Origin of the sequence: Acinetobacter sp. XH1741, assembly GCF_041021895.1 — a bacterium.
Lineage (GTDB): Bacteria > Pseudomonadota > Gammaproteobacteria > Pseudomonadales > Moraxellaceae > Acinetobacter.
The window spans coordinates 1,036,326-1,151,668 of record NZ_CP157428.1; the positions used below are offsets into that span (position 1 = coordinate 1,036,326).

At 39.9% G+C, this 115,343-nt stretch carries 105 protein-coding genes and 1 pseudogene (1 of these 106 only partly in view); 69 read left to right on the forward strand and 37 right to left on the reverse strand.

Going from position 1 to position 115,343, the window contains the following annotated elements:
• Positions 1–24 precede the first annotated feature (24 nt).
• Complete coding sequence (gene lgt, locus ABLB96_RS05030) at positions 25–843, reverse strand: prolipoprotein diacylglyceryl transferase (RefSeq protein WP_348895637.1); 819 nt, start codon at positions 841–843, stop codon at positions 25–27.
• Positions 844–936: 93 nt separating this feature from the next.
• On the opposite strand from lgt, the gene ABLB96_RS05035 reads away from it, so the two are divergent.
• Positions 937–1,725: an NRDE family protein gene (locus tag ABLB96_RS05035; RefSeq protein WP_348895687.1), complete on the forward strand. Its 789-nt coding sequence runs from the start codon at positions 937–939 to the stop codon at positions 1,723–1,725.
• Positions 1,726–1,785: 60 nt separating this feature from the next.
• On the opposite strand, the gene ABLB96_RS05040 is transcribed toward ABLB96_RS05035, so the two are convergent.
• The 4 genes from ABLB96_RS05040 to ABLB96_RS05055 form a co-directional block, all read right to left on the reverse strand.
• Positions 1,786–3,765: an alkaline phosphatase PhoX gene (locus tag ABLB96_RS05040; protein WP_348895636.1), complete on the reverse strand. Its 1,980-nt coding sequence runs from the start codon at positions 3,763–3,765 to the stop codon at positions 1,786–1,788.
• Between the two features lie 177 nt (positions 3,766–3,942).
• Entirely contained in the window at positions 3,943–4,713 is a 771-nt protein-coding gene (gene tatC / locus ABLB96_RS05045; RefSeq protein ID WP_348895635.1) for a twin-arginine translocase subunit TatC, read from the reverse strand.
• Positions 4,710–5,144 (reverse strand): Sec-independent protein translocase protein TatB, encoded by a 435-nt coding sequence (tatB, locus tag ABLB96_RS05050; RefSeq protein WP_348895634.1) that lies wholly within the window; start codon positions 5,142–5,144, stop codon positions 4,710–4,712. Before tatB ends, tatC begins: the two co-directional genes overlap by 4 nt.
• An 11-nt stretch (positions 5,145–5,155) precedes the next feature.
• Positions 5,156–5,374 (reverse strand): Sec-independent protein translocase subunit TatA, encoded by a 219-nt coding sequence (locus ABLB96_RS05055; protein WP_348895633.1) that lies wholly within the window; start codon positions 5,372–5,374, stop codon positions 5,156–5,158.
• A 254-nt stretch (positions 5,375–5,628) separates the two neighbouring features.
• On the opposite strand from ABLB96_RS05055, the gene ABLB96_RS05060 reads away from it, so the two are divergent.
• On the forward strand, positions 5,629–6,504 hold the full coding sequence (locus ABLB96_RS05060; protein ID WP_348895632.1) for a permease: 876 nt from the start codon (positions 5,629–5,631) through the stop codon (positions 6,502–6,504).
• A 108-nt stretch (positions 6,505–6,612) separates the two neighbouring features.
• Here the strand turns inward: ABLB96_RS05060 and rdgB are convergent, their stop codons facing one another.
• From rdgB to ABLB96_RS05095, 7 genes are all read right to left on the reverse strand, one after another.
• Positions 6,613–7,239: an RdgB/HAM1 family non-canonical purine NTP pyrophosphatase gene (gene rdgB, locus ABLB96_RS05065; protein ID WP_348895631.1), complete on the reverse strand. Its 627-nt coding sequence runs from the start codon at positions 7,237–7,239 to the stop codon at positions 6,613–6,615.
• Positions 7,240–7,412: 173 nt separating this feature from the next.
• The gene (locus ABLB96_RS05070) at positions 7,413–8,000 is read right to left on the reverse strand and encodes a tetratricopeptide repeat protein (RefSeq protein WP_348895630.1); all 588 of its coding nucleotides are present in this window, start codon (positions 7,998–8,000) and stop codon (positions 7,413–7,415) included.
• Positions 7,997–8,590, reverse strand: a complete 594-nt coding sequence (gene metW / locus ABLB96_RS05075) for a methionine biosynthesis protein MetW (protein ID WP_001217230.1) — start codon at positions 8,588–8,590, stop codon at positions 7,997–7,999. The genes ABLB96_RS05070 and metW overlap by 4 nt, the downstream gene beginning before the upstream one ends.
• Positions 8,590–9,750: a homoserine O-acetyltransferase gene (locus ABLB96_RS05080; protein ID WP_348895629.1), complete on the reverse strand. Its 1,161-nt coding sequence runs from the start codon at positions 9,748–9,750 to the stop codon at positions 8,590–8,592. Before ABLB96_RS05080 ends, metW begins: the two co-directional genes overlap by 1 nt.
• Positions 9,751–9,833: 83 nt before the next feature.
• On the reverse strand, positions 9,834–11,531 hold the full coding sequence (leuA, locus tag ABLB96_RS05085) for a 2-isopropylmalate synthase (protein WP_348895628.1): 1,698 nt from the start codon (positions 11,529–11,531) through the stop codon (positions 9,834–9,836).
• A 461-nt stretch (positions 11,532–11,992) separates the two neighbouring features.
• Positions 11,993–12,676, reverse strand: coding sequence for a Fe2+-dependent dioxygenase (locus ABLB96_RS05090; RefSeq protein ID WP_348895627.1), 684 nt, complete (start codon positions 12,674–12,676; stop codon positions 11,993–11,995).
• Positions 12,677–12,782: 106 nt separating this feature from the next.
• A complete protein-coding gene (locus ABLB96_RS05095; RefSeq protein ID WP_348895625.1) occupies positions 12,783–15,014 on the reverse strand; it encodes a TonB-dependent siderophore receptor in 2,232 nt (743 codons plus the stop codon).
• Positions 15,015–15,429: 415 nt separating this feature from the next.
• Between ABLB96_RS05095 and tig the strand changes: the two genes are divergently transcribed.
• The 4 genes from tig (at position 15,430) to ABLB96_RS05115 (ending at position 19,841) form a co-directional block, all read left to right on the forward strand.
• Positions 15,430–16,764, forward strand: a complete 1,335-nt coding sequence (tig, locus tag ABLB96_RS05100; protein ID WP_348895624.1) for a trigger factor — start codon at positions 15,430–15,432, stop codon at positions 16,762–16,764.
• Positions 16,765–16,956: 192 nt separating this feature from the next.
• A complete protein-coding gene (clpP, locus tag ABLB96_RS05105) occupies positions 16,957–17,562 on the forward strand; it encodes an ATP-dependent Clp endopeptidase proteolytic subunit ClpP (RefSeq protein ID WP_309454741.1) in 606 nt (201 codons plus the stop codon).
• 101 nt (positions 17,563–17,663) lie between these two features.
• On the forward strand, positions 17,664–18,977 hold the full coding sequence (gene clpX / locus ABLB96_RS05110) for an ATP-dependent Clp protease ATP-binding subunit ClpX (protein WP_348895623.1): 1,314 nt from the start codon (positions 17,664–17,666) through the stop codon (positions 18,975–18,977).
• A 147-nt stretch (positions 18,978–19,124) separates the two neighbouring features.
• The gene (locus ABLB96_RS05115; protein WP_348895622.1) at positions 19,125–19,841 is read left to right on the forward strand and encodes a DUF2846 domain-containing protein; all 717 of its coding nucleotides are present in this window, start codon (positions 19,125–19,127) and stop codon (positions 19,839–19,841) included.
• A gap of 24 nt (positions 19,842–19,865) precedes the next feature.
• Here the strand turns inward: ABLB96_RS05115 and ABLB96_RS05120 are convergent, their stop codons facing one another.
• From ABLB96_RS05120 to ABLB96_RS05135, 4 genes are all read right to left on the reverse strand, one after another.
• Positions 19,866–20,420: a DUF2059 domain-containing protein gene (locus tag ABLB96_RS05120; protein WP_348895621.1), complete on the reverse strand. Its 555-nt coding sequence runs from the start codon at positions 20,418–20,420 to the stop codon at positions 19,866–19,868.
• 141 nt (positions 20,421–20,561) lie between these two features.
• The gene (locus tag ABLB96_RS05125; protein ID WP_004883333.1) at positions 20,562–22,088 is read right to left on the reverse strand and encodes a fumarate hydratase; all 1,527 of its coding nucleotides are present in this window, start codon (positions 22,086–22,088) and stop codon (positions 20,562–20,564) included.
• Positions 22,089–22,311: 223 nt separating this feature from the next.
• Complete coding sequence (gene pta / locus ABLB96_RS05130; RefSeq protein ID WP_348895620.1) at positions 22,312–24,459, reverse strand: phosphate acetyltransferase; 2,148 nt, start codon at positions 24,457–24,459, stop codon at positions 22,312–22,314.
• Between the two features lie 43 nt (positions 24,460–24,502).
• Complete coding sequence (locus ABLB96_RS05135) at positions 24,503–25,705, reverse strand: acetate kinase (RefSeq protein WP_348895619.1); 1,203 nt, start codon at positions 25,703–25,705, stop codon at positions 24,503–24,505.
• 761 nt (positions 25,706–26,466) lie between these two features.
• Here ABLB96_RS05135 and edd point away from each other — a divergent pair.
• The 5 genes from edd (at position 26,467) to ABLB96_RS05160 (ending at position 32,833) form a co-directional block, all read left to right on the forward strand.
• A complete protein-coding gene (gene edd, locus ABLB96_RS05140) occupies positions 26,467–28,320 on the forward strand; it encodes a phosphogluconate dehydratase (RefSeq protein WP_348895618.1) in 1,854 nt (617 codons plus the stop codon).
• A 20-nt stretch (positions 28,321–28,340) separates the two neighbouring features.
• Positions 28,341–28,970 (forward strand): bifunctional 4-hydroxy-2-oxoglutarate aldolase/2-dehydro-3-deoxy-phosphogluconate aldolase, encoded by a 630-nt coding sequence (gene eda / locus ABLB96_RS05145; protein ID WP_348895617.1) that lies wholly within the window; start codon positions 28,341–28,343, stop codon positions 28,968–28,970.
• Positions 28,971–29,158: 188 nt separating this feature from the next.
• On the forward strand, positions 29,159–30,517 hold the full coding sequence (locus ABLB96_RS05150; RefSeq protein WP_348895616.1) for a gluconate:H+ symporter: 1,359 nt from the start codon (positions 29,159–29,161) through the stop codon (positions 30,515–30,517).
• 17 nt (positions 30,518–30,534) lie between these two features.
• The gene (locus tag ABLB96_RS05155) at positions 30,535–31,047 is read left to right on the forward strand and encodes a gluconokinase (RefSeq protein WP_348895615.1); all 513 of its coding nucleotides are present in this window, start codon (positions 30,535–30,537) and stop codon (positions 31,045–31,047) included.
• 157 nt (positions 31,048–31,204) lie between these two features.
• Positions 31,205–32,833 carry an NADP-dependent glyceraldehyde-3-phosphate dehydrogenase gene (locus tag ABLB96_RS05160; RefSeq protein ID WP_348895614.1) on the forward strand — a complete coding sequence of 543 codons (1,629 nt, stop codon included), beginning with the start codon at positions 31,205–31,207 and terminating at the stop codon, positions 32,831–32,833.
• Positions 32,834–32,947: 114 nt separating this feature from the next.
• On the opposite strand, the gene ABLB96_RS05165 is transcribed toward ABLB96_RS05160, so the two are convergent.
• A complete protein-coding gene (locus tag ABLB96_RS05165) occupies positions 32,948–34,213 on the reverse strand; it encodes a glutamate-5-semialdehyde dehydrogenase (RefSeq protein ID WP_348895613.1) in 1,266 nt (421 codons plus the stop codon).
• Positions 34,214–34,512: 299 nt separating this feature from the next.
• Between ABLB96_RS05165 and ABLB96_RS05170 the strand changes: the two genes are divergently transcribed.
• On the forward strand, positions 34,513–35,826 hold the full coding sequence (locus ABLB96_RS05170) for an alpha/beta hydrolase (protein WP_348895611.1): 1,314 nt from the start codon (positions 34,513–34,515) through the stop codon (positions 35,824–35,826).
• Positions 35,827–35,881: 55 nt separating this feature from the next.
• On the opposite strand, the gene ABLB96_RS05175 is transcribed toward ABLB96_RS05170, so the two are convergent.
• Together ABLB96_RS05175 and nagZ are read right to left on the reverse strand one after the other, a co-directional pair.
• The gene (locus tag ABLB96_RS05175) at positions 35,882–36,724 is read right to left on the reverse strand and encodes a class I SAM-dependent methyltransferase (protein ID WP_348895610.1); all 843 of its coding nucleotides are present in this window, start codon (positions 36,722–36,724) and stop codon (positions 35,882–35,884) included.
• Positions 36,725–36,804: 80 nt separating this feature from the next.
• Complete coding sequence (gene nagZ / locus ABLB96_RS05180; RefSeq protein WP_348895609.1) at positions 36,805–37,824, reverse strand: beta-N-acetylhexosaminidase; 1,020 nt, start codon at positions 37,822–37,824, stop codon at positions 36,805–36,807.
• A gap of 192 nt (positions 37,825–38,016) precedes the next feature.
• On the opposite strand from nagZ, the gene ABLB96_RS05185 reads away from it, so the two are divergent.
• The 33 genes from ABLB96_RS05185 to ABLB96_RS05345 all read left to right on the forward strand — a co-directional run bounded on the left by ABLB96_RS05185 (position 38,017) and on the right by ABLB96_RS05345 (position 69,422).
• Entirely contained in the window at positions 38,017–40,200 is a 2,184-nt protein-coding gene (locus ABLB96_RS05185) for a carboxy terminal-processing peptidase (protein ID WP_348895608.1), read from the forward strand.
• Between the two features lie 138 nt (positions 40,201–40,338).
• Entirely contained in the window at positions 40,339–41,637 is a 1,299-nt protein-coding gene (locus tag ABLB96_RS05190) for a glycosyltransferase family 1 protein (protein WP_348895686.1), read from the forward strand.
• A 24-nt stretch (positions 41,638–41,661) separates the two neighbouring features.
• Positions 41,662–42,213, forward strand: a complete 552-nt coding sequence (locus tag ABLB96_RS05195) for a phosphatase PAP2 family protein (protein WP_348895607.1) — start codon at positions 41,662–41,664, stop codon at positions 42,211–42,213.
• A gap of 99 nt (positions 42,214–42,312) precedes the next feature.
• Positions 42,313–42,513, forward strand: coding sequence for a Fe-S cluster assembly protein IscX (gene iscX / locus ABLB96_RS05200; protein WP_004698764.1), 201 nt, complete (start codon positions 42,313–42,315; stop codon positions 42,511–42,513).
• 113 nt (positions 42,514–42,626) lie between these two features.
• Positions 42,627–43,058, forward strand: a complete 432-nt coding sequence (ndk, locus tag ABLB96_RS05205) for a nucleoside-diphosphate kinase (RefSeq protein ID WP_000963851.1) — start codon at positions 42,627–42,629, stop codon at positions 43,056–43,058.
• A gap of 123 nt (positions 43,059–43,181) precedes the next feature.
• On the forward strand, positions 43,182–44,417 hold the full coding sequence (rlmN, locus tag ABLB96_RS05210) for a 23S rRNA (adenine(2503)-C(2))-methyltransferase RlmN (RefSeq protein ID WP_348895606.1): 1,236 nt from the start codon (positions 43,182–43,184) through the stop codon (positions 44,415–44,417).
• A 15-nt stretch (positions 44,418–44,432) separates the two neighbouring features.
• Positions 44,433–45,233 carry a type IV pilus biogenesis/stability protein PilW gene (gene pilW / locus ABLB96_RS05215; RefSeq protein WP_348895605.1) on the forward strand — a complete coding sequence of 267 codons (801 nt, stop codon included), beginning with the start codon at positions 44,433–44,435 and terminating at the stop codon, positions 45,231–45,233.
• A complete protein-coding gene (locus ABLB96_RS05220; RefSeq protein WP_348895604.1) occupies positions 45,224–46,015 on the forward strand; it encodes a RodZ domain-containing protein in 792 nt (263 codons plus the stop codon). Before pilW ends, ABLB96_RS05220 begins: the two co-directional genes overlap by 10 nt.
• A gap of 21 nt (positions 46,016–46,036) precedes the next feature.
• Positions 46,037–47,152 (forward strand): flavodoxin-dependent (E)-4-hydroxy-3-methylbut-2-enyl-diphosphate synthase, encoded by a 1,116-nt coding sequence (gene ispG / locus ABLB96_RS05225; RefSeq protein WP_000572095.1) that lies wholly within the window; start codon positions 46,037–46,039, stop codon positions 47,150–47,152.
• Positions 47,149–48,441: a histidine--tRNA ligase gene (gene hisS / locus ABLB96_RS05230; protein ID WP_348895602.1), complete on the forward strand. Its 1,293-nt coding sequence runs from the start codon at positions 47,149–47,151 to the stop codon at positions 48,439–48,441. The genes ispG and hisS overlap by 4 nt, the downstream gene beginning before the upstream one ends.
• A gap of 28 nt (positions 48,442–48,469) precedes the next feature.
• The gene (locus ABLB96_RS05235; protein WP_348895601.1) at positions 48,470–49,168 is read left to right on the forward strand and encodes a tetratricopeptide repeat protein; all 699 of its coding nucleotides are present in this window, start codon (positions 48,470–48,472) and stop codon (positions 49,166–49,168) included.
• Entirely contained in the window at positions 49,168–50,313 is a 1,146-nt protein-coding gene (bamB, locus tag ABLB96_RS05240; RefSeq protein ID WP_348895600.1) for an outer membrane protein assembly factor BamB, read from the forward strand. Before ABLB96_RS05235 ends, bamB begins: the two co-directional genes overlap by 1 nt.
• Positions 50,314–50,501: 188 nt before the next feature.
• Entirely contained in the window at positions 50,502–51,911 is a 1,410-nt protein-coding gene (der, locus tag ABLB96_RS05245) for a ribosome biogenesis GTPase Der (protein ID WP_348895599.1), read from the forward strand.
• Between the two features lie 196 nt (positions 51,912–52,107).
• Positions 52,108–52,722, forward strand: coding sequence for a beta-ketoacyl synthase chain length factor (locus ABLB96_RS05250; protein ID WP_348895598.1), 615 nt, complete (start codon positions 52,108–52,110; stop codon positions 52,720–52,722).
• Positions 52,707–53,510: a lysophospholipid acyltransferase family protein gene (locus ABLB96_RS05255; RefSeq protein WP_348895596.1), complete on the forward strand. Its 804-nt coding sequence runs from the start codon at positions 52,707–52,709 to the stop codon at positions 53,508–53,510. Before ABLB96_RS05250 ends, ABLB96_RS05255 begins: the two co-directional genes overlap by 16 nt.
• Position 53,511: 1 nt before the next feature.
• Complete coding sequence (locus tag ABLB96_RS05260) at positions 53,512–53,772, forward strand: phosphopantetheine-binding protein (RefSeq protein ID WP_039250423.1); 261 nt, start codon at positions 53,512–53,514, stop codon at positions 53,770–53,772.
• Between the two features lie 5 nt (positions 53,773–53,777).
• Positions 53,778–54,032, forward strand: a complete 255-nt coding sequence (locus ABLB96_RS05265; RefSeq protein WP_170318151.1) for an acyl carrier protein — start codon at positions 53,778–53,780, stop codon at positions 54,030–54,032.
• The gene (locus ABLB96_RS05270) at positions 54,029–54,583 is read left to right on the forward strand and encodes a septation protein IspZ (RefSeq protein WP_348895595.1); all 555 of its coding nucleotides are present in this window, start codon (positions 54,029–54,031) and stop codon (positions 54,581–54,583) included. Before ABLB96_RS05265 ends, ABLB96_RS05270 begins: the two co-directional genes overlap by 4 nt.
• 9 nt (positions 54,584–54,592) lie before the next feature.
• Positions 54,593–56,251 (forward strand): AMP-binding protein, encoded by a 1,659-nt coding sequence (locus ABLB96_RS05275; protein ID WP_348895594.1) that lies wholly within the window; start codon positions 54,593–54,595, stop codon positions 56,249–56,251.
• Positions 56,252–56,253: 2 nt separating this feature from the next.
• Positions 56,254–56,994: a glycosyltransferase family 2 protein gene (locus tag ABLB96_RS05280; RefSeq protein WP_348895593.1), complete on the forward strand. Its 741-nt coding sequence runs from the start codon at positions 56,254–56,256 to the stop codon at positions 56,992–56,994.
• A 2-nt stretch (positions 56,995–56,996) separates the two neighbouring features.
• Positions 56,997–57,923 carry an acyltransferase gene (locus ABLB96_RS05285; protein WP_348895592.1) on the forward strand — a complete coding sequence of 309 codons (927 nt, stop codon included), beginning with the start codon at positions 56,997–56,999 and terminating at the stop codon, positions 57,921–57,923.
• 1 nt (position 57,924) lies between these two features.
• Positions 57,925–59,460, forward strand: a complete 1,536-nt coding sequence (locus ABLB96_RS05290; protein WP_348895591.1) for an aromatic amino acid ammonia-lyase — start codon at positions 57,925–57,927, stop codon at positions 59,458–59,460.
• A gap of 9 nt (positions 59,461–59,469) precedes the next feature.
• Positions 59,470–59,898: an acyl-CoA thioesterase gene (locus tag ABLB96_RS05295; RefSeq protein ID WP_348895590.1), complete on the forward strand. Its 429-nt coding sequence runs from the start codon at positions 59,470–59,472 to the stop codon at positions 59,896–59,898.
• Positions 59,898–60,527: an outer membrane lipoprotein carrier protein LolA gene (locus ABLB96_RS05300; RefSeq protein ID WP_348895589.1), complete on the forward strand. Its 630-nt coding sequence runs from the start codon at positions 59,898–59,900 to the stop codon at positions 60,525–60,527. Before ABLB96_RS05295 ends, ABLB96_RS05300 begins: the two co-directional genes overlap by 1 nt.
• The gene (locus ABLB96_RS05305; protein ID WP_348895588.1) at positions 60,502–62,817 is read left to right on the forward strand and encodes a hypothetical protein; all 2,316 of its coding nucleotides are present in this window, start codon (positions 60,502–60,504) and stop codon (positions 62,815–62,817) included. Before ABLB96_RS05300 ends, ABLB96_RS05305 begins: the two co-directional genes overlap by 26 nt.
• 30 nt (positions 62,818–62,847) lie before the next feature.
• Positions 62,848–64,143: an NAD(P)/FAD-dependent oxidoreductase gene (locus ABLB96_RS05310; protein WP_348895587.1), complete on the forward strand. Its 1,296-nt coding sequence runs from the start codon at positions 62,848–62,850 to the stop codon at positions 64,141–64,143.
• Positions 64,144–64,145: 2 nt separating this feature from the next.
• Positions 64,146–64,691 carry a DUF3261 domain-containing protein gene (locus ABLB96_RS05315; RefSeq protein WP_348895586.1) on the forward strand — a complete coding sequence of 182 codons (546 nt, stop codon included), beginning with the start codon at positions 64,146–64,148 and terminating at the stop codon, positions 64,689–64,691.
• Positions 64,688–65,890: a beta-ketoacyl-[acyl-carrier-protein] synthase family protein gene (locus tag ABLB96_RS05320; protein ID WP_348895585.1), complete on the forward strand. Its 1,203-nt coding sequence runs from the start codon at positions 64,688–64,690 to the stop codon at positions 65,888–65,890. Before ABLB96_RS05315 ends, ABLB96_RS05320 begins: the two co-directional genes overlap by 4 nt.
• Positions 65,890–66,315, forward strand: coding sequence for a 3-hydroxylacyl-ACP dehydratase (locus ABLB96_RS05325; RefSeq protein ID WP_348895584.1), 426 nt, complete (start codon positions 65,890–65,892; stop codon positions 66,313–66,315). The genes ABLB96_RS05320 and ABLB96_RS05325 overlap by 1 nt, the downstream gene beginning before the upstream one ends.
• A 23-nt stretch (positions 66,316–66,338) precedes the next feature.
• The gene (locus ABLB96_RS05330) at positions 66,339–67,064 is read left to right on the forward strand and encodes a 3-ketoacyl-ACP reductase FabG2 (protein ID WP_151793694.1); all 726 of its coding nucleotides are present in this window, start codon (positions 66,339–66,341) and stop codon (positions 67,062–67,064) included.
• Positions 67,064–68,290 carry a beta-ketoacyl-ACP synthase gene (locus tag ABLB96_RS05335; RefSeq protein ID WP_348895583.1) on the forward strand — a complete coding sequence of 409 codons (1,227 nt, stop codon included), beginning with the start codon at positions 67,064–67,066 and terminating at the stop codon, positions 68,288–68,290. The genes ABLB96_RS05330 and ABLB96_RS05335 overlap by 1 nt, the downstream gene beginning before the upstream one ends.
• Before the next feature lie 11 nt (positions 68,291–68,301).
• On the forward strand, positions 68,302–68,736 hold the full coding sequence (locus ABLB96_RS05340) for an excinuclease (protein ID WP_348895582.1): 435 nt from the start codon (positions 68,302–68,304) through the stop codon (positions 68,734–68,736).
• Positions 68,737–68,762: 26 nt separating this feature from the next.
• A complete protein-coding gene (locus tag ABLB96_RS05345) occupies positions 68,763–69,422 on the forward strand; it encodes a 4'-phosphopantetheinyl transferase superfamily protein (RefSeq protein ID WP_348895581.1) in 660 nt (219 codons plus the stop codon).
• Positions 69,423–69,487: 65 nt separating this feature from the next.
• On the opposite strand, the gene secB is transcribed toward ABLB96_RS05345, so the two are convergent.
• From secB to rsgA, 4 genes are all read right to left on the reverse strand, one after another.
• A complete protein-coding gene (secB, locus tag ABLB96_RS05350; RefSeq protein ID WP_348895580.1) occupies positions 69,488–69,940 on the reverse strand; it encodes a protein-export chaperone SecB in 453 nt (150 codons plus the stop codon).
• A gap of 27 nt (positions 69,941–69,967) precedes the next feature.
• Complete coding sequence (gene grxC, locus ABLB96_RS05355; protein ID WP_000729828.1) at positions 69,968–70,225, reverse strand: glutaredoxin 3; 258 nt, start codon at positions 70,223–70,225, stop codon at positions 69,968–69,970.
• 11 nt (positions 70,226–70,236) lie between these two features.
• The gene (locus ABLB96_RS05360; RefSeq protein ID WP_004698745.1) at positions 70,237–70,653 is read right to left on the reverse strand and encodes a rhodanese-like domain-containing protein; all 417 of its coding nucleotides are present in this window, start codon (positions 70,651–70,653) and stop codon (positions 70,237–70,239) included.
• A 97-nt stretch (positions 70,654–70,750) separates the two neighbouring features.
• Positions 70,751–71,809, reverse strand: coding sequence for a small ribosomal subunit biogenesis GTPase RsgA (rsgA, locus tag ABLB96_RS05365; RefSeq protein WP_348895578.1), 1,059 nt, complete (start codon positions 71,807–71,809; stop codon positions 70,751–70,753).
• A gap of 125 nt (positions 71,810–71,934) precedes the next feature.
• Here rsgA and orn point away from each other — a divergent pair, with 125 nt between their 5' ends.
• The 3 genes from orn to ABLB96_RS05380 all read left to right on the forward strand — a co-directional run bounded on the left by orn (position 71,935) and on the right by ABLB96_RS05380 (position 74,327).
• A complete protein-coding gene (orn, locus tag ABLB96_RS05370; protein ID WP_000099436.1) occupies positions 71,935–72,501 on the forward strand; it encodes an oligoribonuclease in 567 nt (188 codons plus the stop codon).
• Between the two features lie 155 nt (positions 72,502–72,656).
• Positions 72,657–73,388: a Bax inhibitor-1/YccA family protein gene (locus ABLB96_RS05375; protein ID WP_216135214.1), complete on the forward strand. Its 732-nt coding sequence runs from the start codon at positions 72,657–72,659 to the stop codon at positions 73,386–73,388.
• Between the two features lie 135 nt (positions 73,389–73,523).
• Positions 73,524–74,327: an enoyl-ACP reductase gene (locus ABLB96_RS05380; protein WP_191013221.1), complete on the forward strand. Its 804-nt coding sequence runs from the start codon at positions 73,524–73,526 to the stop codon at positions 74,325–74,327.
• A gap of 68 nt (positions 74,328–74,395) precedes the next feature.
• On the opposite strand, the gene ABLB96_RS05385 is transcribed toward ABLB96_RS05380, so the two are convergent.
• From ABLB96_RS05385 to ABLB96_RS05415, 7 genes are all read right to left on the reverse strand, one after another.
• Positions 74,396–75,790: an efflux transporter outer membrane subunit gene (locus ABLB96_RS05385; RefSeq protein WP_348895685.1), complete on the reverse strand. Its 1,395-nt coding sequence runs from the start codon at positions 75,788–75,790 to the stop codon at positions 74,396–74,398.
• Positions 75,791–75,812: 22 nt separating this feature from the next.
• On the reverse strand, positions 75,813–77,807 hold the full coding sequence (locus tag ABLB96_RS05390) for a MacB family efflux pump subunit (RefSeq protein WP_348895577.1): 1,995 nt from the start codon (positions 77,805–77,807) through the stop codon (positions 75,813–75,815).
• 2 nt (positions 77,808–77,809) lie between these two features.
• Positions 77,810–79,147 carry a MacA family efflux pump subunit gene (locus ABLB96_RS05395; protein WP_348895576.1) on the reverse strand — a complete coding sequence of 446 codons (1,338 nt, stop codon included), beginning with the start codon at positions 79,145–79,147 and terminating at the stop codon, positions 77,810–77,812.
• A gap of 107 nt (positions 79,148–79,254) precedes the next feature.
• The gene (holA, locus tag ABLB96_RS05400) at positions 79,255–80,244 is read right to left on the reverse strand and encodes a DNA polymerase III subunit delta (protein ID WP_348895574.1); all 990 of its coding nucleotides are present in this window, start codon (positions 80,242–80,244) and stop codon (positions 79,255–79,257) included.
• A gap of 20 nt (positions 80,245–80,264) precedes the next feature.
• Complete coding sequence (lptE, locus tag ABLB96_RS05405) at positions 80,265–80,774, reverse strand: LPS assembly lipoprotein LptE (protein ID WP_348895573.1); 510 nt, start codon at positions 80,772–80,774, stop codon at positions 80,265–80,267.
• A gap of 27 nt (positions 80,775–80,801) precedes the next feature.
• Complete coding sequence (leuS, locus tag ABLB96_RS05410; protein WP_348895572.1) at positions 80,802–83,426, reverse strand: leucine--tRNA ligase; 2,625 nt, start codon at positions 83,424–83,426, stop codon at positions 80,802–80,804.
• A gap of 316 nt (positions 83,427–83,742) precedes the next feature.
• Positions 83,743–84,081: a DUF4124 domain-containing protein gene (locus tag ABLB96_RS05415; protein ID WP_348895571.1), complete on the reverse strand. Its 339-nt coding sequence runs from the start codon at positions 84,079–84,081 to the stop codon at positions 83,743–83,745.
• Positions 84,082–84,584: 503 nt separating this feature from the next.
• Here ABLB96_RS05415 and ABLB96_RS05420 point away from each other — a divergent pair.
• The 5 genes and pseudogenes from ABLB96_RS05420 (at position 84,585) to ABLB96_RS05440 (ending at position 91,535) form a co-directional block, all read left to right on the forward strand.
• A complete protein-coding gene (locus ABLB96_RS05420) occupies positions 84,585–86,309 on the forward strand; it encodes an acetolactate synthase 3 large subunit (RefSeq protein WP_348895570.1) in 1,725 nt (574 codons plus the stop codon).
• A complete protein-coding gene (gene ilvN, locus ABLB96_RS05425; protein WP_309456214.1) occupies positions 86,309–86,800 on the forward strand; it encodes an acetolactate synthase small subunit in 492 nt (163 codons plus the stop codon). Before ABLB96_RS05420 ends, ilvN begins: the two co-directional genes overlap by 1 nt.
• 32 nt (positions 86,801–86,832) lie before the next feature.
• On the forward strand, positions 86,833–87,849 hold the full coding sequence (ilvC, locus tag ABLB96_RS05430; RefSeq protein ID WP_057075715.1) for a ketol-acid reductoisomerase: 1,017 nt from the start codon (positions 86,833–86,835) through the stop codon (positions 87,847–87,849).
• Between the two features lie 462 nt (positions 87,850–88,311).
• The gene (locus tag ABLB96_RS05435) at positions 88,312–90,366 is read left to right on the forward strand and encodes an EAL domain-containing protein (protein WP_348895569.1); all 2,055 of its coding nucleotides are present in this window, start codon (positions 88,312–88,314) and stop codon (positions 90,364–90,366) included.
• Between the two features lie 607 nt (positions 90,367–90,973).
• Positions 90,974–91,535 (forward strand): annotated as a pseudogene (locus tag ABLB96_RS05440) (TetR/AcrR family transcriptional regulator).
• 200 nt (positions 91,536–91,735) lie between these two features.
• Here the strand turns inward: ABLB96_RS05440 and ABLB96_RS05445 are convergent.
• On the reverse strand, positions 91,736–92,308 hold the full coding sequence (locus tag ABLB96_RS05445; protein ID WP_348895568.1) for a TetR/AcrR family transcriptional regulator: 573 nt from the start codon (positions 92,306–92,308) through the stop codon (positions 91,736–91,738).
• 330 nt (positions 92,309–92,638) lie between these two features.
• Between ABLB96_RS05445 and ABLB96_RS05450 the strand changes: the two genes are divergently transcribed.
• The 7 genes from ABLB96_RS05450 (at position 92,639) to ABLB96_RS05480 (ending at position 102,084) form a co-directional block, all read left to right on the forward strand.
• A complete protein-coding gene (locus ABLB96_RS05450; RefSeq protein WP_348895567.1) occupies positions 92,639–93,502 on the forward strand; it encodes a hypothetical protein in 864 nt (287 codons plus the stop codon).
• Positions 93,503–93,729: 227 nt separating this feature from the next.
• Positions 93,730–95,322 (forward strand): peptide chain release factor 3, encoded by a 1,593-nt coding sequence (locus ABLB96_RS05455; protein ID WP_348895566.1) that lies wholly within the window; start codon positions 93,730–93,732, stop codon positions 95,320–95,322.
• A gap of 69 nt (positions 95,323–95,391) precedes the next feature.
• On the forward strand, positions 95,392–96,234 hold the full coding sequence (locus tag ABLB96_RS05460; RefSeq protein WP_348895565.1) for a hypothetical protein: 843 nt from the start codon (positions 95,392–95,394) through the stop codon (positions 96,232–96,234).
• Positions 96,235–96,321: 87 nt separating this feature from the next.
• Positions 96,322–97,263 carry an RsiV family protein gene (locus tag ABLB96_RS05465; RefSeq protein ID WP_348895684.1) on the forward strand — a complete coding sequence of 314 codons (942 nt, stop codon included), beginning with the start codon at positions 96,322–96,324 and terminating at the stop codon, positions 97,261–97,263.
• Positions 97,263–98,075: a TatD family hydrolase gene (locus ABLB96_RS05470; protein ID WP_348895564.1), complete on the forward strand. Its 813-nt coding sequence runs from the start codon at positions 97,263–97,265 to the stop codon at positions 98,073–98,075. The genes ABLB96_RS05465 and ABLB96_RS05470 overlap by 1 nt, the downstream gene beginning before the upstream one ends.
• Positions 98,076–98,199: 124 nt before the next feature.
• A complete protein-coding gene (acnA, locus tag ABLB96_RS05475) occupies positions 98,200–100,956 on the forward strand; it encodes an aconitate hydratase AcnA (RefSeq protein ID WP_348895563.1) in 2,757 nt (918 codons plus the stop codon).
• Between the two features lie 366 nt (positions 100,957–101,322).
• On the forward strand, positions 101,323–102,084 hold the full coding sequence (locus ABLB96_RS05480; protein WP_348895562.1) for a tRNA threonylcarbamoyladenosine dehydratase: 762 nt from the start codon (positions 101,323–101,325) through the stop codon (positions 102,082–102,084).
• A gap of 64 nt (positions 102,085–102,148) precedes the next feature.
• On the opposite strand, the gene ABLB96_RS05485 is transcribed toward ABLB96_RS05480, so the two are convergent.
• A complete protein-coding gene (locus ABLB96_RS05485; RefSeq protein ID WP_348895561.1) occupies positions 102,149–102,271 on the reverse strand; it encodes a hypothetical protein in 123 nt (40 codons plus the stop codon).
• Positions 102,272–102,373: 102 nt separating this feature from the next.
• Between ABLB96_RS05485 and ABLB96_RS05490 the strand changes: the two genes are divergently transcribed.
• On the forward strand, positions 102,374–103,267 hold the full coding sequence (locus tag ABLB96_RS05490; RefSeq protein ID WP_348895560.1) for a LysR family transcriptional regulator: 894 nt from the start codon (positions 102,374–102,376) through the stop codon (positions 103,265–103,267).
• A 7-nt stretch (positions 103,268–103,274) separates the two neighbouring features.
• Here the strand turns inward: ABLB96_RS05490 and ABLB96_RS05495 are convergent, their stop codons facing one another.
• Together ABLB96_RS05495 and dusA are read right to left on the reverse strand one after the other, a co-directional pair.
• Positions 103,275–103,784 carry a hypothetical protein gene (locus tag ABLB96_RS05495; RefSeq protein ID WP_348895559.1) on the reverse strand — a complete coding sequence of 170 codons (510 nt, stop codon included), beginning with the start codon at positions 103,782–103,784 and terminating at the stop codon, positions 103,275–103,277.
• 336 nt (positions 103,785–104,120) lie between these two features.
• Positions 104,121–105,125, reverse strand: a complete 1,005-nt coding sequence (gene dusA, locus ABLB96_RS05500) for a tRNA dihydrouridine(20/20a) synthase DusA (protein WP_348895558.1) — start codon at positions 105,123–105,125, stop codon at positions 104,121–104,123.
• Positions 105,126–105,908: 783 nt separating this feature from the next.
• Here dusA and ABLB96_RS05505 point away from each other — a divergent pair.
• The 7 genes from ABLB96_RS05505 to ABLB96_RS05535 all read left to right on the forward strand — a co-directional run bounded on the left by ABLB96_RS05505 (position 105,909) and on the right by ABLB96_RS05535 (position 112,296).
• On the forward strand, positions 105,909–107,108 hold the full coding sequence (locus ABLB96_RS05505; protein WP_348895557.1) for a TerD family protein: 1,200 nt from the start codon (positions 105,909–105,911) through the stop codon (positions 107,106–107,108).
• A gap of 99 nt (positions 107,109–107,207) precedes the next feature.
• A complete protein-coding gene (locus tag ABLB96_RS05510) occupies positions 107,208–107,786 on the forward strand; it encodes a TerD family protein (protein WP_348895556.1) in 579 nt (192 codons plus the stop codon).
• A gap of 59 nt (positions 107,787–107,845) precedes the next feature.
• Positions 107,846–108,913, forward strand: coding sequence for a DUF475 domain-containing protein (locus ABLB96_RS05515; RefSeq protein ID WP_348895555.1), 1,068 nt, complete (start codon positions 107,846–107,848; stop codon positions 108,911–108,913).
• 82 nt (positions 108,914–108,995) lie between these two features.
• Positions 108,996–109,571, forward strand: a complete 576-nt coding sequence (locus ABLB96_RS05520) for a TerD family protein (RefSeq protein WP_348895554.1) — start codon at positions 108,996–108,998, stop codon at positions 109,569–109,571.
• Positions 109,572–109,647: 76 nt separating this feature from the next.
• On the forward strand, positions 109,648–110,943 hold the full coding sequence (locus ABLB96_RS05525; RefSeq protein WP_348895553.1) for a VWA domain-containing protein: 1,296 nt from the start codon (positions 109,648–109,650) through the stop codon (positions 110,941–110,943).
• 13 nt (positions 110,944–110,956) lie between these two features.
• The gene (locus tag ABLB96_RS05530; protein WP_348895552.1) at positions 110,957–111,670 is read left to right on the forward strand and encodes a TIGR00266 family protein; all 714 of its coding nucleotides are present in this window, start codon (positions 110,957–110,959) and stop codon (positions 111,668–111,670) included.
• A gap of 47 nt (positions 111,671–111,717) precedes the next feature.
• Positions 111,718–112,296 carry a TerD family protein gene (locus ABLB96_RS05535; protein ID WP_348895551.1) on the forward strand — a complete coding sequence of 193 codons (579 nt, stop codon included), beginning with the start codon at positions 111,718–111,720 and terminating at the stop codon, positions 112,294–112,296.
• 80 nt (positions 112,297–112,376) lie between these two features.
• On the opposite strand, the gene ABLB96_RS05540 is transcribed toward ABLB96_RS05535, so the two are convergent.
• The 3 genes from ABLB96_RS05540 to ABLB96_RS05550 form a co-directional block, all read right to left on the reverse strand.
• Positions 112,377–113,567 (reverse strand): MFS transporter, encoded by a 1,191-nt coding sequence (locus tag ABLB96_RS05540; protein WP_348895550.1) that lies wholly within the window; start codon positions 113,565–113,567, stop codon positions 112,377–112,379.
• Between the two features lie 18 nt (positions 113,568–113,585).
• Positions 113,586–113,993: a RidA family protein gene (locus ABLB96_RS05545; protein ID WP_348895549.1), complete on the reverse strand. Its 408-nt coding sequence runs from the start codon at positions 113,991–113,993 to the stop codon at positions 113,586–113,588.
• Between the two features lie 67 nt (positions 113,994–114,060).
• Positions 114,061–114,987, reverse strand: a complete 927-nt coding sequence (locus ABLB96_RS05550; RefSeq protein WP_348895548.1) for a DMT family transporter — start codon at positions 114,985–114,987, stop codon at positions 114,061–114,063.
• 238 nt (positions 114,988–115,225) lie between these two features.
• On the opposite strand from ABLB96_RS05550, the gene ABLB96_RS05555 reads away from it, so the two are divergent.
• Positions 115,226–115,343 carry the 5' portion of a Re/Si-specific NAD(P)(+) transhydrogenase subunit alpha gene (locus tag ABLB96_RS05555; RefSeq protein ID WP_348895547.1) on the forward strand. Its footprint extends 1,010 nt past the window's final position, so only the first 118 of its 1,128 coding nucleotides appear in the window; the start codon lies at positions 115,226–115,228; its stop codon lies beyond the right edge, outside the window.

Consider the following 115,343-nt stretch of genomic DNA (forward strand, 5'->3'; position numbering starts at 1 on the left):
GCCGAAACTCCTCTGATGTACATGTTAACTGTTCTTTTGTGGGCCCCAGTCGTAAATTTTCTTCTGGTAGGCATACCACATCATCCAAAGGCCAATCAGCAGCATCGGAACTGTAAGAATTTGTCCTTTAGTCATCCAGCCAAACAGAATATAACCTTGGTCTGCATCTGGTTCACGGAAAAATTCCATAACAAAGCGGGCAACACCATATCCCATTAAAAATAGGGAAGAAACGGCCATACGTGGGCGTGGTTTTGAACTAAACCACCACAAAATAATGAATAGAATTAAACCTTCGCAAAGTGCTTGATAAATTTGAGAAGGATGGCGAACCAAGTGTAATGGATCGGTTGGGAAAATCATTCCAAATGGATAATTCGGATCGGTAACCGCACGACCATATAACTCTCCACCAATAAAGTTACCGAAGCGTCCGAACATTAAGCCTGTCGGTACACAAGGGGCAACAAAGTCGAGTGTCTGGAACCATGTTTTTTGATATTTTTTACACCAGAATAGCATTGCAATCATGACGCCTAAGAAGCCGCCGTGGAAGCTCATACCACCAGTCCAGACTTGGAATAACCAGATTGGGTTTTCAAGGAATTTATCAAATTCATAGAAAAGCACATAGCCGATACGTCCGCCTAGTACAACACCTAAGGCGCCGTAAAACACCAGATCGGAAACCATGTCCGATGTCCAGCCATCACGCTGTTTGGCACGGTAGGAAGCGAGTCCCCAAGCACATAAAAATGCCAATAAATACATGAGTCCATACCAATGGACTTGCAGAGGTCCTAGATGTATTGCGACCGGATCGATATTAGGATAGGTCAGCATTGCTGCTCCTTGATCTTACGTTTTGACAGATTGTAGCGGAATGATGTGAAAAATGTTGTACATTCAATGTGTAAACATAGGGAACAAGAATCAATGTGTATTGTGGCTTTAGCATGGCATGTTCTGGATGATATGCCCTTGTGTCTTATTTCAAACCGTGATGAGTTTTATCATCGGCCAACTGCGTTGCTACATCAATGGGAGCATACGCCAATTGTTGCAGGGCAAGACTTACAGTCAGGTGGTACTTGGATGGGCGTCACGCCTCAAGGCCGATGGGCTGTGTTAACCAACTTCCGTGATGGACGTGATAAACAACAATACGAGACATCCCGTGGTCATTTGGTTCAGGCTTTTTTAGAGTCTGATTTATTACCGATTCGCTTTGCCCAACAATTAGAACAACAGCAACAGAACTTTGCGGGTTTTAACTTGTTTATAGGAAATACGGATCAAGCGGTTTATATGAGTAACCGTGGTGAAGCTCCTCAAGTATTAGCCAATGGCGTGTATGTGGTTTCCAATGGTTTGATGTCTGATCACTGGGAAAAAACGAGGCACTTAAGAACACGTTTTACGCAAGAGTTTTTGCCTATGCATCAACAGAAAACAGAGGAGTTGAGCTTGCAATATGCAGCGTGGGATATTTTAGAAGATGAGCGTAAAGTTACCACCGCATTGTTGCCAAACACCGGCATTCAACCAGAAATGGAAGAGTTACTATCGTCGACTTTTATTCAAAGCCCCGTATATGGAACACGATGTTCAAATTTTTTAAGAATGACTCATCATGAATGGATCTGGTTGGAAAAGACACAGCAAGGTGAACATAGCGGTCAAATTGTAGAGCAGCAGGTGCCTTTAATAGATAGGAATAAATGAACCTGAAATACAATAAAAGAAACCTGCATAAAGCAGGTTTCTTTTATATTGACTGAAGAATTATTTCTTCACAACAGATGGTGCTACAGGATCTGCCGTAATATAACCAACCGCTGCTGCAAAGCGATCCTTGAAGTTTGTGCGAACAAGAGGGTCAAGAGTCGGTTTTACTTTATCGTGTAATGGAGATTCCCAGTCACCAGGGTGCTGGAAGTTACTCATAATGTAAGTCCAATCATTCACTGCATCTACAGCATGTAAGCCTGTAGATTCCGCACCGGCAGGTGTTGATAAGATACGACTTAATTGTTTGGTATCTACGTTGTATGCCCATAAGAAGTTATTTACGTGCATACCACTGTCTTCACCAATAAACAGCGTACGTAAGTTTTCAGAGAACTTAAGGTTATCTGGGTTGGCAACTTTATCTGCATTTGCAGTATTACCCAAAGCATCGGCAGTTGCTAGGTCTTCACCTACTAAAGCTGCTGGTGGTTCCATATGAGTTGATACCCATTCACTGTTAATGAGCTGGCCGTTGTTATCAACTTGGCTGCCTTTTAACGTATGTGCATAAACTGCACCAGCTTTTGGACCTTGTACTTGAATATCAGTTGTTTTATCAACCATCGAAGACTGGATGTAAGACATCGCAGAGTAAGCGATTTTGTCTTTGATATTTACAGTTGTGCCTTCCATCTTGGTAAAGCCCATACTTGCACCAACCAAGGCTGCATAACGATGCGTTTCTAAGAAAGCTGCTTCACGTTCTTTACCAGGTACAAGTTTTACCCAGTTATCTTTACCGCTATAACGGATTTTGGTATAGCTTGCATCTTTAGGATCAGAAGTTTTTACATCCATCAGGTCTGAAATCTTATATTGGTCAGCCCAACTTTTCACTTCAGCACTTGTTGCATGTCCAAGGTTAATCCAAGAAATATCACCCGCACCAGCACCTACGCCTGAGGTTTGTTTCCATTTAGCGACATATAATGTACCTGCAGATAAATCTTTTTCTTTATCTGCAACAAACATGAATAAACCACCATTGGTTGCATCATCACCCATTAAAGCAGTGCGGTTATCTGGCATCACTTGAATAAGTTCGTGAGAGATACGACCTAAACAGTAATGTTTTTTGATTGAACCCGTACCATCTGTATTTACAGTCACTTCTGGTAAATGACCGTAGTGGTAAGGATTACCTTTGGTACTGTCGCCGAATAAGTTTTTGCTAAATACTGGTAAGTAGCTTCCAGCAACATTGTTTGCGTCTGGTTCATATTCTTCACTCGACAGGTGAGTTCCCCATGGAGATAAACTTGCACCACAAGTGATCCATAGGCCGTTTACTTTAGAAGTATCGACATTATGGTATTTAATTAGCGTTAAATGACCAGTTTTAGGATCTTGGTCTAAAGTTAAAATTGCAATTGGTGATGGTAGTAAGCCATACATAGAAGCCAAGCTTTGGTCACGAGTCGTATATTCAAACTGAACTACGTGAAATACAGGGTTACCCGTAACACCTAAAGCTTGTTTGTCTGCATCGGTAAAGTCACGGCCTGTTGCTTGTTTAAAGCTAATTAAAGAGCTTCCATCTGGACAGTCAGAGAAGAATTGACGTTCTTGACCAGGTTTTGATTTATCAATAATTGGCTGATTATTAATATCAACATAACCACCCGCTAAAATTTTCCCACCTTTACCGTCTGCAACAAGGTCACCTGTTGTAAAGAATGGCTTATACGCTAATGTATAGTCAGTTTTTGAACCATCTTCCCAGTTAATTGAAAGAGTTGATCCAACCGTTGTGGTTGCCATTGCTGCTGGATTAGCTAAAGATGGTGCAGCCATTGAGGTAAAAGTCGCATTTTTAAAGTTTACTGTTGGAGTAACAACGTTTGAATCATTATTGCTGTCATTACAGCCTGCTAACGTTGCTGCCGTAGCCATCGCACCTAAAGGAAGAAAAGGAATCCCCGTAAACCATTTTAAAATATCGCGACGTGTTGGGTGGTTAGAAGCAGTTGTCATAATAAATCCGTAACTTTTGTGTGTATATTTGTTGACTCGATTCTATGGATTAGAAATGACACTTTTCTTACATTTTGAAGTCACTTTAAAGACAGTTTATGGGGTGTTTAATTAAAAGGATGCTGAAAATAAAAAGCCCAAATTTAAATATTTGGACTTTTTAGAGAAAGATTTAAATTATTCAGTAGAGTGGCTTTTTCTTTTTTCAAGAATTCTGCCGAAGAGTAGTCCTAATTCAAAAAGTAACCACATAGGAATAGCTAACATCACCATTGAAATTGCGTCAGGTGGGGTAATAAACATGGCTACAAAAAAACATCCCACAACAATAAAACGTCTTTTTTCAGCAAGGCTTTGGGTATTTACTACACCAATTAAAATGAGTAACAAGGTCGCGATAGGAATTTCAAAAGTCACGCCAAAAACTAAAAATAGCTTTAAACAGAAACTTAAGTAGCTATTAATATCAGTCATTGGTGCGACGGTTTCAGGTGAAACGCTAATAAAGAAATGCAGTATCGCAGGCAGAGTAATATAATATGCAAACGCTACACCTGCATAAAATAGAACGATACTACCAATCAACAATGGAAGCGCTAAATGGCGTTCTTTTTGATAAAGTGCTGGGCGAACAAAAGACCATATTTCATAAAGAATAAATGGCATTGCAAGCACAAGTGCAACAAATAAATTGAGTTTAAATGGCGCCATGAAGGTTGCTGTAACATCCGTTGCAATCATTGATGATGAAGCAGGAAGTTGTAACCTTAAAGGCTCAGATAATAATTGGTAAGTATTATTTCGAAAGGGTAGTAAACAAAAAAATAAGAATAATGTTACCCCTACAATCCTGAATAAATGGCGTCTTAAAACCACCAAATGATTCATGATTGGCATCTGGTCTAAGTTTTCTTGACTATTTACAGTGGTTGAAGGCAGTTGGTTCATACGGCAATCTTCAATTCAACCGGAGATGTTTCTGAGATATCAGCTGTAACCAAAGGCGTAAGCTTTTTAAGGTACGGCACTTTGTAATGATCTGATATAGGAATACATTTCCGAATAGGCTTTTGTGTTGTTTTTGGCGCTTCAGTGACTTCTTGGTGTTCTGAAAGCTGCTGTTTTTGTATTTCTTCAAGCTGTTGTTGTACTTTTCGCTCCAATGCTTCAATGCGGTTAAGTTCCTCTTGCATTTCTTTACGGAACTCAGAAAGACGCAGCTCTTGATCAATCTCGTTTTGCAGATTCGTAATATAGCGTTTTAGACGAACATACCAACGACCTGCAAAGCGTGCAGCCTCGGGAAGCTTATCTGGACCTAAAACCAAAATTGCAATAATTGCAAAACAGAGTAGCTCTGTCATTCCTACATCAAGCATGGGACAAACCTTTAGCTTTTCACAGAAGTACTTTCAGATGTTTTAACTTGGGCATCGATCGTACGAGGGCTATTTAAAGTTCCAGTTTCATCTTCTTCGCGAACTGATTTTTTAAAGTCTTTTACCGCACCGCCTACATCTTTACCGATGTTTTTTAATTTAGATGTACCGAACAATAAAATAACGACAATTGCGAAAATAACGACATGCCAAATAGATAAACCAGCCATAATTTTATACCTCTTTTTAGTTCGCTTTATATCAACAGGTTGCCATGACAGGAATGTGACACTTATATTTCATTTTTAAGACAATATTTATAAGTGGTAAGTTGTGATTAGATTTTTATAAAGATTTTTTTTGACCAATTTTTAAATTTTTATCTAACTTCATTTTTAGTCTAATTTACTTGAAAACGATCCTACATTTCAAAAATAAAAGGTGTAGCATAACAAGCTGGTTTTGATGAGCAAAAGGAGAGAGCGTGGCATTACTACTGCCGATATTGGCATTTATTACAGGACTTTTTCTTGCTCAGACCTCCATTGCAGAAACCGTAAAACCTATTCTTTCAGCTTGGCTTGCGCGGTTACTCATTCCGATTGTGATTATTTACAACATGGTCTTTTATCAATCGGGAAGCTTGAGTTTAATGCTCTTTAGCTTTGGCTCTGCGTTTATTATTTTCTTTGCCTATTTAGTTCTATTTAAAGACCGTTTATTGGCGCTTTGCGTAAGTTATACCAATATTGGATGGCTAGGTTTTCCTTTTGCCATGGCTTTATTTGGCCCTAAAGCGACTGCTCCGATAGTTGCTTTATATATTGGGATGTCGCTTTTTGGCAATGCTTGGGCTGTGACCGCTGTAACAACGGAACCGCAAAGCAAGCTCAACATATTAAAAAAGGTTTTAACTTCTCCACCTTGTATCTCGATATTCTGTGCTGTGGTGCTTAGACTTTTAGGTGCTCAACATATTGAACATCCTGCTATACACTGGATTTATGATGTTGCTAAATTTGCAATGACTTTTGCAGGTATGTGTGTACTCGGAATGTGGCTACGCCGTACCAGAGTTTATGCAAAAGATTTAATTTACAGTACAAAAGCTCAAGCTTTTAAGATCGCGTGTGGCTTGATTCTATGTGGATTAACTTATAGATTTTTACCCATTCCAAATATAAGCCAGCAAATAGGGGTAATGTTTTTAATGTTCTGCCTGCCGCCAGCAGCCAATATTGTCGCGTTAGAGACACATTATCAAGGAACAGGAAGATCTGCGGCTTATATCGCTTCAGGCACGATTGTGAGTTGTGTGTGTATTGCGATTTATGCAGTGTTTTTGCACTTGTTCGTCTAATTAATTATTGAATTCTAAACATACACTTGCTTATGCGAAGGCGGCATGAATACCGCCAGTTAGACTGTGGCACAGGGAAGTGCCATCAGTCTAACAAAAGATTTTTGCTTACTTCTGCAAACTTTCTCTAAATAACTGCATCGCGTGTCCACGATGACTAATCTTATTTTTGTCTTCTTTAGAAAGTTCAGCACTAGACACTTGTAGCTCAGGCAACCAGAACAGTGGGTCATAGCCAAAACCATTTTCACCGCGCGCAGCTTCTAAAATTTCGCCGTGCCAGATACCTTGGAAAATTTGTGGTAATGGATCTTCAGCATGAGTCACTAAAGCAAGTACGCATACAAACATACCTTCAATCACTTCACCATTTTTACGGTAAGGTAAAAGATCATTTAATAATTTTGCATTATTCGCTGCATCATCACCATGTTCTCCAGCATAACGTGCCGAATAAATACCAGGTGCGCCGCCTAATACAGGGACACAAATGCCTGAGTCGTCAGCCATCGCAGGTTTACCTGAAATTTTAGAGGCATGACGCGCTTTAATAATGGCATTTTCAATAAAGCTTAAGCCGTCTTCAATAGCATCTGGAATATTAAGGCGACCTTGAGGAATAATTTCTACAGGTAACTTGAGCTGTTCAAAAAGTTTTTCAAACTCTGCGACTTTACCTTTGTTATTGCTGGCAAGAACTAAACTGCCCTGATCAAACCAATGTGGGGTAGACATAATAAAACCAAACTTTATAACCAATATTGAACGTGAGTTATGTTACGTGTTTTTTGGAAGGGGATATAGAGGGAAATAAATAGAATATAAAAAGGGATATCTAAACTAAAGCCACCTTGTAGAGCATACAAGGTGGCTTTAGTCGAGTAAGCATGTTTACGGATGAACCGTTATTATTGTGCTTGAATCCATTTGTCTGCACGGTCACGTGCTGTACGAATTTGTTCTTGAGTTAAGTTTGCTGCAAGCGCAGTTTTCTTACCTTCAGATAGGCTGATTACTTTATTGTCGAGCATGCCATCACGAGTTGAAAGCTCATACCACTGGTAAGCACCAACGTAGTTTTTCTTTTGCTCTTCCATCATCGCGAGATTATAGCTTGCACGGTTATCACCATTGCTTGCCGCTTTTTCGAAATATTTACGAGCCATAGACTCATCTTTCTTAACGCCAATACCATCAGCGTACATACGGCCCACATTTAACTGGGCTGGTGATAGACCTTGGTCAGCAGCAGCTTTAAACCAAGTAAATGCTTGTTTATCATCTTTTGCTACATCTTTACCGTGTTGGTAACGTGTACCAAGATAAAACTGTGCGCCAGCTTGGCCAGCTTGAGCCGCTTTTTGAAGGTCATGAACCCCCATTGTAGAAAAGCGCGCAGCCTGGCTCGCAACCGATTGTGGCTGGGCGATATAATCTGCATGAGCCTGCATACTTAGCAGTCCTGCAATTAGTGTGCTAAATAATGTCTTTTTCATAGTGCACTCACTCGATAAATAGCGACTTCACCAAACAAATTCGGAACATGTTTGCTTAACAGGCTTCCCTGCTGGTTTCCATTGACGGCGAGTCGATTAATAATTTGTATTTGATTTTCCGCACACAGTGCTTCGAAATCTTTAAACGTACATAAATGAATGTTGGGGGTGTTATACCACATATATGGTAGAGCATCCGATACAGGCATCATTCCTTTTAATGCTAGAAAAGAGCGAGTCTTCCAGTGTGCAAAGTTCGGAAAAGTAATAATAGCCTGTTTACCTACACGCACCATGTCTCTTAATAAAACATCGGGTGCATCTACGGCTTGCAACGCCTGTGCCATGACCACATAGTCAAAAGACTGGTCAGCAAAACGACTCAAACCGAGATTCAAATCTTGTTGAATAATATTTAACCCGCGACTGACGGCAATTGCAATCTTTTCTTGATCAATTTCTAAACCATAAGCACGAATTTGATGCTTTTGGCTCATATGAGCGAGTAATTCGCCGTCACCACACCCTAAATCGAGTACGCTTGAGCCAGGTTTAATCCACTTTTCTGCCAGTTGTTGATCAATACGCATTAGCTTGCCTCCAGTGATGTCGATTTTAAATGTTCTTCACCGCCTAAGAAAGCGCGCAGTGTTTTGACATACAGTGGAATCGGGAATAAAAATGAATCATGACCTTGTTCAGCATCAATATCGAGATAACTGACAGGCTTATGGTTGGTTATGAGTGCATCTACAATTTCTTGTGAACGACTTGGGGCAAAACGCCAGTCAGTTGTGAAAGAGACAATCAAGAACTGGCATTTAGTTTTACCCATTGCTTCAGTTAACGAATGGCCGTATTCACGTGATGGGTCAAAATAATCCAAAGCTTTGGTCATAATGAGATAAGTGTTGGCATCAAAGTTACGGCTGAACTGTTCACCTTGATAACGAAGATAGCTTTCGACCTGAAACTCGACATCAAAACCATACATAAATTTGCCGGATTTTAAATCACGACCAAATTTTTGCTTCATGGCTTCTTCAGAAAGATAAGTGATATGGCCGACCATTCTAGCCAAAATTAGACCACGCTTCGGATAACTATCATTTTCTAAATAACGGCCATGATGGAAATCTGGGTCAGACAAGATTGACTGACGTGCCACCTCATTAAAAGCAATATTCTGTGCTGAAAGTTTTGGTGCGCTGGCAATAACAACACATTTTTGTAAGCGGTCAGGATAGTCTACCGACCATTGTAGTGCTTGCATGCCCCCTAATGATCCGCCAACCACCGCATACCAGACATCTATACCTAAACGGTCAGAAAGCATGGCTTGAGTTTTTACCCAGTCGCGTACTGTCACTAATGGGAAATCTGGTCCATACGGGCGATTGTCATTTTCAGGATTTGGTGATGTTGGCCCAGTTGAACCGCTACATCCACCAATATTATTGAGCGAAACTACAAAAAACTTATTCGTGTCGATTGCCTTACCCGGGCCAATACAGCTATCCCACCATCCAGCTTTTTTATCATCTTCGTGGTGATAACCTGCCGCATGATGATGTCCAGAAAGGGCATGACAGATTAAAATAGCATTTGATTTATCTGCATTTAAAGCACCGTAAGTTTCGACCATTAGTTCAAAACGTGGTAAAACACGATCACATTCAAGGTGTAATGGTTCGTCAAATTGGAACTTTTGCGGAGTGACTAACCCCACTGAATCAGCTGGAAAAGACACGGGAACATTTCGCCTTTTAAATCTTTCAGGAATAAAAAGAAAGGATACCAAGCTAGGTATCCTTTCCAAAGTCTTTTTTTAAATTAAACAGCAGCGGCAACAACCTGATCTGTACTTAAAACACCTTGATCAATCAAACGGTTGGTACATGCAATAATTGCTTCAATCGATGAGGTGACAGTGTTGTCATGAACACCTGCACCAAATGAACCTCTACCTGTACCTTTCACTTGAAGTTCAATTAAGGTCAAGGCTTTGGCATTTGCACCTGAACTAATACTGCGTTCTTCATAGTTCAATACATCAATTGGTAATTGAAGTGCATTTAAGAATGCAGAGATTGGTCCGTTACCTTCACCACGTAATTGTTGTGTTTCACCTTCGACATCAACATCAAGCTCGATGATTTGAGTACCATTAATGTCAGATAACTTATAGTGTTTGACTGTGTAATGGTGATTTTTTACATCAACATACGTGTCTTTAAATAAGGTCCAGATTTCTTTGGCATTAATTTCAGTACCGTTCTCATCAGCATATTGCTGAACAACTTGACTGAATTCGATTTGTAAACGACGCGGCAACACCACGTTGTAGTTCGATTCCAATAAGTACGCAATACCGCCTTTACCAGACTGGCTGTTTACACGAATTACAGCATCGTAGTCGCGGCCCAAATCTTTCGGGTCAATTGGTAAGTAAGGCATATCCCAGATTTCTTCGTTTTTCTGGTACTCGAAGCCTTTTTTGATTGCATCCTGATGTGAACCAGAGAATGCAGTAAATACCAAGTCACCTGCATATGGGTGGCGAGGGTGTACAGGTAATCCCGTACATTCTTCAACTGTTGCAATCACTTCATTAATGTTAGAAAAATCTAACTCTGGCGCTACACCCTGGGTGTACATGTTCAATGCAATGGCTGCAACGTCAACGTTACCAGTACGTTCGCCGTTACCGAACACACAGCCTTCGACACGGTCAGCACCCGCCATAATTGCAAGTTCTGATGCTGCAATACCACAGCCGCGGTCATTGTGGCAGTGAACAGAAATAATCACACCATCACGACGTGCCAAATTACGATGCATCCATTCGATTTGGTCTGCATAAACATTTGGCGTAGATACTTCAACAGTCGCAGGTAAGTTTAAAATTACTTTATGGTCTGGACGGGCATCCCAAATTTCTGTGACGGCATCACAGACATCTTTAGCAACTTCTAATTCGGTTGCAGAGAAACATTCTGGGCTGTATTGGAAAATCCAGTCTGTTTGAGGATATTGCGCAGCATATTCTTTCACTTTCTGAGCTGCATTAATTGCTAATTGTTTTGCACCATTTACATCTACATTCAACACTTTCTGACGGAACGTTGGAGAGTTAGAGTTATAAATATGCACAATTGCACGCTTAGCACCGACTAAAGATTCAAACGTACGCTCAATTAAATGGTCACGTGCCTGAACCAAAACTTCAATGTATACATCATCAGGAATATGATTTTCTTCGATCAACATACGAGTAAAATCGAAGTCGATTTGAGATGCAGAAGGGAAGCCGATTTCAATATGTTTAAAACCGATTTTTACAAGCATTTTGAACATTTTGAATTTTTGTTCCATGTTCATCGGTTCAAAAATTGCTTGGTTACCGTCACGTAAATCCGTACTCATCCAAATTGGCGCTTTTGTAATTTCGTTATTTGGCCATTGGCGATCTGGTAAATCGACTCGCTGGTACATACGGCGGTATTTTTTGCTAGGGTCAGCCAACATCATGAGAAAACTCCTTATCTCGTAGCACGGTTGCTCTAGGTATGGTGTGAAAGGCAACGTTCTACAGTTATATATGGTATCTAATACAGAAAAATTAAAGGGAATTTGAAATGGTCTGCTTTAAAATATGCAGACAAAAATTTATACGCGCGCGAGGCGCAGCATCAGGAGTTCGAGATGATGTCTTGCTTGAGTAGGCTGGGCAAACAAGTGATTCGTTTTCATCTATAGACCATGTAATAGTAAGTTTGGTGGTTTGCTAATATGCTTATTGTTTAGATATATCACATCTAAACAATGATTACACGTTGTGCAAAAGTCTTATAGTCATTTTAATTTCAGTGTTCAGGAAATAATTTTCTAATTTTGCGTTGTTTTATGTTTTGTGGAAAATAATTTTCATTATTTTGCCTTATTAAGGTAAAAAAACTTAATTACTCTAAATAAGGCAAAAATAAATAGAGTTACAGTTCAGCCCATTTGCGCATTAGGTTATGGTAAAGATTAGTGAGTTTAATCACTTCACTATGATTATCACCTAGCTGCATTCTCAAGTTTTGTACGGTTTGATCTAAGTTAAAAAGCATATGTCGTTCGGCATCATCTCGCACCATACTTTGTACCCAGAAAAAAGAAGCGATACGACAGCCAGCAGTAATTGCAGTCACTTCATGCAAACTGGTAGATGGATATAAAATCATATCTCCTGCAGGAAGTTTCACTTCGTGATAGCCATAAGTGTCTTCTACGACCAGATCACCACCTTCATATTCTTCAGGTTCGCTTAAAAATAAAGTACAGGACAAATCCGTTCTAAGTCTTTCATTCGTGCCACGGATGCGACGAATAGAATTGTCTACATGAAAACCAAAAGATTCCTGATTTTCATAACGATTAAAAAGAGGGGGGATAATATCAAGTGGAATCGCGGCAGATAAAAATAATGGGTGTGTGCCTAGCGCTTCGAGAATTATATTGCCCAGATGTTGGTTAAGTGGATGGTCCTCAGGGAGTTGCTGATTGTGTTTTACAGTTGCAGAGAGTGTACCAGCGGTTACTTTGCCATTGACCCATTCAATTTTGTCCATTTCATGACGAAAATATTGGACCTGTTCTTTACTCAATACATTGGGAATATGGTGGATCACGGTGATACCTGCGAGTAATAAATCGTAAAAAAATTAAAATAGCCTCTAACAATAGAGGCTATTTTATATCAGAACCCATAAAAATATTATGGGATTCTAAATTAACTTAGTATTTAAAGTTAATTGCGAGTACTGCACTACGACCTTCTGCTTCTGTTGCATAGTGAGAAGCATACGCTTTAGTAAAGTAGCGCTTATCAGATAAGTTATTTAGATTAAGCTGTAAATTAACGTTCTTATTTACATCATAACGAGCCATGGCATCATAACGAACGTAAGATGGGACCCATTTAGTATTCGCAACATCACCATATACTTTATCAGAGTAAACCGCACCAGCGCCTAAAGTAAATTGTGGTAGTACTTTATAAGTGGTCCATAATGTAGCTGCTTGCTTCGGAACATTTGGCATTTGATTGCCATTGTAAATAGATTGGTCAGTACATGTAGTACCACGGCAACTCATACCATTCTTTGTTAGCTCACTATCTAAATAGGTATAGCCTGCGGAGATATTCCATTTATCAGTAATTTCACCATTTAAGCCTAACTCGATACCATCAACCTTACTTTCACCTACATTTGCGTAAGTCGTTGGATCGATTTGTACACGCGTATTTTGTTTCTCTGTACGGAAAATAGCTGCTGTTAAATTTAGATGGTTATCTAGGAAATCCCATTTTGTACCGATTTCAAATGTTTGAGCCTTTTCTGGATCAATCAATTGATTATTAGCATTAATTGCTTCGCTATTATCGCCCCAACCCGCATTCAAGCCGACTGGACTAGCAGAGGTTGCATAGCTTGTATAAATAGAGCCATTTTCTGTTGGCTTAAAAGTAATCCCAGCTTGGTAAGTAATGAAATCTGAATCATTTTTCGCTGTATAGGCTGCAGCACTAGAAGTTGCGAAGAAGTTTTGTTTAGCTTCATAATTATCCCAACGCAAACCAAGATCCACTAACCATTTCGGTGTGATCTCAATATTGTCGAGTAAGTAGACTGAGGTACTTTCGACAGTTGCGTCAAAGTCTGGTCGCGCTTGTAGGCGATCAACAAATGGCTTTTGAGTCGGACCATTGAGTGAGGTACACCAATTGGTTGATAAGTCGGAACAGTCACTATAGAAACCGGTAGTAGAAACATTACCTTTTGCATCAATAATGTTATAACCGCCTTTATCAGTTTTTTGTTTGCTATATTCTGCACCCACATTAAATTTGTGCTTTAAGAAGCCTGTATTAAATTTACCTGTAAGTGCTAATTGGTCTGTAAATGACTCACTATCTGTAATAGCTGAGTTTAAACGATGCCAAACCAGACCTTTGCCAACATTACCTTTTGAATCATCTGGATTCGTCCAGACATAATCATTTTTCGACTTGGCATACATGGCTGTATTTGTAATAGTTATATTATCGGTAAGGTCATGTTCTAATTTGATTGTCCCGATGTGATTTTCTTGTTTTTGAAAATCTCGATCTTTCCAACCGTAATATGTACCTTGCTTCACTTCAGCTGGTTTACCTTGAGCTTTTCCAAGAGAGGAATCCCAATAAGGAATACCTGAATCAGGTTTATCATCAGTTTGTAAATAATAGTAGCTTAAAGTTGCACGTGTCGGCGTATCTAAGCCAAATGTGATACTTGGTGCAATACCAACACGCTTATATTCTGCGCCGTTACTTTGTCCAGCTTTGTCATTCTGATGTCCCAGAACAGCTACACGTGCTGCAATACCATTTCCAAAATCTTTATTGCCATCTAAGGTAATACGTTGGTAGTTATCTGTACCAGCAGCTACCGAACCTTCTAAAAAGTCACCTTTTTTAGCAACTTTAGAAATCATATTGATACTGCCACCGGCTGACCCAGCACCACCCATTGCTGATGCAGAACCTTTAGTCACTTCTACTTGATCGACAGCAAACATCTCACGGTTTTGCGAGGTTGAGTTGCGAATACCATCAATGTACATGGAGCTTTCTGAACTATAACCACGAATGAAAGGGCGGTCGCCATTTGGGTTGCCACCTTCACCTGCCCCTAAAGTAATACCAGGAACTGTACGTAATGCATCTGATAAAGTCGTTACTTTTGTATCTTCAATCAGTTGTTTTGAAATAATTGAAACTGATTTTGGTGTATCTAAAAGAGGAGCTACAAATTTAGAATTTGCTGATTGATCTACCTTTAAAGATTCTTCTTGTGTTGCTTGAGTATGAATCGTTGGTAGTTGTGAAACAGCTTCTTGTGCCATTGCAGTTGTTGCAATCATAGATAGGGATGATGCGATTGCAGATGAAACAATTTTTTTACGTGTTCTAATCAATGACATGACTTTCAGGACTTAAATACAAAACGTTATGCGAATAATAATAATTCTTATTTATATGTACAGTTTGTGTTAATTGGATTTGCCGATAGGATTGTGAAGAAAATGTGAAAGATCTAATGGGGTTTTGTGTCTAAAGTTCTCTAATTGATTGATTATTCTTAACTGTTTGTAAAAACGATAATAATTACAAAGTCAATTGTAATTTTAGATTTATGAAGAATAACTAAAAAATCATGCAGAAGGGCTGTTCAGTTAAAAAAAATTAAAAAATCATAAAATTATTGTGAATTTTACCAAAAAGATGACCTTCAATTTTGTGATCTGATCGGTTAATTTTGTATATCTTGAAAGTTGTCATATAATACAGCACTTTTTTAAAAACTGTTCCTACTAACTAATTTTTATCGAGGAAGCCATGCAAGTAACGACTGAAGCGGTTTCGGGCGTTGCCCGTCGTTTAAATGTTTCTGTACCGACGAGCCGTATTAACGAGCAATTTGAAGCTCGTTTGAAGCGCACTGCCAAAACTGTGAAGATCAACGGCTTCCGTCCGGGTAAAGTACCTGCAAACGTTGTTCGTCGCGAATACGGTGCAAGTATTTATCAAGAAGTTGTGAATGACATCATTCGTGACAGCGTGTTTGAAGCAATTCAACAAGAAAAAATCAATGCGGTAGGTATGCCGAACATTGAGAAAGTTGAACATAAAGAAGATGCTTTAGTTTTTGAAGCAACTGTAGAAGTTTATCCTGAAGTTGAAGTAAAAGCATTTGACGGTTTAGAAGTTGAACGTAAAACAGCTGAAATTAAAGACGCTGACGTTGACACTATGATCGAAAACTTGCAAAAACAACGTCAAACTTGGGCTGTGACCAAGGGTATGGCGAAAAAAGACATGCAAGTGACTTTTGACTTTGAAGGTTCTATCGACGGTGAGAAGTTCGAAGGCGGTTCTGCTGAAGACTTTAAACTTGTGTTAGGTTCAGGTCGTATGATTCCTGGCTTCGAAGACGGCATCGTTGGCATGAAAGCTGGTGAAGAGAAAGTAATTGATGTGACTTTCCCTGAAGATTACCAAGCTGAAAACTTAGCTGGTAAATCAGCTCAATTCAAAATCACTGTGAAGCAAGTTGAAAAACCTAAACTTCCAGAGATTGATGCTGAATTCTTAAAAATCTTCGGTGTTACTGAAGAAGAAGGCGTTGAAAAATTAAAAGCTGACGTTCGTAAAAACATGGAACGTGAAGTTCGCAATGGTTTACGTAACCAAGTTAAACAAGCTGCATTTGATGCTCTTGTTGCTGCTAACGAAGTTGAAGTTCCAACTGCAATGGTTGCTCAAGAAATTGACCGTCAACGTCAACAAATGGTTCAACAGTTCACTCAACAATTTGGTGGTGCTGGTGCTCAATCTTTCGACAAGAGCATGCTTCCTGATGAATTGTTTAAAGAGCAAGCAGAGCGTTCAGTTAAGCTTGGTATCTTAGTAAGCAAAGTATTAGCTGATGCTAAACTTGAAGTTGACCAATCACGTGTTGATGCTTACATCGACGACATGGCTTCTTCTTATGAAGATCCAACTGAAGTGATCGAATACTTCAAAAATGACGCTCAACAACGTCAACAAATTGAAGCTGTTGTGTTAGAAGATCAAGTTGTTGATCACATCTTAGCTGCTGCTAAAGTGTCTGACAAAGCAGTATCTTACGAAGATTTATTGAAAGAACAGCAAGCTCGCCGTATGGGCTAATCTTTTGAGAAATCAGAAAAAGGCGCTCTAAGCGCCTTTTTCATTTTTAGGTATGCGGTTAATTTGAGTACACCGTTAAGTACTTAGGTATAAATAATATAATATTTCAGTGCGAACCTTTTGCAATTTGAGAAATTATCCCGCATATTGTTGCCATAGGTTAAGTCACAAAAATTTAGGAATAAATAACGTATGTATGTTCCAACAATTGAAAATGCTTTAGTTCCTGTTGTGGTTGAACAATCTTCTCGCGGCGAACGTTCTTTTGATATTTATTCACGACTTTTACGTGAGCGCGTCATTTTTCTAACTGGTGAAGTTGAAGACAACATGGCAAATTTGATTGTTGCCCAAATGTTGTTCCTAGAAGCTGAGAATCCAGATAAAGATATCCATCTTTATATCAATTCACCTGGTGGTTCTGTAACTGCTGGTATGGCGATCTACGACACGATGCAATTTATTAAACCTGATGTTGTTACATACTGTATGGGTCAGGCTGCATCTATGGGCGCATTCTTGTTAAATTCTGGTGCTAAAGGTAAACGTTATTGCCTTGAAAACGCACGTGTAATGATTCACCAACCTTTAGGTGGATTCCGTGGTCAGGCATCAGATATTGAAATTCACGCACGTGAAATTCTATTTATTAAAGAACGTTTAAACCGTTTGATGGCAGAACACAGTGGTCAAGACTATGACACGATTGCTCGTGATACCGATCGTGATAACTTTATGACTGCACAAGCAGCAAAAGAATATGGCTTGGTCGATCAGGTATTAAGTAAGCGTCCATAAGGGGGAGTATTAAATGGCTTGAGTTGTTAGAAAACGCCTCCATATAGTCATTTAACCCTATCGCTTGCCCTCATATTTAAGATTCTATTTGTGGAGAGAATATGTCCGAACATCCTCAAGGACAAAAACATTGTTCATTTTGCGGTAAAACGCAGTCTGAAGTCGGGAAACTGATTGCGGGCGAGGACGCATATATTTGTAATGAGTGTGTAGATGTCTGCTTAGACCTTGTACAAACCAGCCAACAGGTTGAAGCAGGTGACTGGGCGAGCAAGGCATTGCCAAAACCACATGAAATACGTGCTGCACTTGATCAATATGTGATTGGTCAAGATCTTGCCAAAAAGACATTGTCCGTTGCCGTTTATAACCATTATAAGCGTTTGAAAGTCGGGCAGTCTGGTCATGTGTCTAAAGAAGTGGAAATTGCTAAAAGTAATATCCTGCTGATTGGACCTACCGGTTCAGGTAAAACGTTACTAGCTCAAACATTGGCTCGTTTATTAGATGTTCCATTTGCGATGGCAGATGCGACCACTTTAACTGAAGCGGGTTATGTGGGTGAAGACGTTGAAAATATTGTACAAAAGCTTTTGCAAAAAGCAGATTACGATGTAGAAAAAGCTCAAAAGGGCATTATCTATATCGATGAAATCGACAAAATTACACGTAAATCTGAAAATCCGTCAATTACACGTGACGTTTCTGGTGAAGGTGTACAACAAGCATTGCTTAAGATGATTGAAGGTACAGTTGCTTCAATTCCACCACAAGGTGGACGTAAGCATCCGCAGCAAGAGTTCATTCAAATTGATACCTCAAATATCTTATTTATTTGTGGTGGTGCATTTGCTGGGCTGGAAAAGATTGTACAACAGCGCCAAGAGAAAGGCGGAATTGGCTTTACAGCTGACGTGAAGAAAAAAGATGAAAGCAAGAAAATTGCTGAATTGTTCCGTCAAGTTGAGCCAACTGACTTAGTAAAATTTGGTTTAATTCCAGAATTTATTGGTCGTTTACCAGTTATTGCAACGCTTGAAGAGCTTGATGAAGAAGCATTAATGCAAATTTTGACAGAACCAAAAAATGCATTAACTCGCCAGTATCAATATTTGTTCAATATGGAAAATGTTGACCTTGTATTTGAAGACTCAGCTTTACGTGCAGTTGCTAAGCGAGCGCTTGAGCGTAATACTGGAGCTCGTGGTCTACGTTCGATTTTGGAAAATGTTTTACTTGAAACAATGTATGACTTACCAAGCCGTACAGATGTAGGAACAGTTTTCATTAATGAAGCCGTGATTAACGGTGAAGCTGAACCTGTTTACAAGTCAGAACGTCAGCCTAAAGAAGCAGGAACTCATGAAAGTGTTGCTAAGGCAGATTTAAAAGTAATTGATTCGAAGTCTGCTTAGATTTCATTCATCTAAAAAGCATGAATCGCGCTAGTGATTCATGCTTTTTTTGTTTTCAATTCATGTAGGTGGTGTTAATCTAAAAAAACAAAATACGCATAGTTTTGCGATATAGAAAAATCAAAAGAAAACGCTTTGAGGGATGTCATGCGTTATTTAATTATTGCCTTAAGTTGTACCGCATTACTTGCAGGTTGCCAAAGTTCATCGCATTTAACAAAGAATTCAGGTGAGCTCACTGCGACTTTACCTAAAGTTGATGTAGATAAAGCACCCGGTGTATTTGATCAATATCATGTGGGTGGCTTTAGTATGGGTGGGTGGGTAAACCAGAAACTAGGTCAGACATTTGTACCGATTAAACCGCAAAATGAACATGCGGCAGTGGTGTATCTCTATCGGCCAGATACCAAATGGAATCGTCAGGAAATTGCAGCAATCAATTTATTTGTAAATGGTAAACGAATCCCAAGCTTATTACATAACCATTATTACTGGATTGAACTGCCAGCAGGAAATTACCGTATTTCAGCAAGTCGTCCTTTATTGGGGATTCATTTTCAAGAGCCAAAATATATTGATATTACGGTCGATGCTGGGACATCTTATTATTTGAAATATGATGAAGAAAATAAGATGGATCGTGGTGAACACACTGGCCCATTTATGTTAATGCAAGAAAATATCGGACGTAGAGAGATTGCTTTTACGGAGCTTAAATCTTCTAGCTATAATTTTGTGGCTGAAGATGCCTCAGGAAAAATACGTCATAAACCTCAAGAATTAAAGCCAGCTAAATATGATGAAAAGTCAGATGTACATCTGATTAAACCATTTAAGTTATGGAATCCTTTAACTTGGTAAAAAGCCGCTAAAGATAAAGAAAAGTTAAGACTTTTCTTTATCTTTCATCAATGGCGCAATAATTTTAAGCATCTCTTCTTGCATATGATCACGTGCTTTTGGATCGTTAAAGGTTTGTTGTCCCAACTCCATCATATATTCTGAAATTTGCCCCATAATCTGTACGTTTTTACGCGTAATCGATTGGCCTTCTGGGGTTTTCAAAAACTTCAAATTTGCCTGAACTTCTTCTTCAGTATATGTCTTTAAATAAATATCTTGTAAAGCTTGAGTAGTTTTTGGGCTACTAATGAGCTGATTGCTCGAATCTTTTAGTAGTAAACCTAACTTTTTCGCTGCTTCTTTTTCTTTTGAGCCTAGAGTTTTTATGCCTGTAATATTAGTGATGATCTGTTCAGCTTGTTGATCATAATAAGGCGTTAATTCATTAATTGATTCTTTAAGCAAATAATCAATTTGGCTCATTTGCATGAGTTCTTTCACTGAACTTAATTTGGCAGGAGAAGCAAATAAGCTTGTTGTAATACAGCTTATGCAGAGGCTGATTGAGAGATTTTTAAGAATAGGGCGGATAGTCATGAAATGACCTATATGCAGTTTATGGCGGGTGGGTGTATTTATTAATAACATAGATTGGTGAATCAATTGTTACAATTCTTTTCAATTTCCAAAAAATATTAAAAGGCATAAAAAAAGCACCGAATCCGGTGCTTTTCTTGATTAGCCTGCTGCGGCATCGATTACTGGAATTTTACCAATTTTCGCTTGCCAGATTTTTGGAGCCACGGCGTGAATTGAAGTACCGTTTACATCAACTGCGACAGATACAGGCATATCTTCAACTACAAACTTGTAGATTGCTTCCATACCTAAGTCTGCAAATGCAACAACTTCAGCTTCACGAACAGCTTTAGATACTAGGTAAGCTGCACCGCCAACTGCCATAAGGTAAGTTGCTTTGTTGTCTTTGATTGCTTCAATTGCTGTTGGACCACGGTCAGCTTTACCAATCATACCGAATAGACCAGTATGCTCGAGTACTTTACGTGTGAATTTGTCCATACGTGTTGCAGTGGTAGGACCAGCAGGACCAACAACTTCATCACCCACTGGATCAACAGGGCCAACGTAGTAAATAAATTTACCTTTAAGATCAACTGGTAATTCTTCACCGTTGTCGATCATTTCAACCATACGTTTGTGCGCAGCATCACGACCAGTGTACATTGTACCGCTAAGAAGTAATGTGTCACCCGGTTTCCAAGAATCCATTTCTTCTTGAGTAATGGTATCAAGGTTTACGCGCTTAGATTGTGAAGAGTCCCAAGTTACAGATGGGTAGTCTTCAAGTTTTGGTGCTTGAATATGAGCTACACCTGTACCATCAAGCTGGAAGTGAGCATGACGAGTAGCAGCACAGTTAGGAATCATACCGACTGGTTTACCAGCAGCGTGACATGGGTAATCTTTGATTTTAATATCAAGAACAGTGGTTAAACCGCCAAGACCTTGTGCACCAATACCAAGAGCATTTACTTTTTCAAAGATTTCGATACGAAGTTCTTCAATTTTGTTCTCTGGTCCACGGCGAAGTAATTCGTCCATGTTGATTTCTTCCATGAGTGCTTCTTTAGCAAGCATCATGGCTTTTTCAGCAGTACCACCAATACCGATACCGAGCATACCAGGCGGACACCAGCCTGCACCCATAGTCGGAACAGTTTTAAGTACCCAGTCAACAATCGAGTCAGATGGGTTAAGCATCGCAAGTTTAGATTTATTCTCTGAACCGCCACCTTTAGCAGCAACAGTAATATCTACTTTGTTACCCGGTACGAGTTTGTAGTGAATAACAGCAGGGGTATTATCTTTTGTATTTTTACGACCAAATGCAGGGTCAGCAAGTACAGATGCACGAAGAACGTTGCTGTTTTCAAGGTAACCTTGGCGAACACCTTCGTTTACTGCATCGTCTAAGCTCATTGTTAAATCAAATTTAACATCTAAGCCCACTTCAAGGAAAACGTTAACAATACCAGTGTCTTGGCAAATTGGACGATGACCTTCCGCACACATGCGAGAGTTAATTAGAATCTGTGCAATTGCATCCTTTGCAGCTTTGTTTTCTTCACGATCATAAGCACGGCTCATCGCTTGGATAAAGTCTTGCGGGTGATAGTACGAAATAAACTGTAGGGCGTCCTTGATCGATGTAATCAAGTCATCTTGTTTGATAATCGTTGTCATACCAGAAAATCTCTTGAGCGGGCTGTTAGCTAGCGGGCTAAATTATATGACAAAAAGACAAACTTGTGGGGGATTGGTTGATGTTTTGACCAAAAGTCGAATAAGGGTAATGCTAAGTGATTTAAAACTAAGAATAACCAACAGCTAAGGCAGTTATTTGAGAATAAAAAAAGCCATTTGAGCGGATATCAAATGGCGAGAGGTAGAAAAAATTAAACTATATTTATCGTTTGGCAGCAGCTTGCTGTTCAGCCTGAATCGCTGTTAATGCAATAGTAAAGACAATGTCATCTACTAAAGCACCACGAGATAAGTCATTGACTGGCTTGTTTAGGCCTTGCAGCATTGGGCCAACGCTAACTACATTTGCAGCACGTTGTACTGCTTTATAAGTCGTGTTACCTGTATTTAAGTCAGGGAAAATAAATACATTGGCACGGCCAGCTACAGGAGAGTTCGGTGCCTTCTGGCGTCCTACACTTTCAACCGAAGCTGCATCGTATTGGAGTGGGCCATCAATCAGTAAATCAGGGCGACGTTGCTGTGCAATTTGAGTTGCTTGCTGTACTTTTTCAACATCAGCACCTGTGCCAGATGTGCCGGTTGAGTAGCTGATCATGGCAATACGCGGGTCGATTCCAAACGCTTTTGCTGAGTCAGCAGACTGAATTGCAATTTCAGCAAGCTGGTCGGCTGTAGGGTCTGGGTTAATTGCACAGTCACCGTACACATAGACTTCATCTGGTAAAAGCATAAAGAAGATAGAAGAAACCAGTGAGTAAGAAGGTGCGGTTTTAATCAGCTGAAAAGCTGGACGTACCGTGTTCGCTGTGGTGTGAACTGCACCAGATACCAAGCCATCTACATGATCTAGAGCAAGCATCATGGTACCGAGAACTACGGTGTCTTGTAGTTGATCTTTGGCTTGTAAATCGTTGAGTTTACCTTTGCGCAGTTCAACCATTGGTGCAACATATTGGTTACGAATACTGTCTGGATCAATAATTTCCAAGTCTGCTGGTAGTTCAATACCACGTGCTTTTGCAACGTCTTGTACTGCATCTGGCTTTGCTAGCAAAATACAATGCGCAATACCACGAGCCTGACAAATAGCAGCTGCTTCAATGGTACGTGGCTCATCACCTTCTGGAAGCACGATCCGTTTTTTGGCTGCAATTGATTTTTGCACCAACTCATGACGGAATGCAGAAGGAGAAAGACGTGGTGTCGACCCATTATTACTATGTTGTTTAAGCCATTCGACATCGATATGACTTGAAACAAAACGAGTCACTTGCTCAGCTCGCTCAGTGTCATCGGTTGGAATTTCATTACCAAAATCGGATAAACGCTGTGCGGTTTCCAGTGTATTTAAACGGGTATGTAAAATTGGTAAACCTTGTTTAATGGCACTTTGGCAAAACTCTAAAAGCTCAGGAGCAGGGGCTTCACGTTCAGTCAGTACCAGTCCTGCTAGAGGAATACCATTACTGGTTGCTAGACTGCTTGCAAGTAAAACATCAGTGCGTTCAGATGCACTAATAATCAGTTCGCCAGCAATGAATTTATTCAGTTCATATTCAATACTTGAGGCAATTAAACTTGAATGCAAAATACGACGTGTTTTCGCTTCACCTTGATGTACCCATTGCCCATCAATCACGTTCGCGATGTCTAAGGTTCTCGGTACACTTAAGGTATTACTAAATGGGACTAAACCAATAATGGGTAAATTGTTCGATCCAAAGTAGCGATTATATTTTTGCAGTTCTGTCGTAAATTTTGCGATGTCTTCAGTTGGACGTAGCGATGGGTCAAAAGCGACAGGAATTTGCGCTGTTTCTTCAGATAACCCACGTGTACGCATAAAGAGTACACCCGCAGTCCGGTTTGAGGTTGCACCACCAAACTGACGTAAGTGTGCTTCAACTTTCTCTGCTGTTTTACGTGGGTTTTGAATGTCTGCAGTGCTTACTAACACCACTTCTGCATCGAGAGCTTGAGCAAGGCTTGCATTGAGCTCACTGGCAAAATGATCTTGTCCATTTGGTAATAAGCCTTCGACAATAATGACATTATTGTCTGCTGCAATACTGCGATGAAGACTGACTGCTTCTTCAAGTAGCTCATCAACTTCACCTGACGCAATGCGCTCGGTCAGTTTTTCATGAGAAATGGATTGAACAGTTTTACCTTGAAATAAATGACCAAATAAAGATGTAGTTCGGTCTAAAGTTTCTTGATCTACCTGAGAAAATGGTTTTAAAAAGCCTGCTTTAATTCCATTACAATCAAGTGCATAAATCATACCTAAACAGGCAGAGGTTAAACCAACCCCTTCACCTGTAGGAATTAATAAAATTGTATTCATATAAACCTATAAATAAATGAATAACGTTCTTTGACTTCTGTAATTAAGCAAGGCTAACTTCAGGAGATGTATTTTGTGAAACGTCTACAACCTGACGAGTTTCCTTAGCAATACGCCCTTCTTCGTCTGTTGGAATAACCCAGATTTGTGGACCTGTACCGCTATCGATACGACCTTCTGTACCACGTTTTAAGTTGTTGTTCTGGTCTTTATCGAGCTGTAAACCAAAATGAGGTAAATAAGCTAAAGTCTTTTCACGAATATAAGCTGAGTTCTCACCAATACCACCTGTGAAGATCAGGCCATCAATGCTCGGTAAACCACAGCTTAATGCTGCAAGTGATTTTGCAAGGCGGTAGCTAAATACTTCAATTGCAAGACACGCATCTTCGTTGCCATTTTCAGAGGCTTCAATCACTGTACGCATATCATTAGAAAGTTGTGATAAGCCAAGTAAGCCACTTTCGTTATTCAAAACTTTATCGATTTTAGCTAAATCCCAGCCGAGATTTTTTGCAAGGAAACTATGTAAGCTTGGGTCAACGTCACCACTACGGGTTCCCATCACAACGCCTTCAAGCGGAGTAAGACCCATAGAGGTATCAACACTTTGTCCATTCCATACTGCACAAGTCGAGCTACCATTGCCCAAGTGTGCTGTTAACCAGCCACCTTTTTGGAAATTCCCAGCCAGTTCACTGCCTCGGTCCGACACATACGCATGGCTTGTCCCATGGAAGCCGTAGCGGCGAACGTTATGTTCTGTATATAAGAATTTAGGAATTGCATAACGATATGCATGCGCAGGCATGGTTTGGTGGAAGGCAGTATCAAATACAGCAACTTGTGGTAATTTAGGAAATAGGCGCATTGTTGCTTCAATCCCGATTAAGTGGGCTGGGTTGTGAAGCGGTGCAAGAGGAGTGGCTGCACGAATACGGTCTATAATTTCAGGAGTAAGTAATTCAGCTTTAGTGAGGCTTCCACCATGTACAACACGGTGACCGATTGCTTGAGGTTTATAGTTTGCAAGACGGGCAAGTAAAGTTTCTAAAGCTTTGGCGTGGTCAGCATAGGGAATTGAAAGCTCGAGTGGTTCTCCACCGACTGTAATCCCTTTAATACGAGCATCAGCTGCCCCTAAGTTTTCTGCTAAACCATAAATACGATCTTCACGACGATCTGAAACCAGCGCGTATTTGATAGATGAGGAACCGCAATTAATAACTAATACTGATGTAGCCACGTTGAAATACCCAAGTCCTGATATAAAAATAGTTTTCCTAACTTCCTGATCAAAATACATTAATTCCAATATGCACAAAGAGCAGGTTGTGATGTTTTAACATGTGTTGTTTTTCTGTCCAAGATAGACTTTAGCCCATTAGACTTAAGCACTATCGACCACTTAACTATTTATGAATAATATTCATTCAGTATAAAGCTTAACCACTGTATTCATTGTTTTTTTGTAGAGGAATTAACCGGTTTTTTGTATACATTTATAAAGAATGGATTTTCATTTAATGTAATTTTCAAATATTTGGTATAAATTTTTTAGAAAAAATAGGTGCTGTTATTTTAAGCAAACTTGAGAAATATATTACAAATAATATACGTAATTGAAATTAAGTTTTAATCGTTTATATATAGGTTAAAACGAATAAATCATAAACATTTTTAATATAAAACCCACTATAAAAAAGTTGTTATTGATACATTTCTAAAAATATTTTATTGCTTTGATATTATGGGAATTTTCTCATATTTATTCATGTTTAATATACCTGTAAATATAGTCAAAAATAAAATCAGTCTTTTGTCTAAAACTTAAACATTATTTGTCTTTAATGCTAAGGCCTAAAGGATTACTACAGCATTATAAGGGCTTGCATGTCGCTTTTTGCCTTAATAATATTGTTGATCTCTCTGCCAAATGATCGTGAAATATATCATTTGGTCTATTTCTATTTTTCCGGCTTATCCGGTTGTACAGGAGCGTCCTGCATGGACTTGCCGAATCCAGTATTGGCAAAGGTTACTGAACGTGTAATCGCACGTAGCCAAAAAACTCGTTCTGCATATTTACAACGTATTGAACATGCGCAAGGCAAATTTCCAGCTCGCGGCGCATTATCATGTGCCAATCTGGCTCATGGTTTTGCTGGCATGGAAGATAATGAAAAATTAATTATTAAAGTTGGCCGTGAACCTAATATTGGTATTGTGTCTTCATATAATGAAATGCTTTCAGCACATGCCCCTTATAAAACCTTCCCAGATATTATAAAAACAGCTGCTCGTGAAAATGGTGGTGTTGCACAGTTTGCAGGTGGGGTACCGGCAATGTGTGACGGTATTACTCAAGGTAATGCTGGCATGGAATTGTCATTATTTTCACGTGAAACGATTGCAATGAGTACAGCTATTGCACTTTCTCATAATATGTTTGACGCGGCATTATGTCTTGGGGTGTGCGATAAGATTGTACCGGGCTTACTGATTGGCGCCTTACAGTTCGGTTATTTACCGACTATTTTTGTGCCTGCCGGTCCAATGAGTAGTGGTTTATCAAATGATGATAAAGCCAAAATTCGTCAACAGTTTGCTACTGGTCAAGTAGGCCGTGATGCCTTACTTGAAGCTGAATCAGCGGCTTATCATGGTCAAGGTACATGTACATTTTACGGAACAGCCAACAGTAACCAGATGCTGATGGAAGTGATGGGCTTACATTTACCAAGCGCTGCTTTTGTTCATCCTCACACACCATTACGTGATGCCTTAACTGCAGAAGCAGCTATTCGTGTACTTGATTTAACGGTTGAGCGTGGTAATTACACACCAATTGGCCATGTGGTTGATGAAAAAGCCATTATCAATGGCATTGTGGCATTACTGGCTACAGGTGGTTCAACTAACCATACTCTACATCTTATTGCGATTGCACGTGCCGCTGGCATCTTGATTGACTGGGATGACTTTGATGAGTTGTCTGCTGTTGTGCCATTGCTCGCAAAAATCTATCCAAACGGTAAGGCTGATGTAAACCATTTCCAAGCTGCGGGTGGGGTAGCATTCCTTATTCGTAACTTACTTGAAGCAGGTCTACTACATAACGATGTAACGACTGTTGCTGGTAAAGGTTTACAGCACTACACCAAAGAGCCGAAGTTAATTGACGGTAAGCTCACTTGGGTGGATGGTGTGGTTCAAAGTCTTGATGACAAAGTACTCCGTAGCATTGATGCGCCGTTTCAACCAGATGGTGGCTTGCGTTTAATGCAAGGTCGCCTTGGCCGTGGGGTTATCAAGATTTCTGCTGTTGCACCAGAGCATCGTAAAGTTAAAGCGCCAGCAATTGTGTTTGACTCTCAAGAAGCAGTACAAGCAGCGTTTGATCGTGGCGAGTTACACCGTGACTTTATTGCGGTGGTTCGTTTCCAAGGTGCTCGCGCGAATGGTATGCCTGAGTTGCACCGTTTGACTCCTGTGTTGGGTGTTTTACAAGACCAAGGTTTCCATGTGGCATTAGTGACTGATGGCCGTATGTCGGGTGCTTCAGGCAAAGTGCCGGCAGTTATTCATTTATCTCCAGAAGCGTTATTGAATGGTCCAATTGCTAAAGTTCAAACCAGAGATATGTTGGTGATTGATGCTGAGGCTGGTGTACTTGATATCGAGTTAGATGAGCAAACTTGGCAGTCACGCCCTGTTGCACAGCCAGAACATCAGGCAGAAAACGAAGTTGGCTTTGGCCGAGAATTATTTGGTGTATTCCGTGCAGCAGCAGCACCTGCTGAGCACGGTGCATCTGTGTTTGGTGCACTTGTTGGCGAAGAGCCACAAACGCATATTTGAGACAAAGGAATTACATAGTAATGAGCAAGATTGAAGATGTTGTCAAATTAGGCCCAGTAATTCCTGTGTTGGCTTTTGACTCTGCTGAACAAGGTGAACATGTCTCACGTGCATTGCATGCGGGTGGTGTAAAAGTACTTGAAATTACTTTGCGTACTGCCGCAGGTCTTGCTGCGATTGAGCGTGCAAGCCAGTTGGCAGATGACATTGTGGTAGGTGTGGGAACAATTACCAAACCAGAACATTGTGCCCAAGCCAAAAAAGCAGGTGCTAAATTCGGGGTATCTCCTGGTTTAACGAAAGATTTGCATTTGGCTGCACAAGATGCTGGTTTGCCACTTTTACCGGGGGTCATGACACCGAGTGATTTGATTCAAGCAATTGAACTTGGCTATGACATTGTGAAGTTTTTCCCTGCTCAGCAAGCGGGTGGTGTCGAGATGCTAAAAGCATTTTATGGCCCATTTCCAAACTTACGTTTTTGCCCAACAGGTGGAATTACAGCACAGTCAGCACCAGATTTCTTAAAGCAACCTAACGTGGTTTGTGTAGGTGGTTCATGGTTAACTCCCAAAGCTGTTGTCGCTACACAAGATTGGGCTGAGATTACTCGCTTGGCACAATTGGCTAGTCAGTTGAGAGCGGTTTAATGTAGTAAATATTTATAAAAAATGAAGTGCGTTTGACGTGCTTTAGAGCTTGTGTCGATATGGCCAGTAGTGATGCTGGTCATACCTAAATATAAAAAAATGAGTGTCTCAACAGTAGGAGTTATCCTGGTTGAAGACCTTTGTTTGGGCTTTGGTGCCTAAATAGTTACTCCAAGGAGAAATGTCACATGGAGACCGTTCAGGGTGGCATGTTGCTTATCTATACTGTAATCGCGATTATTGCTTTAGTTGTCATGATTGCGAAATTCAGAATTTATCCATTTCTGGTTCTTATTATTGTTTCACTCGGTTTGGCCCTTGCTGTTGGCATGCCAATGGGCGATATCGTTAAATCATATGAAGCTGGTACCGGTAAAACTTTGGGTCACCTTGCGATTGTAATCGCACTCGGAACGATGCTCGGCAAGATGATGGCCGAGTCGGGCGGCGCAGAGCGAATAGCCATTACTTTAATTAAATGGTTTGGTGAGAAAAATATTCACTGGGCGATGATGTTTATTGCCCTTATTGTGGGGTTGCCCGTATTTTTCGAAGTGGGTTTCGTACTCCTTATTCCAATTGCGTTTAACATTGCTAAACGGACAGGAAAATCCTTACTGGTGGTTGGTTTACCGATGGTTGCCGGTTTGTCGGTTGTGCATGGCTTAATTCCGCCACATCCAGCCGCATTATTGGCCGTACAGGCATATCATGCTGATATTGGTAAAACGATTGCCTACAGTTTAATCGTCGGTGTGCCAACGGCTATTGTTGCTGGCCCTTTGTATGCACTATGGATTAATAAATACGTCAAATTGCCTGAAAATAATCCGTTAGCAAAGCAGTTTGTTGATGCAGATACGACTAAGACCCGTGAGTTACCAAGCTTTGGGATTACCTTATTTACGATTATGCTGCCTGTCGTACTCATGTTAATCGGAAGTTGGGCTGATCTATTCTTTGCACCAAAGACTTTCGCAAATGATGTACTACGTTTCATTGGTACTTCTGATATTGCGTTGCTTATTGCCGTACTGGTCAGCTTTATTACCTTTGGTACGATGCAGGGCTTTAACCGTGAACAAATTGAAAAATTCTGTGGTGGGTGCTTAGCTTCTATTGCTGGAATCATGTTGATTGTAGGTGCTGGTGGTGGTTTTGGTGGCATTCTACGTGACACGGGTATTTCTGATGAGATTGTATCTACAGCTTTAAAGGCAAATTTGTCGCCGTTATTGTTGGGCTGGTTTGTTGCCGCATTGATTCGCTTGGCTACGGGTTCTGCAACGGTTGCTATGGCTACAGCTTGTAGCATTGTTGCTCCAATTGCAGCTACGGCTGGTGTGGCTGTTAGACCAGAACTTTTAGTTCTTGCGACGGGTTCAGGTTCATTGGTCTTTTCACATGTAAATGACGCAGGATTCTGGTTAATCAAAGAATATTTCGGTATGACAGTCGGGCAGACACTCAAAACTTGGTCGGTGTTAGAAACGATTATCTCGGTGTTGGGTTTATCTTTCACACTGCTGCTTAGTGCTATTTTATAATTAGAGGTAAGTAATCCATGATCGTGATTGCAATGGGTGTCTGTGGAACAGGCAAAACACTAATTGGCGAGTTGCTATCAGAGCAGCTAGCTTGTGAATTTCTCGATGGTGATACGCTTCATTCGGCTGCAAATAAAAGCAAGATGAGTCAAGGTATTCCTTTAACTGATGAAGATCGTTTGCCTTGGTTGCAAGCTATTCGTAAGGCAATTGAAGAAAAACAACAAGCAGGTGAAACGGCTGTATTTACTTGTTCTTCACTCAAACGAGTCTACCGCGATATTTTACGTGGTCATGACCAAAATGTGCAGTTTGTCTATTTAAAAGGTTCATATGAGCTGTTGCAGCAACGCCTTGCTGAACGATCAGGCCATTTTTTCGATCCTTCTTTATTGCAGACTCAACTTGATACTTTAGAAGAACCTGATGTTCATGAGGCAATTACGATTGATATTGCATTGACACCTGAACAAATCGTTGTGCAAGTCATGCAGAAACTAGGGGTAACTGACAGTGTGTGTCGCGGTTAACCTCGGGTAGAAACAAATATACAAAGCCTTGAAGGCTTATAAATCAAGAAAAGTGAATACCGGTATTGGTACTGGTATTTACAAAAGAAGCCCGATCACAACAGGCTAGCTTCAAATATATAAATACATAAATTATAAATAACCGGAGATAAGAACAATGAGTTATTCAAATAATTTGCAGCAGAAATTTCCTATAGAAGACGGTATTCCTGAGAGCGTACGTCTGCCATCTCAGATTCATCAGCGCGTCTCGTTAGTGGATGGTGAGCTGAAGTTGTGGGCTGGAGCAACAAGGAAAACCTTATCCCCAATCTGGATTCAGCAGTCTGATGGTAGCTTGCAGCAAGTTGAGCTTGGCAGCTATCCAATCATGGGTGAGAAAGAAAGCGACGAAGCGCTAGAAGCAGCAGTACGCGCCTACAATAATGGCCGTGGCGAATGGCCAATGATGAAAGTTGGTGAGCGTATCGCTTGTATGCAGAACTTCATTCAGCGTATGGTGGAGCAGCGTGATCTCATTGTTAAACTGATCATGTGGGAAATTGGCAAGAGCTTGGCTGACTCAGAGAAAGAGTTTGACCGCACTGTCACCTATATGCGTCAAACCATAGATGCCCTGAAAGATTTGGATAATGCCAACTCCCGCTTTGTGATTGCTGAAGGTACCATTGGTCAAATCCGTCGTACCCCATTGGGTGTGGTGTTATGTATGGGACCATATAATTACCCATTGAATGAAACCTTTGCTACCTTGATTCCAGCCATGTTAATGGGCAACACGATTATCTTCAAACCACCTCAATTTGGTACCTTGTTATTTGAACCGTTGCTAGAAGCATTCCGTGATTCATTTCCGAAAGGTGTGATCAATACCATTTATGCACCAGGTTCATTGGTGGTGCCACATCTGTTGGCATCTGGAAAAATTAATGTATTGGCATTGATTGGTTCTAGTAAAGTGGCTGATCATTTGAAAAAACAACATCCTAAATCTCACCGTCTACGTGCAATCTTGGGGCTGGATGCAAAGAATGCAGCTATTATTTTGCCTGATGCCGATTTGGATTTGACGGTGAAAGAGTGTTTGCTAGGGGCATTGTCATTTAATGGTCAGCGTTGTACTGCGCTCAAAATGCTGATGGTGCATCGCTCAATCGCTGACGAATTCGTTAAGCGCTTAACGGCTGAACTGGCTAAACTGAAAGTAGGTATGCCATGGGAAAAGGGTGTGTTTATTACTCCGCTGCCTGGTATGCACCGTACGACTTATATGACCGAAGTCATTGAAGATGCCATAGCTAAAGGCGCCAAAGTTGTTAATCCAGAAGGTGGTGAATTCTGCAAAACGATGTTCTATCCTGCGGTAGTTTATCCGGTGACAGAGGGCATGAGGCTGTATCGCGAAGAACAGTTTGGTCCAGTGGTGCCTGTTTCTGTATATGATGACATTGAAACTGTGCTGGAATATGTTACGACTTCTGATCATGGTCAGCAGGTGAGTATTTTTGGCAGTGATCCTGAGCAAATTGGTCATTTAGTCGATACACTTGTACATCAAGTTTGTCGTGTAAATATCAATTGTCAGTGTCAACGCGGTCCAGATGTGTTTCCATTCGGTGGTCGTAAAGATTCTGCGGAAGGTACACTGTCTGTGCATGATGCGCTGCGTGCATTCTCTATACGTTCTATGATTGCTGCTAAACAGACCGATGATAGCAAAGGCATGCTGGCCTCAATGGTGTCTGAGCACTATTCTAAATTTGTGAATACCGACTTTATTTTCTAGTGAATATACGATTAAAAAAACCAGTCTTTGGACTGGTTTTTTTATAGTTGCTAATAACTCCCATAATAAAAAACGCCTGACATTCATCAGGCGTTTTTTGCAAGAATAGATTGATTATTGACGAATTTGACCGTCACCTAACACAATCCATTTTTGAGAAGTTAAGCCTTCTAAACCAACTGGACCGCGTGCATGAATTTTATCTGTTGAGATACCAATTTCAGCACCTAAACCATATTCAAAGCCATCAGCAAAACGAGTTGATGCATTAATCACGACTGAGCTTGAATCTACACGAGCTAAGAACTGACGCGCCAAAGTGTAGTTTTCAGTCACAATTGCATCGGTGTGATGTGAACCATATTTGTTGATATGGTCAATTGCTTCATCAATGCCGCTAACCACTTTAACAGCAAGAATTGGTCCTAAATATTCGGTGTACCAGTCTTCTTCAGTTGCAGGTTTTACAGAGGTACCCAAAATACGACGTGTTTCTGGGCAACCGCGTAGCTCAACTTGCTTTTCAGCATACAGTTCAGCAATACGTGGTAAGAAAACCTCTGCAATTTTCTCATCGACGAGCAGTGTTTCCATCGCATTACACACACCATAACGATGTGTTTTGGCATTTAAAGTAATTGGTAATGCTTTTTGCAAGTCTGCCTGTGCTTCAACAAATACATGGCAGTTACCATCAAGATGTTTAATCACAGGAATACGCGCTTCGTTGGTTACACGCTCAATTAAGCTTTTGCCACCACGTGGAACAATCACATCCACATATTCAGTCATAGTAATAAGGTGACCAACCGCTGCACGGTCAGAAGTTTCAATCACTTGTACCGAATGTTCAGGTAAACCAGCAACTTTTAAGCCATGTTTCACTGCTTCGGCAATTGCTTTATTTGACTCAAGTGCTTCTGAACCACCACGTAAAATAATGGCATTACCCGATTTAATCGCTAAAGATGCAGCTTCAAGTGTTACGTTTGGACGTGATTCGTAAATCATACCCACCACACCTAAAGGCACACGCATTTTTCCAATTTGAATGCCTGTGGGGCGATATGCAAGATCAGTAATTTCCCCAATTGGATCGACAAGCGCGATCACATCTTTTAAACCTTGCAACATCCCTTTAAAGCGTGCGGGTGTAAGTTCAAGACGATCAAGTAAGGCACTGTCAAGCTGGTTGCTACGGCCTTTTTCCATGTCGAGTTGATTCGCCGCTAAAATTGCTGCCTGATTATTTTCCAAAGCAGTATAAATAGCAGAGAGTGCATGATTTTTAAGTGAGGTAGAAGCACTTGTTAGGACGCGAGACGCCTCACGTGCTTGTTGCCCGACTTTTTGCATATATTGTTCAATTGAATCTTGCATAGCATTTTTTAATCATTTACCAATGATTACGATAGTAGCAGTCAAATGCGGAACAATGAATGGCTTTTTTTGAAAAATGTGACCGCTATAAAAAAACATTTAAATATTTTGAAAACTATTAGCGGCTTAAACAAGATGAGCGGTCATTTAAGCGATTGCGTATATTTCAGACAATTGTTTAGAATGGACTTGTGCAATACAAACTAATACAAATTTTAAAGATTTGTGCATAAAAGATTACATGTTCAAGAAGGAACTCTTGCAGCATAAAAAAATTACAGCAAGGAGGAAGCAAGGATATGAATTCCATTATTCAAATGGATTCGGAGATAAACCAAGCTTATGCCGGTTTTGGGTTTTTCGATATCTACCATAGAGATAGTTTTAAACAGCCAGCTCGTACGACATGGATTGACGGTTGGAAAATTGAATATATGGCAATTGCTCACCCAAACACCATTCACAAAACACCGATTGTGATTGTTGGCGGTGCTTTTCAAAATTTTAACTCTTATAAATATTGTGTTGAGCAACTATTTGAAAGTGGACCGGTTATTTTAATCGACTTACCCTCTATGGGCGCAAATCAACAAATTACCAATCGGGATACCGGAATTTCTGCGGGTACATTAGAACTTCCTGATTTATCGGAAATGTTAGGCCGATGGCTGGATATTGTCGGGATTCAAAAAGTTTCTGTTATGGGAATGTCATTAGGGTCAGTAATTGCCTCTTGTTTTGCCTATCATCGTCCAGACTTGATGGATCGTATGATTTTGATGGGTGTGATGCAAAAGACCCGTAAAAGTTGGCGCATGATTTTGGAAGAATCACTCAAACTCATGCAAGAAAATCGTATGGAAGAGTTTGGGCAAGCCGTTATTTTATATTTGGTGAATCATGCCAAATTAGATAAAACACGTATGTCCCCTACAGCTAAAAAATTGTTTTTTAGGCAAATGGCTGAGTTTAGTGCTACAGAACAAGAACGTTACGAAATTAACTGTAATCGCCTTTTACGTTTAACTGATGTGCCGATTCCAGAGTGTAAAACACTGGTCGCAGCAGGGCAGTATGATAGTTTTACCTTACCGCATGAAAATGCGAACTTTGCGTTGCAGTGTCCTGATATGGAGTTTGCACTGATTGCAAATGCAGATCATGTGCCGCAGCTCCAGCGCCGTAAAGAAACCATGAGTTTATTCACCACTTTTTTAAAAGGGGAATCTATTCAAAATCTGGATGGTATTATTCCAATGACGCGCGAACAAATGCAAAAGCTAGAGCGCCGAGGTGAAGAGCGAATTTCTGTTATTCAGCCTAAAACTAAGTTGAGCCAACGTGATGGTGGTACCGAAGTAGCCGTAACGATTGTTGATGTGACTTTCTTTGGGATGTATTTGAAGCTAGATAATAAATCACAGCTCGACTTTGTAAATGAGCATCCGCGTGATTTGGCTCTGCATTTAGAAGATGAGGAAGGCTCTTTCTCAATTGAATGCTTAATCTTTGATGCCACTGAACAAGGAATCCGTGCATTATTTAAACATGGTAGTTTTGAGCTTGCTGACCGCTTAAGCCGTTTTATTGCACGTCAAAAACAAACTGCTTAATTAAAGAGTGATAAATGGAAGCTGGTTTCTTTCGAGCTTCCATTTTTTATGTCTATTATTTTGTTTGGGCGTGAATGGTCCAAACCAAATCACCTAAATGTTGTTGATGAGCTTCAGGGGAAACTTGCCCAAAAAATATTTGTGGCTGCTCAATCGTAACTTGCTCAAAACCTGCATCTTTAAAAAAGTCTTTAACTTGTTGTGGGCTTTTAAAATGAAAACTAAATGAGCTTCGAGACATGAGTTTAAGTAATTTACTACTGTTCCAGATAATACTGGCGAGTTTATTTTTAACAGGTTCAGGGTATAAATCGGTTAAATAATGGAACTTTTTAAAAGAAGCCCCATTGTGAGCAATTGACTGGATCAGTTGTTTTAATAAATCTTTATCAAAATAGTTAATCAAGCCTTCACTGATCACAACCAGTGGACGGTTGGGGTCAAATACTTCAAATGCTTGAGCAAAGGCTTCGGTAAATAAATCGACTGATAAAATTTCAGGTGCATTTTGTTCAATTTGTTGTAGTGCATTTTGTTTGGTTTGAGCCATATCGGGCAAATCAAGCTCCCGATAGATAATAGAAGGGTAATGCTGTCTAAACCACCAACCACGTGGTGATAAGCCACAAGCTATTTCTAGAACTTGTAAATCAGGACTTTCTTGAATGAGTTGTTCTAAATGATGATCAAGCATGGTGTGACGTTGTTTAAGCGTGGTGCGCATGCTGCCACCTACATATTTCTCTGCCCAAGACTCTAATGGGTGAGCTAAATATGCCAGTGATTTGCCTTTGCTGGTGGCAAGTGCTTGATGAGAAATCCCCATTTGATACCAGATATAACCCGTATAGTGGGCTGTAAAAGAGATGTGGCGGTGTTTTGAAAGTTGTTGTGTCATTCGTCCTGAACTCGATTTATTGTTCTTGTATGGTTTGACTGATGATCGAGACCATCAGTCAAATATAGGTTTAACTCAATTTAAATCGAATTTTTAAACTCTTCAATGGCGGTTTTGACAGCTTGCCAGTGTTCGCCAAGCGATAAAGTTTCGCCCACCTGAATCTGTGGAATTTGACCACGCATGCGTTCAAGGCGTTCTTGGTTTGGTAGCTCTAAGTGAGCAATACCTTCAAGAGCTGTACATGCGGCGCTACGGTCATTACACACTAGTCCCATATCACAACCAGCTGCGAGAGCTGCTTGAATACGCGCATCTGCACCACCAGCCACACAAGCAGCTTGCATGCTTAAGTCATCAGAGAAAAGTACGCCATTAAACTTCAAGCGATTACGAAGCACTTCTTTAATCCAGAAAGGTGAGAAACCTGCCGGATTTGGGTCAACCTGATCATAAATCACATGTGCAGGCATGAGTGCATCTAGCTCAGGCATAAGCTTAATGAAGCTTTGCATGTCATGATTATAAATTTCGTCATAGCTACGACTATCAATAGCAGCTGCGACATGAGAGTCAGCTTTTACCGAACCGTGGCCTGGGAAGTGTTTCCCTGTATTTGCCATTCCTGCTTTTTTCATGCCTCGCATAAACGCGCCAGCAAGCGGAGCAATATCCTCTATATTTTTAGAGAAGCCACGGTCACCAATGACATCACTAATTGCATTAAGATCTAAAACGGGTGCAAAACTAAAATCGATACCAACAGCAAGAACTTCAGTTGCCATGAGCCAGCCACACTGTTCAGCCAGTTCAAGCGCTTTTTGTGGTTGGGTGATATAGAGTTCACCAAAGCGCCCCATCGCTGGCAATAGCGTAAAACCAGATTTTAAACGTTGAACTCGACCACCTTCTTGATCGACAGCAATCAAAATATCTGGGCGAATTTGGCGCATATGGTCGGTTAAAGCACGGACTTGTTGTGGTGATTCAATATTTCGTGCAAATAAAATCATGCCACCGACTTGCGGAGCTTGTAATAGTTCAATATCTTCTTTAGTAAGTTCTGTGCTGGCAATGTCCAGCATCAACGCGCCAATCATATTGGTTCCATTTGAATTTTGATTGAAAAACAATAAGCGAATTTTGCAATGATTTGCTACATTTTGTCAGTACAGAATATGATAAAACTACACGGTATAAACAATTTAGTTGGTTAAGATGTTGAATCTGCTTAGTTCATATCGAAAACAGAGCGTGTAAGATACGAACACCCAAGGAAGTATTAAGAATTTATGAAACTTCAAACTATAGCTTGTGCAGTAGCAATCGCGACTGGCGGTTTATTCTTCTCTCATACGATGAACGAAGCAAGAGCAGCAACCAATACTGCCGCTGTTTCTCAATCGATTCAGCCAACGCAAGAGCAGGCCTTGGTGGCTCGTCAACTGGCAACTTTAGTTGATCGCCAACATTATTTAAATATGCGTCTAGATGCGAATACATCTAACCGTATTCTCGATATGTATTTAGACAGTCTTGATCCAGACCACTCATTATTTTTAGACGCAGAAGTTCAAAATTATAAAAAACTCTATGGTTCAAATTTTGGTGCTTCATTAAAAGCGGGGAACTTAACTGGGCCGTTTGCCATTCATCAGCAATATCGTGAACGCTTAAAACAATTTTACGAATTCATGCTGGCTGAGTTGAAGCAACAACAGAACTTAAAACAGCCAAATAGCTATATTGAAGTAGATCGCGAAAAAGCACCATATTTTAAAACAACGGCTGAGCAACAAAATCACTGGCGTAAAATGCTAGTTTCACAGTTAATTAATTTAACCATTAGCCGTGAAGAAGAGCAGGCAAAACAAAAGGCGCTTAAAGAGAACCCGTCACTTGCTGATGGTCAAGATTTGAAAGGTCCAGAAGATTTAACGCCAGCTCAAACTTTGACTAAACGTTATACGCGTCAGCTTGAAAGAATTAGTCGTGTAAAAAGTGATGATGTCTTAGATAAGACATTAAACGCGATGTTAGCGACCTATGATCCACATAGTAACTATTATCCGCCAATCGATGCGATAGAACTGAATCGCCAAACGACCTTGCAGCTTGAGGGGATCGGGGTATCGATTCGTCCAGAGCGTGGCAACGAAGATTACACCAAGATTGAAACCATTGTAGAAGGTGGTCCTGCAAGTAAGTCTGGTCAAGTGAAATCAGGAGATCGAATCGTTGGAGTCGCTCAAGAGGGCGGGAAAATGATCGATGTGGTTGGTTGGTCGAGTTCGGAAATTGTTGGGCTGATTCGTGGTAAACGTGGCACTAAAGTAACACTTAAGCTTCTTGGTGCTGGTGCGTCAATGAGTCAGGCACGTAATGTGACTTTAGTCCGTGATGTTATTCAAGAAGAAGATGCTGGTGTTCGCTCACGTACAGTTGAAGTGAGCCGTGATGGTAAAAAGCACTTGTTAGGTGTTATTGAAATTCCATCATTCTATTTTGACTATCGTTCACGTCGTGCTGGTCAGCAATATCGTTCAGTTTCTGAAGATACTGCCAATGCTTTTGAAGCATTAAAAGCCAAAAAAGTTGAAGGTATCATTATTGACTTGCGTAATGACCCAGGTGGTTCATTAGAAGAAGTTGCTCGTATGCTTGGGCAAGTGATTAAGTCAGGCCCAGTGGTGCAAATTCGTGATGGCAATGGCAATGTAAGTGTATTTGAAGACAACGATGGTGGTCAGCAAATCTATACAGGTCCACTTGCTGTATTGGTGAACTTGGCATCTGCTTCGGCAAGTGAAATTTACTCTGCTGCAATTCAAGATTATGAGCGCGGTATTATTATTGGTAGTACAACTACGGGTAAAGGTACAGCTCAGGTTCAATTGGATACTTTGGCATACGGACAAGCGACTTTAACGCAACGTAAATTCTATCGTATTACAGGTGGTAGTACGCAAAACAAAGGTGTAGTACCAGACATTAAACTGGTTGATATCTACAACGAAGAGTTTGGTGAGCGTAAATCGAAGAACGCATTGAAGTGGGATACGATTCCGACTGCGCCATTTAAACGTGAAGGTTCTGTTCAACCGTATGTTGCAAAGTTGTCTCAGTCTTCTGAACAACGTGTTGCTGTCGATCCTCAGTTTAAATATTTAAATAAGCGTACAGCGATTGCTAAGGTAACAAGTGACCAGAAACAGGTTGTACTTGATATTGATAAGCGTCGTGCTGAGCTTCTTAATTTAGAAAAGCAAACGTTAGATGCTGAAAATGAACGCCGTGCGGCAACGGGTCAAAAACCTTTTGCAAATTGGGAAAGCTATCAGGCTTCTTTAGATGCCCTAGCTGAATCTCGTGCCAAAATGAAAGCTAATCAGCGTCCTGCATTGCCAGAAGAAGAAACGTTCGTGACTGAAGCGGCAAATGTACTTATGGATTATGCAAAACTACAGAACCGTTAAGCTCTATTGATTGTTTATGAAAAAGCACGCTGTTCTTAGCGTGCTTTTTTAATTTTTTATGTCAGTAAACTGTCATGCATTTATCATCAAAGTGTCAAGAAAGTTGCTTAATCTTTAAGCATGAAAATAAATACATTGATGGATGGCGCTATGCAAGGCTCATTCGCGACAGCACTATTAAAACAACAGCAACTCCCTGAAAGCTTCCAATTCTATTTTAAACAAAAACAGCAGTTGTCTAATACTCAGGAATTGCACCAACTTCATGAGTTGGTTCGTCCACGTTTAAAAATTGCGATTGTCACAGAGACATGGCCACCAGAGATTAATGGTGTAGCACTCTCGTTATTGCAGTTATGCCAAGGCCTTCAAAAACAAGGGCATAAAATTCTACTTGTTCGACCAGAACAAAAAGCAAAATGCTATGACTTTTTACCAGAGCAAGAGTGTCTGGTGATGTCACAGGCCATACCAAAATATCCGACTTTACAGTTTGGCTGGCCACAATATTTAAAAGTATCAAAAGCATTTGAAAAATTTGCGCCAGATGTCGTGCACATTGTGACTGAAGGGCCGTTAGGCTTAACAGCGATGCAGGCTGCAAAAGCAAAATCGATTCCGGTTTCTAGTGGCTTTCACTCACCATTTCAAGATTTTAGTCGGTTCTTTGATTTGGCTTTTTTAGTTAAACCGATTCAAAAATACCTTTGCTGGTTTCACAACAATACTCAAGTGACTTGTGTGCCAAGTAAGGATACACAAGAAGCTTTACGTGGTTTCGGTATTACCTGTCCCCTGATTGTGGTTGGACGGGGCGTGGATACGACTCGCTTTTCACCAAAACATCGTTCTGAAAGTTTGCGCCAGCAATGGGGAGTCGATTCAGATACACGTGTCATGCTCTATGTGGGACGTTTGTCGCCGGAAAAAGAAGTGCAACTCATTGTTGAAAGTTATGCGGCCATGCAAAACATGCAACAGTACAAGACGAAATTGGTTGTGGTGGGAGATGGCCCCGATCTTGCTCGGTTAAAAGAATTACCTGAAGCAAAAAATGTTATTTTTACAGGTAGCTTGCGTGGACAAGATCTAGCGACAGCATATGCAAGCGCAGACGTCTTTGTCTTTGCAAGTCAAGTCGAAACGTTTGGTAACGTAGTTTTAGAAGCAATGGCGAGCGGTTTGCCTGTTATCGCGTATGATTATGCATGTGCACATCAATATTTAATCCATGGCGTGAGTGGTTGGTTAAGCCCACTTGGACAAAAAAGCCATTTTATACAGCAAATTTATCAACTTCCTTCAGTACAACAACTTAGAGAAATGGGCATACAAGCCTGTCATAAAGTACAGCAAAGCGGTTGGCAACTGCCGGTACAGCAATTAGAACAGGCATTTTATCAGGTGGTGAAAGAATCCTCGATGGACTTCACCTAAGTATCCTAAAATAGGAGAACAACCATGAAATTCAAGAATGCAAAAATAAAAATACTGGATCTCGATTTAAGAGGCTGCTTATATTTAAATAACTTCTCTCACTCACAGCGTGTAGCGTTATTCTTCAAAATTATTAGTCGTGCCGGTGATGGACCATTTTGGTACCTGATGCTGGCGATTGTATGGGGAATGCATGGTATTAACTACAGTCTACAAATTATCTATTTATTAGTAGGTGGCTCAGTCGGCACCGGAATTTATAAATTTTTAAAACATAAAACGACACGGCCTCGCCCTTATCAAGTACATCAAGTGATTATACTTGGCGAAAGACCTCTCGATCATTTCAGCTTTCCATCTGGCCATACACTTCATGCCGTGATGGTGACAATTGTATTGGGTTATATCCAGCCAGTATTACTCGCAGCGATGTTACCTTTTATGGTGCTTGTTGCCTTATCTCGTATGGTTCTTGGGCTTCACTATCCAAGTGATGTGATTGTGGGTGCATTAATTGGATCGGCAATGGCAAGCCTGATTATTTTTATGGCTCCTTTATTGAACATCGCTTTATAAGCGACCGCAATTTTTATTCACTTAAACTATCGATTAGGTTTGTGGATTTGCTAAAGTACACAGTTCGTGATTTAGCAGATTAAACAGATAGGAGCCGCTATGGGCTTACGTTGGACAGATACCATTGATATTGCCATTGAATTGTCAGAAGCACATCCAGAAGTTGATCCGCAATGGATCCGTTTTACAGATTTACACGCATGGGTATGCGCTTTACCCGACTTCAGTGATGATCCAAATAAATCGACTGAAGGCTTGCTAGAAGGCATTCAGATGGCCTGGATTGACGAAGTTCGCTAAAAACAGTAGAAAAAATCGCAACTTTTACACATTCAAAGCTGATTATTGCCTATGACATCGGTATAATGCGGCAAATTTTTTAAAGTTTAAATCTTAAAATAAAGGAGCCACTCATGGCAATTGAACGTACTTTGTCTATCGTAAAGCCAGATGCTGTGTCTAAAAACCACATCGGTGAAATTTTTGCTCGTTTCGAAAAAGCGGGTTTAAAAATTGTTGCGACTAAAATGAAACACCTTTCTCAAGCTGATGCTGAAGGTTTCTATGCAGAGCACAAAGAACGTGGTTTCTTTGGTGACTTAGTTGCATTCATGACTTCTGGTCCAGTTGTTGTATCTGTTCTTGAAGGTGAAAACGCAGTTCTTGCTCACCGTGAAATTTTAGGTGCTACAAACCCTAAAGAAGCGGCTCCTGGTACTATCCGTGCTGATTTCGCTGTAAGCATCGACGAAAATGCTGCTCACGGTTCTGACTCAGTTGCTTCTGCAGAGCGTGAAATTGCTTACTTCTTTGCTGACAACGAGATCTGCCCACGCACTCGTTAATCGAAAGCATTCAAACCAGATAAGTGGTATACTACTTATCTGGTTTTTTTATTCTCTCAAGAGAAGTTTGTTTGATTCTTGAACAATATCTTCTGTTTTTTGACATGGTTTAGGTAAATACACATGAGTTCTGCAGTGGTCGTTTCATCTGAAAATCTTGATGGACAGCAGCAATCTTCGTCCACGCCGGTAATCTCTGCTGCCGAAAATAAAGTGAATTTACTCGGCATGTCTCGTACTGAGTTAGAAAAATTCTTTGAAAATATTGGTGAAAAAAAGTTTCGTGCCGGACAGGTCATGAAATGGATACACCAATACTTTGTTACTGATTTTGCTGAAATGACCAATATTTCAGGCAAATTACGTGCAAAACTTGAACAGATTTGTGAGATTAAAGCCCCTGAAGTGGTTCACCGTCACTATTCAAAAGATGGTACACGTAAGTGGGTATTTCGCGTAGGTGAGGGGGCAGGTTCTTTAGTTGAAACTGTATTAATTCCTGCCGAAGATAAAACTGGATTACGTAAAACGCTTTGTATTTCCTCTCAAGTGGGCTGTGCATTGGACTGCTCGTTTTGTTCAACAGGTAAACAAGGTTTCCAACGTGATTTAACGCCAGATGAAATTATTGGGCAACTCTGGATGGCAAACTATTCTTATATGGAAGAAGTGCCTGTTGCAGAGCGTGAACGTTCAGTCACCAATGTCGTGATGATGGGTATGGGTGAGCCATTGCTCAACTATGATGCCGTATTAAGTTCAATGCAGATTATGCTTGATGACTTTGCTTATGGTATGTCAAAACGTCGCGTGACTTTGTCAACCTCAGGTGTTGTACCAAAAATTGACCAACTTGCAAAAGATATTGATGTCGCTTTAGCAATTTCCTTACATGCGCCAAACGATGAGCTACGTAATGAACTTGTGCCTATTAATAAAAAATATCCATTGGCTCAGTTAATCGCAGCATGTCAGCGTTATATTGCCAAAGATGGTAATGAAAGTACGCGTAAACATGTGACCATTGAATATGTGATGTTAGAGGGCGTAAATGATCAGCCTGAACATGCACAGCAGTTACTTAAATTGCTTAAAAACTTGCCAAGTAAAATTAACTTGATCCCGTTTAACCCATTCCCACATGCGCCATATGGTCGCTCAAGTCGAAATCGTATTATCTCGTTCCAAAAAACTTTGTCTGATGCCGGATTTGTGTGTACGATTCGTCAAACACGTGGTGATGATATTGATGCTGCATGTGGACAGTTAGTCGGTCAAGTGGCTGACAGAACTCGCCGTGCTGAACAGTGGCAGAAAAAGGTCACACAGCGTCAAGAGATTTTACGTACACAAGGATAAAGTTGAGGGCAGACTTTGAGTACTCCGAAGTTAAAGATCATGTTATGTATGGGGGTTGCTGTTGCATTTCTGGCAAGTGGTTGTCAGACGTCGCCAACGCTTAAAAAGGACCCAGAAAAAGCAGTTAAGGTGCGTACGCAGCTTGCTGCTGAATACATTCGTTCTGGTGACTTGGACTCTGCAAAACGGTCCCTTGACCAAGCTCTAAGTATCGAGAGTCGTGACGCAACAGCAAATATGATGATGGGTATTTTATTGCAACAAGAAGGCAGTAAACCCAATTTAGAAAAAGCAGAACATTATTTTAAACGTGCAATTTCTTCTGAGCCAGACAATGCTCAGGCGCGTAATAATTATGGTACGTATTTGTATCAAATGGAGCGTTATAATGATGCCATCGAGCAATTTCGTATTGCTGGTGCAACATTAGGCTATGACCAACGCTATCAGGCTTTAGAAAATCTAGGACGGATTTATTTAAAGTTAGGCGATATTGCGAGTGCTGAAAAAACATTCAAACAAGCGCTTCTTGCTAACCGCGATTCCTACATTTCAATGTTAGAGTTAGCAGAAATTTTTTATTTGCAGCAGCAGATTCCGGCTGCTACACAAATGTATGAGCAATACGTTCATACAGTGGGGCAGAAAAATCAGGGTGCACGCGCACTTTGGATTGGTTTAAGAGTGGCTCGAGCCAATGCGGATAAAATGGGAATGCAAGTTTTAGTAAACCAGTTACGTGCTTTATTCCCGGAAAGTCCAGAATATCAACGTTATTTGCAATTACAGTATAGTACTGAGGCCGTATGGAAATAAATCCTAATTCACAGCAGCCAACTGGCTCAAGCTTACCGACTTCTGCTTTAGGAAATATTCAACGTCCTGGTGAGTATTTACGTCAAATTCGTGTTTCTCAGAAAAAAGAATTAGAGCAAGTATCTTCTGATTTAAATATGCCGCTTAAAACGCTGAGTGCGTTAGAGCAAGACGATTATAAATCTTTGCCAGAAGCAACTTTTATCAAAGGTTATTATCGTTCTTATGCGAAGTATTTAAATGCTGATGCAACTGCAATTATCCAGCGTTTTGATGAGATTTATGCAAACGATACAGGACTTTTGCCAAATCATGCTTTAAACAATTCACCAATTAAAATCATGGGTAAACTACCCGGTTCTAATAGTGACCGTAACAAAAAATGGTTAAAGCGTGCGTTGCTTGCGATTTTGATTATTGCTGTCGTGTCATTAATCGTGATGGGTGTTCAAAAGTGGACTTCAAATAAAGAAGATGCTGATATGCCAAAAGCAAATCAGTCTAATGTTGAAGTTTTACCTATGAAGGGAAATGACTCTGCAACAGCGGGCGATCAATTGGTGTTAAACTTTAACCGTCCAACTTCTGTTCATATTGTAGATGCAACAGGAAAGGTTTTAGCAACGGGTCGTCAGGCATCCACTTTAACCTTAAATGGTGAGTCTCCATTCCAGATTCGTCTTGATGATGCAACAGCTGTGTCATTAAGTCTAAACCAAGAACAGATTTCATTGTCTCCATATACGGTAAACGGTAAAGCTGAATTCCGTTTATCCCGCTAATACCATGAGTTGAGCGATACAATGATAGAGAACCCAATTAAACGTCGACCAACACGTAAAATTCGTGTTGGTTCGGTCTATGTCGGTGGCGATGCACCTATTAGCGTGCAAAGTATGACAAATACCGAAACTTGCGATGTCGATGCAACTGTGGCTCAGATTGAGCGTTGTGTTGATGCAGGTGCAGATATTATGCGTGTTTCAGTGCCTTCTATGGAGGCTGCTGAAGCGTTTGGTGCGATCCGTAAACGTGTTTCAGTTCCATTAGTGGCTGATATTCACTTTGACCATAGAATTGCTTTGGCAGTTGCAGACTATGGCGCAGACTGTTTGCGTATTAACCCGGGTAATATCGGTTCAGACCAGAAAGTTCGTGAAGTCGTTGCTGCTGCACGTCATCACGGTATTTCCATGCGTATTGGTGTGAATGCGGGTTCTCTAGAAAAAGATTTACAGAAAAAATATGGCGAGCCTACAGGGCAGGCACTTCTTGAGTCAGCTTTACGTCATATTGATATTTTAGACCGTCTTGATTTTCATGAGTTTAAAGTTAGTGTCAAAGCATCAAATGTGTTTTTAACCATGGATGCTTACCGCTTACTCTCTCAGCAAATTGACAATCCATTACATTTAGGCGTAACCGAAGCAGGTATTTACCGTACTGGTACTGTGAAGTCAGCAATCGCGCTTGGTGGATTATTGATGGAAGGCATTGGCGATACCATGCGTATTTCGCTTGCTGCTGAACCTGAGGACGAAATCAAAATTGGTTTTGATATCTTAAAATCGCTTGGTCTACGCTCTAACGGTATTAACTTTATTGCTTGCCCAAGTTGCTCTCGCCAAGAGTTTAACGTAATTCAGGTGATGCAAGCCTTAGAAGAGCGTTTGGAAGATATACGTACACCAATGGACGTTTCGGTCATTGGTTGTAAAGTAAATGGCCCAGGTGAAGCAAAAGAAGCAGATATTGGGGTTGTCGGGGCTGCGCCTCGCTCATTGGTTTATCGTAATGGTGAAAAAAGCCATTTAATTGATACCAATCAATTGGTTGATGAAATCGAAACTATGGTTCGTCAACGTGTTCAAGAGCTTGAAGAAGCTAAATCTAAAGAAATTATTCGTAGTTCATCATGAGTTCAATTGTCGCAATCAAAGGTTTTAATGACGTTTTACCAACGCAAACAGCAGCGTGGAGACGTCTCGAGCAGCATTTAGCATCGTTAATGGATGCTTATGGGTATCAACAAATTCGTTTGCCGATCGTTGAACAAACGGGACTGTTTAAACGTGCTATTGGTGATGCAACCGATATCGTTGAAAAAGAAATGTATACGTTCTTCGATAAAGGAAACCCACCTGAATCACTGACTTTACGTCCAGAAGGTACAGCAGGTTGTGTTCGCGCGTTGGTTGAACATAACTTGTTGCGTGGTGCTACGCCGCGTGTGTGGTATATGGGACCTATGTTCCGTTATGAAAAACCACAAAAAGGTCGTTACCGCCAGTTCCATCAGTTCGGTGTAGAAACTTTTGGTGTAGCGACTCCTGATATCGATGCAGAACTAATTCTGTTGACAGCTCGTTTGTGGAAACGTATGGGCGTTGATCACATGGTTCAGCTTGAGTTGAATACTTTGGGTGAAACAGATGAGCGTACAGAATACCGTAACGCGTTGGTTACGTTCTTAAATGAACATAAAGATGCTCTGGATGAAGATTCACAGCGTCGTTTAACGACTAACCCATTACGTATTTTAGATTCTAAAATTGAATCGACCCAGAAAATTCTGGAAAACGCGCCGAAACTACATGACTTCTTAAAAGAAGACAGTTTAAGCCACTTCCAGCAATTACAAGATTATTTGACTGCTGCTGGCGTTAAATTTGTAATTAACCAAAAATTGGTACGTGGTCTAGATTACTACAATAAAACTGTTTTTGAGTGGACAACGACAGCTTTAGGTTCACAAGGCACAGTATGTGCAGGCGGTCGCTATGATGGTCTGGTTGGGCAGTTAAAAGGTAAAGCTGATCAGTCTGTTCCTGCTGTTGGTTTTGCAATGGGGATGGAGCGTTTATTGCTTCTACTTGAGCAAGTTGAACAAGCTGAAACTGTACGCGATTGTGAAGTTTTCTTGGTTGCAGAACCTGCTTATCAAGCTAAAGCATTGGTTTTGGCAGAGCAATTACGTGATCAGTTAGAAGCTGCTAATAGCAATGTTCGCATTAAAACGGGTTCACAAGGCAGCATGAAGAGTCAGATGAAAAAAGCTGATCAGGCTGGGGCTGTTTACGCCATGATTTTAGGTGAGCGTGAATGGGAAGCACAGCAGCTTGCTATCAAAGAGTTAGCAACAGCTGAGCAGACACAAGTTGCCTTAGCTGAACTCGTACCATTCTTAATTGAAAAATTTACAAAATAAACTGAAACATCTGGAAAAGGACAATCACATGAGCTTAAGTGATGAAGAACAATTCGACAGCTTAAAGTCGTTCGCCAAAAAATATGGTTCTGCCATGATTAGCGGGATTCTCATTGCATTGATTGCCTTTTTTGGGTGGGAATATTGGCAAAAAAGAAATCTTGCAACAAGCCAAACACAAACTGCAAAAGTACAGCAGTTAATGGATGAGGCGAATGCAACAGCTGATAATCCAAATGCTTTAGCTTCAGTAACAGCTTCGGCAGATAAAGTTGTAAAAGATGATATTGATTCAGTTCAAGCGATACAAACTCAATTCGTGTTGGCAAAGCTTGCTTATGAAAAGCAAGATTATGCTGCTGCTGAAAAAGCACTGAAGAGAGTTGAAAATGCAAAAGTAAAAGATGACGGATTGATTCAAGTTGTAAAATTGCGTTTGGCAGATGCACAATTAGCGCAAAACAAATATGATGAAGCTCTAAAAACATTGTCTGGTAATGTCGATCCGGCATTCAAAGCAACAGTAGAAGAGTTACGTGGTGATATCTTTGTTGCGAAGAAAGATATTGATTCTGCTAAAAAAGCGTATCAAGCTGCATGGGATTCGTTACTGGAACGTAAACAAGAGCGACAAATTTTACAAATTAAACTCGAAAGTGTTGGCGTTTTAGTTGAAGATCCACAGATTGAGCGCCCAATTTTGGAAACACAGGTGGAAGAGTCTTAATGAATCAGAAATTCAAACTGCCTTTGGCAATTGCAATCGCATCGGCTGTACTGGTGGGATGTTCTAGCAACAAAGTAAAAGAACCAAAACCAAATCCACTACCGAAATTGACTGAGTCGAAAAAGACTTTAGTACCCGTGTTTTCGCGCAGTGTCTCTTCTACGAATAAGGCAGATCCATTACGTTTACAACTTGATGCTAGTGATGGCGTCGTTTTTACGCTTGACCCTAAAGGCGAAGTTGCTGCATATCGCGGTAAACAACGTGTTTGGGAGAAAAAAGTGAGTAAGCTAGGCTTGAGCTCTGGTGTTGAAGCCGCTGAAGGTATTGTGGTTGTTGGTAACAGTAAGGGTCAGTTATTTGCTTTAGATCAAGCGACAGGCGAGCAAAAATGGACAGCACAATTATCTGGTGCATTATTAAGTCCATCTTTAGTTCAGTCTGGACGTGTGATTACGATTGCCAACGACGGTACTGTATTTGCACATGATGCATCATCAGGACAACAAGTTTGGGCATATAAATTACCAAATGTTCAGTTCAGTTTGCGCGGTCAACCATCACCTGTAAGTCTTGATTCGCGTACTGTGTTAATTGCTTCAGCAAATGCATATGTTTATGCGATTGATATTATTAGCGGTATTCCTCGTTTCCAACGTCGTGTTGCTGTAAGTGAAGGTCGCTCTGATATTCAGCGTCTGATTGATATTGATGGCGATCCAGTTGTTGTAGGTCAGCTCATGGTTACAACGAGCTTCCAAGGGCAAGTAACTGTTACTGATATTGCTTCTCAACGTGTGGTTTGGAGTGAAGACTCAAGCAGCACGAAGCGTCCAGAAGTTTATGACAATAAAGTATTTGTCTCATCAGCTGATGGTAAGTTGACTGCTTATGATTTATCTACAGGCGAAAAGCTTTGGGAAAATGAAAGTCTCTTAAATCGTCATTTAAGTAATCCTGTTGTGTTAGGCCAAGACTTAATTGTGGGTGATTTGGATGGTGTTTTACATCTTATTGACCCGGCAACAGGTAAGCTAATAGGTCGTTCGAAGACAAGTGGTGAGGTTAATACATTACGTGTTATTGAGAACCAACTTTACGTTTCGACCCGAAAAGGCGATTTAAGTATTTGGCAGAATCGTTAATTTCGTTCGCTTGTGCTAAAATAGCCGCTTAACAAATTACGCTGTTAAAAAATATCGGGGTGTTTGAATTAAATCAGTTCAAAGCCCCGTCTTTTATTATGGTCATATCTGACCTTAAAATATATCTCCTGTATTGTTTCTAATGCTCAAGCCATGAGATATGGCTGGTCTTGAATTAAGGTTATTGTATGAAACCCGTTATTGCGCTCATTGGTCGTCCGAATGTCGGAAAATCAACGTTATTTAACCAGATTACCAAGAGTCGTGATGCACTTGTAGCCGACTTCGCGGGTCTGACTCGTGACCGTAAATATGGTGATGCGACTTATCAAAATAAGTCGTTCATTGTCGTTGATACTGGCGGTATCGGTGAAAGTGAAGGCGGCATCGATAACTACATGGCCGAGCAGTCAAAAACAGCGATTAACGAAGCAGATATTATTATTTTTGTGGTTGATGCTCGTGCTGGATTGTTAGCTTCTGATGAGCAGATTGCCCGTGAACTTCGTACATTAGGTAAGAAAATTTATCTTGTTGCGAACAAGGTAGATGGTGTTCATGCTGAAGCCGCTCTCGTTGAGTTTTACAAGCTTGGTATGGGCGAACCATTACAAGTTGCGGCGAGCCATGGTCGTGGCGTACAGCAAATGCTGGAAGACGTACTTGCAGAAGTTCCAGAAGATGAAAATCCGGAAGAGCATGACAGAGATACGGGCTTACGTTTAGCGATTATTGGTCGTCCAAACGTTGGTAAGTCAACATTAGTAAACCGCCTACTTGGTGAAGACCGTGTGGTAGCATTTGACCAACCGGGTACAACTCGTGACTCTATTTATATTCCATTTGAGCGTGAAGGTCGTAAATACACATTAATCGATACAGCAGGTGTGCGTCGTAAAGGTAAAGTTGATGAAATGATTGAGAAGTTCTCAATCGTGAAAACTTTACAAGCAATGAAAGATGCGCACGTTGTAGTTGTTGTGGTTGATGCACGCGAAGGTATTGTTGAGCAAGACTTACATTTAATTGGCTATGCGCTTGAAGCTGGGCGTGCCATGGTTATTGCGATCAACAAATGGGACAACATGTCTGAATATGACCGCAAGCAGTGTAAGCTTGACGTTGAGCGCCGTTTTGACTTTATTCCTTGGGCAAAAATCCATTTAATTTCTGCACTGCATGGAACAGGGGTAGGTGAGTTATATCCTTCTATCCACCGTGCTTATGAGTCTGCAAACTTAAAAGTATCACCAGCTAAATTGACTCAAATTTTGAGTGATGCGACAGAAGCACATCAACCACCAATGATTAGCGGCCGCCGTATTAAAATGCGTTATGCGCATATGGGCGGACAGAACCCACCGACTATTGTAATCCATGGTAATAAGGTTGATAAAACACCTGCAGACTATCGCCGTTACTTAGAAAACGTATTCCGTAAAGTGTATAAACTTGAAGGTACGCCAGTTCGTATTGACTTTAAAACCTCTGAAAACCCATTTGAAGGTCGTAAGAGCCAAATTGATGAGCGTACTGCTGCACGTCGTCGTCGTTATATTCAGAAATTCAAAAAAGCGGAAAAGAAATTTAACCGTTAATCTGTATAAATGTAAAAAAGCCCAAAGTCTTCTTTGGGCTTTTTTTACAAAGAATTAAGACAGATCAAAGATTTATGCAAAAGTGTGAATGATAAACGTAATTTTTTGTAAATTTCATAACGAATGCTATAATCCGTTTTTTTATAAAATAATCTATATTCCGAAAGAATAATGCTGCTTAAGGTTCTTTTTTAGCATGGTAACATTACATCTTGCCCAGTTAACGCTTACACATGCCCAACCTTCCTATGCGGCACTTGAGTGTATTCCCTCTATGCAAAGAAGGCGTCTGTCATCTTTAGCTAAATTAGCACTCAATAGTGCAATTAGCGCATTAGATGGGCAACGTGTGGATTATATTGTTTGGGTATCACGTTATGGTGATGAGGCTAAAACATTAGGAATATTGCAAGATGTTCTGCAAGGTCAAACACCATCTCCTACGCAGTTCTCTACCTCAGTTCATAATGCGATATCTGGTTTATATTCTATTTTATGTCAGGATGATACCCCGTCTACTAGTTTAAGTTGTTCATGGACCGAAGGTCTAATAGAAGCGTATGCTGCATTAAAAGCTTTACCGGCTATTCAACAGGTTTTAGTTGTTGCTTACGATGAGCCGCTACCTAAAATTTATAGTGAGTCTATTGATTTTCCTGCCTATGCAATGGCTGCTTTAGTAAGTTTAGATCAGCCTAATTTACAGTTTACTGAATGGTCACCTACAGATGAATTAGATGGTTTGGCATTTTCTCGGTTTTGGCAAAGTGCTGATCTTTCTATGTCTGAATATGGGTGGAAGAAATGCTAAATCTTAAAAATCTAAAGCAAAAAAGTAATTATTGTTGGCGTGTAGCTGCTACAGGTTTTAGTTTTGCAAGTTTTGGTATAGGTGGGATGGCAATTGCGGCAGTCATTGCACCTGCATTGAAAGTGACCACATCAGATCCAGAAAAACGCCAACAATATGCACAAAGTATAATTAAGCATAGTTTTAAAGGCTTTACTGAAATGATGGTTAAGCTTGGGATTATGACCTATTCAGTAGAAGGCTTGGAAAAATTAGAAAATAGTCGCCAAGAACTTGTGATTGCCAACCATCCGACTTTAATTGATGTTGTAGTACTAATTGGTATGATGCAGCAAGCTAATTGTGTGGTGAAACAATCTCTTTGGACGAATCCTTTTACTAAAGGACCAGTACAAAGTGCAGGTTATATTTTAAATGCTGGTTCTAAGCAGTTTGTCGAGGATTGTGTTTCTCGGCTAAAAGAGGATAATGCCGCTTCTCTTTTGATCTTTCCGGAAGGTACTCGGACTGAAAAAGGGGTGACTCTAAATGAGTTTCAGCGAGGTGCAGCAAATATTGCCATTCGTGCAAATGTACCAATTCGCCCAGTAGTGATTACATGTGCTCCATCTACATTAACCAAAAATGAAAAATGGTATCACGTACCATCTCGACCATTTCATATAGAAGTGAAGGTACTAGATGCAGTGTATGTAAAAGATCTATTAGAAGATTTAACGGTAGGACCTAAACAAGTTCGTGAGTTAAGTCGCAGTTTTTACAAAATTTTTGATGAAGAGTTATCTTAAAATGAGCAATCTTGCTGATGAACTAAAGCAAATGATTATTGATGTTTTAGCACTAGAAGATATTACTATTGCCGATATTGATACAGAAGCTCCATTATTTGGAGAAGGTTTAGGATTAGACTCGATTGATGCCCTTGAGTTAGGGCTTGCTTTGAAAAAACGTTACAACATCCATTTAAGTGCAGAATCGGATGAGACCAAACAGCACTTTAAATCAGTTCAAAGTTTGGTTGCGTTGGTCGAAGCGCAGCAGCAAGCATAAGGAGTGTGATGATGTTATCTCAAGAACAAGTATTGGCAAAACTCCGTGAATGGATGGAAGACTTATTTGAAATCGAACCTGAGTCTGTACAGTTAGATTCAAACTTATATTCAGATCTAGACGTAGACAGTATCGATGCAGTCGATTTAGTGGTTAAGATTAAGGAGTTGACGGGTAAGCAAGTAAAACCTGAAGACTTTAAAAATGTAAGAACTGTATTAGATGTTGTGACTGTTATTCAGAATATGACTGCTGAATGAAAATCTTGATTAAAGGGATAATTACAGCACTTTTTGTGTTGTATCCCTTTATTGTTGGCTGGAGTTTATCGCACGGACAATTTGTCTGGGTAAGTGTATTACTTATTGGGCTAGGTGTTTTACGTTTATTGAGTAAAGGTAATCACCTTTTATGGCCTTTAACCAGCCTTGCTATTATTTGTGGTGGCTTAAGTTTACTACTACATGATCATGCATGGTTAAAGCTTTATCCAGTTGGGATGAGTTTAGGTGCTTTAGGTATTTTTGCATTCACCTTAATTAAACCTCCTTCTATGATTGAGCGTTTTGCTCGCTTGGTTGAACCTGATTTACCACCATCAGGTGTTCATTGGACCAGGCAGGTTACAAAAGTCTGGTGCGTTTTCTTTTTATGTAATGCATTAATTGCATTAATTACGGTTTTTTTTACTTCGACTCAAATTTGGGTCATTTATAATGGTTTTATTTCTTATGTGCTGATGGGCATGTTATTCCTAGGCGAATTTATTTTGCGCAAAAGACATCAGCGTTTACATTCTTCAAATCACTAATTCAAAATTATGCAGTGTCATTTTCAGAAATTCATCGATTCGGTTCAGCCACTTTGCTTAGACAATGCTCTGAACTCAATCAGCTTTCATCATTTTTGGCAGGATGTAGCTTTACAAGCTGCTGCAATTGCTCAAATAGAAAATTTAACATGGGCTTTATGGGAAACTGATAGCTACGAATTTCTGGTTTTATTGTTTGCGGCATTATTAGCTAAAAAACAAGTGCTGTTACCACCAAATCGAGTGCGTGAATTAGAACAAGATTTTGCAGCACAGCATATTTATTTTTTAAAGCGCCAAAATGCTGAGTCAATTGCTCCCTTATCTTTAACGTTGGATGATGCCTTTTTAGAGCAGGCACAACTCTATTTTTATACATCAGGTTCAACAGGGCAGCCAAAAAGAATCCCAAGAACCTTAAAACAATTACTTAATGAGGTACAAGGCTTAAGTCAAAGCTTTGCTTTTGAAAATGATGCTATAGCTATTGCAACGGTGAGCCATCAACATATTTATGGATTACTGTTTAAGTTACTTTTACCACTTGCAACTGGACGTTGTTTTTATATACCGCAAGTTGCTTATCCTGAAGATGTTGTACAGGTTCAAAAGCAATTAAAAACATTGGAATTAAGCAATTATTTGATTTCAAGTCCAGCTTTATTAAAACGTTGGACAACCGATGTAGTTTTACAACAATGTCAAATGGTCTTTAGCTCCGGTGGTAAACTGGAAAGTGGTGTCCGGCCTTTAGTAAATTGCTTAATCATTGAAGTTTTAGGAAGTTCGGAAACGGGTGGCATTGCTCATCGTAGTAAAGATGATGATGTGTGGACACCTTTTGCGAATGTGGCTATTCGTATTGAAGATCATCAACTGATGGTCAAAAGTAATCATGCTTATGAAGATAATTGGATTACCACAGGTGACCGTGCCGAATGGGCAGATAATATATGCAAAAGCTTTCAGCTTTTAGGGCGTACAGATCGAATTATTAAGCTTGAAGAAAAGCGTTTGAGTCTAGATGCGATTGAACAAAGTATTCAAGCCTTAGACGAAGTTAAACAGTGTCATGTACTGGTATTTGAGCATGAGCATCGACAAATGCTGGGTTGTATTGTGGTTTTGACAGAGCAGGCTCGTGAGCAGTTGCAAAAACAGAGTAAGGCAGTTTTTGTTGGTCATTTAAAATATCAGTTGAAAGATCATTTAGAAACTTTAGCAATTCCACGTCAATGGCGTTTTTTAAGTCAGCTACCGCAAAATACACAGTCTAAACTCGATAAAAACTATTTAAAAATGCTATTCAAGCCGATGTTGCAACCTGTTGTGCTATCCCAGACTCAAAGTGCAGATGACTATATTTTTAGCCTTGAGTTTCCGCCCGAGTTAGTATGTTTTAAAGGCCACTTTCCAAACCAACCTATTTATCCAGGGGTGGGACAAATAGGGTTTTTACAACATTTTGCTAAATCAATTTGGTCCGATTTAAATTGGTGCCAAGGGTATGAGCAGTTAAAATTCCAAAATCTCATTTGTCCTTATGCTGTCGTGCAACTCAAATTTTCTCGAAAAGAGCATAAGGTAAGTTTTGAATTACGTGATTCAGAACAGATTTTGGCTTCAGGACGACTATTATTTGCTTTGCAAACGGAAGTAGAGGGTTAGAAATGCAGACTAACTATGGCTTTGTTGTCCCAGTTTATAATCATCCATATTTCTTAGCAGACTTGATTGCTAAGTTGGATGGTTTTCATCTGCCGATTGTGTTGGTAAATGATGGAAGTGATGATACGTGTAGCCAAATTTTAAGAGCTTTGGCAGAGCAGTATCCACAAATACATTTAATCGAGCATGAGGTAAACAAAGGGAAAGGCCAAGCCGTAATGACTGGATTACGCACAGCACATGAGCTTGGTTTAAGTCATGCACTACAACTTGATGCAGATGGTCAGCACTGCTGGGATGACATTCCAAAATTTCTGGAACAGTCTGGGCAGCATCCAGATGCGATGGTTATTGGTCAGCCATATTTCGATGCTTCTATTCCTAAAAAACGTTTATATGGGCGTTACATTACTCACTTTTGGGTGTGGTTAAATAGTTTGTCGTTTGAAATTAAGGACAGTATGTGTGGGTTCCGAGTGTACCCGCTCGAGAGCACGATAAAGGTATTGGATAGCGCTAAATTCCAACCGCGTATGGGATTTGATAGTGAAATTTTAGTGCGGTTAAAATGGGAAAATATACCTTTTATTAATGTCCCGACAGCAGTGATTTACCCAGAGCAGGGTATTTCCCATTTTCATGCTTGGCGAGATAACTTAGGAATAAGTAAGGCACACGCAAGTCTATTTATGGGAATGCTCATCCGTTTGCCGAAACTATTAAAACATAAGCTGCAAGGTTAACCATGACTCAGTCAGCTTCTCCAAAATGGAATGATATTAAAGAGCGTGGTGGCATGTTGCCATTAATGTTAATGCTTTGGTTTTATCGTTTTGGTGGACGCTGGTTATGTAAACTGGTGTTGTACTTCGTCATTATGTGGTACTGGTTATTTGCAGTCACAGCAAGACAAGCTTCACTACTCTATTTAAGAAAGTTACATCGTTTTGCGGGAGCTAACTCTCCATTTACACATGAGCCGACTTTAGGAAATAGCTATGTTCATTTTATGCAGTTCGGTGAATGTATTTTAGATAAGATTGAGGGGTGGCTTGGCAATATTCCAGAACAAAATCTAGAAATTTTTGGACATGAATATTTCCATCAGCATTACCAAAAGGGCGCTCTCATTGTTGTCTCGCATTTTGGTAATATTGAGTTGCTCCGTGCAATAAAATCAGACCATCCACAAAAAATTAATGTGTTGGTTTATCAAAAACATGCAACAAAATTTAATGATTTTCTAAAAAAAATAAATGATAAAGCAGATGTTTGTCTTTTATCGGTCGATGAACTCGGTATTGAAACGGCTATGTTGCTACAAGACAAAATGCAACAAGGCGAGTGGGTCATTGTCGCGGCAGACCGAGTGCCTGTGCAGTCAGACCGAGTACAACAGCTAGAGTTTTTAGGGGAGAATGCTGCATTTCCACAAGGTGCATGGATTTTGGCAAATTTGCTTAAAGTGCCAGTGATTGCCGTATTTTGTTATCGCATGCAGCAACAATTTCAAGTGCATATCCATCTGATTTCAGAGCAGGTGAATTTACCGCGTGCGCAACGTATTGAAAGTATGCAGAGTGTGACTCGAACCTATGTAAATGTATTAGAGCAGCATTGTGTGCGGGCTCCTTACCAGTGGTTTAATTTTTATAATTTTTGGACGAAATAACATGCATGTGTTAACCGTAGGGGAACAGCCACTTCGCATTGAAGATGTTGTTGCTGTAGCGAGAGGTGAATGCCAGGTTACTTTGCCTACTTCTTCTGAGTGGCGTGAGCTCATTCAAAAAGGAGCTGATTTTCTTGATCAGTTACTTGCAGAGGAAGGGGTAATTTACGGAGTAACGACAGGTTATGGTGACTCATGTTTAGTTGAAGTTCCATTACATCAGGTCAATGAATTACCGCTACATCTTTCTCGTTTTCATGGCTGTGGTTTAGGTGAAAATCTTGATGTGATCACCGCACGTGCAGTTGTTGCTACTCGATTATGTTCATTGGCACGTGGTTATTCGGGTGTATCAATCGCATTACTTGAACGCTTAGTTTGGTTGCTAAATGAAAATGTGATTCCAGTTATTCCCTCTGAAGGTTCGGTAGGAGCAAGCGGGGACTTAACACCTTTGTCTTACATTGCAGGAACTTTAGTTGGCGAGCGTGATGTTTATGTCGATGGACGAATTGTTCCGGTTGCTCAGGTATATGCCGAAAAAGGGTTACAGCCTTTAACGCTCAGACCGAAAGAGGGTTTGGCCCTTATGAATGGTACTGCGGTGATGACGGCAATTGCATGTTTAAACTATAAAAAAGCTGAGCAAATTGCTCTTGCAAGTACTTTGATTACAGCGCTAAACGTGTTGGCGTTGGAAGGTAATCCAAGTCATTTCGATGAAGTACTGTTTGCACAAAAGCCACATCCGGGGCAGCAGCAAATTGCAAAGCAATTACGTGATTGGCTTAACAGTGAAGTACAAACAGCACATCAAAGCCCTCGTTTGCAAGATCGTTACTCATTGCGCTGTGCACCGCATATTATTGGTGTTTTTGAAGACTCAAAAGTATGGTTACGTCAGTTTATTGAAAATGAGCTGAATTCGAGTAACGACAATCCATTAATTGATCCAGTCGGAATGCGTGTATTGCATGGTGGTCACTTCTACGGTGGACACATTGCACAGGCGATGGATAGCTTAAAAATTATGATTGCCAATATTGCCGACTTGATGGATAGACAAATTGCACAGTTGGTCGATCATAAAATGAATCATGGTTTACCGCGTAATTTAACAGGTGCAACGGCTGAACGTTTACCACTGAATCATGGTTTTAAAGCTGTACAAATCGGAGTATCAGCGTGGACCGCCGAGGCTCTAAAAAATACTTTAGCTGCTTCAATTTTTTCACGTTCAACCGAATGTCATAATCAAGACAAAGTCAGTATGGGAACCATTGCTGCACGTGATGCAAGTCGTGTGATTACCTTGACGCAGCAAGTGATTGCAGCGCTGTGCTGCGCAAGTGTACAGGCGATTCATTTGAAAGGTTTAACAGCACAGTTAAGCCCAGCATTACAAGCCTTTATGCAATGGACCTTACAAAGCTTTGCATTTGTTGAAGAAGATCGACCATTACAAACCGAATTACAACAGATTGTTGATCGTTTAGACCAACTTGAGTTGTTTAATCAAACAGAATTTATGGGATAAGGTGAGCGAATGCATGCGGATGTAATCATTGAGATTCCATTTCATGATGTTGATACCATGAATGTGGTTTGGCATGGACACTATTTAAAGTATTTTGAGATTGCACGTTGTAAATTGCTTGATCAATTTCATTACAACTATATGCAAATGAAAGAATCTGGTTATGCATGGCCTGTGATAGAAAGTCATGTTCGCTATGCATATGGCATTGAGTTTGAACAAAAGATTCGGGTTCGGGCTATTTTAAAAGAATGGGAAAACCGTTTAAAAATAGATTATCTGATTTTTGATGCTGAGTCTGGAAAGCGTTTAACCAAAGGTTATACCACACAGGTTGCTGTAAATATTGCAAACCGTGAAATGTGCCTTCAGTCACCTCCGGTTTTATTTGAACGTTTAAATGCATGGTCTGAGTTCCAACCAACGAGGGGAGCATGATGTCTAAATTTATTAAAACTTTAGGGATAGGCCTCACGGTTTGGATGGGCAGCTTGAGTACTGTTTTTGCAGCGTCGACAGAAGTGACACAGATTTTTCAGCAGTTGGCACAAACACCGATTGTCCGTGCTGATTTCGAGCAGCAAAAGAAATTACCATCTTTAAATAAAACTTTTGTATCGAATGGTTCTTTATTATTTGCAAAATCTTATGGTGTCGCATGGCAAATCAAACGTCCGGTACAGGCAGATTTAATTGTTACTCCAACGAAACTGGTACAAAAAACCCAGCGAACATTTAGCCAGATTCAAATTAATCAATCACCTTATAGTTCTGTTGCAACACTCTTTTTACAGCTAATGTCAGGTAATGAACAAGCCTTGGTGAAGAACTTTAATGTGGTTAGCGCAAACTACAGTCCAGCGGGTTGGAATATTAGTTTAACGCCAAAAAGTAGCTTATTTAAAAAATTGTTTGTGCGTGTGGATGCTCAAGGGCAGCAATATGTAAATCAAATTTTGATTACTGAAAAAGCCAATAATCAGACCACAATTCGCTTTAGTCACCAGACTTCTCAACCGACGACTTTAATGGCTACCGAGCATGCGCTTTTCCAATTGGCAAAATAAATTTACTGTCCTGTGGTTAATTGCGCTCTTGCTAATGGCTGTGGGTTTGGGTGTAACGTGGCTTCAAAAAGATATTCATATTCAAACGGATATTTTTGCGCTATTGCCCAAAATGCAACAGGACCCACAGCTCGCGCGTACTCAGCAATATATGAATGAGCAGCTCAACAATAAAGTGTTTGTTGTTGTTGATGCCAAAGATGAGTCTGCGATAAAGCACGCAACCGATTTTTTAATGGTACAAGCTAAAAGCAGTGCATTATGGCAACCTTTGAAACCGCAGCTTGATTTTGATCAATTTGCAAAGCAACTCTATCAACATCGGGTAGGTTTATTGAGTGAGCAAGATCAACAGCTATTACAAAAAAAAGACTACTCGGCACTTAGCGAACAAAGCTTAATGCAGATGATGAGTCCAGGCCTACCTGTGACAGCAGAATCACTTAAGCAAGATCCATTACTTTTGTTTCCTCGCTATGCCATGCAATTGGCAAAGCCATCACAACAAAATATTGAAATGGAACAAGGTTTTGCGACGATTCATCATGATCAGGGGCTTTCTCGACTTTTTGTATTACAGTTAACTCAAAGCCCATACAATATTGATTATCAAGAACAAGTATCAAACTGGATTGAGCAGACCAAGCAAAAATTAGCTGCAATGGGGCTAAATTCCCATTGGACGGGAACGATTTTATTTACAAATTTTGGAACGCAATCAGCTAAAGAGGAAATCTCCACCATTGGTATTGGTTCCACATTAGGTCTGATTTTTCTGGTGTGGTTTGGTTTCCGTTCATTACGTCCTATGGCAACAGAATTTATTGCTGTTTCGACGGGAAGCTTTGTTGCATTTGCAGTGACTCACTGGGTATTTGGGGAAATTCATCTCATCACTTTAGTATTTGGTGCGAGTTTGATTGGGGTTTGTGTCGATTTTTCTTTTTACTTTATGGCAATGCAATCACAGCATCGCAAGCTCGGTGGTTTCCAGATTTTAAAACCCCTGTTACCTAGTCTGTTTATGGGCTTAATGACCACTTTAGTGGCTTATGTCTTTTTGAGTTTTACGCCATTTCCCGGGTTTAGGCAGATTGCTGTATTTTCAATTGTCGGATTAATTGCGGCTTGGATAAGTAGTGTGCTTTTGTTGCCAAGATTACCTGCACTTAATGCTCAGCCAGCTATACGTACTTTGTCATGGATAGGTCAAACACGACTATGGTTTCAGCAACGTGCAAAAATACGTTATAGCTTGATAGCGGCTATTTTAGTTGCAGGCACCATTAGTCTTTTCTACCTTAAAACAAACGATGATATTCGTAATTTGCAAGGTATGGATGTGAGTTTGAAACAGCAAGATCAAGCTGTACGCGAACAATTTGGACAACAACAAGGCAGTGATTATTTTGTAGTAAAAGCGGCCTCTGCGGGTGAAATGCAGCAACGTGAGCAACAACTCATTAGGCAGTTGCAGCAGTTGCAGGCAAATGGCGAAATTTCTGCATTTCAAGCTTTGGGACAGTGGATACCACCGTTGGTTCAGCAGCAACATAATGTACAGTTATTACAAAGTATTCCGCGCTCGACTTTAAAACAATATGCGCAAAGTATGGGGTTAAATATAGCTGATGTATTGCAATGGCAACAGCAGCTAGCGAAACAACCCTTATTGGATTTCGCCGTATTTAAAGATCACCCTTTGGCATTTTTACAACTACAAGCGAATGAACGCTTGGTGATGGTGACAGGAATAAAACATCCAGAAGTTTTAAAAGGGCTACAAACCCAATATGTACATTTTCAGCAACCGATTACAACGATGTCGCAAATGTTTGCTGAACATAGAATACAAGCTCAGCATCTGCTCATTTATGCCTTAATTGGGTTAACAGTAGGCTTAGCCGTTATTTATGGGCTAAGTTCGATTGTGCCTTTAGTTCTGCCTGTGAGTTTGGCGTTATTGAGCACTTTTGCTGTTCAGGCCTGGTTAGGTGTAGAAATTAACTTGTTTAGTATTATGGGTACTTTCCTGATAATTGGGATTGGTGTCGATTATGCAATTTTTTATCGACATGGGCATAGTCATCCACAAGTAGTTGGAATGGCGTTATTTTTATGTATGATGTCGACCTTACTTGGCTTTGGATTACTTTCATTTAGCCATACGTATGCAATTCACTGTTTTGGTTTAACGGTTTTATTTGGGGTGGTTTTCTCATTTATCTATGCGACGTTATTTACTCCAGCAGATGAAGAACATATTGTGAATTTAAAAGACCATTCATAATTTGAATAAATTAAAAAGGAAAGTCGTGCTATGAGCACTTTAGAAAAAATTGATGTAGTGATTATTGGGGCTGGGCCATCAGGAAGTTCTGCTGCGGCACTTCTTCGAAAAAAAGGCTATAAAGTCGCGGTTTTGGAAAAGCAGTATTTCCCACGGTTTTCAATTGGTGAGTCATTACTACCGCAATCTATGGTGTTTTTAGAAGAGGCTGGCTTACTAGAAACAGTTCGCGATCACGTTGAGCAGTATGCATTTCAATTTAAAAATGGGGCTGCCTTTTTGCGTGGTAAACAGCGCAGTTTTTATAACTTTACTGAAAAATTTACAGACGGGCCAGGGACGACTTGGCAGGTTCGCCGTGCTGATTTTGACAATTTGCTGGCCAAACAAGCTCACGCTTATGGGGCAGACCTGCGTTTTGGACATGAAGTTTTAGATGTAGATGTAGCACCAGAACAGCCTGTACTTACGGTATTAGATGAAAATAAGCAAAGCTATCAAATTCAAACCAAGTTCTTACTTGATGCGAGTGGGTTTGGTCGAATTTTGCCAAAATTGTTAGATTTAGAGAGTCCGTCAAACTTTCCGGTACGTCGTGCGCTATTTGCTCATATTGAAGATGGTATTGCTGATGATTTAGAGTTTGACCGTAATAAGATTTTAATTACTGTACATGAAAAAGACCACCGTGCATGGTATTGGTTAATTCCATTTGCTGATGGTCGCTCCTCTTTTGGTGTAGTTGCAGAACAAGATTTCTTTGACAAATACACAGTTGATAATGCTGCGGATAATGAGCCAGAAGCAATGTTCAAACGCATTTTAGCTGACGAACCAAGCTTGTCGCATGTACTACATCAGGCTAAATTTGATACACCTGTACGTACTTTGGTGGGCTATTCTGCAAATGTTAAGCATTTGGCAGACCGCAACTATGCACTTTTAGGAAATGCGGGTGAGTTTCTTGACCCAGTATTTTCATCAGGTGTGACTATCGCGTTAAAATCTTCCAGCTTGGCTGTACCTTTGGTTGAGCGTGTTTTGCAAGGTGAACAGGTAGACTGGTTGCAAGAGTATGAAAAACCATTACGCCGTGGTATTCAGGTGTTTCGTGCCTATGTTGAGTCATGGTACGAAGGTGAATTTCAAGAAGTGGTGTTCTCGCAAAATCAGAATGATGGCATTCGCCGTATGATTTCTTCATTACTGGCAGGTTATGCATGGGATGAAAAAAACCCAATTCATAAGAATGCCAAACGTAGACTTAGCACCCTAGCAGAATACTGTCGTGAAGGCTTAACGCAAGAGCAGGTATTAGAGGTATAAGCATGCAGCGCAAATGGATGATGTTATTACTTGGTAGTTGCCTATGTTTTACAGGCTGCCAAGTGATGCCACATGCTAAAGGTTTACAAAGCCCCTTATGGCAGACTCAAGCCTATCAAAGGCAAGACCAGGTTGAAGTTCAGTGGAAACAACAAAGTTTTAGTTTTTTGCTTTATCAACAACAGCAAGGAACTGTACTGGATATGGTCGCTTTGAGCCTGACTGGACAACAGCTGTTTAAACTACAGTTTGATGGGCAACGAGTTCATGTAGAGCAGCGTATTGACCAAATGTGCTTATTACCTTTTGAATTTGTGGTACGTGATCTTTTATTTGCAACTTACCCAAAATTTTCGAGCTTAGGACAACAAGCGGTAGAAATGAAACAACAGGCTGATAATCAAGTGGTTTATATCGATAATCAACCTGTGTTACAGATCAAAAAAGGTCAAGGAAGCGTCGAGTTACGTAATCAGCAAGTTCCTTATAGCATGACGCTAAGTTCGATTGAAAATACCTTGCAGCCTCAAAAAAGCAGTACACCATGAGCGATTCATCTATAAACAATTCTGCTCAAATGGCAGTCGGTATAAAGTTCAGTGTCGGTTTATCTGCATTAGGTTGTGAACCTGAGCAACTCAAACAAGCATTAGGTCAGTCTCAGCAAACTTTAAGTTTGCGCAATGATTTAATCAGCGATTGTTCTGTATGGGTGGGACAATATAGATATCCGTTATGTTCAAAAGTACCCGATGCCTTACAGTCTGTCGATTCTCGTAATTTAAGATTTGCTCTGACTGCTTTAGAAAAAATTGAAACTGGACTAAAAAGTTATACAGAGAAATTTTCACCAGAACGTTTAGCCATAGTCGTTGGAACCTCTACTTCTGGTATTTCTGATAGCGAATTGTTGCTTAAGCAATATTTTGAAGGGCAAACTCAGCAATTGATTTCTCACCGACGTCAGGAAATGAGTTGTTTAGCAAAGGCCTTACAACAGTACTTAAACTGGGAAGGGCCCGCATATACCATCTCCACAGCCTGTTCCTCAAGTGCTAAAGCAATGGCTGCTGGGCAGCGTTTGTTACACGCAGATTTAGCTGATGCAGTACTTGTTGGTGGTGTCGATACTTTGTGCCAACTCACATTAAATGGATTTAATAGCCTAGAGAGTTTATCTGGTGATATTTGTCAGCCATGTGGGGTTGGGCGTGATGGTATTAATATTGGTGAAGCCGCAGCTTTCTTTTTGCTCACTAAAGAGCAAACCCCAGTCATGTTAATGGGTGCTGGAGAATCAATGGATGCATGGCATATTTCTGCTCCGCATCCGGAAGGTAACGGTGCTGCTATTGCTATGACGAGGGCATTGGAGATGGCAAATATATCTGCACACGATATTGGTTATTTAAACCTTCATGGAACTGCAACTCCCCAAAACGATGCCATGGAAATAAAAGCTGTACGACAAGTCTTTGGTAATTATCAAGTCGCTTTAAGTAGTACCAAGCATAAAACTGGACATTGTCTTGGTGCAGCTGGTGCTATAGAAGCGTTTATTTGTGAGCAGGTTTTAAAAGATCAAAGCTGGTTGCCATTGCATCGACATGTTGAGATTGATCAGGATTTGGCTGACCAAAACTATGTGCAAAATACTGAACTAAAACAACCTATACGTTATGTGATGAGTAATTCTTTCGCTTTTGGGGGAAGTAATATTAGTCTTGTTTTTGGAGTGAAGCCCTGATGAAATTGGAGGCAATTCAATATATTCCTCATGAGCAGCCTATGGTATTTATTGACCATTTAACTGAGGTTGCAGAAGGGCGAGCACAAGCTGAGCTAACCATTACACCTGAGCTTATGTTCTGTGACGCAGAAGGTTTACCAACGTGGGCAAGCATTGAAATTATGGCGCAAACCATTAGTGCCTATTCTGGCTGGCAAGGTCAACAGTTAAAACAAGCGCCAAAAGTCGGATTTTTACTAGGAACACGTAAATTACATTTACCTATTCCTTATTTCGCCTTGGGTTCTCGATTGATCATTGAAATAGAACAACAATATTTTCATGAAGGACTTGGGCAATTTTCCTGTGAAATTCAATATGCTGAACACCGTATTCAAGCAACGTTAAGCGTATTTGAGCCAACAGAAACACCATTTGAATAACCACAAAGAATTAGGAATACATTGTGACAAGACGAATTTTAGTAACGGGTTCAAGTCGAGGGATCGGAAAGGCAATTGCATTACAATTGGCAAAGGCTGGTTTTGATGTAACAGTACACGCGCGTTCGCGTCAAGCTGAAGCTGAGCAAGTTGTACAAGAGATTCAAGCTTTAGGACAAAACAGCCACTATTTAATGTTTGATGTAAATGAGCGCAGTACTGTTCAGCAAATTTTAGAACAAGATGTAGAGCAGCATGGTGCTTTTTATGGTGTGGTTCTCAATGCTGGACTTACCCATGATGGTGCTTTTCCTGCACTCACCGATCAAGATTGGGATGAAGTTATCTCGACCTCATTAGATGGCTTCTATAATGTTTTAAAACCACTCATTATGCCAATGATTCATTTACGCAAGGGCGGGCGTATTGTTACTTTATCTTCTGTTTCTGGAATTATGGGTAACCGTGGTCAAGTTAACTATAGCGCTGCAAAGGCAGGTTTAATTGGTGCGACCAAAGCCTTGGCACTCGAGTTGGCAAAGCGAAAAATTACCGTGAATTGTGTTGCGCCAGGGCTGATTGAAACAGAAATGGTCACCGATGAAGTTAAAGAACATGCACTTAAAATGATTCCATTACAACGCATGGGACAGGTTGATGAAGTTGCGAGCGTAGTGAAATTTTTATGTTCAGATGAAGCCTCTTATGTCACCCGACAGGTGATCTCTGTAAATGGAGGACTCATTTAATGAAGCGCGTTGTTGTGACAGGAATGGCAGGGATTACTTCTTTAGGTGAAACCTCCGATGAGATTTTTGCTCAATTTAATGCAGCGAAAAGTGGCATCCGTTATATGCCTGAATGGGAACAGTATGTTGACCTTCGAACTAAGCTCGGTGGTCCTGTAGAGACATTTCATGTTCCTAAGCACTTTAACCGTAAAGTGACCCGTGGTATGGGGCGTGTTGCCCTCATGTCAGTGGTATGTGCTGAAACAGCTTTGCAAAATGCAGGTTTACTTGGACATGAAATTTTGTCCAGTGGTGAAACGGGTGTTGCATTTGGTTCTTCGGCAGGTAGCGTAGAGGCCGTGGGTGAGTTTGCAAGTATGTTACTTCATCAGAGCATGAGTAAGATCAATGCGACCACTTATATACGTATGATGGCGCATACAAGCGCTGTGAATATGACTGTGTATTTTGGTCTAAAAGGCTTAACGTTACCTACGTCTAGCGCTTGTACTTCTGGTTCTATGGCCATTGGGCAAGCTTATGAAGCAATTAAGTATGGTAAACAACAGGTCATGATTGCTGGTGGTGCAGAAGAACTCAGTGCTGCGGGTGCGGCTGTTTTTGATGTTCTATTTGCAACAAGTAATATGAATGATCAACCAGAAAAAACACCGCGTCCATTTGATGCAAAAAGAGATGGATTGGTCATTGGGGAAGGTGCAGGCTGTTTAATTCTGGAAGAGTATGAACATGCCAAAGCACGCGGTGCACATATTTATGCTGAACTTATTGGATATGGAAGCAATACTGATGGACAGCATGTAACAAGACCTGACGCTGACATGATGGGGCGCTGTATGGAGTTGGCGCTTAAAGATGCATCTTTGCAGGCTAGTGATATTGGTTATGTGAATGCACATGGCACATCAACCGATCAGGGTGATGTCGCAGAAAGTCAGGCGACAGCAAAAATTTTAGGGCGTAAACCAATTAGTTCATTAAAAAGTTATTTTGGACATACGTTGGGGGCGTGCGGTGCCATTGAAGCTTGGCTCAGTATTGAAATGATGAACCGTAACTGCTTCATTCCGACATTGAATCTAGATGAAATTGATCCGCTTTGTGGAGATCTGGATTATATCGTCCAGCAACCCAAAGCCCTCAATGCTGACATTATTATGAGCAACAATTTTGCTTTTGGTGGGATTAATACCTCACTTATTTTTAAACGTGTTAAACAATAAGGAACACAACAATGTTAAATAAAAAAATTTTATTGGTAGCAATGCTTAGTGCTGGCTTTACTGCTACCGTTCAGGCTGCTGATGAAGTACATCCTTTAAACTTTAAAGACGCTGTAGACCGTGCTGTAGCCGATGGAACATTAGATGGCTCTGTAAAATTTTATTTAAGTGGTACAAAATCGGGTGGTAAAGTTATCCAAAAAGATGTGGTAACCAATAAAAAGACCAATGGTTTTGGTAAAACAGCAGAAGCTTCGTGTGATTGGGTTTTACGCTCAGCACTTATTCAATTGCAAAACAACGCTAAAGCACAAGGTGCAAATGCAGTGACCAATATTGTGAGTTATTTTAAGTCAAATGAAACACGTAGTACGACCACGTATAACTGTTATAAAGGCGCAATGATGGCAGGCGTGACGCTTAAAGGCGACATCGTTAAATTTTAATTCATTTGGTAAATAGGGTAGAGATAATGTCTGAACATACTATAGAAGTCTATACACAGACATTATCTCAGCTTCTTTTAAAGTCGAAACCAGACTTTCCTGACTTTCGCACATTTAATGATTATAAAAAGCAGCAAATACAACACATTAAAAATAAGCTATTAGCTCAAAAGCTAAATGTAACTCCAACAGATTTGGTATTTGCGAAACATGAGTATGGTAAACCCTATTTGTTAAATCATACTTTGCATTTTAATCATTCACATAGCCAACAATATTATGCTTTAGCGCTGAGCGAGAGAGTTAAAGATATTGGTATCGATGTTGAAGAACTTGATCGTAAAGTACGTTTAGATAATCTGGCACAGCATGCCTTTCATCCTGATGAATATGCAATATGGCAAAGTCTAGATCAAGATAGAGAATATTGGTTTAAAGTCTGGACAACTAAAGAAGCGGTTTTAAAAGCATCAGGACTTGGTATACGTTTAGATTTAAATACTTTAAATACTCAAGCACATCCTACAAATCATGGGGGATTATGTTCGCATGAAATGATTGGGACATTTGCTTATCAAAACTTTGTTTTAGGCAACATGATCTTAACTGTTGCATGGCGCTCGGAGCAGTCCTGCCGTGGTTTTCAGTTTCCTTCTATTCAGCTTCATTCGTTGGGTAGTGAATGAGCCAAATAGCACACATAAAAAAACCGCGAATTACGCGGTTTTTTTATGTAGAGCAAGCTATGAAATTAAGCTTGGCCTTCAACAGCTTGAGCACGTTCCATATTTGCTTCGAACTCTGCATCAAAGTTGATTGGAGTAAGAAGTAATTGTGGGAAGCTACCCTTAGTCACTAAGTCATTTACAGCTTCACGTAAGAACGGGAACAAAATGTTCGGACAATATGCACCCAAAATGTAAGGTAAGCGATCTTCTTCGATATTGTCGATTAAGAAAATACCAGACTGGGTTACATCTACAATGAAAGCTGTTTCATTGTCGTTATTGGCTTGAACCACAACTTTTAAAGATACTTCAAAGTGAGTCGGGTCAATCTTTTCAGCAGCAGAAGAAAGATTGATGTTGAGTTCAGGTTGCCATTGCTTAGTGAAAACCTGCGCCCCAGGAACCTCAAAAGAAATATCTTTTGTATAAATACGCTCTAAAGCTAATTGTGGTTGAACTTGTTGTTCTTCGCTCATTGTTTTTTCCTTAATATGGATGCGATGTTAAGCCAATAATTCGTCGAGTTTACCTTCACGCTCTAAAGCATAAAGTTGGTCAAAACCACCGATAAACTGATCATTAATAAAAATTTGTGGAACAGTACGGTGGTTTGTACGTTGCATTAATTCAGCACGTACTTCTGGTGCTTCAACAGAAAGATTTACTTCTTTGTAAGCAACACCTTTACGCTCAAGTAATTGTTTCGCGCGAACGCAATACGGGCATACAGAAGTTGAGTAAACAATGACATTTGCTGCCATAACAATTCTCCTTAAGCTTTTGGTTTGCTTTTAACGAGAGGTAAGCCTTGAGCTTTCCAGTTACTGATACCACCATCAAGGCGATAGCTGTCGTGGTGAGCAACTTTTTGTAAAGCGCTACCGGCAACTTGCCCTAGGTTGCAAATAAATACCAATGGACGGTCACTTGCTTTTAATTCATCAGCATGACTTGCAATTTGACTATAAGGAATATTGCGGCTACCACTAATGTGACCTTCGCGGAAGTCTTTGCTATCGCGTAAGTCAATCAAAATAGCATTTTTAGCTTTCACTAAAATACCAAGCGACTGTGGAGAAATTTTACGACCGTTACGTTGACCTTCAAAAATGAAGAACAATACGATCAAGACTCCGAGTGTACCAAACAAAATGGGGTGATTCCCCATAAACTCTAACCAGCGTTCCACAAGTCACCTAAAAAAATTAAAAACAAAATTGACCTAGAGTATAGCCTATATAGATGGTGATCAAAATCACCACTTCAAGGGCAAAAGGGGGAGAAAATTAGTTTTTTTGCTGCGCTTCTTGAATCTCATCGATTAAACGTAAGAAGCTATCTAAGCGGCGCGGTAAAATTTCACCTGCTTCTACAGCCTGTTTTAAACCACAGTTCTTTTCATGGGTATGCGTACAATTACGGAATTGGCATGAACCTAAATGCGCTGCAATTTCAGGAAAACCCATACGAATTTTTTCTAAATCGAGATGCCAAAGCCCAAACTCACGAATTCCCGGTGAATCGATTAACGCACCATTCTTACCAAAGTTGATTAAGCGTGTAGAGGTCGTTGTATGTTGTCCAAGTGCAGAGTTTTCCGAAATAATATTGGTTTTCTGCTCGGCATCTGGAATGAGTACATTAATAAGCGTACTTTTTCCAACACCAGACTGGCCTACAAAAGCAACCGTCTCGCCATCAAGTCGCTGAGACAAGGCAGAGATGTCACCTTTAGAGTGACAAATCATGACTTCATAACCTAAATCTTCATACTCTTTAAGCATGCTATGAATCGAGTCATTTTCAGTAAGTAAATCCGATTTGTTTAGTACCAATAGGGCAGGAATATTTGCATCTGCACATGCCACTAAATAACGATCAATCAAAGTGGGTGCCGGCTCTGGAAGCGGTGCAAAAACAATAACGATTAAACTGATATTGGCTGCTACAGGTTTTACTTTGTGATAGCGATCTGGGCGGGTAAGCAGTGAAGTGCGTGGATGAATGGCAGTGATAATCCCTAAGCCTGTGTTAGGGTCTGCTTGCCATTTTACTCGGTCACCCGTGACCAGTAGTTCAAGGTTCGTGCGGGTGTGACAGCGCCAAACACTGTTAAGCTCAATTGGTTTCCAAAACGGTTCTGGTTCGCCTTCGGCAACTTGAGGTTTTTCTGGGTGATGAGCGGGTACCGAAAGTGCCTGTACTTCAAGTTGACGACCATAGTGCTGTACAACTAATCCGTCTAGATCTTGTGAAGTATCGACTTCTTCTTGGCGAGTTTTATGCTGTTTTTCAATACGACGTTGCTGTTGTTCAGTTAAACGACGCTTACGAATTAAAGCCATTCATATCCCAAAAAAACCACTGTTTGAAGATGGCAAAAATAGCATGAAGCGGCTATAGAATTACAGCGCAGATGTAAGAAATTTGCTACTATTGATGTTTTTACGGCATTTTAGAACGTACATACATGAGCAGTACTTTAAATACACGATTAATTTGGATTGATCTGGAAATGACCGGTTTAGATACCGATAATGACCAAATTATTGAAATTGCAACAATTATTACAGATGATCATTTAAATGTACTTGCCGAAGGTCCGGTTTTGGCTATTCATCAGCCTGATCGTATTTTAAATGCGATGGATGAGTGGAATACTCGCCAGCACGGACAATCTGGTTTAATTGAGCGAGTTCGTCGTAGCAAATTAACAGCTCGTGATGCAGAGTTACAAACTTTAGAATTCCTAAAAAAATGGGTTAATCCAAAAGTTTCACCAATGTGTGGTAACTCGATTTGTCAGGATCGCCGTTTCTTACATCGTTTAATGCCTGAACTAGAGCAGTATTTCCATTATCGTAATCTTGATGTATCTACAGTAAAAGAGCTTTCAAAACGCTGGCGCCCTGAAATTATGAGTGGTTTGAAAAAGAATGCATCGCATTTAGCAATGGATGATATTCGTGATTCAATCTCTGAACTTAAGTATTACCGTGAATACTTCTTTATTATGAATACTGATGGTAAAGATTAATTATATTGTTGAAATGATATGAAAGGGGGCAATAGCCTCCTTTTTTATTATTTAAAGGACATTGTTACAATAATGCCAAGGGCTAATTTGGCTTTCATATTCATTTTGCTTAAAATGATGTTTTAAGTTTATTTATTATAAAAAAGAGAGCATTTATGCAAAGTAATAACCCGATACTGACTCGCGTTGAAACGGTCAGTGACTATAGTCAACCGATGACCGTGCAAGGTGCGATTCAAAAATCTGTAATGTTGACCATCATTGCTGCCGCAGTGGGTGTCGCTTTATTTTTCTATGCAGCCTTTACTGCAAATGTTGGTATTGCTTACGCAGCTTCAATTGTTGGCGCAATTGGTGGCTTGGTTTTAGCTTTAATTACCACATTTAAACCGACAACTGCGCCAACCCTAGCAATTCCTTATGCTTTATTTGAAGGGGCTTTTTTGGGTGGTATTTCGTTTACTTTCCAGTTGAAGTATCCGGGGGTTCCTCTTCAAGCTTTATTGGCAACATTTGTTACCACCTTGGTGATGTTTGGTCTATATAAGTTCCAAATTATACGTGCAACCGAAAAGTTCAAATCAGTTGTGATCTCGGCATCTTTGGCGATCTTTATTGTATTTATCGTGCAGATGATCATGCGTTTGGCCTTTGGTTCAAGCGTTCCTTATATTTTTGAAAGTAACTGGTTAGGAATTGGTTTTGCTGCATTTGTAGCAGTCATTGCTTCACTTAACCTGATTTTAGATTTTGACTTAATTGAAACCAACGCAGCATATCGTGCCCCAAAATTCATGGAATGGTTATGTGGTATTGCGTTACTAGCAACTTTAGTCTGGATGTATATCTCTTTCTTACGTTTACTTGGCCTACTGTCTGACGACTAAAATTTAGGTAATAAAAAGTCGCTCCTGAGTAGGGGTGATTTTTTTCGTGCGATTTTTGAAAAAAGATGCATTATGCAATTTCGAAAACTGCTGAATATTGGCATTATGCTGAAAATTGTTTTGAGTGAGATCGGCATGACACAAGGACTTTTAGCAGGTAAGCGCTTTTTGATTGCAGGCGTTGCTAGTAAATTATCAATTGCTTTTGGTATTGCCCAAGCATTACACCGTGAAGGTGCTGAGCTTGCGTTTACTTATCCAAACGAAAAATTAAAAAAACGTGTAGATGAGTTTGCTGAGCAATTCGGTTCTAAGCTTGTGTTTCCATGTGATGTTGCTGTTGATGCTGAAATTGATAATGCATTTGCGGAACTTGCAAAACATTGGGACGGCCTAGACGGTGTTGTGCACTCAATTGGTTTTGCACCTGCACACACACTTGATGGTGACTTTACTGACGTAACTGACCGTGACGGTTTTAAAATTGCTCATGACATCAGTGCATACAGCTTTGTTGCAATGGCACGTGCTGCAAAACCTTTATTACAAGCTCGCCAAGGTTGTTTATTAACTTTGACTTACCAAGGTTCTGAGCGCGTTATGCCTAACTACAACGTAATGGGTATGGCAAAAGCATCTTTAGAAGCTGGTGTTCGTTACTTGGCATCAAGCTTAGGTGTTGATGGTATTCGTGTAAACGCAATTTCTGCGGGTCCAATCCGTACTTTAGCTGCTTCTGGTATTAAATCTTTCCGTAAAATGTTAGATGCTAATGAAAAAGTTGCACCGTTAAAGCGTAACGTAACGATTGAAGAAGTAGGTAACGCAGCATTATTCCTATGCTCACCTTGGGCTTCAGGTATTACTGGTGAAATTCTATATGTAGATGGTGGTTTCAATACTGTAGGTATGAGCGAATCTATGATGGATGATGAATAAGTCCTAAGATTTGTTCAGACATAAAAAAGCCGTAGTTGAAGGACTACGGCTTTTTTACTGGGCGCAAGTTATTGCGGCAGTTCTTTTACAGGTGAACCACCTAAGGCTTGCATGAGGGTGACATACGCGTTGTACTGGCTTTGTTTGGTTTCAACAAGGCTCAATCTTGCCGTACGTGTTGTTTGCTGTGCATCAAGAAGTGTTTTTAATGCAACCGCGCCATAACGGTAGCGGACTTCTGTTAAACGTTCGGTTTTTTCTGCAAGTTCAACATTACGTTGTTGTAGCTCTACTTGTTTGTCGAGCTCGGTACGGCTTGATAATGCGTTTTCTACATCAGCAAAAGCCTGATAAAGCGTTTGGCGATATTGAACAATCGCTTTTTCATAATCAAGATTGCTAATCGCAATATCTTTCTTCATGTCGTTATATTGCAAAAACGGTAAGCTCAAACTTGCACCAAGCGCTAGAGCAGGGTTACGCAACAATTCCGTTAAAGATGTGCTGCTTGAACCCAAGCTACTGGTTAAGCTAATCGATGGATAGTAGCTCGCTTTGGTCGCATCTTTAGTTGCTAAAGCTTTTCTTAAACGAAGCTCGGATGCTTGTAGGTCAGGGCGACGTGACAAAATATCCGCTGGTAAACCAGCACCAATTACTGGTAATGCTGTGCGTGGTAAACGCTGCGGCTCTTGAATATTTAACTGTTGCAATGGCTCATGCAACAGCACGGCAATAGCTGTACGTGTTTCAACGAGTTGTTGTTGAATTTGACTTAAACTCGCTTTTTGGCTTTGTACAGATTGTTCTGCTTGAGTCAGATCTACACCTGAAACTGCACCCGCTTTATACTGGGTTTGCACCAACTGATAAAGCTTTTGTGAAGTAGCTAAGCTTTGCTGTGCGGTAGCATAACGTTCATTTAAATAGCCGAGTTGCCAGTAGAGTTTAGCAGTGGTGGCAATAAGGCTTTGACCAGTCGCTTGTAAGTCTTGCTCTGTTGCCAAGGCTTCCCATTTACTCGCTTCTGTTTGACGAGCAAGCTTGCCAAACAAGTCAAGTTCATAGCTTACCCCAGCACTCATTGATAGGCCTTTAGAGCTGTCATCGCCTGAATGTAGGTCAAAAGTATGGCCTGTAGAAACATTTGAACTGGTGCGTAAACCTTGTTGGTTTGCAGTTAAATCAGCTCTTAACCGAGCTTGCTTTAAAGTAATACCTGCAACGGCTAAATCGCTATTGCGCTCTAATACATTACTCACGAGCTGGTTGAGCTGTGCATCACCAAAAAGTGTCCACCAACGGTCAGAATATTGCTGAACTGATGCTGTTTTAGCTTTAGTTGTATCGTATTGAAAACTACCCGGAACTTGCACAGATGGTGCTTGGTAAGGTGTTTTAACCATTGCTGCACATCCCACAAGAGAACTGGTGAGGAGAAGTGCTGCGCTAAGTTTAGTCATCGAAAAAGACATGCAATTTTCCTTATTCTCGTGATAGTGCGGCAACAGGGTCGAGTTTTGCGGCATTTTTAGCAGGCAAGAAACCGAATACAACCCCAATCAGTGTTGAGCAAACAAATGCTGCCACAATAGAAGTCGTAGAATATGCCACTGCAAAATTACCTGCGGCTACTTTGTTAATGAGCTGCCCTAAGCCGAGCGAAAGTAATACGCCGAGTACACCACCAATTAAACACACTAAAATTGCTTCAATCAGGAACTGCTGCAAAATATCACTTTGACGGGCGCCAACAGCCATACGTACACCAATTTCTTGCGTACGTTCAGTCACTGAAACCAACATAATATTCATTACACCGATACCACCAACTACTAGCGAAATGACAGCAATTGCTGAGACCAGAAGCGTCATGGTGCTGGTTGTTTTCTCAATGGTCTGACGAATACTGTCACTGTTCATCGTGAAAATATCTTGTGCGCCATGTCGTTGTGTTAATAAGTTAACGATGGCATTTTCAGCAGCGCTAGTCGAATATTTATCATTAATACGTACCACGATATTGCGGACATTGGCTTGCCCTAACATACGGCTCATGACCGTGGTATAAGGCATATACACATTGAGTGTGTCATCAGAACCCATACCGCTGGTTTGAGGTTCTACAATCCCGATAATACGAGCCGGTACACTCCCAAGTAATACCACTTGTCCAATCGGGTTGGTACCATCACTAAAGAACTGCTTTTGTGTGTTGGTATCAATCACTACATCTTGTGAACGATCTCGTACACTACGCTGGTCAAAGGTTTGACCGTCTTTAAAGACAAGTCCCTTTACGTCAAAGAAATCATTACTAACGCCATTAATGGTCGCGTTCGCTTCATTCTGTTGATAACGCATTGTCTTGGATGTGCTGACCATTGGACTGACAGCACTTACATAAGGCTGCGTCATTAATGCATCGGCATCGGCAGGAACCAGTGTTTTAAAACTGGCTGTTTTTGAGTTATCACCGAAACCACGTCCTTGGAATACCGTAATCGTGTTGGTACCTAAGCTGCTAATGTTACTCAGAATTTGTTGTTGAGAGCCATTACCTAGTGCAACTACGGTAACTACAGAGGCAATACCAATAATGATACCGAGCATGGTCAAAAAGGTACGCATACGGTGGGCATTCATGGACAGTAAAGCCATTTGGAACGCTTCAGATAAGCGGTCTAAGGTTGAACGCCAAGCTGAAATACTTTTGCCTTTTTTCTGCTTGTTTTGCAGGGCAGGTGCTGCATCTGGATCAGTTTTAATTTCTTCTGGAGATTGGTCAGGAACATTAGGACGGTCACTAATAATTTCGCCGTCGCTAATCTCGATAATACGTGTTGCATTCTTTGCAACTTGCATATCGTGTGTAACCAAAATAATTGTGTGACCAGCCGCATTGAGTTCACGCAAAATTCGCATCACCTCAACACCGCTGTGTGAGTCAAGCGCACCAGTCGGTTCATCGGCCAAGATCACGTCACCGCCATTCATGAGGGCACGCGCAATCGAAACACGTTGCTGCTGACCCCCAGAAAGCTGGCTTGGTCTATTTTGTGTTTTAGTTCCTAAACCCAACTCGGTGAGTAGGGCAGTGGCACGCTGTTTACGGTCAGAAGGTGTAACACCTGCATAAACGGCTGGAACTTCTACGTTACCTTCAGCAGATAAATCACCGAGTAAATGATAACGCTGGAAAATAAAACCAAAATATTCACGGCGTAACTGCGCTAACTGGTCGGGTTCGAGCTTGCCGGTCTCTTGCCCATTCACCTTATAGCTACCACTCGTTGGGCGGTCTAGACAGCCCAGAATGTTCATAAGTGTTGATTTACCAGAACCAGACTGGCCGACAATGGCAACCAGTTCACCTTCATAGATGGTCAGGTCAATGCCTTTTAAAATTTGTATCGTGCTTTCGCCAGCAGGGAATTCCCGAACCAGATTGCTGACTTCAAGCAAAGCTTGTTTTGTCATGCTTACATTCCCATTGGGCCACGGCGGCGGTTATTACCACTATTTGCAGAAGCAGCAGAAGTATCTGAACTATCAGCAATTACGACTTGGTCACCTTGTTTCAATCCGGCAAGCACTTGTGCATTTACACGGTTATTAATACCTACCAAAATTTGAGTTGGTTTCGTTGTGCCATCTGCTTGTAAAATACGAACGACACTCAGCGTTGCTTTACCTTGATCAACGAGTTGTTTTTGTTCAGGAGTTAAGTTTAAGCGTTCTAAACGAGCACCGTTACCTTGATGTTTTCGTTCTGCACTTGGTGTTGAAGCAGCTTTATCTGCTGATTGACCAGATTTTTTCTGACCAGAAAATTGTTTGCTACTTAAAGCAGAAGATGGGACAAGCAAAGCATTTTTTGCTGAATCTAATACGATAAAAACTTGTGCCGTCATATCAATACGCAATTTGCCATCGGTATTTGGAACGTCAAATAAAGCATTGTAGTAAACAGCTGAATTACTCGTTGAACTTGTTGTGCTGTTTGATTCGCTCGAAATTGAATCTGGGGCAGGTTCAATCTGGCGTAAAGTTGCATAACGTTTAGTCTCATCACCTAAAGTCGTGAAGTAGACTTGTTGGCCTTTTTCTACCTTCATAATGTCGGCTTCACTGACCTGTGCCTTAATCGTCATGTTTTGTAATTTTGCAATTTTAACGATCGTTGGAGCACTTTGGTTGGCGTTTACTGTTTGACCTTCTTCAGTCACAATCGCAACAACTGTACCATCAGTTGGCGCAACAATACGCGTATAACCAATGTTGGTTTGTGCTGTTGAACGAGTTACTTTTGCAGATTCAATTTGTGCATCTAATGCTTTGATTTGTGCCTGAGCTGTTTTATAACTTGCTTCAGCAGATTCTAAGTCTGCACGAGGTGTTGCATCTTGAGCATACATTTGTTGCTGACGACGATATTCAAGTTGCTTTTCATTTAAAGAAGCCACTTGTTGGAGACGCTGAGCTTCTAAGTTTTTAATATTGGCGTCGGATGTTTTTAAACTGTTTTCTTGAGTAGTCGAGTCAATTTGTGCAATGAGTTGACCTTGTTTTACTTGATCGCCAAGCTGCACATACATTTTTTTAACCTGACCAGAAACCTGAGCACCGACACTAATGAGTTTGGTTGCATCAAGTGTACCTGTTGCAAGTACATTATTTTCTAGATCTCCGCGAGTTACCTCAGCTGTAATATATTGAGGCTGCTGTTGTTTAGGTTTTAAAAATTTCCAAGCTAACACAGCAATAATTGCTATACAGACGACAATAATAACGAGTTTGATTGGCTTTATTTTTGGCATAGTGAGAGGTCAAAAAGTCTAAAATTTGACTTAGTATAAGAGTCAAATGAGGATAAAACGTGAATTTTTATGATATTTCAACAAAGCAGGCAAAGGATTTGACTGCTCTACTGTATAAATAATGTTTTACCGCACAACTCGGCAATCGCCTGTTGCATTAAGTGTTCGGCATTTTCATTAGACATGCCTTTGATTGCTGCATCGATTTGCAAGAGTAGGGCAGGCCACGCCAAAAACTGCTGTGGATTGAGTCTTCTCAAGGCTTGTTGGTATAAGCTGACTTTGGTTTTCCAGATACCTAGTTGTAATGCATTATGTGGTTGTTCAAACAACTGCATTAATAAGCGCATTTCTTTGCTGAGAGTCCATAAAATCAGACTTTCAGGCTCGCCAGCCCCAATTAAATACTGAAAAATTTTAATCGATTGGGCTAAATTACCTTCTAATAAGGCATCGCTTAAATCATAAGTGGTATAGCGAGATTGATCTTGTAAGCAAGCATACAATTGCTCAATCTGAATCAGCTTTTGATCTGGGAAGGTATCACGTACACGCATCAAGCTATTTTTTGCAGCAAGTAAATTATGCTCATGATGTTGCATTAACCATTGCCAAGCATCATTGTCGAGCTGAATTTCAAGCTTTTCTGCTTCTGTTGTTAAAATGCGTTGGCGGTCTTGCGGATAGTTTGCAGCGAGGGCAACAACAACGCCGTTTGCTTCGACGACTTGGAAAAAAGCAGACTTTAAGCTGCTACTGTCTTGTTTGGGTAGAACAATTAACAGCAGGTTAGTTTCATTATGCTGGATATAACTTTTAAGCTGTTTTAACCCATTTGCATCGGGTTTGATATTGCCATGAACTTCAATAGCAAGTTGCTGCGAAAATAAAGACAAGCTGTTGAGAGCATTAAAGACATTTTTCCAGTCACTCACACTACTAATGTCATAGCGCTGTCTTTCAATGTCTTGCTGTTGCCAGCTTTTACGAAAAGTATCTAATAAGTTTTGTTCTAATAAAGGTTCCTGCCCATGCAGAATCCACGCACCCCGAGCTTCCGGAATGCGTTTAAGAGCTTGTAAATAGTCAAGTTTCATTAATTAAGAACAAATAAATCTTATGGTTGAGCTTTTGGTAAGCGGTTTGCTGAAATTTGACGAGTAATTTGCTGTGCAATGTCATCAATCACAATACGTTGCAAGTAACCTTCTTGCTGGTTCTCAGTGTTGACGGTTGCCAAGTCGTATTGATAACTACGTGACGCAGTTAAAGTACGTGGCTCAGTAATTTTATTACCTTGACGGTCTTCAATTTGGAAAGTCACAGTCAGACGTAATAGTACTTCTGTGAGCTTACCATTTAAAAGCTGACGACGAGGCGTATATTCTAAAACACGAAGCACATAAGCATCGTTGCTATTGCTGAGCTGAACGCCATTTGCTGCCAAATACACTTTTAACTGTGTTTCTAAGTCATCGGTTTTTGCCGGTAACTCAAGGCTTAACTTTTTATAAACAAGTGGAGTCGCAGTCGGGTTAGTTCCTTTTAAATGGAAACCACACCCGACTAAGCCTGCACTAAGGCCTAAGGTTAAAACAACAGCGGCTAAACGTTGGGCTAAGTGCATGCTTGATCCTCTCATTAATACCTGTAATTAAACCACGAGGTTAACCAATTTGTTTGGAACCACAATTTCTTTTTTGGTTGGTCCTGTTATGAACTGTTGAACTTCCGGTAAAGCTTTCGCTTGAGCTAATAACTCATCTTTAGAAATATCAACAGAAACTTCAAGTTTACCGCGAAGTTTACCATTTACTTGTACAACAATCGTTTGGGTATTACGTGTTAACGCAGAAGCATCTACTTCAGGGAAAGTTGCTTGTGTTACATCTGTACCAAACTGAGTCAATAAAGTTTGACTTAAATGCGGTGCAAATGGAGCAAGTAAAGTTAACAATGTTGTGATTGCTTCACGTTCTACAGCAATATCATTGTCATCTTTTGCTTCAAACTTGTTGCTTGCGTTTAACAATTCCATCAGTGCAGCAATTGCAGTATTGAAGGCATGACGGCGTTCAATATCATCACTTACTTTTTGAATGGTTTCGTGAGACTTACGACGTAAATCTTGAGCATCTTTAGACAAGTTTGCTGTATCGATCGCAGTTGCAGCGTTTCCTTTTTCAAGGAAGCTTGCTACAAGACGCCATACACGTTTTAAGAAACGGTTTGCACCTTCAACACCTGCATCAGACCATTCTAAAGATTGATCTGGTGGAGCAGCAAACATCATAAATACACGTGCTGTATCTGCGCCGTATTGATCAATAATGGCTTGCGGGTCAATACCGTTATTTTTCGACTTAGACATTTTTTCTTGTCCGCCGATAATAACCTCTTGACCATCACCTGAATATTTCGCAGAAATGATGCGACCTTTTTCGTCACGCTCTAACTCGATGTCAGCAGGGTTGAACCAAGTTTTCTTACCATTTTCTGCTTCACGATAGAATGTTTCTGCAAGCACCATGCCTTGAGTTAACAAGTTGGTAAATGGTTCATTACCTTGTACCACGCCTTCATCACGCATTAATTTGTGGAAGAAACGTGCGTAAAGTAAGTGAAGAATCGCGTGTTCAACACCACCGATATATTGGTTTACAGGAAGCCAGTTTTGAGCTGCCTCAGGTTTTACCATACCGCCAGTAAAGTCTGGAGACGCATAGCGTGCGTAGTACCAAGACGACTCTACGAAAGTATCCAATGTGTCTGTTTCACGGCGTGCATCGCCACCACAGCAAGGACATTTAGTTTCGTAAAATTCAGGCATTTTGTTTAGCGGGTTACCTGAACCATCTGGAACAACGTCAGTTGGTAATACAACCGGAAGCTGGTCTTCTGGAACTGTGACTTGACCACAAGTATCACAGTTAATCATTGGAATTGGACAACCCCAGTAACGTTGACGAGAAACACCCCAGTCACGTAAACGGAATTGAACTTTAGAATTAGCTAAACCTTCAGGTTCTAGTTTCGCAAGGAATGCGTCAAACGCAGCTTGGAATGCTAAACCGTCAAACTCGCCAGAGTTAACAAGTTTACCTTCTTTAGAACCGTACCATTCTTGCCACTCTGTTGCAGAGTAATCTGCATCGTCAGCACCTTTGGCATCAATCACTTGTTTAATTGGTAAATTAAACTTGTTTGCAAACTCAAAGTCACGTTCGTCATGAGCCGGTACAGCCATTACTGCGCCAGAACCATAAGACATTAATACGTAGTTTGCGATCCAGACAGGAAGCTGTTCACCAGTTACAGGGTGTTTTACAAACAAGCCTGTTGCCATACCTTTTTTCTCGGCTGTTGCCAAGTCAGCTTCTGCAACTGAACCCATGCGGCATTCTTCAATAAATGCAGCCAATTCAGGGTTATTTTCAGCAGCTTTAAGCGCAAGAGGGTGTTCTGCTGCAACAGCAACATAAGTCACACCCATCAAAGTGTCGGCACGTGTTGTATAAACAGTTAAGCCATCAGCATAAATTTCGGTATTGGCAGATGGGAAAGTAATTTCCATACCTGTAGAACGACCAATCCAGTTACGTTGCATGGTCAACACTTGTTGAGGCCAGCCGTCTTGTAATGTGTCTAAGTCGTCTAATAATTCTTGTGCATAGTCCGTAATACGGAAGTAGTACATTGGAATATCGCGTTTTTCAACCAATGCACCAGAGCGCCAACCGCGACCATTTTCAACTTGTTCGTTTGCCAAAACAGTTTGGTCAACTGGGTCCCAGTTTACTGTTGAAAGTTTACGGTAGATTAAACCTTTTTTATAAAGTTGAACGAACAACCATTGTTCCCAGTGATAGTACTCTGGTGTACAAGTTGCAAATTCACGGTCCCAATCTACAGACAGACCTAATTTTTTTAATTGGTCACGCATGTAAGCGATGTTTTCAAATGTCCATTTTGCCGGAGCAACTTTATGGGCAATTGCAGCGTTTTCCGCAGGTAAACCAAATGCATCCCAACCCATAGGTTGTAATACAGTTTCGCCTTTTAAACGGTAGAAGCGGCTAATTACATCGCCAATTGTGTAGTTACGCACATGACCCATGTGCAGTTTGCCACTTGGGTAGGGGAACATCGACAGGATGTAGCGATGTTTACCTTCGACAGTGTCGGCAACCTTAAAGACTTTACGATTCTCCCAATCTTGTTGGACTGAGGGTTCAATCGTGTTTGCTTGATATTCTGGGTCAATGTGAGAAATAGTCATAGACGTAAGCTATACAACGAAAATTGAAATGAAAGATTGCTGCACAGCATAGCGCAAAATAGACAAAAATGTCAGTTTTTAGATCAGGATTTTATCTTTTAATAAGAGTACTCAAAATTTCTCAAAAATATTTATTTATTCAGCTGTGTTTTTTCAACTTATTCATTTCTCTTTCTTTTGTAGATAGACCCATTCGAGCGAAGTATTAAGCTCTTTTTTTAAGCGCCTATCTCATATAACTAGAAATGGATTTTGTGATCTTCTTTATTTTTAATACATAGAGAAGTGGTGAAAATATCCACCACTTCTATTTTACTTATCGAGGTGCTGACGCAGATGGAGCAGGTGGAACTGCTACAGCAGGCGCAGCTTTTTCTTGTGTGACGTTAGCTGTATCTTGTACTACTTTCTCTGTTTTATCTTGAGGCTGTTGTTCTGGGCTTGATGTAGAAGTTTTTGGAATTGCTTGGCTGCCATAAGTTGAAACTTTGTTCAAATGCTTCGCACCTTTAGGTGGTGGCGTCGTGGTGTAATGTGTCGAGCCGCTTTTATCCATCCATTTATAATATTGCTGAGCCTGACCTTGGCTTGAGCTCAGTAAAATTGCGGTTGTGACTGCTGTATATAAGGTTGTTTTTAAATAAGATAAGTTCATATCAGTTCTTCCCCAAAGAATGCTGTCTATATTCAAATAAAGTTCATAAATAAGCAATTTGCAAAGTATGTTTTTATATAAAAAGAATGAAATTTTTAAGAAATAACGGGCTGGAATAACTAAATTTACGGCTCAAAATTAGCTTAAAAAAACAACAGCTAAAATTTTTTATGGAAAAACCATTTCTTTATTCTTGACTTTGTATATAGAAACAACAAAAATGCTTTCTCTAGTTTTATATGCATTTACTCGATCACCCTTCGAATAAGTGTCATGTTTTGTAATAGACATTCTCTCTAGCCGAGAGATTGATTTTACTAAAGTATGTATATCCAGACATGCTTTATTAATGTTAAAACAGCTTATACGGCTGAAAAACAGAAATTTTTCTATTGCGACGAAAACTAGACAATATGTGTGCTATAACAGTGCAGACAATTCAATGAATGAAACACTATTTGTGCCTTCCATAAATAGTGATAAAAATTTTAGGGTGAATCACGTTGGAACTTTTATCTGGTGGTGAAATGCTCGTTCGTGCTCTTGCGGACGAAGGCGTTGAACATGTTTTTGGTTATCCAGGCGGCGCTGTATTACATATTTATGATGCGCTATTTCAACAAGACAAAATCAATCATTACCTCGTGCGCCATGAGCAAGCTGCTGGTCATATGGCAGATGCATACTCGCGTGCTACAGGTAAGACTGGCGTAGTACTGGTCACTTCTGGCCCAGGCGCAACCAATACAGTAACTCCAATTGCAACAGCTTATATGGACTCAATCCCTATGGTGATTTTGTCTGGCCAGGTTGCATCACATCTGATTGGTGAAGACGCTTTCCAGGAAACTGATATGGTGGGTATTTCACGTCCTATCGTGAAACACAGCTTTCAGGTCCGTCACGCAAGTGAAATCCCTGCAATTATCAAAAAAGCATTCTATATCGCATCAAGTGGTCGCCCTGGTCCGGTTGTCGTCGATATTCCTAAAGATGCGACGAATCCTGCTGAAAAGTTTGCATACGAATATCCTGAAAAAGTGAAAATGCGTTCTTATCAGCCGCCTTCACGTGGTCACTCTGGTCAAATTCGTAAAGCGATCGATGAACTTTTAAGTGCAAAACGTCCTGTAATTTATACAGGTGGTGGGGTTGTTCAAGGTAATGCATCAGCATTATTGACTGAACTTGCTCATTTGTTGGGCTACCCAGTAACCAATACACTTATGGGTCTTGGTGGCTTCCCTGGCGATGATCCACAGTTCGTGGGCATGTTAGGTATGCATGGTACTTATGAAGCAAATATGGCGATGCATAATGCTGACGTCATTCTTGCGATCGGTGCGCGTTTTGATGACCGAGTAACCAATAATCCGGCAAAATTCTGTGTAAATGCCAAAGTGATTCATATTGATATTGATCCGGCGAGCATTTCAAAAACTATCATTGCGCATATTCCAATTGTAGGGGCGGTTGAGCCTGTACTTCAGGAAATGTTGACGCAGTTGAAGCAATTGGATGTATCTAAGCCAAATCCTGAAGCAATTGCTGCATGGTGGGATCAAATTAATGGATGGCGTAAAGTCCATGGTTTGAAGTTTGAGACTCCGACTGATGGCACAATGAAGCCACAGCAAGTTGTTGAAGCTTTATATAAAGCGACTAATGGTGAAGCCATCATTACTTCTGATGTAGGTCAGCACCAAATGTTTGGTGCGTTGTACTACAAGTACAAACGTCCACGTCAATGGATTAACTCAGGCGGATTAGGCACCATGGGCGTAGGTTTACCTTATGCCATGGCTGCGAAGCTTGCTTTCCCAGATCAACAAGTTGTTTGTATTACGGGTGAAGCTTCAATTCAAATGTGTATTCAAGAGCTTTCAACTTGTAAGCAATACGGCATGAATGTGAAGATCTTATGCTTGAATAACCGTGCTTTAGGTATGGTGAAACAGTGGCAAGATATGAACTATGAAGGCCGTCACTCAAGCTCATATGTTGAATCATTGCCTGATTTTGGCAAGTTGATGGAAGCTTATGGTCATGTGGGTATCCAAATTGATCATGCTGATGAATTAGAGTCGAAGCTTGCTGAAGCAATGGCGATTAATGATAAATGTGTATTCATTAATGTCATGGTTGATCGCACAGAACATGTTTATCCAATGCTGATCGCAGGTCAGTCAATGAAGGATATGTGGTTAGGTAAAGGGGAGCGTACATAATGAGACATATTATTTCTGTACTCGTTGAAAACGAAGCAGGTGCGCTTTCTCGTTTGGTGGGGTTGTTCAGTCAACGTAACTACAACATTGAAACACTTAATGTTGCACCAACCGAAGACCCGACACTATCGCGTTTGACGTTAACGACTTATGGCGATGACCATAAAATTGAACAAATTACCAAACAGCTCAACAAGCTTGTTGAGGTGGTTAAAGTAGTTGATTTATCAGAAGGTTCGCACATTGAGCGTGAACTTATGCTAATCAAAGTAAAAGCATTAGGTGCTTCACGTGCTGAAATTAAGCGTACTGCGGATATTTTTCGCGCGCAAATTGTAGACGTAACACCAACAACCTATACCATTCAAATAGCAGGGACAACTGAAAAATTAGATGGTTTTATCGATGCACTTTCAGAAAACACCATTCTTGAAGTCGTTCGTTCAGGGGTATCTGGTATCGCCCGTGGCGAAAAAGTTTTAGCCATTTAATTTTTTAAAAAGTATTTTAGCGGAGAACACAAATGCAAATTTTTTACGATAAAGACTGTGACTTATCAATCATCCAAGGCAAGAAAGTAGCGATTATTGGTTACGGTTCTCAAGGTCATGCTCATGCACTTAACCTTAAAGACTCAGGTGTAGACGTAACTGTAGGTTTACGTGCTGGTTCAGCTTCTTGGAAAAAAGCTGAAAACGCTGGTCTTAAAGTTGCAGAAGTTCCTGCTGCAGTTAAGCAAGCTGACCTCGTAATGATTTTGACTCCAGATGAATTCCAATCACAACTTTACCGTGACGTGATTGAGCCAAACATCAAAGAAGGCGCGACTTTAGCATTTGCTCATGGTTTCTCTATTCTTTATAACCAAGTTGTTCCACGTAAAGATTTAGACGTAATTATGGTTGCGCCTAAAGCACCTGGTCACACTGTACGTTCAGAATACCAACGTGGTTCAGGTGTTCCTGACCTAATCGCAATTCACCAAGATGCTTCTGGTAATGCTCGTAACGTTGCACTTTCTTACGCTTCTGGTGTAGGTGGCGGCCGTACAGGTATTATCGAAACTTCATTCCGTGAAGAAACTGAAACTGACTTGTTCGGTGAGCAAGCAGTTCTTTGTGGTGGTGCTGTTGAACTTGTGAAAATGGGCTTCGAAACTTTAGTTGAAGCTGGTTATGCACCAGAAATGGCTTACTTCGAATGCTTACACGAGCTTAAGTTAATCGTTGACTTGATGTTCGAAGGCGGTATCGCTGACATGAACTACTCAGTTTCTAACAACGCTGAGTACGGTGAATATGTAACGGGTACTGAAGTAATTAACGAACAGTCTCGTGAAGCAATGCGTAATGCATTAAAACGTATTCAGTCTGGTGAATACGCGAAGATGTTCATCCAAGAGGGTGCATTAAACTACCCATCTATGACAGCTCGTCGTCGTCAAAATGCTGCACACGGTATTGAAGTAACTGGTAATAAGTTACGTGCCATGATGCCATGGATCCAAGCGAACAAAATCGTAGATAAAGAGAAAAACTAAGTTTTTTCTTTAGCTTGAAACGTGCGTTAGCGAAGTAAAACTTCGCTCTTGCACTCGGGCAGAGCAGTGCTCTGCTAGTCCTCGCTCATACCATGGATCCAAGCGAACAAGATCGTAGACAAAGAAAAGAACTAATATTCTTTTCTATTGCAATAAAAAAACCTGCTAAATGCAGGTTTTTTTATTTTAAAGGCTTTGAAAAGAGCTTAAAAAAGCATCATTAAGGTCAACTGACCTAGAGAAAAGAAATTCTATATTTTTCATATAATTGGATGCTTAATTTTTAGTTAGTTTATTGATTTCTAAAGTAAAAAATACTTGACCAAATATTAGATAATGTTATTGTTTATAGCTGACCGAAAAGGTCAAATTTACTAATATTTCTTTAACGTGTTTAATTGTATTTTGTGCAGTGAATTGAACAAAATAAAAAAAAGTATTGAATAATCATGGAAGTCCAATATGGGTCATGTTGATTACGACAGCACATTGATCGTCGGCTCTTTTATTGCGGCTGGCGCTATTTGTTATATCGTGATTTCCATGGAGCAATTAATCTTCAAAAAAATTTATAAAACGATTGAACCGCTCATTTTATTACTCAACGGTTTATTACTCGCAGCAGCCATTAGTATTGTACATATTGTAGGCATGCATGCTTACCATTTATTTGAAACCGGCAACGCGAATCTTCCTTTAATTACTCTTTCTTTTGGCATTAGTGCTGTGCTTTCTTGTGTTGCACTTTGGCTCACTTCTCGTTTCACACTACCATTATTTAGGTTGGTCTTAAGTTCAGTCATTATGGGCATTGGTATTTCCGCTTCATATTATGTGAGTATGCTAGGCTGGAATATTGATATTTATAAGAAAGATTACACCTCATTTTTAATTTTATTCTCTGTTTTAATTGCCATGAGTGGTTCAGGCTTAGCGTTTTTGTTGGCTTATAAATTAAAAGAAAGCGAGCGTAATCGTATAAGTTTAAAGCTATCTTTTGCGGTCATGATGACTTTAAGCATTATGGGCATGCACTATACGGCACTCATTGCGACCAATATTACCGATAAATTTGTGAGCCAATATCAGGCCGAACATGACTTGTTGCTCTTTACCATTATTTTAGTGACCTGTTTGGTACTGGTCGCGAGTTTTATTGTGGCCGTGCTAGAGCAACGACTAAACCAGCGAAATTTAGAACTACGTAAAGCCAATAAAGAACTAGCCACACTCTCTATCCAAGATAACTTAACTAAACTACCCAACCGACTTTACTTGGTTGATTATGCAGAAGTTCTCCTTTCAGATTATCGTTATAAAGAACAAAAAATAGCTTTTCTCTATATAGATTTAGATCGATTTAAATCGGTAAATGATGCTTTCGGACACCACATTGGTGATCAACTTCTTATTCAAATGGCCAATCGGTTACATTGGCAACTCAATGAAAAATGTAAGTTACTCCGAATTGGGGGCGATGAGTTTTTATTAATTGCTGAAAATACAGATACTGATGGCGCGATGTATTTAGCTGAAAAAGTATTACAGCTCATTCAAGAAAGTTACCAAATTTCGGGTAAAGAAATTAATATTTCAGCAAGTCTGGGCATCGCAATATTTCCAGAGCATGGACAAAATGTTCAAGACCTACTGATGAATGCCGATGCCGCCATGCTCATGTCTAAAGAGCAAGGTCGAAATACTTACACCGTCTTTAGTTATTCTACCCACCAGCAAGAAACAAGAAGTCAGTCAAAACTGATCAATGATTTATATAAAGCAGTCGATGAAAAACAATTCGTTCTCTATTACCAGCCGAAGTTTAATACCAATCTTGAGATTTGTGGGGTAGAGGCACTCATTCGCTGGAACCATCCATCTTTGGGTATGCTCACACCACACATGTTTATTGGTGGAGCAGAAAAGACAGGTTTAATTATTCCAATGGGATATTGGGCACTTGAGCAAGCGTGTCAGCAAATTCAGGAATGGGAGCGCAGCAATACTCAGTTTTATCCAGTTGCTGTCAATTTATCAGCTTTACAGTTTGAAAATAAAAAGCTCTTTAGTACGCTTGAAGACCTATTAAAAAAATACCAGATCCAGCCTCATCATCTTATTGTTGAAATTACTGAATCGACGGCAATGCGGCATATTGACTTAAGTATTCGTGCTTGTGAGCGGCTGCGAGATATGGGTATTCGAGTGGCGATTGATGACTTTGGGACAGGGCACTCAAGCTTCTTGTATTTAAAAGATTTACCTGTAGATGAGCTTAAAATTGACCGTGGTTTTATTGTAGATTTAAAGCCGGGTTCAAAAGAAGAAGTCATTTTAGAAAGTATTATTCATTTGGCGAAAAAGCTAGGTTTGACTGTAACCGCAGAAGGGGTCGAAACTCAGCAGCAAGTTGAGATTTTAACGCGTTTAGGCTGTCAGCAGTTCCAAGGTTATTTGTTGGGAATGCCTGTAAATGTAGGGCAACTGATCCAGTCACAAGGCGCTCATTTTGTTTAATCTAGCATTCAGTTAAATTTAAAAGAATGCTTGTTTATATAATATCTAAAACAATAATTTAATTAATCTAATGAAAAACAATAAGAATTTTAAAATCTTGGCATAAATTCCACATTGACACTTCTAAACTCTCAGATTATCCTTTGCCTGCTGGCCTACATTGCCAGGTGGTTTTGACAGACCACATACGACCGCATCAGAGTTTTCCCTTCTGAGGGATAGTTCTGTGTGTAAGCTCCTCGTCTCCTCCCGTAGCGGTAGGACGGGAGAGGGACACCTTCGGGTGTGCTGGCGTCGTACCAGTCTGTCAACCCTCTTTCGTTCTGCCACCATAATTCTAAATTAATGCTTTGGCAGAACTCCAAATATAAGGAGTTGGCTATGCATACTATTTTTACACCACCAGATTAGTCTTTAACAGGGTTTGATTACTTTTGAGTTTTCAGACTTTAGTTCGTCACGACTAAAAAATCATATCAACAATAAAACTTGAGATGCGTTAGGGCAGTCTTTGGGGCCTTTGCATGCTTTTTTTGCCTAAAGCAAAAGTTGCAGCTGTTTTATCTCATTTAGACACAATAAGAAATTATTTTATAACGGTACATATATGCCATATTCAGATCTCTCATTTCGCGCGCTAAGTGCGCTACATAAGTCTCGCTATCTTTTTAGTAAACATGGTTTTCACACCGTTGGTGTAGACCGCCTTATAAAAGTCGAAAGCCTCATTTTATAACTATTTCCACTCTAAAGAGCGGCTGATTGAAATGTGCTTAAACTTTCAAAAAGATGCTCTAAAAGAACAAGTGATCTCGATCATTTACATACAAAAAGATTTAAGTTTGCGTGAAAAGCTAAAGGCGCTTTTCTTTTTACATACCCATTTAGAGGGTAACTATTACTTGCTCTTTAGGGCTATTTTTGAAATTGAAAAAATCTATCCTGCTGCGTATGAAGTGGTTGTGCAGTACCGAAACTGGTTCATAAATGAAACTTATCATTTGCTTTTGGCAAGCACTGAAAAGGCCACCCAAAAAGATGCCTATATGTTTTTGTTTGCGATGGATGGGGTAATTATTCAGCTACTAGATGAAAACAGGGGAGATCAGCGAGAGTTGCTATTGGAGTATATTTTAAAGGGTATTTTGCTTAATGATGAATTGAAATAAATGAGCTTAGGCAACACTATAATTTTATGCATAAGACTCTTCAAAAGAGTTAGATTTATATACTTAAGGCTGGTATGTAGTGCATATCAGTCTAGTTTTATAAAGCTAAAAAGATGAGATGGGTTTTTGTAATGTGGTGGAGCGATCATTCAAACTCCACTCACATTTAACCATGGTTTGTTAAAGCGGCCTTATAAATTTTAAGCCGCAGCACATGCTTGATTTGTTTCAAGTAAAATCAGTTTGTTTATATAAGACCATGTTTGTTCAGCATTAATTTGTGTCTTGTTTACACTGCCGTCAATAATAAGCCCATCAATAATATTAAGAAAAAGGCTACTTAACACTTCTGGACTTTCAATGTCTAGTTCCACAAATGCTGATAAAACTAAGTTAAAAACCCATTCTCGATATTTATTAATCTGGTTTTTAAGAGACGGATAGAGCTGTATAACTTCAATGGTTGCTTTTTTAAATAAACAGCCATTAAAGTCTTCAGTATTAATCCAGTCGATATACCAATTAAAAATATTTTTAAGTTTATTTAATGGGTTATCGATTTTATTAACTTTTTCTAATAAGGATGCTTGGACTTCTAAATTCCTTTGATAAAGGCATTCCTCAATTAAATTTTCTTTAGAAGAGAAATACTTATAAAAAGTCATTTTCGCCACATTGGATTCAGCAATAATTTTGTCAACCCCAATAGAGGTATAACTTTTCTGATTAAAAAGGTTCATTGCTGTTGTTATAATAGTTTCTCTTTTTGACATTGGTTGCCCCGTCATAGATATTTTTTGATTAACTTTGCTATTGTAAAGTATGAAAGCTTAAATAAAACTTATTTTATGATATTTAAAAAACTATATTTATTCAATAGGTTGGTTTATTTTAAAAAGTGTAAAAATGTATATATTATTGGCAATAGTTTACTTTTTTAAATAATATTAATTAATCCATTGATTTGTTGAGATAATAAACATAATATCAATTCGTTAAGTATGGGTATACGGAATTTATCCTTTTAGCGACTGTGTGCGAAATGGAAATAGAGGGATGACCTTGAACTTAACTATAAGAAAAACTTTTTATTGAGAATGATTATGTCAAAAAAATTTGAAGATTTTGATAATCCAAGACAAAAAGCTTTGCAGGGGATGAAAGATAGTATTCCCGCCCAACAATGGGAAGAAAACTTAAAGTTTCTTAAACAGTTAAGAAATAAAATCGCACAATTGCCAGTAAGTACACATCCAGCAATTGAAATATTAAATAACGGTTATCTTGATAAAATAACCTTGACACGTATTCATTTAGAGTACCGTCATGCCATTGTACAAATTTTTACTGATGCTTTATTAAAGGCACAGTTCCTCACAAAACAACTTGAACCAGAGCTTCACTCTGGGGCTAAAATGTTTCCACGAGTATTATTAAGTTTAAATATACTTGATGAATTTGGTTTTAGACCGGGTTTAGGCAAAGATAATTATTATTTGGGGAATCCTGAATATGCACATTATCCTTTATATGAAGATTTACTTAATGACTATGGTTTGACTGAAGCTGACCGTCGTAATTATAAACCTTCAATAATTGCAGATCAGGTGAGAACATTTTTAGAAGCTTCTTATGATCGTTATATCAATGTAGTGGCTTTATTGGCTGTGGCCGAAGAAGAAGTTATTCTTTTTAGTCCACCATTAAGACAAGCAACCAAGTTTGTAAATATTGATGTTGAGGGTGGTGGTTATTACCATGTGCATGGTGTTTCGACCGATGAAACGGCAGAAGCGGCTGACGATGACCATCAAGATGACCTATGGTATGCATTGGCTCAAGCCATTACCAAAGCGGACTACGATAACTTGACTCAACTCTGTCTTGATTATTGTGCGTTATGGACTGAGTTTTGGGATGCCCAAATTGCCCATGTTCAATTAATTGAAGAAAAGAAACTGGCATAAGTTTCTAAGTTTATTCATAAAAAGCCTGTCGATATTGGACAGGCTTTTTTAATGGTGAACGCTATGAGTTCTTTAGGGCTTCACGAAAAATATTCCAGACATGAAAACACGGGCAGACAATTCAACAATCTCTAAACAGTACCTATAAATCTGCTACAATTACGCCAATTTTTATTTTGATCGACTTTAGATCTTTGGCACTGCAATCTCCGCAGTAGGTGTATTTCATGAGTTTTAAAGATGAGTTAGCGGCACAGGTCGCTCAACGACGCACATTTGCTATTATTTCCCACCCCGATGCCGGTAAAACCACCATGACAGAAAAGCTGTTGTTATGGGGTAAAGCGATTCAGGTTGCAGGGATGGTAAAAAGCCGTAAATCTGACCGTGCTGCTACATCTGACTGGATGGAAATGGAAAAAGAACGTGGTATTTCGATCACCACGTCTGTTATGCAGTTCCCATACAAAGGTCACACGATTAACTTACTCGATACACCGGGGCACGAAGACTTCTCGGAAGATACTTATCGTACGCTTACTGCCGTTGACTCAGCACTTATGGTAATTGACGGTGCAAAAGGTGTCGAAGAACGTACCATCAAATTGATGGAAGTGTGCCGTATGCGTGACACACCAATTATTTCGTTCGTCAACAAAATGGACCGCGAAATTCGTGAGCCACTTGAGTTATTAGACGAAATTGAAAGCGTCTTAAAAATTCGTTGTGTACCGATTACATGGCCGCTTGGTATGGGACGTGATTTTGCTGGTGTATACAATATTCTTGAAAATAAATTGTATGTGTACAAAGCAGGTTTCGGTTCAACGATTACCGATATTGAAGTTCGTGATGGCTACGACCATGCCGACATTCGTGAAAAAGTAGGTGAGTTGGCTTGGGCTTCTTTTGAAGAGTCGCTAGAGCTTGTACAAATGGCAAACGAGCCATTAGACCGTGAGCTTTTTTTACAAGGTAAACAAACGCCTGTTCTATTTGGTACAGCATTAGGTAACTTTGGTGTTGACCACGTTCTAGATGCATTTATGAATTGGGCGCCAGAACCTAAAGCGCATCCAACGCAAGAACGTGTGGTTGAAGCGAAAGAAGAAGGTTTCTCTGGTTTTGTATTTAAAATTCAAGCCAACATGGACCCTAAACACCGTGACCGTATTGCCTTCATGCGTATTTGTTCAGGTAAATACGAGAAAGGTCTGAAAATGAATCACGTGCGTATTGGTAAAGAAGTCCGCATTAGTGATGCGTTAACTTTCTTGGCGGGTGAGCGTGAGCATTTAGAAGAAGCATGGCCGGGTGATATTATTGGTTTACATAACCACGGTACCATCCAGATTGGTGATACTTTCACAAGCGGTGAAGATCTTCACTTCACGGGTATTCCTCACTTCGCGCCAGAAATGTTCCGCCGTGTACGTTTAAGAGACCCATTAAAGTCAAAACAATTGCAAAAAGGTTTGAAAGAGTTGTCTGAAGAAGGTGCAACTCAGGTATTTATGCCTCAAATTAGCAATGATTTGATTGTGGGCGCAGTGGGTGTACTTCAGTTTGACGTTGTTGCTTATCGTTTGAAAGAAGAATATAAAGTTGACTGTGTGTACGAGCCAGTAAGTGTAAATACTGTGCGCTGGATTCATTGTGATGATGAAAAGATTCTGAATGACTTTAAGAAAAAAGCACACGACCAACTTTCAATTGATGGTGGCGGACACTTAACGTATCTTGCGCCGAGCCGAGTAAACTTGCAGATTATGCAAGAGCGTTGGCCTGATATTCAGTTCCGTAATACACGTGAACACTAATCATGTAAATGTGACAAACAGCTTCGAATAGAAGCTGTTTTGTTTTGAAAAATAAGAAAGGATGATGAGATGAATTTGAGTAAAAAGGCAATAATTGGGCTTGTAGTTGCAGTCATTGCATTAATTTCTGCTATTTCGGCGTTTGTCTGGAAAAACACACATTCCTCATCATCTTCTCAAAAAACTACAGCTTCTGCCCAAGAACATCCTACTGAAAAGGCAGAGGTTTTACCGTATTTAAACTTGACCGAAACCAAGGCAAGTTATGCAGTACCGTTTTGTGAAAAGAAAAACTGTATTGATGTCGATATTCAAACGATAAAAACTCAAGACACTTGGTTAAATAGCTGGATTGAAAAAAGTCAGGCTAAAGTGATTCAGTCTCAAATTGATTTGAAAAAAGATTTAAGCCTGCAACAAGCCATAAATGCTTACGTTAAAAAGTCGGATGAATGGCAAGAAAAATATTCTAAAAATCGTGCTTATGAATTACACATTCATACGCGCATTGCTTCGCAGCGTAATCAGTATGTGTTGTTGCAATTGGCTTTGGACAGTAAACAAGAAGAGATCACGATAAAAGATCGTTACTACTTTTTTGTGGCCGATCGTAAATTGCATAAAAGCTTAAGCTTGCTTGATGTTGTGAACAAAGATCAACAAACCTCAGTCCATCAACTTGTTCAAACCGCTTATCAAGATTGGTTGAAAAAGCAAAACGATGATGTCAAAAAAGATGCGCCAAAAACCTTATATTGGGGCCAAGCCGATTGGTTCTTTGATGGTGAAGGGGTAGGTCTGCATTATCAGGCAAATCAGATTACCAAAGATGCGCCTCAGCTCGATATTTACTTAACCACAGAGCAAACTAAAAAAATATTACAACCTGAGGTTTATGCACAAATGTTTTAAGTTGGTAGCAGAATTTGCAACCTACATTTAGATGCGCTAACTTCATATGAGTTATGCATAATCTTTTCAGAATAAAGGCAAAATATGATGTTAACTGCTAAGGCCTCGCTACGTTTAACGCTACTTGCTTCTGCTATATTTTTAGTGGCATGTCAGCCTAAAAGTGATCCTAAAGAGTCGAAAGATCAGCAAAAACCAGCTGTGGTTGAACAAAAGCCTGTAGAGCTGACTCTAAAAGGAGAAACAGTTTCAAGTAAGGTGATTTTACCAGACTGTAGTGGTAAAACTTGCCCTGAATTTACAGTAGAGCGCCTGCAAAGTAATTATCCTTTTATTGACAAGATTATTGATCAACAAGTTTTAAAAGCACTCGGTCAGATTCTTGAAATTGCAGAGCCAGATGCAAAAGCAGCAAAAGCCGATAAAAAGGCAGAAGCTTCGGCAGTCGTTGCAGCAGATCAACAAGATAGTTTCGATGCTCAGGTTCAACGTTATGCAAATTCATTTATTGGTCTAGACAATGAACTCAAAGCGTTAAGTAATAATCATCAGATTAATCTTTTAGTGAAGCCTAAAATCATACAGTCGCAAGGTAAAGTGGTGACTGTTGTTGTAAATAGTAGTAGTTATTTGGGCGGGGCACATGGTTCGGCAGCACAGCACTATTACAATTTTGATTTAAAAGAACAAAAGCAGGTCAAACTTGAAAACTTGCTACGTCCAGAGAAAAAAGCAGCGCTAGAAAAGTTGGCTCATGAGGCATTTAAAGCTTGGGTGACAGACTCAAAACTTGCTAATAGTGTGAGTGAATATGAACAAGCTTGGCCGTTTAAGCTCACAGAAAATTTCTTGTTAGGCGATCAGGGCTTGATTCTGCAATATGGCGAATATGAAATTGGGCCTTATGTAGTCGGGCTGCCTCGTTTAGTCATCCCGTATGACCAATTACAGGATGTATTGAAAGAAGAGTATTTGCCAAAGCCTAAGGCTCAAGCTGCTTCGGCACCTGCTGCAAAAAGTGCTAATTAATGCATTTGTTTGATACCCATACCCATTTTGATGTTGCCGATTTTGATGAAGATCGGCAACAGTTAGCACTCGATGCTAAAAAAGTGGGGGTAGATGCGCTGGTGTTAATTGGTTTTTTGCAATCACGCTTTGATGAGTTGCTACAAACTCATCATCAGCTCAAGCATTGGAACAATGTACCCACATCCTATTTAGCGCCGGGGTTGCATCCGTTTTATATTGAACAGCACAAGCCAGAACATCTTGCTCATCTTGAGCAAATTTTGCAGCAACAAGACTGTGTGGCTGTCGGTGAAATTGGTTTAGATACTTTTTTAAAAGAACATAAACAGCCTGAAATATACGCCAAGCAAAAGCAATATTTTGCTGAGCAGTTAGAACTGGCAACCCAATATCAGAAACCTGTGTTACTTCATATTCGTAAAGCGCATGGCGATGTGCTTGCTATATTAAAAGCGCATAAGTTTAAACTTGGTGGCATTGCTCATGCTTTTAGTGGTGGGGTAGAAGAGGCGAAAGGGTTAATTAAACTCGGTTTTAAAATTGGTGTGACGGGGCAAATTACCAACCCAAATGCGAAAAAGCTTCATACCGTTGTGCAGGCAATCGGTGCTGAGCATTTAGTGATTGAAACAGACTGCCCAGATATGACACCGCTTTGCTGTCAAACCTCTACTGAACAGCGCACCCGAAATACGCCTGTGAACTTACCTTTTGTATTAAAAAGTTTGGCCGAAAATTTAAATATGTCAGAGTCAGATTTAGCAGAAAAACTGTGGAAAAACTCATTATCTGCTTTGAAATTATCGTAATAAAAATCAAAGATTAGAAATAGTAACTAAAACAAAACACAGTGATGAAAAAAGAAGCTTAAAGTAAGAAAACAACTTGTAAAAACGTGAAAAATAACATTGCCAGACATGGGAGGATAACCCAATGGCTAAGTATAGCAATATCAATAGTTTTAATGCTTTACAGACGCTAACAGTAGGTTCCAGCAAATATCAGATTTTTAGCTTAACCCAAGCCGAGAAAAAGCTAGGTGACATTGCAAAACTGCCGAAATCATTAAAAGTATTGTTGGAAAACTTATTACGGTTTGAAGATCAGCACAGTGTTAAAACGGAACACATTCATGCGTTGGCAGAGTGGCTAAAAACCCGTAGCTCCGATCAGGAAATTCAATATCGACCTGCACGTGTTTTAATGCAAGACTTTACAGGTGTTCCTGCGGTAGTTGACTTGGCTGCAATGCGTGCTGCAATGGCACAAGCAGGCGGTAACCCTGAAAAAATTAATCCTTTATCACCTGTAGATTTAGTCATTGACCACTCTGTGATGGTCGATTATTTTGCCGATGATCAGGCTTTTGAAGAAAACGTTCAAATTGAAATGCAGCGTAATGGCGAGCGATATCAGTTTTTACGTTGGGGACAATCTGCATTTAATAACTTTAGTGTGGTGCCACCGGGTACGGGTATTTGCCATCAGGTCAATTTGGAATATTTGGCTCAAGCGGTATGGCTAGGTGAAGACAACGGTCAAACCTTTGCTTTTCCAGATACTTTGGTCGGTACAGACTCACATACCACCATGATTAATGGTTTAGGGGTACTGGGTTGGGGCGTGGGTGGTATTGAAGCGGAAGCTGCAATGTTGGGCCAACCTATCTCTATGCTTATTCCTGAGGTGATTGGTTTTAAACTGACAGGCAAATTACCAGAGGGGATTACGGCAACCGATTTGGTGCTAACCATTACTCAAATGCTACGTCAAAAAGGTGTGGTAGGTAAATTTGTAGAGTTCTATGGCGATGGCTTAGCTGATTTACCACTTGCTGACCGTGCGACCATTGCCAATATGGCACCTGAATATGGTGCGACTTGTGGTTTCTTCCCAATTGATGAAGTGACTTTGGGTTATTTGAAATTAACAGGCCGTCAAAGTGACCGCATAGAACTGGTTGAGGCCTACAGCAAGGCTCAAGGCTTATGGCGTAATCCGGGTGATGAACCTGTTTTCACGGATACTTTAAGTTTAGATATGAGTACGGTTCAGGCAAGTTTGGCAGGTCCAAAACGCCCACAAGACCGTGTGCTTTTGTCAGAAGTACCTAAAACATTTAATGCCTTAATGGAGTTAACGCTCAAGCCTGCTAAAGAAGCCAAAGAGCGTTTGGAAAATGAAGGTGGTGGCGGTACGGCTGTAGAAGCGACCAAATCTAGTATTCAGCATGACAGTCCATCTTGTGTGATTGATGGACAAGAACACCCTTTAAATCATGGTGATGTGGTAATTTCGGCAATTACTTCTTGTACCAACACTTCTAACCCAAGTGTCATGCTGGCAGCAGGTTTACTTGCTAAAAAAGCCATTGAAAAAGGCTTGCAGCGTAAACCGTGGGTAAAAAGTTCTCTTGCACCCGGCTCTAAAGTTGTGACGGATTATTTGTTGGCAGCGGGGCTTACGCCGTATTTAGATGAGTTGGGCTATAACTTGGTAGGTTATGGTTGCACCACATGTATTGGTAACTCGGGGCCTCTACCTGAACCTATTGAAGAAGCAATTCAGTGCCATGATTTAAACGTGGCATCCGTACTCTCAGGTAACCGTAACTTCGAAGGGCGTGTGCACCCATTGGTTAAAACTAACTGGCTTGCGTCACCACCTCTTGTTGTGGCTTATGGTTTGGTTGGTAATATCCGTACCGACTTAACGACTCAACCAATCGGGCAAGGTAAAGACGGGCAACCTGTTTACTTAAAAGATATCTGGCCAAGTCAGGCAGAAATCGATGCTGTCTTGCAAAAAGTAAATACCGACATGTTCCATAAAGAATATGCTGCTGTGTTTGATGGTGATGAAAGTTGGCAATCAATCCAGATTCCAAAAAGTAAAACTTATGAATGGGCTGATAACTCAACTTATATTCGTCACCCGCCATTCTTTGAAGGAATTGGTGAGCCACCAAAACCAATCAAGAATATTGAACAGGCGCGTATTTTGGCAGTGCTTGGTGACTCGGTAACAACCGACCATATTTCACCAGCGGGTAATATCAAAAAAGACAGTCCGGCCGGCCGCTATTTACAAGAGCAAGGTGTTGAGCCAAAAGACTTCAACTCTTATGGTTCACGACGTGGTAATCATGAAGTCATGATGCGAGGTACCTTTGCCAACATTCGTATTAAAAACGAAATGCTGGGTGGTGAAGAGGGTGGTAATACCATTCATATTCCAAGTGGTGAGAAGCTTGCCATTTATGACGCTGCAATGCGTTACCAACAAGAGCATACCCCGCTTATCATTATTGCTGGTAAAGAATACGGAACAGGCTCTTCTCGTGACTGGGCTGCCAAAGGAACAAACTTGTTAGGTGTAAAAGCTGTCATTGCCGAGAGTTTTGAGCGTATTCACCGTTCAAACTTGGTGGGTATGGGCGTGTTGCCACTACAGTTTGTTGATGGTCAAACCAGACAGTCGCTTAACTTAACCGGTCATGAGGTTATCTCGATTCGTGGTTTATCGGATGGCATTCAGCCTCATCAAATTTTGGAAGTTGATGTGAAAGGGCCAAATGGAGTCGCGAGTCATTTTAATGTGTTATGTCGAATTGATACGTTAAATGAGGTCGAGTACTTTAAAGCTGGTGGTATTTTGCATTATGTGTTGCGGAATTTGATTGCTGGTTAATGTTATTTTGAGATTAATACCAATCAATATTTGTATTGGTTGGTATTAATTGAGTTTTTACATTAGAACTTTTCCTTTTATTTGCTTGAGCTAATCATCATTCACAACCTGCCCGTTATAAAAAGATAATAGTTTCTGCGATTCTTTTGATACTCGTGAACAGATGACAGGTTTTGTGAATGAGAAAGTTTTTGCTTACTTTTTTAAAAAAGTAAGAAGATTTAGCTGTTAGTACTTGAATTATAATGATAAGACTTGTCGTGAGTTTAAACATCATAGTCTTAAGTTTTCTTTGATCTAAAATACACTTTCGTCTGAAAAGCAGTAAAATACTCTCCGTGTTTTATATCCCCTCAAAGAGTAGCAATGACCGATCTCCAACAAGATGAATATGACCGCCGTTTTGCAGGTGTAGCCAAAATTTATGGTGATTCATCGTTCCAGCACTACGAACAAAGTCATGTGATGGTGATTGGTATTGGTGGGGTTGGTAGTTGGGCTGTAGAAGCTTTAGCACGTACAGGTATTGGTGAGATTACATTAGTCGATATGGACGTGGTTGCTGCATCAAATGTAAACCGTCAACTACCTGCAATGACATCAACTCTGGGCTGTGAAAAAGTTGAGATTATGGCGGAGCGTTGCCGTCAAATTAACCCACGTATTAAAGTTAATATTATTGATGACTTCTTAACACCTGAAAATGTCACGGAGCTTTTAAACCCTGTACCAGACATTGTTTTGGACTGTATTGATGACGTTAAAGCAAAACTGGCTTTAATGCTTCATTGTCGTTTTAATAAAATTCCTTTGATTGTATCGGGCGGAGCAGGTGGTAAACTCGATCCACTTAAAATTCGCGTGGCAGATTTATCAAAAACAGAGCAAGACCCAATGTTAGCGAAGCTACGTAGTCAACTTCGCGCTCGCGGCATTTGTAAAAAGCCAAAAGAGAAATTTGGGATTACCTGTATTTATTCGATTGATAATCCATTTTCAAGTGCAGATGTTTGCCCATCAGCGGGCTTACGCTGTGGTGGCTATGGGTCTGCCGTGGTCGTGACTTCAAGCTTTGCCATGATTGCTGTAGCAGAAGTTTTGAAAAAGCTCGATTTAAAGAAAGCCTAGATTCAATATTCAAAGGCATGCGCTTAGATTAGGGCATGCCTTTTATTTTTTGAGAAAAAACAATTTAATCATATAACTCGATAGTGTCATGTTCGGGCTGCTTTGGAAGCTGCTGATCATAAAATTTAAAACACCATAAAGTTAGAATAACAATGCTGAATAGCGCGAAACCCTTTAGATATTTCATGAGTAATTCAATCAAATAAATAGTCTTGATAAAATTCTAGCCAAGGTTAATTATCTAATCTAATATAGAAAATAGCCTAAATGATCTAATTTTGAGATGGTCATGCCTACATTAAAGCAATTCCAATATTTCATAAAAATTGTTGAGGAGGGGAGCTTTACTGCTGCTTCGGAAAATTTATTTATTGCCCAGTCTGCTTTAAGTCGGCAAATGAAACTATTAGAAGAAGAAATAGAGTTTCAGTTATTTGATCGTACTGATAAAAAAGTAAAACTCACCACAGCGGGAGAAGTCTTTTATAAGAAAATAAAAAATAATCTGCTCTACTTAAATGAAATAATTGATCTTTCTAAAAGTGTTTCTGAAGGAAAAAATCGCCAGATTAAAATTGCTCATTCAAGCAGTATTGTCATGGACAATAAAAAAGTTCAGATATTAAAAGAAGTCAGTTTAACGCAGCAGATGAGTTTTGAAATTAATACCTTGTCATCAGAGCAGCAAATCTTAGCGTTAATGAAAGGCGAAATCGATATTGGTCTAATTCGGCCGCCTGTTCTGCATACATTAGATGGTCTTAACATTCTTAAGTTATATGAAGAGCCGTTAATGTTGGCTGTGCATATTGATCATGTTAAGTTTGCCAAAAATGAAGGTATTTATTTAAAGGATTTAAAAGACCAGTACTTTGTATCAACGCCTTCTCCTCAGCGAGGCGGCTTAAGTTTTTTGGTCACGAACCTATGTTTGGCTGCAGGATTTATCCTACGAAAAGCCCCGATTCAATCTCGCAAGGTTTCTCAGCTACAATTGGTCTCTGCAAATTTAGGAATTAGTATTGTTCCTCAAGAGTACCAAGAAATATTACCAGAACAGGTAAAGCTATTACCTTTGATAGATCATTTATCGCTTTCAGAAGTATTACTGGTCTATAGAAAAGATCAGGATGAAGTGATTCAGCACTGCGCTGAGCGAATTCATCAAATGTTTCAATCTTAGTGTTGAATTAACCTAATCTATAGTAGGTGTACGTCACATTGTCATCTTTATAGACGTCGTAACTGCTTTGTTTGAAGTCAGAAACCCATTCACTTCCAGTGTAACCTGCGATATGTCCATAAACATGATTACGAGTTCTGTGAATGATATAAATGTCGCCTTCTTGGGGTTCATCAAAGGCAGGGTTAATTTCTTTGTAGCCAATCTTTTTGAGTGTATCACCCCAATCAGATGCTGCGATTGGATGGTTTTCAACATCGGCACCAGCAGATTCAAGTGCGAGACGAATGCTACGTGCACAGCGAGCTTTGCTGCGTCGAGAGGTAATACTTTCTAGTTTGGCTACGAATTTTTCTACATCAATGGCTGGAGGAGTGTTGGGTTCAGTACGGTGACTATTGGGTTTCATGGTGAAGGGATAAGGAAGGCCTGGTGTACTGTGTGATACAACAATCGCTGCCTGATTTGAATTCTGATACATATAGTTATCAGCTACTTGTCCGTCATAAATAATCATCGTGAAATCTCTACCCGTACTACCTATATCCGTATTTAGAAGATCACCACCTACCTGTGGCGTTCAGAGATACTAATGGCCCAATCTTAAAAGTTTTGTTTATGTTATGTAATAACGTATCTTTTTTCCAGTTTTTATTCCTGACTGTTAAAAAATAAGCTAACTAAAATAACGTTAAAAAACGATGAAATTTAAGTATTTGATAAAACTGAATAAAAATAATTAAACAGAGCTTAAATTTGAATATTTTGAACCAACATTTGCGAATATACTCAAAATCTAAGTCTCTGATTTAAAATGCCACATTTTCTTACAATTTAAGAAGGCTAAGCGAGTTTAGATTTGATGCTCTTTTACATATTCTTCAGTACGAATAAGTGCCGCTTGCATGTTTCGAATCGCATTCTCGACATCAGCTAAAGTTTTGGCATTTCCACCGCTCAATGCCTGACGCCATTTACGGGCACCCGGTAAATTTTGGAATAAGCCTAAAATATGACGGGTAATGATAGAAAGCGGCGCGCCCTCAGCCATACGCTGTTCAATATACGGAAGCATTTGCTCCATAATATCGAAACGATCTGGTGCTTCTAAGTTCCAAAGTTGGCCGAGCTCAGCAAGCAGGTAAGGGTTATGATACGCTTCACGGCCAATCATCACGCCGTCCACGTGCTGTAAATGAGCTTGAGTTTCGGCAAAAGTTTTAATTCCGCCGTTAATTTCGATGGTGAGATGTGGACGTTCTTGTTTTAAACGGTAGACATCTTCATAACGTAGTGGCGGTACTTCTCGGTTCTCTTTTGGAGACAGGCCTTTCAATATCGCAATACGCGCATGTACAACGAAATAAGTACAACCAGTTGCAGCAACAGTATCTACGAAATGTAGCATTTCTTCGTAGGATTGCATGTCATCAATACCAATACGGTGCTTCACAGTTACGGGAATATTCACTGCCTTTTGCATGCTATGAATACATTCAGCGACCAAGTCTGGCTCTGCCATTAAACATGCACCGATTTTATTGTTCTGTACGCGGTCACTTGGGCAGCCTACATTAAGGTTAACTTCATCATATCCCCAGTCTTCAGCCATTTTTGTACAGGTGGCAAGCTCTTGAGGATTTGAACCACCAAGCTGCAAAACGATTGGGTGTTCTTGAGCGTTATAGTCCAAGTGGCGTTTTGCATCGCCAAATAAAATCGCGCCCGTAGTCACCATTTCTGTATAAAGCACGACGTTTGGGTTAAACAACCGCGCAAAGAATCGGTAATCCTTCGTTGTCCAGTCCATCATTGGGGCAACTGAAATACGAGGTTGTAACGATTGAAGTGATTGCATAACCAATAGACCCCAAAGTCGCTAAATTAAAGAAAGGGCAGCATTATACGGGGTTTAGCCTTGAATCGACAGAGGCATTTAACCGAGTACTTTATGACCGCCCTTGTGTTGAACATATAGAGATGATTTTTAACAAATTACCTTATGAGTGAACCATTTGCTTTTTTTGTAAGAGCTTAATGAACGAAGTAATAGTCAGTTAAATTTAAGCCAATAAAATTTTACTGAGGAAAATTTACCTGTAATAAATAAAGATAAACCATACTAAAAATATTATCTAAAAAACTAAGTTTTTGAGTGAGCTATATATTATTAAATAAACTAAAGACTTTTAAAGAATACTTATATATCAGAGAGTGGCATGAGTTTTGTTCTTTTTTTTATTATTCCTACTCGAAAAAATTAATTATTCATCTAAAAAATGCAAAGTTTGATCAATGTAAGCAGCATAAATTTAAGTATTTGTGTAATATAAAGACTGTTATGTCTATTTTCTAATTTAAATTTAAGAATTATATGTTTGGGATCGAGTTACAGCATGGTCTATCAGGTAAAAAATGATTTATTCGACACAAATTTCGATGATTTATCCTGCTTTTCAGGTTTATGAAGTTGAGTTAAAGCGCATATAAATTATTTTATTTGACACAGATAAGGCTGTTGTTTTTGCTGCTCATAGAAATATGTTCGGAACAGTGACACATGTTTGCTAGGTAGAACGATTTCTGGAGTGATTAAAAGATATTCGGCGTAAAAATATAAAATTAAGAAGAGGTAAGATCAATGCAACAACTCATTACGGGTGCAAATCTGGTTTTGAGCTGCACGCAATTCCATTTAAAAGTTAAAACAATTGTGCCATCGGATATAGAGTTAGATATGACCGCATATCTACTAAACTCTCAAGGGAAGGTTCGTGGTGATGCAGACATGGTTTTTTACGGTCAAAAGCAAACGCCAAGTAGTAGTGTTGAGTTGATTGAAAGCACAAATAAAGCACCGTATCTAGCTCAATTTAACATTAATACACGGGCACTAGATGTTGATATTAACAAGATCGCCATGTGTGCTACGGTTGATGGTCACGGTACCCTTAATGCAATTCAAGATATCCAAATTGAATTATGGGAGAGTGGGCAGCATACTGCTACAGCAATTGTCCCAAGCGCTGGAAAAACAGAAAAAGCGTTAATTTTAGGTGAAATTTACCGTCATAAAGATCAATGGAAATTCCGTTTTGTGAATCAGGGTTTTAATGGTGGACTAAAACCTTTATCTGAATATTTTGGGGTTGAAATTAGTGATCAACCTATTGTCCCTGTTTTAGATACCCAACCTAAACCATTACCCGTCCCTCAACCTAAAATTAATTTAAGTAAAATTACGCTGGATAAACGTAATAGTCAGATTAATTTAAAGAAACAAGACCATGGGTTTGGCGAAATTAAAATTAATTTGAATTGGAATCAGCGTTCTCAGCAGGTTCAATCTGGCAGTTTCTTTAAAAAGTTACTTAATCAAAATCAGGGAATTGATTTAGATTTAGGTTGTTTATTTGAGATGCAGAATGGTCATAAATCAGTTATTCAAGCCTTAGGTAACCAGTTTGGTGATTTTGATAGTTTTCCATTTATTAAACTATCTGCTGATGATCGTACGGGAGCATTAAAAGAGGGTGAATGGCTCAGGATTAATGGCAAGCAGTGGCAACAGATTCATCGCGTAGTGCTATTTGCTTTTATTTATGAAGGCGTACCGAATTGGGCTGAAACAGATGCAGTAGTGACAATTTATGTACCTGATCAACCCCCTATTGAGGTTCGTTTGTCAGAAGGGCAGCCTTTAGGTATGTGCGGTATTGTTGAGTTAATAAACAAAGGTGGCAGTATTCAAGTTCAGCGCCATGTGCGTTACGTGCGTGGACATCGGGAGCTAGATCAAGCATTTGGTTTCGGACTGCGTTGGGTTGCGGGTAGTAAATAAATTTTATATTTGAGTTAAATATTAGATAAGAACAATTTATCTATTTTTAAATTTTTAGACTATTGAATTTAAAACTTTCAAACGAGGAGAAAAAACAAAATGGCAATTAGTTTAAGTAAAGGTGGAAATTTATCCCTAAGTAAAACAGATCCTAATTTAGTTCGAGTTTTAATTGGATTGGGTTGGGATGAACGTGCAACTGATGGTGCTGGATTTGATTTAGATGCGAGTGCATTCTTACTAACAGCTAGTGGTAAGGTTCGTGGTGATCATGATTTTATTTTTTATAATCAACTTAAATCACAAGATGGTGCAGTAGAGCATACTGGGGATAATCGTTCTGGACAGGGCGATGGTGATGATGAAACTTTAGTGGTAAATCTTTCAAAAGTTGCACCTGAAGTTGAAAAAATAGCAATTACTGTAACGATTCACGATGCGCAAGCAAGAGGTCAAAACTTTGGTCAGATCGCAAATGCGTTTATCCGAGTGGTAAATCAAGATACAAATGTAGAAGTCGTACGTTTTGACTTGGCTGAAGATTATTCAACAGAAACTGCAATGGTATTTGGAGAAGTCTATCGTCATAACGGTGAGTGGAAATTTAAAGCTGTAGGTCAAGGTTACTCTGGTGGACTAGCTGCAATGTGTCAACAATATGGTATTCAGGTTGGTTAAAATTATCATTTCAATAAATAAATGATGGATACCGTTAAATTTTTTATAAAAGGTAAAAAATGAAACATTTTCGTTTCTCAATTTTTTTTAGCTTGATCTGTTTGGGATTAGCAGCATGGTGGGGCTTTACCCATGGGCCGAATGCCGGTTTTTCTATGATGCTTAAAGCATTATTGATTACAGGTGTATTAGCCGTTATGGAAGTCTCTTTATCTTTCGATAATGCGGTTGTAAATGCTTCAGTATTACGAAACTGGGATGAATTCTGGAAAAAGATTTTTCTTACAGTAGGTATATTAGTTGCTGTATTTGGTATGCGTTTAATTTTCCCTTTATTAATTGTTGGCGTAACAGCAGACATGGGAATGATTGAAGTTGCTAAGTTAGCATTAAATGATCCTAAAGAATATTCTGAGAAGTTATTAGCTCATCAGGCGGAAATTTCAGCTTTCGGCGGCATGTTCTTACTTTTAGTATTTTTGAACTTTTTATTTGATGATGGCAAAGATACACATTGGTTCCACTGGTTGGAAGCACATCTATCTAATTTAGCCAACATCCCGGCAATGTCGGTATTTGTATCGCTCATCGCTCTACTTACCATGTCGGCATTTGTTCCTGTAGAACAGAAGTTAATTGTGATTGTGGCTGGTATTTGGGGCATCGTAGTATATATCGGTGTTCAGGTCATAGGGCACTTGCTGGAAAGTAGTGATGACGAATCAAGTGAAGAGCAAGTATCTGGTAAGACAACTAATATTGTAAAAGCAGGTATTGGTGGTTTTCTTTATCTTGAGGTTTTAGACGCTTCATTCAGCTTTGATGGTGTTATTGGCGCATTCGCAATTACAAATGATGTTGTCATCATTATGTTGGGCTTAGCAATAGGTGCAATGTTCGTCCGTTCAATGACTATTTATTTAGTTGAACAAGGCACATTGGAAGCTTTTATATATTTAGAGCATGGTGCACATTACGCCATTGGCGCTTTAGCGGCAATTATGTTGTACACAGGAACAGGTGGTCACGTTCCTGAGGTTGTTACAGGCTTAATTGGTATCGCATTTATTGCATGGGCTGTACTATCTTCAATTGCTTACAGTAAAAGTCAAACACAAACTTCATAAAAAATTTGATAGATCATTGATTTAGTGACTATCAGCTTAATGAAATAAACGATAAGTTAAAATTTAATAAGGAGTAACTCACATGGCAATTAGTTTAACTAAAGGCGGTAATGTTAGTTTAACAAAAGAAGCACCTGGTATTACTAAAACAACAGTAGGTTTAGGTTGGAATCCTCGCGTGACGGATGGAGCTGCTTTTGACCTAGATGCAATTGCATTTTTAATCAATGAAAATGGTAAGGTTCGTGCAGATAATGACTTTATTTTCTTTAATAATTTAAAGTCAGCTGATGGCTCCGTAATTCATAATGGCGATAACCGTACAGGTGAAGGCGACGGCGATGACGAAACTTTAAGTGTGGACTTAAGTAAGGTCCCTACTGATGTATCAAAAGTAATTTTTGCTGTCACAATTTATGATGGTCAAGCTCGTAATCAAAACTTTGGACAAGTTGCTAATGCTTACATTCGCGTGAGTAATGATGCGGGTGGCAATGAAATTGCACGTTATGATCTATCTGAAGACAGTAGCACTGAAACGGCAATGATTTTTGGTGAACTTTATAAACACGGTAGTGAATGGAAATTCCGTGCAATCGGTCAAGGTTTTGCCGGTGGTTTGGGGCCTTTAGCTGCTTCTTATGGTGTTTCTGTCTAAGCTATAGAAAGATAGTGCTTAGGCACTATCTTTCAACTCTGTATTTATAAATGATAAAAATAGGTTATTGCTTTATATGTTAAGTCTAATTCGCGGACAAAAAATAAAATTAAATGATATTTTTCAAGGGCAACACTCTTTTTTTATCCAGATTCAATATCAAGCAAATTTTGAGCTAGATATTGCTACTTTTGGGCTTGATCTAAATTATCGTTTAAGTGATGAACGATATATGACATTTTATAATCAACCTGAAACACCATGTCGGGCTGTACGGTTGCTTGAAAATAATTACCAGTCTATACAGTTTAAAATTGATCTTCAGGATCTTCCCGTAAATATTCATCATTTAGTTTTAACTGCTTCAATTGATGGTCAAGCTGTAATGTCGAATTTACAGCAAATGACTGTCAAAATAGTGAATTTACAAAATCAACCTATTGCTGCATTTGAATTAAATGGCAATTTATTCGATCAAGAACGTGCCGTAATGTTGCTTGAGATTTATCGGAAAGATAATACTTGGCGAATAGCTGCCATTGGCCAAGGTTTTAATGAGGGTTTAGCTACATTGATCCGCCATTTTGGTGGAGAGGTTGCAGATGAAGGAGTTGTACAGAAAGATTCTACGGTGCAACAAACAAGGGTTGAACTAAAGAAAAAACTGTCTCTGGAAAAAGCAGAAAAAACGGGTAATGCTTCAATTATTGATCTAACTAAAAAATCTTTGGTTCAATTAGAGAAAAAGAATTTGCTTGGTGTGACGGCAAGAGTCGCACTAGTGCTTGATGCTTCTGGATCAATGGATTGGCAATATCGCCGTGGTGATGTGCAAAAGGTAGTTAATCGTCTAATGCCATTAGCTATTCATTTTGATGATAATGGAAGCTTCGAATGTTGGGCATTCGCTGCTAAAACTATACAGCTAGACGATGTTACTTTAACTAATGTTAATGATTTCATTAATACGACTCAACAAGGCTGGAAAAACTGGTCGGTTGGTGCACGCTATAACGAAGAAATTCCAGCGATTGAAGCTGTAATTAATTACTTTCGTAAATTTGATGATCAAATTCCAACTTATGTTCTGTTTATTTCCGATGGTGGAGTGGGAAGCCGTCGACAAATGAAAAAAATATTATCTCAAGCCGCTTCACTTCCAATTTTTTGGCAATTTGTAGGAATTGGTGGTCGTGATTATGGTGCACTTGAAAAGCTGGATGAAATGTCTGGTCGTATTGTTGATAACTGTAATTTCTTTAATTTAGACCGAATTGATAGTGTTTCGGATGAGCACTTATATGAATTGTTATTACAAGAATTTCCCGATTGGTTGAATGCTGCTAGGCATCATCAAATTGTTAGAGATTAAAAGGGTTAATAAAATGGCACACTTTAGTTTGGTGGGTTCACCAGAACCATTTTTGCATGTTGCAATGCGCCGTGGAGACCGTATTTATTGTGAAAGTAATGCAATGGTCATGATGGAAGATGCTCTGGAGTTAAAGGGGCGACTACAGGGCGGTTTAATGCAATCCTTATTACGTCGTTTTGCCAATGATGAATCTTTATTTCAGCAGCATATCGAAGCTGTACGTGGAGATGGAGACTGTTTATTGTCTGCTTCACTAGATGGAGATATGCAGATTCTCGATGTTGGTACAACCCAGTACATGTTAAGTGATGGTGCATTTGTTGCCGCACATGATTCAGTAGAAGTCAAAGCACAATTAAATAGCAGTCTTGGTGGTGCTTTCTTTGGAAATACAGGTGGTTTTCTTGTCATGGAAACGAGTGGACATGGACAAGTTGTAGTTTCAGGTTGTGGAACCTTGTTTGAGTTAGAGGTAGAGCCCAATAAAGAGGTTGTGATTGATAATGGACATGTAGTCTGCTGGGATTCACGGTTAAATTATCATTTATCGGTTTCAACTTCACAAAATAGTGGTTTTCTCGGAAATTTAGTAAATAGCGTAACCAGTGGTGAAGGCATGGTTTTACGTTTTTCAGGAGCTGGTAAAGTTATCATTTGTTCAAGAAACCGAAATAATTTTTTACAGTGGTTGATGTCTAAGTTAAACCGTCAACAGTCTCATTAAAAAATAAAAGTAATCATTTTTATAGTCCTCATAGGAAGATCCATAATATGGCAATTAATTTAGAAAAAGGTCAGAAAATCAATTTGCAAAAAGCAGATGGTAGTAGCCTTCAACAAGTTTTCTTAGGGGTGGGTTGGGATGTAGTAAAAAGCAAAGGTTTTTTTGGTTTTGGCGGTGGCGGTAATATTGATCTTGATGCTTCTGTAATTTTATTTGATGAAAATAAAAAAATGCTTGATGTTGTCTACTTTGGCCAACTGCAAAGTAGAGATGGGAGTATTCGCCATTCGGGAGATAATTTAACAGGAGCGGGAAGTGGGGATGATGAAGTAATTCGTGTCAACCTTAACCAGATTCCAGCACAAGTAAAATCTTTGGTTTTTACTGTTAATAGTTTCCGAGGTCAGACCTTTGAGAAAGTGGAAAATGCATTTTGCCGATTAGTTGATCAATCAAATAATAATGAAATTGCAAGTTATAAACTTTCTTCGCAAGGCGCTCATACTGGTCTAATCATTGCAAAAATTTATCGACATAACGATGCTTGGAAAATGCATGCAATTGGTGAAAATGTACATGGCCGTACTTTTCAAGATATCGTACCTTTTGTATTACCTCATATTTAACTAATATAGTGACTAAGTAATAGCCCACCATTGTTGAAAGCAATGGTGGAGTATAGAAATTTGATTTTTAACAAATTACCTTATGAGTGAAGCATCTGCTTTTTTTGTAAGAAAGCATCAATAACACTAAATAAAATGCAAAATGCAACGAGTCCCACACCTGCTATACATGTCATGGTCCATCCACCACGATTCCATGCAAAAATTCCTAATGCTGAACCAGCTGCACCACCAATAAAGTAAGTAGTCATATAAATGGCATTAATACGAGATTTGGCATCTGGACGTAAACGGAAAATAATACTCTGGTTGCTGGTGTGAACGAGCGCGAGTGCTAATTGAATTAAAGCAAAGCCAATAACATAAGTAGAAATTAGAGTCTGTCCGAAGTAGAAACAGATCCAGCTTACCAAGAACAGCCCGCAACCCATCCAAGTGAGTAAGCTTGTGTAGCCTTGGTCTGCATATTTGCCAATATAACGTGTAGATAAAGCACCAAAAATACCGACTAGAGGGACGAGTCCAATAAATAGATCGGGTAAATGGTGTGCCGAAGTGAGTAGCAGTGCGATAGTGGAATACAAAGTACTCACTGCTGCAAAGGCAAAAGCACCCGTAAGCGCTCTTAATAATAGTCGCTTCTCTTGCTTTAAAAGCTGAGCCATGGAGACAAAGATTTGCCCATAGTTCATTTTCATACGCATGACATAAGGCAAGCGACTTTTTAAAGTAAATGCCAACAGAAGCATTAATACGCCACTGACTATATATACGACTTTCCAGTGAAATAAGTTTGAGAACAAACCAGCCAGACTGGTAGAGAGTAAAATCCCGACCAATAAGCCACTCATTAAAAAGCCAATAATCTCGCCAGTTTTTTCAGGTTTGACTGTCATCGTTGCAAGTGGAATAAGCACTTGAGCTGCAACAGAAAACAAGCCCGCTAAAATTGTGCCGATCCAGAGCATAGGTAAGTTAACTGAAAATGCAGATGTAAATAGACCAACTGCGCAAAGCACCATCAAAAACGGAATAGCCTTGGCTTTATTGACGATATCGCCCATCGGTACAATAAAAAGTAAACCGAGGGCATAAGACACTTGAGCAAATGTTACTGTTAAAGCAGCTTGTGCTTGAGTTACAGCAAACTCTTGCTGAATAGAGTGAATTAGAGGCTGACAATAATAATTCACACCTGCACACAAGCCACATGCTGCTGCCATCAACCAAAGCAAAGGTTTATTTTGACTGATATCTTCAGGGGTAGACATGATGTTCTCTCAGTTTTATTAAGTGTATGCCGTTGCTTCAACTTCAATGAGCATGCGTTCTAATGCAAGGCGTGGCACGGGAATGAGTGTGCAGGCTGGAAAAGGATGATTTTTCCATAGATTTTGCATGATTTTAATCAAAATTTGATGTTTTTCATCCGAATGATCAACAATTAAAACCCTTAAAACAGCGATATCTGTGATTTCTGCATCTGCTGCTGTTAAGGCATGTTGGATGTTATCAAAAACATGGATGGCTTGTTCTTGAAAATCTGAACTTAATTCACCTTTTGCATCTTCACCTCCTTGACCCGCAACATGAATAATATTTTTAAAATTTTGGACTATAGCAACATGGCTATAAGCATTTGGAGTGGGGTTGTATAAAGTCGATGGGTTTATAATTTTAAAAGCTTCTTTTTTCATGGATCTCAGCCGTTTATTGAAAGTTAGGTGAGTATCCAACCTCAACTTAAGTTGAGGTCAAGCAGATTTAATGTTTTAGTCGTTTTTTTCTGAGGGTAATCATCATTACGCCTACTATATTAAGAAGGCAGCCAATCCATTGCCACATATTTAAATGCTCATTTAAAAAAGCAACAGCAAGCAAAATCGTTAAAACTGGTCCAATTGAAGCAATCATTGCAGATTGAGATGCACCGAGACGTTCAATACTTTGCATGAGCATAACTGTGGGTAAGACGGTAACTAAAAAGCCTAAGCCAATGCCATACCAAATAACGCTAGAGGGAAGTTGTAATAACAGTTGAACTGGGTGAGGGGTACTCAATGTGTAGTGCGTTAATGTTCCGATACAAGCTATAGTTAATGCTAAACCTGTGAAATTCCAAGAACCAAATTTTTTAATGAGTGAAGGAGTTAGGAGTAAATATCCTGCAAAAGCCACTGCACTTGCAAATACGAAACTTGTACCTAACCAGAAGTTGCCCTGAATTGGTGCGTTGTTGTGCTCTTGGAGCATCACTAGTACGGTTCCACCATAACTAAGAAAAATGGCAAACCAACTTTTTACATCTAATTTTTGTTTGTAGAGTAGACTCGAAGCGATCACGGTGAGTGTGGGATATAAAAAAAGAATAATTCGCTCTAAAGAAGCACTAATAAACATAAGACCCGTGAAATCGAGCCAGCTGGCGAAGTAGTAGCCTAATAGACCGGCAAAAATTAAAATTAGCCAATCCTTCTTTTTTATGCCCTGATTATGATGCCTATTGAACCAGCAAATTAATAGAAAGAACGGTAAAGCGCTTAACATACGTAAAGCCATCAGGACTGTACCGTCTACTAATGGAGAAAGGGCATAAGTCTGTTTAATAAAGATTGCTTTTGTGCTGAATAGAAAAGCAGAGCAAAGAGCAAAAAAAGACCCAATTTGAAACGATGATAAAGAAATTTTCATATACAGGACTGTATAAGAGAGACTGTTGTCTGTAGAAAAAGAAAAATCCTCCTATGTTACACCCCTATTTTAATAACGTGAATCATCAGTTCAAAATATGGGTATTTATTAAATAAATATTGGGTGGTATTTTCAAAAAGTTCAATTAGAATCCAAATTCTGTACAAAGAATACACATGGGGGAAACATTGCAGGTTGCAATGTTTTTGACAATGAGAAATTAGCTTGAGGAACGCTCATGCAGATCGGAATCCCAACCGAAACTGTCGTCGGTGAAAATCGTGTAGCTGCTACGCCAGAGACAGTAAAGAAGTTGATTAGCGCTGGTCATAGCGTTGTGATTGAACGTGGTGCTG

Excerpts from the sequence above, each read along its gene's own strand:
- lgt (WP_348895637.1), bottom strand. The coding sequence starts at position 843 with ATGCTGACCTATCCTAATATCGATCCGGTCGCAATACATCTAGGACCT.
- ABLB96_RS05035 (WP_348895687.1), top strand. The coding sequence starts at position 937 with ATGTGTATTGTGGCTTTAGCATGGCATGTTCTGGATGATATGCCCTTG.
- ABLB96_RS05040 (WP_348895636.1), bottom strand. The coding sequence starts at position 3,765 with ATGACAACTGCTTCTAACCACCCAACACGTCGCGATATTTTAAAATGG.
- tatC (WP_348895635.1), bottom strand. The coding sequence starts at position 4,713 with ATGAACCAACTGCCTTCAACCACTGTAAATAGTCAAGAAAACTTAGAC.
- tatB (WP_348895634.1), bottom strand. The coding sequence starts at position 5,144 with ATGCTTGATGTAGGAATGACAGAGCTACTCTGTTTTGCAATTATTGCA.
- ABLB96_RS05055 (WP_348895633.1), bottom strand. The coding sequence starts at position 5,374 with ATGGCTGGTTTATCTATTTGGCATGTCGTTATTTTCGCAATTGTCGTT.
- rdgB (WP_348895631.1), bottom strand. The coding sequence starts at position 7,239 with ATGTCTACCCCACATTGGTTTGATCAGGGCAGTTTAGTTCTTGCCAGC.
- ABLB96_RS05070 (WP_348895630.1), bottom strand. The coding sequence starts at position 8,000 with ATGAAAAAGACATTATTTAGCACACTAATTGCAGGACTGCTAAGTATG.
- metW (WP_001217230.1), bottom strand. The coding sequence starts at position 8,590 with ATGCGTATTGATCAACAACTGGCAGAAAAGTGGATTAAACCTGGCTCA.
- leuA (WP_348895628.1), bottom strand. The coding sequence starts at position 11,531 with ATGATGTTGGCTGACCCTAGCAAAAAATACCGCCGTATGTACCAGCGA.
- ABLB96_RS05095 (WP_348895625.1), bottom strand. The coding sequence starts at position 15,014 with ATGTCATTGATTAGAACACGTAAAAAAATTGTTTCATCTGCAATCGCA.
- tig (WP_348895624.1), top strand. The coding sequence starts at position 15,430 with ATGCAAGTAACGACTGAAGCGGTTTCGGGCGTTGCCCGTCGTTTAAAT.
- clpP (WP_309454741.1), top strand. The coding sequence starts at position 16,957 with ATGTATGTTCCAACAATTGAAAATGCTTTAGTTCCTGTTGTGGTTGAA.
- clpX (WP_348895623.1), top strand. The coding sequence starts at position 17,664 with ATGTCCGAACATCCTCAAGGACAAAAACATTGTTCATTTTGCGGTAAA.
- ABLB96_RS05115 (WP_348895622.1), top strand. The coding sequence starts at position 19,125 with ATGCGTTATTTAATTATTGCCTTAAGTTGTACCGCATTACTTGCAGGT.
- ABLB96_RS05120 (WP_348895621.1), bottom strand. The coding sequence starts at position 20,420 with ATGACTATCCGCCCTATTCTTAAAAATCTCTCAATCAGCCTCTGCATA.
- ABLB96_RS05125 (WP_004883333.1), bottom strand. The coding sequence starts at position 22,088 with ATGACAACGATTATCAAACAAGATGACTTGATTACATCGATCAAGGAC.
- pta (WP_348895620.1), bottom strand. The coding sequence starts at position 24,459 with ATGAATACAATTTTATTAATTCCTACAGGTGAAGGGGTTGGTTTAACC.
- edd (WP_348895618.1), top strand. The coding sequence starts at position 26,467 with ATGGACTTGCCGAATCCAGTATTGGCAAAGGTTACTGAACGTGTAATC.
- eda (WP_348895617.1), top strand. The coding sequence starts at position 28,341 with ATGAGCAAGATTGAAGATGTTGTCAAATTAGGCCCAGTAATTCCTGTG.
- ABLB96_RS05150 (WP_348895616.1), top strand. The coding sequence starts at position 29,159 with ATGGAGACCGTTCAGGGTGGCATGTTGCTTATCTATACTGTAATCGCG.
- ABLB96_RS05155 (WP_348895615.1), top strand. The coding sequence starts at position 30,535 with ATGATCGTGATTGCAATGGGTGTCTGTGGAACAGGCAAAACACTAATT.
- ABLB96_RS05160 (WP_348895614.1), top strand. The coding sequence starts at position 31,205 with ATGAGTTATTCAAATAATTTGCAGCAGAAATTTCCTATAGAAGACGGT.
- ABLB96_RS05165 (WP_348895613.1), bottom strand. The coding sequence starts at position 34,213 with ATGCAAGATTCAATTGAACAATATATGCAAAAAGTCGGGCAACAAGCA.
- ABLB96_RS05170 (WP_348895611.1), top strand. The coding sequence starts at position 34,513 with ATGAATTCCATTATTCAAATGGATTCGGAGATAAACCAAGCTTATGCC.
- ABLB96_RS05175 (WP_348895610.1), bottom strand. The coding sequence starts at position 36,724 with ATGACACAACAACTTTCAAAACACCGCCACATCTCTTTTACAGCCCAC.
- nagZ (WP_348895609.1), bottom strand. The coding sequence starts at position 37,824 with ATGATTGGCGCGTTGATGCTGGACATTGCCAGCACAGAACTTACTAAA.
- ABLB96_RS05185 (WP_348895608.1), top strand. The coding sequence starts at position 38,017 with ATGAAACTTCAAACTATAGCTTGTGCAGTAGCAATCGCGACTGGCGGT.
- ABLB96_RS05190 (WP_348895686.1), top strand. The coding sequence starts at position 40,339 with ATGGATGGCGCTATGCAAGGCTCATTCGCGACAGCACTATTAAAACAA.
- ABLB96_RS05195 (WP_348895607.1), top strand. The coding sequence starts at position 41,662 with ATGAAATTCAAGAATGCAAAAATAAAAATACTGGATCTCGATTTAAGA.
- iscX (WP_004698764.1), top strand. The coding sequence starts at position 42,313 with ATGGGCTTACGTTGGACAGATACCATTGATATTGCCATTGAATTGTCA.
- ndk (WP_000963851.1), top strand. The coding sequence starts at position 42,627 with ATGGCAATTGAACGTACTTTGTCTATCGTAAAGCCAGATGCTGTGTCT.
- rlmN (WP_348895606.1), top strand. The coding sequence starts at position 43,182 with ATGAGTTCTGCAGTGGTCGTTTCATCTGAAAATCTTGATGGACAGCAG.
- ABLB96_RS05220 (WP_348895604.1), top strand. The coding sequence starts at position 45,224 with ATGGAAATAAATCCTAATTCACAGCAGCCAACTGGCTCAAGCTTACCG.
- ispG (WP_000572095.1), top strand. The coding sequence starts at position 46,037 with ATGATAGAGAACCCAATTAAACGTCGACCAACACGTAAAATTCGTGTT.
- hisS (WP_348895602.1), top strand. The coding sequence starts at position 47,149 with ATGAGTTCAATTGTCGCAATCAAAGGTTTTAATGACGTTTTACCAACG.
- ABLB96_RS05235 (WP_348895601.1), top strand. The coding sequence starts at position 48,470 with ATGAGCTTAAGTGATGAAGAACAATTCGACAGCTTAAAGTCGTTCGCC.
- bamB (WP_348895600.1), top strand. The coding sequence starts at position 49,168 with ATGAATCAGAAATTCAAACTGCCTTTGGCAATTGCAATCGCATCGGCT.
- der (WP_348895599.1), top strand. The coding sequence starts at position 50,502 with ATGAAACCCGTTATTGCGCTCATTGGTCGTCCGAATGTCGGAAAATCA.
- ABLB96_RS05250 (WP_348895598.1), top strand. The coding sequence starts at position 52,108 with ATGGTAACATTACATCTTGCCCAGTTAACGCTTACACATGCCCAACCT.
- ABLB96_RS05260 (WP_039250423.1), top strand. The coding sequence starts at position 53,512 with ATGAGCAATCTTGCTGATGAACTAAAGCAAATGATTATTGATGTTTTA.
- ABLB96_RS05270 (WP_348895595.1), top strand. The coding sequence starts at position 54,029 with ATGAAAATCTTGATTAAAGGGATAATTACAGCACTTTTTGTGTTGTAT.
- ABLB96_RS05275 (WP_348895594.1), top strand. The coding sequence starts at position 54,593 with ATGCAGTGTCATTTTCAGAAATTCATCGATTCGGTTCAGCCACTTTGC.
- ABLB96_RS05280 (WP_348895593.1), top strand. The coding sequence starts at position 56,254 with ATGCAGACTAACTATGGCTTTGTTGTCCCAGTTTATAATCATCCATAT.
- ABLB96_RS05285 (WP_348895592.1), top strand. The coding sequence starts at position 56,997 with ATGACTCAGTCAGCTTCTCCAAAATGGAATGATATTAAAGAGCGTGGT.
- ABLB96_RS05290 (WP_348895591.1), top strand. The coding sequence starts at position 57,925 with ATGCATGTGTTAACCGTAGGGGAACAGCCACTTCGCATTGAAGATGTT.
- ABLB96_RS05295 (WP_348895590.1), top strand. The coding sequence starts at position 59,470 with ATGCATGCGGATGTAATCATTGAGATTCCATTTCATGATGTTGATACC.
- ABLB96_RS05300 (WP_348895589.1), top strand. The coding sequence starts at position 59,898 with ATGTCTAAATTTATTAAAACTTTAGGGATAGGCCTCACGGTTTGGATG.
- ABLB96_RS05305 (WP_348895588.1), top strand. The coding sequence starts at position 60,502 with ATGCGCTTTTCCAATTGGCAAAATAAATTTACTGTCCTGTGGTTAATT.
- ABLB96_RS05310 (WP_348895587.1), top strand. The coding sequence starts at position 62,848 with ATGAGCACTTTAGAAAAAATTGATGTAGTGATTATTGGGGCTGGGCCA.
- ABLB96_RS05315 (WP_348895586.1), top strand. The coding sequence starts at position 64,146 with ATGCAGCGCAAATGGATGATGTTATTACTTGGTAGTTGCCTATGTTTT.
- ABLB96_RS05320 (WP_348895585.1), top strand. The coding sequence starts at position 64,688 with ATGAGCGATTCATCTATAAACAATTCTGCTCAAATGGCAGTCGGTATA.
- ABLB96_RS05325 (WP_348895584.1), top strand. The coding sequence starts at position 65,890 with ATGAAATTGGAGGCAATTCAATATATTCCTCATGAGCAGCCTATGGTA.
- ABLB96_RS05335 (WP_348895583.1), top strand. The coding sequence starts at position 67,064 with ATGAAGCGCGTTGTTGTGACAGGAATGGCAGGGATTACTTCTTTAGGT.
- ABLB96_RS05340 (WP_348895582.1), top strand. The coding sequence starts at position 68,302 with ATGTTAAATAAAAAAATTTTATTGGTAGCAATGCTTAGTGCTGGCTTT.
- ABLB96_RS05345 (WP_348895581.1), top strand. The coding sequence starts at position 68,763 with ATGTCTGAACATACTATAGAAGTCTATACACAGACATTATCTCAGCTT.
- secB (WP_348895580.1), bottom strand. The coding sequence starts at position 69,940 with ATGAGCGAAGAACAACAAGTTCAACCACAATTAGCTTTAGAGCGTATT.
- grxC (WP_000729828.1), bottom strand. The coding sequence starts at position 70,225 with ATGGCAGCAAATGTCATTGTTTACTCAACTTCTGTATGCCCGTATTGC.
- rsgA (WP_348895578.1), bottom strand. The coding sequence starts at position 71,809 with ATGGCTTTAATTCGTAAGCGTCGTTTAACTGAACAACAGCAACGTCGT.
- orn (WP_000099436.1), top strand. The coding sequence starts at position 71,935 with ATGAGCAGTACTTTAAATACACGATTAATTTGGATTGATCTGGAAATG.
- ABLB96_RS05375 (WP_216135214.1), top strand. The coding sequence starts at position 72,657 with ATGCAAAGTAATAACCCGATACTGACTCGCGTTGAAACGGTCAGTGAC.
- ABLB96_RS05380 (WP_191013221.1), top strand. The coding sequence starts at position 73,524 with ATGACACAAGGACTTTTAGCAGGTAAGCGCTTTTTGATTGCAGGCGTT.
- ABLB96_RS05385 (WP_348895685.1), bottom strand. The coding sequence starts at position 75,790 with ATGACTAAACTTAGCGCAGCACTTCTCCTCACCAGTTCTCTTGTGGGA.
- ABLB96_RS05390 (WP_348895577.1), bottom strand. The coding sequence starts at position 77,807 with ATGACAAAACAAGCTTTGCTTGAAGTCAGCAATCTGGTTCGGGAATTC.
- ABLB96_RS05395 (WP_348895576.1), bottom strand. The coding sequence starts at position 79,147 with ATGCCAAAAATAAAGCCAATCAAACTCGTTATTATTGTCGTCTGTATA.
- holA (WP_348895574.1), bottom strand. The coding sequence starts at position 80,244 with ATGAAACTTGACTATTTACAAGCTCTTAAACGCATTCCGGAAGCTCGG.
- lptE (WP_348895573.1), bottom strand. The coding sequence starts at position 80,774 with ATGCACTTAGCCCAACGTTTAGCCGCTGTTGTTTTAACCTTAGGCCTT.
- leuS (WP_348895572.1), bottom strand. The coding sequence starts at position 83,426 with ATGACTATTTCTCACATTGACCCAGAATATCAAGCAAACACGATTGAA.
- ABLB96_RS05415 (WP_348895571.1), bottom strand. The coding sequence starts at position 84,081 with ATGAACTTATCTTATTTAAAAACAACCTTATATACAGCAGTCACAACC.
- ilvN (WP_309456214.1), top strand. The coding sequence starts at position 86,309 with ATGAGACATATTATTTCTGTACTCGTTGAAAACGAAGCAGGTGCGCTT.
- ilvC (WP_057075715.1), top strand. The coding sequence starts at position 86,833 with ATGCAAATTTTTTACGATAAAGACTGTGACTTATCAATCATCCAAGGC.
- ABLB96_RS05435 (WP_348895569.1), top strand. The coding sequence starts at position 88,312 with ATGGGTCATGTTGATTACGACAGCACATTGATCGTCGGCTCTTTTATT.
- ABLB96_RS05445 (WP_348895568.1), bottom strand. The coding sequence starts at position 92,308 with ATGTCAAAAAGAGAAACTATTATAACAACAGCAATGAACCTTTTTAAT.
- ABLB96_RS05450 (WP_348895567.1), top strand. The coding sequence starts at position 92,639 with ATGTCAAAAAAATTTGAAGATTTTGATAATCCAAGACAAAAAGCTTTG.
- ABLB96_RS05455 (WP_348895566.1), top strand. The coding sequence starts at position 93,730 with ATGAGTTTTAAAGATGAGTTAGCGGCACAGGTCGCTCAACGACGCACA.
- ABLB96_RS05460 (WP_348895565.1), top strand. The coding sequence starts at position 95,392 with ATGAATTTGAGTAAAAAGGCAATAATTGGGCTTGTAGTTGCAGTCATT.
- ABLB96_RS05465 (WP_348895684.1), top strand. The coding sequence starts at position 96,322 with ATGTTAACTGCTAAGGCCTCGCTACGTTTAACGCTACTTGCTTCTGCT.
- ABLB96_RS05470 (WP_348895564.1), top strand. The coding sequence starts at position 97,263 with ATGCATTTGTTTGATACCCATACCCATTTTGATGTTGCCGATTTTGAT.
- acnA (WP_348895563.1), top strand. The coding sequence starts at position 98,200 with ATGGCTAAGTATAGCAATATCAATAGTTTTAATGCTTTACAGACGCTA.
- ABLB96_RS05480 (WP_348895562.1), top strand. The coding sequence starts at position 101,323 with ATGACCGATCTCCAACAAGATGAATATGACCGCCGTTTTGCAGGTGTA.
- ABLB96_RS05485 (WP_348895561.1), bottom strand. The coding sequence starts at position 102,271 with ATGAAATATCTAAAGGGTTTCGCGCTATTCAGCATTGTTATTCTAACT.
- ABLB96_RS05490 (WP_348895560.1), top strand. The coding sequence starts at position 102,374 with ATGCCTACATTAAAGCAATTCCAATATTTCATAAAAATTGTTGAGGAG.
- ABLB96_RS05495 (WP_348895559.1), bottom strand. The coding sequence starts at position 103,784 with ATGATTATTTATGACGGACAAGTAGCTGATAACTATATGTATCAGAAT.
- dusA (WP_348895558.1), bottom strand. The coding sequence starts at position 105,125 with ATGCAATCACTTCAATCGTTACAACCTCGTATTTCAGTTGCCCCAATG.
- ABLB96_RS05505 (WP_348895557.1), top strand. The coding sequence starts at position 105,909 with ATGCAACAACTCATTACGGGTGCAAATCTGGTTTTGAGCTGCACGCAA.
- ABLB96_RS05510 (WP_348895556.1), top strand. The coding sequence starts at position 107,208 with ATGGCAATTAGTTTAAGTAAAGGTGGAAATTTATCCCTAAGTAAAACA.
- ABLB96_RS05515 (WP_348895555.1), top strand. The coding sequence starts at position 107,846 with ATGAAACATTTTCGTTTCTCAATTTTTTTTAGCTTGATCTGTTTGGGA.
- ABLB96_RS05520 (WP_348895554.1), top strand. The coding sequence starts at position 108,996 with ATGGCAATTAGTTTAACTAAAGGCGGTAATGTTAGTTTAACAAAAGAA.
- ABLB96_RS05525 (WP_348895553.1), top strand. The coding sequence starts at position 109,648 with ATGTTAAGTCTAATTCGCGGACAAAAAATAAAATTAAATGATATTTTT.
- ABLB96_RS05530 (WP_348895552.1), top strand. The coding sequence starts at position 110,957 with ATGGCACACTTTAGTTTGGTGGGTTCACCAGAACCATTTTTGCATGTT.
- ABLB96_RS05535 (WP_348895551.1), top strand. The coding sequence starts at position 111,718 with ATGGCAATTAATTTAGAAAAAGGTCAGAAAATCAATTTGCAAAAAGCA.
- ABLB96_RS05540 (WP_348895550.1), bottom strand. The coding sequence starts at position 113,567 with ATGTCTACCCCTGAAGATATCAGTCAAAATAAACCTTTGCTTTGGTTG.
- ABLB96_RS05545 (WP_348895549.1), bottom strand. The coding sequence starts at position 113,993 with ATGAAAAAAGAAGCTTTTAAAATTATAAACCCATCGACTTTATACAAC.
- ABLB96_RS05550 (WP_348895548.1), bottom strand. The coding sequence starts at position 114,987 with ATGAAAATTTCTTTATCATCGTTTCAAATTGGGTCTTTTTTTGCTCTT.